95 protein-coding genes and 2 pseudogenes (1 of these 97 running past the window's edge) are annotated in these 115,343 nt (G+C 70.5%); 41 read left to right on the plus strand and 56 right to left on the minus strand.

From position 1 onward, the window contains the following. Together BUB75_RS46600 and rarD are read left to right on the plus strand one after the other, a co-directional pair. Window positions 1-203: pseudogene (locus tag BUB75_RS46600) on the plus strand (2-oxoacid:ferredoxin oxidoreductase subunit beta); the annotation flags it as partial. A 102-nt stretch (window positions 204-305) separates the two neighbouring features. Then, window positions 306-1,358: an EamA family transporter RarD gene (rarD, locus tag BUB75_RS31485; protein WP_073262084.1), complete on the plus strand. Its 1,053-nt coding sequence runs from the start codon at window positions 306-308 to the stop codon at window positions 1,356-1,358. On the opposite strand, the gene BUB75_RS31490 is transcribed toward rarD, so the two are convergent. The 9 genes from BUB75_RS31490 to BUB75_RS31530 are packed head-to-tail and all read right to left on the minus strand — an operon-like array spanning window position 1,276 to window position 9,932. After that, the gene (locus tag BUB75_RS31490; RefSeq protein WP_073262086.1) at window positions 1,276-3,471 is read right to left on the minus strand and encodes a chemotaxis protein CheA; all 2,196 of its coding nucleotides are present in this window, start codon (window positions 3,469-3,471) and stop codon (window positions 1,276-1,278) included. The two genes, rarD and BUB75_RS31490, sit on opposite strands and share 83 nt — an antisense overlap. Then, window positions 3,471-3,737 (minus strand): STAS domain-containing protein, encoded by a 267-nt coding sequence (locus BUB75_RS31495; protein ID WP_073262088.1) that lies wholly within the window; start codon window positions 3,735-3,737, stop codon window positions 3,471-3,473. The genes BUB75_RS31490 and BUB75_RS31495 overlap by 1 nt, the downstream gene beginning before the upstream one ends. Beyond that, complete coding sequence (locus tag BUB75_RS31500; RefSeq protein ID WP_073262090.1) at window positions 3,734-4,102, minus strand: response regulator; 369 nt, start codon at window positions 4,100-4,102, stop codon at window positions 3,734-3,736. Before BUB75_RS31500 ends, BUB75_RS31495 begins: the two co-directional genes overlap by 4 nt. A 31-nt stretch (window positions 4,103-4,133) precedes the next feature. Next, window positions 4,134-5,174: a methyl-accepting chemotaxis protein gene (locus BUB75_RS31505; protein ID WP_073262092.1), complete on the minus strand. Its 1,041-nt coding sequence runs from the start codon at window positions 5,172-5,174 to the stop codon at window positions 4,134-4,136. Beyond that, window positions 5,167-6,237: a protein-glutamate methylesterase/protein-glutamine glutaminase gene (locus tag BUB75_RS31510; protein WP_073262094.1), complete on the minus strand. Its 1,071-nt coding sequence runs from the start codon at window positions 6,235-6,237 to the stop codon at window positions 5,167-5,169. The genes BUB75_RS31505 and BUB75_RS31510 overlap by 8 nt, the downstream gene beginning before the upstream one ends. Continuing rightward, window positions 6,234-6,761, minus strand: a complete 528-nt coding sequence (locus BUB75_RS31515) for a hypothetical protein (RefSeq protein ID WP_073262482.1) — start codon at window positions 6,759-6,761, stop codon at window positions 6,234-6,236. Before BUB75_RS31515 ends, BUB75_RS31510 begins: the two co-directional genes overlap by 4 nt. Further along, entirely contained in the window at window positions 6,754-7,587 is an 834-nt protein-coding gene (locus BUB75_RS31520; protein ID WP_073262096.1) for a CheR family methyltransferase, read from the minus strand. Before BUB75_RS31520 ends, BUB75_RS31515 begins: the two co-directional genes overlap by 8 nt. Then, window positions 7,584-8,192: a chemotaxis protein CheW gene (locus tag BUB75_RS31525; RefSeq protein ID WP_073262098.1), complete on the minus strand. Its 609-nt coding sequence runs from the start codon at window positions 8,190-8,192 to the stop codon at window positions 7,584-7,586. The genes BUB75_RS31520 and BUB75_RS31525 overlap by 4 nt, the downstream gene beginning before the upstream one ends. 27 nt (window positions 8,193-8,219) lie before the next feature. Beyond that, the gene (locus BUB75_RS31530; RefSeq protein ID WP_073262100.1) at window positions 8,220-9,932 is read right to left on the minus strand and encodes a methyl-accepting chemotaxis protein; all 1,713 of its coding nucleotides are present in this window, start codon (window positions 9,930-9,932) and stop codon (window positions 8,220-8,222) included. A 170-nt stretch (window positions 9,933-10,102) separates the two neighbouring features. On the opposite strand from BUB75_RS31530, the gene BUB75_RS31535 reads away from it, so the two are divergent. The 4 genes from BUB75_RS31535 (at window position 10,103) to BUB75_RS31550 (ending at window position 13,986) form a co-directional block, all read left to right on the plus strand. Further along, a complete protein-coding gene (locus BUB75_RS31535; RefSeq protein ID WP_084741941.1) occupies window positions 10,103-11,134 on the plus strand; it encodes a TlpA disulfide reductase family protein in 1,032 nt (343 codons plus the stop codon). A 10-nt stretch (window positions 11,135-11,144) separates the two neighbouring features. Continuing rightward, window positions 11,145-11,537, plus strand: a complete 393-nt coding sequence (locus BUB75_RS31540) for a hypothetical protein (protein ID WP_073262102.1) — start codon at window positions 11,145-11,147, stop codon at window positions 11,535-11,537. After that, window positions 11,534-12,190, plus strand: a complete 657-nt coding sequence (locus BUB75_RS31545) for a TetR/AcrR family transcriptional regulator (RefSeq protein ID WP_073262105.1) — start codon at window positions 11,534-11,536, stop codon at window positions 12,188-12,190. The genes BUB75_RS31540 and BUB75_RS31545 overlap by 4 nt, the downstream gene beginning before the upstream one ends. Before the next feature lie 77 nt (window positions 12,191-12,267). Further along, complete coding sequence (locus tag BUB75_RS31550) at window positions 12,268-13,986, plus strand: GDSL-type esterase/lipase family protein (protein WP_084741942.1); 1,719 nt, start codon at window positions 12,268-12,270, stop codon at window positions 13,984-13,986. Here the strand turns inward: BUB75_RS31550 and BUB75_RS31555 are convergent. Beyond that, window positions 13,983-14,843, minus strand: a complete 861-nt coding sequence (locus BUB75_RS31555) for a biotin--[acetyl-CoA-carboxylase] ligase (protein ID WP_073262109.1) — start codon at window positions 14,841-14,843, stop codon at window positions 13,983-13,985. The genes BUB75_RS31550 and BUB75_RS31555 overlap by 4 nt on opposite strands. Before the next feature lie 58 nt (window positions 14,844-14,901). Here BUB75_RS31555 and BUB75_RS31560 point away from each other — a divergent pair, with 58 nt between their 5' ends. From BUB75_RS31560 to BUB75_RS31575, 4 genes are read left to right on the plus strand one after another with little or no spacing between them, the layout of a single operon-like run. Next, window positions 14,902-16,518, plus strand: coding sequence for an acyl-CoA carboxylase subunit beta (locus BUB75_RS31560; RefSeq protein ID WP_073262111.1), 1,617 nt, complete (start codon window positions 14,902-14,904; stop codon window positions 16,516-16,518). Window positions 16,519-16,575: 57 nt separating this feature from the next. Then, complete coding sequence (locus tag BUB75_RS48605; RefSeq protein ID WP_073262113.1) at window positions 16,576-16,830, plus strand: acyl-CoA carboxylase epsilon subunit; 255 nt, start codon at window positions 16,576-16,578, stop codon at window positions 16,828-16,830. Then, complete coding sequence (locus BUB75_RS31570; protein ID WP_178380024.1) at window positions 16,827-17,528, plus strand: GNAT family N-acetyltransferase; 702 nt, start codon at window positions 16,827-16,829, stop codon at window positions 17,526-17,528. The genes BUB75_RS48605 and BUB75_RS31570 overlap by 4 nt, the downstream gene beginning before the upstream one ends. Further along, window positions 17,480-18,136 carry a Maf family protein gene (locus BUB75_RS31575; protein ID WP_073262117.1) on the plus strand — a complete coding sequence of 219 codons (657 nt, stop codon included), beginning with the start codon at window positions 17,480-17,482 and terminating at the stop codon, window positions 18,134-18,136. The genes BUB75_RS31570 and BUB75_RS31575 overlap by 49 nt, the downstream gene beginning before the upstream one ends. Here BUB75_RS31575 and BUB75_RS31580 read toward each other — a convergent pair. Continuing rightward, window positions 18,111-19,349, minus strand: a complete 1,239-nt coding sequence (locus BUB75_RS31580; protein ID WP_073262119.1) for an MFS transporter — start codon at window positions 19,347-19,349, stop codon at window positions 18,111-18,113. The two genes, BUB75_RS31575 and BUB75_RS31580, sit on opposite strands and share 26 nt — an antisense overlap. An 85-nt stretch (window positions 19,350-19,434) precedes the next feature. Here BUB75_RS31580 and BUB75_RS31585 point away from each other — a divergent pair, with 85 nt between their 5' ends. Further along, entirely contained in the window at window positions 19,435-20,487 is a 1,053-nt protein-coding gene (locus BUB75_RS31585; RefSeq protein ID WP_073262121.1) for a phytase, read from the plus strand. Between the two features lie 224 nt (window positions 20,488-20,711). Further along, window positions 20,712-22,481, plus strand: coding sequence for an acetyl/propionyl/methylcrotonyl-CoA carboxylase subunit alpha (locus BUB75_RS31590; protein ID WP_073262123.1), 1,770 nt, complete (start codon window positions 20,712-20,714; stop codon window positions 22,479-22,481). A gap of 39 nt (window positions 22,482-22,520) precedes the next feature. On the opposite strand, the gene BUB75_RS31595 is transcribed toward BUB75_RS31590, so the two are convergent. The 8 genes from BUB75_RS31595 to BUB75_RS31635 all read right to left on the minus strand — a co-directional run bounded on the left by BUB75_RS31595 (window position 22,521) and on the right by BUB75_RS31635 (window position 33,482). Further along, on the minus strand, window positions 22,521-23,588 hold the full coding sequence (locus BUB75_RS31595) for an alpha/beta hydrolase (RefSeq protein WP_073262125.1): 1,068 nt from the start codon (window positions 23,586-23,588) through the stop codon (window positions 22,521-22,523). A gap of 133 nt (window positions 23,589-23,721) precedes the next feature. Beyond that, entirely contained in the window at window positions 23,722-25,884 is a 2,163-nt protein-coding gene (locus tag BUB75_RS31600) for a M36 family metallopeptidase (protein WP_073262127.1), read from the minus strand. Further along, entirely contained in the window at window positions 25,881-28,091 is a 2,211-nt protein-coding gene (locus tag BUB75_RS31605) for a tetratricopeptide repeat protein (protein ID WP_073262129.1), read from the minus strand. Before BUB75_RS31605 ends, BUB75_RS31600 begins: the two co-directional genes overlap by 4 nt. Before the next feature lie 4 nt (window positions 28,092-28,095). Next, the gene (locus BUB75_RS31610; protein ID WP_084741944.1) at window positions 28,096-28,926 is read right to left on the minus strand and encodes a SagB/ThcOx family dehydrogenase; all 831 of its coding nucleotides are present in this window, start codon (window positions 28,924-28,926) and stop codon (window positions 28,096-28,098) included. A 17-nt stretch (window positions 28,927-28,943) separates the two neighbouring features. Beyond that, the gene (locus tag BUB75_RS31615; protein ID WP_073262131.1) at window positions 28,944-30,269 is read right to left on the minus strand and encodes a YcaO-like family protein; all 1,326 of its coding nucleotides are present in this window, start codon (window positions 30,267-30,269) and stop codon (window positions 28,944-28,946) included. Beyond that, the gene (locus tag BUB75_RS44510) at window positions 30,266-31,351 is read right to left on the minus strand and encodes a TOMM precursor leader peptide-binding protein (RefSeq protein ID WP_143175524.1); all 1,086 of its coding nucleotides are present in this window, start codon (window positions 31,349-31,351) and stop codon (window positions 30,266-30,268) included. Before BUB75_RS44510 ends, BUB75_RS31615 begins: the two co-directional genes overlap by 4 nt. Window positions 31,352-31,355: 4 nt before the next feature. Continuing rightward, window positions 31,356-31,889: a hypothetical protein gene (locus tag BUB75_RS31630; RefSeq protein WP_073262137.1), complete on the minus strand. Its 534-nt coding sequence runs from the start codon at window positions 31,887-31,889 to the stop codon at window positions 31,356-31,358. A gap of 195 nt (window positions 31,890-32,084) precedes the next feature. Next, a complete protein-coding gene (locus tag BUB75_RS31635; protein WP_073262139.1) occupies window positions 32,085-33,482 on the minus strand; it encodes an NAD(P)H-quinone dehydrogenase in 1,398 nt (465 codons plus the stop codon). A gap of 91 nt (window positions 33,483-33,573) precedes the next feature. On the opposite strand from BUB75_RS31635, the gene BUB75_RS31640 reads away from it, so the two are divergent. Beyond that, the gene (locus tag BUB75_RS31640) at window positions 33,574-34,026 is read left to right on the plus strand and encodes a gamma-glutamylcyclotransferase family protein (protein WP_073262141.1); all 453 of its coding nucleotides are present in this window, start codon (window positions 33,574-33,576) and stop codon (window positions 34,024-34,026) included. On the opposite strand, the gene BUB75_RS31645 is transcribed toward BUB75_RS31640, so the two are convergent. Beyond that, window positions 34,012-34,926 carry a bifunctional helix-turn-helix transcriptional regulator/GNAT family N-acetyltransferase gene (locus tag BUB75_RS31645; protein ID WP_073262143.1) on the minus strand — a complete coding sequence of 305 codons (915 nt, stop codon included), beginning with the start codon at window positions 34,924-34,926 and terminating at the stop codon, window positions 34,012-34,014. The two genes, BUB75_RS31640 and BUB75_RS31645, sit on opposite strands and share 15 nt — an antisense overlap. A gap of 84 nt (window positions 34,927-35,010) precedes the next feature. On the opposite strand from BUB75_RS31645, the gene ligD reads away from it, so the two are divergent. Then, window positions 35,011-36,468, plus strand: a complete 1,458-nt coding sequence (ligD, locus tag BUB75_RS31650) for a non-homologous end-joining DNA ligase (protein WP_073262145.1) — start codon at window positions 35,011-35,013, stop codon at window positions 36,466-36,468. On the opposite strand, the gene BUB75_RS31655 is transcribed toward ligD, so the two are convergent. Continuing rightward, entirely contained in the window at window positions 36,452-37,633 is a 1,182-nt protein-coding gene (locus tag BUB75_RS31655; protein WP_073262147.1) for an amidohydrolase, read from the minus strand. The two genes, ligD and BUB75_RS31655, sit on opposite strands and share 17 nt — an antisense overlap. Further along, a complete protein-coding gene (locus BUB75_RS45660; RefSeq protein ID WP_143175525.1) occupies window positions 37,630-38,097 on the minus strand; it encodes a glutamate-cysteine ligase family protein in 468 nt (155 codons plus the stop codon). Before BUB75_RS45660 ends, BUB75_RS31655 begins: the two co-directional genes overlap by 4 nt. 496 nt (window positions 38,098-38,593) lie before the next feature. Between BUB75_RS45660 and BUB75_RS48920 the strand changes: the two genes are divergently transcribed. Continuing rightward, window positions 38,594-41,188, plus strand: coding sequence for a protein kinase domain-containing protein (locus tag BUB75_RS48920; protein WP_218617887.1), 2,595 nt, complete (start codon window positions 38,594-38,596; stop codon window positions 41,186-41,188). A gap of 89 nt (window positions 41,189-41,277) precedes the next feature. Then, window positions 41,278-42,084 (plus strand): purine-nucleoside phosphorylase, encoded by an 807-nt coding sequence (locus tag BUB75_RS31665; protein ID WP_073262151.1) that lies wholly within the window; start codon window positions 41,278-41,280, stop codon window positions 42,082-42,084. A 78-nt stretch (window positions 42,085-42,162) separates the two neighbouring features. Here the strand turns inward: BUB75_RS31665 and BUB75_RS31670 are convergent, their stop codons facing one another. Beyond that, window positions 42,163-43,863: an AMP-binding protein gene (locus BUB75_RS31670; RefSeq protein WP_073262153.1), complete on the minus strand. Its 1,701-nt coding sequence runs from the start codon at window positions 43,861-43,863 to the stop codon at window positions 42,163-42,165. Window positions 43,864-44,131: 268 nt separating this feature from the next. Here BUB75_RS31670 and BUB75_RS31675 point away from each other — a divergent pair, with 268 nt between their 5' ends. Continuing rightward, complete coding sequence (locus BUB75_RS31675) at window positions 44,132-45,790, plus strand: phospho-sugar mutase (protein WP_073262155.1); 1,659 nt, start codon at window positions 44,132-44,134, stop codon at window positions 45,788-45,790. 4 nt (window positions 45,791-45,794) lie between these two features. Here the strand turns inward: BUB75_RS31675 and upp are convergent, their stop codons facing one another. Continuing rightward, window positions 45,795-46,367, minus strand: a complete 573-nt coding sequence (upp, locus tag BUB75_RS31680) for a uracil phosphoribosyltransferase (protein ID WP_425430908.1) — start codon at window positions 46,365-46,367, stop codon at window positions 45,795-45,797. Between the two features lie 89 nt (window positions 46,368-46,456). Further along, entirely contained in the window at window positions 46,457-47,761 is a 1,305-nt protein-coding gene (locus BUB75_RS31685) for a glycosyltransferase (protein WP_073262157.1), read from the minus strand. 224 nt (window positions 47,762-47,985) lie between these two features. Here BUB75_RS31685 and deoC point away from each other — a divergent pair, with 224 nt between their 5' ends. The 3 genes from deoC to BUB75_RS31700 all read left to right on the plus strand — a co-directional run bounded on the left by deoC (window position 47,986) and on the right by BUB75_RS31700 (window position 51,478). Continuing rightward, window positions 47,986-48,960 carry a deoxyribose-phosphate aldolase gene (gene deoC / locus BUB75_RS31690; protein ID WP_073262159.1) on the plus strand — a complete coding sequence of 325 codons (975 nt, stop codon included), beginning with the start codon at window positions 47,986-47,988 and terminating at the stop codon, window positions 48,958-48,960. A 2-nt stretch (window positions 48,961-48,962) separates the two neighbouring features. Then, window positions 48,963-50,384 (plus strand): aldehyde dehydrogenase family protein, encoded by a 1,422-nt coding sequence (locus tag BUB75_RS31695; RefSeq protein WP_073262161.1) that lies wholly within the window; start codon window positions 48,963-48,965, stop codon window positions 50,382-50,384. A 215-nt stretch (window positions 50,385-50,599) separates the two neighbouring features. Next, a complete protein-coding gene (locus tag BUB75_RS31700) occupies window positions 50,600-51,478 on the plus strand; it encodes an aldehyde dehydrogenase family protein (RefSeq protein ID WP_073262490.1) in 879 nt (292 codons plus the stop codon). A 335-nt stretch (window positions 51,479-51,813) separates the two neighbouring features. On the opposite strand, the gene BUB75_RS31705 is transcribed toward BUB75_RS31700, so the two are convergent. Then, window positions 51,814-53,280, minus strand: coding sequence for an ATP-binding protein (locus BUB75_RS31705; RefSeq protein ID WP_073262164.1), 1,467 nt, complete (start codon window positions 53,278-53,280; stop codon window positions 51,814-51,816). 13 nt (window positions 53,281-53,293) lie between these two features. After that, complete coding sequence (locus tag BUB75_RS31710) at window positions 53,294-53,980, minus strand: response regulator transcription factor (protein ID WP_073262492.1); 687 nt, start codon at window positions 53,978-53,980, stop codon at window positions 53,294-53,296. A 35-nt stretch (window positions 53,981-54,015) separates the two neighbouring features. On the opposite strand from BUB75_RS31710, the gene BUB75_RS45665 reads away from it, so the two are divergent. The 6 genes from BUB75_RS45665 (at window position 54,016) to BUB75_RS31735 (ending at window position 57,983) form a co-directional block, all read left to right on the plus strand. Next, entirely contained in the window at window positions 54,016-54,522 is a 507-nt protein-coding gene (locus BUB75_RS45665; protein ID WP_143175526.1) for a hypothetical protein, read from the plus strand. 81 nt (window positions 54,523-54,603) lie between these two features. Continuing rightward, a complete protein-coding gene (locus BUB75_RS31715) occupies window positions 54,604-55,617 on the plus strand; it encodes a hypothetical protein (RefSeq protein ID WP_073262166.1) in 1,014 nt (337 codons plus the stop codon). A 14-nt stretch (window positions 55,618-55,631) separates the two neighbouring features. Beyond that, window positions 55,632-56,207: a 5-oxoprolinase subunit PxpB gene (pxpB, locus tag BUB75_RS31720; RefSeq protein WP_073262168.1), complete on the plus strand. Its 576-nt coding sequence runs from the start codon at window positions 55,632-55,634 to the stop codon at window positions 56,205-56,207. Beyond that, window positions 56,201-57,136, plus strand: coding sequence for a 5-oxoprolinase subunit C family protein (locus BUB75_RS31725; protein WP_073262170.1), 936 nt, complete (start codon window positions 56,201-56,203; stop codon window positions 57,134-57,136). The genes pxpB and BUB75_RS31725 overlap by 7 nt, the downstream gene beginning before the upstream one ends. A gap of 139 nt (window positions 57,137-57,275) precedes the next feature. Beyond that, window positions 57,276-57,632 (plus strand): VOC family protein, encoded by a 357-nt coding sequence (locus tag BUB75_RS31730; protein WP_073262493.1) that lies wholly within the window; start codon window positions 57,276-57,278, stop codon window positions 57,630-57,632. 153 nt (window positions 57,633-57,785) lie between these two features. Then, the gene (locus tag BUB75_RS31735; RefSeq protein ID WP_073262497.1) at window positions 57,786-57,983 is read left to right on the plus strand and encodes a PspC domain-containing protein; all 198 of its coding nucleotides are present in this window, start codon (window positions 57,786-57,788) and stop codon (window positions 57,981-57,983) included. Window positions 57,984-57,987: 4 nt separating this feature from the next. On the opposite strand, the gene BUB75_RS31740 is transcribed toward BUB75_RS31735, so the two are convergent. Together BUB75_RS31740 and BUB75_RS31745 are read right to left on the minus strand one after the other, a co-directional pair. Beyond that, on the minus strand, window positions 57,988-58,965 hold the full coding sequence (locus BUB75_RS31740; RefSeq protein ID WP_084741947.1) for an endonuclease/exonuclease/phosphatase family protein: 978 nt from the start codon (window positions 58,963-58,965) through the stop codon (window positions 57,988-57,990). Next, window positions 58,962-60,080 carry an adenosine deaminase gene (locus BUB75_RS31745; RefSeq protein WP_073262172.1) on the minus strand — a complete coding sequence of 373 codons (1,119 nt, stop codon included), beginning with the start codon at window positions 60,078-60,080 and terminating at the stop codon, window positions 58,962-58,964. The genes BUB75_RS31740 and BUB75_RS31745 overlap by 4 nt, the downstream gene beginning before the upstream one ends. 331 nt (window positions 60,081-60,411) lie before the next feature. Between BUB75_RS31745 and BUB75_RS31750 the strand changes: the two genes are divergently transcribed. Continuing rightward, the gene (locus BUB75_RS31750; RefSeq protein ID WP_178380025.1) at window positions 60,412-62,625 is read left to right on the plus strand and encodes an MMPL family transporter; all 2,214 of its coding nucleotides are present in this window, start codon (window positions 60,412-60,414) and stop codon (window positions 62,623-62,625) included. A gap of 117 nt (window positions 62,626-62,742) precedes the next feature. Continuing rightward, entirely contained in the window at window positions 62,743-63,459 is a 717-nt protein-coding gene (locus BUB75_RS31755) for a maleylpyruvate isomerase family mycothiol-dependent enzyme (RefSeq protein WP_073262176.1), read from the plus strand. Between the two features lie 5 nt (window positions 63,460-63,464). On the opposite strand, the gene BUB75_RS31760 is transcribed toward BUB75_RS31755, so the two are convergent. The 8 genes from BUB75_RS31760 to BUB75_RS31795 form a co-directional block, all read right to left on the minus strand. Next, window positions 63,465-64,571: a hypothetical protein gene (locus tag BUB75_RS31760; RefSeq protein ID WP_073262178.1), complete on the minus strand. Its 1,107-nt coding sequence runs from the start codon at window positions 64,569-64,571 to the stop codon at window positions 63,465-63,467. Between the two features lie 151 nt (window positions 64,572-64,722). Beyond that, on the minus strand, window positions 64,723-65,610 hold the full coding sequence (locus BUB75_RS31765; RefSeq protein WP_218617889.1) for a DUF4272 domain-containing protein: 888 nt from the start codon (window positions 65,608-65,610) through the stop codon (window positions 64,723-64,725). Between the two features lie 40 nt (window positions 65,611-65,650). Next, a complete protein-coding gene (locus BUB75_RS31770) occupies window positions 65,651-66,937 on the minus strand; it encodes a thymidine phosphorylase (protein ID WP_073262180.1) in 1,287 nt (428 codons plus the stop codon). A 94-nt stretch (window positions 66,938-67,031) separates the two neighbouring features. Next, the gene (locus BUB75_RS31775) at window positions 67,032-67,424 is read right to left on the minus strand and encodes a cytidine deaminase (protein WP_073262182.1); all 393 of its coding nucleotides are present in this window, start codon (window positions 67,422-67,424) and stop codon (window positions 67,032-67,034) included. After that, the gene (locus BUB75_RS31780) at window positions 67,421-68,884 is read right to left on the minus strand and encodes an ABC transporter permease (protein WP_073262184.1); all 1,464 of its coding nucleotides are present in this window, start codon (window positions 68,882-68,884) and stop codon (window positions 67,421-67,423) included. The genes BUB75_RS31775 and BUB75_RS31780 overlap by 4 nt, the downstream gene beginning before the upstream one ends. Beyond that, window positions 68,881-70,314, minus strand: coding sequence for an ABC transporter permease (locus tag BUB75_RS31785; protein WP_073262187.1), 1,434 nt, complete (start codon window positions 70,312-70,314; stop codon window positions 68,881-68,883). The genes BUB75_RS31780 and BUB75_RS31785 overlap by 4 nt, the downstream gene beginning before the upstream one ends. Further along, window positions 70,311-71,804, minus strand: coding sequence for an ATP-binding cassette domain-containing protein (locus BUB75_RS31790; RefSeq protein WP_073262500.1), 1,494 nt, complete (start codon window positions 71,802-71,804; stop codon window positions 70,311-70,313). Before BUB75_RS31790 ends, BUB75_RS31785 begins: the two co-directional genes overlap by 4 nt. A 317-nt stretch (window positions 71,805-72,121) precedes the next feature. Further along, a complete protein-coding gene (locus BUB75_RS31795) occupies window positions 72,122-73,174 on the minus strand; it encodes a BMP family lipoprotein (protein ID WP_218617891.1) in 1,053 nt (350 codons plus the stop codon). A gap of 707 nt (window positions 73,175-73,881) precedes the next feature. Here BUB75_RS31795 and sdhC point away from each other — a divergent pair. From sdhC to BUB75_RS48615, 6 genes are all read left to right on the plus strand, one after another. Beyond that, window positions 73,882-74,292: a succinate dehydrogenase, cytochrome b556 subunit gene (gene sdhC, locus BUB75_RS31800; RefSeq protein ID WP_073262191.1), complete on the plus strand. Its 411-nt coding sequence runs from the start codon at window positions 73,882-73,884 to the stop codon at window positions 74,290-74,292. Window position 74,293: 1 nt separating this feature from the next. Next, entirely contained in the window at window positions 74,294-74,701 is a 408-nt protein-coding gene (locus BUB75_RS31805; protein WP_073262193.1) for a succinate dehydrogenase hydrophobic membrane anchor subunit, read from the plus strand. 13 nt (window positions 74,702-74,714) lie between these two features. Then, window positions 74,715-76,457 carry a succinate dehydrogenase flavoprotein subunit gene (gene sdhA / locus BUB75_RS31810; RefSeq protein ID WP_073262195.1) on the plus strand — a complete coding sequence of 581 codons (1,743 nt, stop codon included), beginning with the start codon at window positions 74,715-74,717 and terminating at the stop codon, window positions 76,455-76,457. Further along, the gene (locus tag BUB75_RS31815) at window positions 76,457-77,245 is read left to right on the plus strand and encodes a succinate dehydrogenase iron-sulfur subunit (protein WP_084741949.1); all 789 of its coding nucleotides are present in this window, start codon (window positions 76,457-76,459) and stop codon (window positions 77,243-77,245) included. The genes sdhA and BUB75_RS31815 overlap by 1 nt, the downstream gene beginning before the upstream one ends. Before the next feature lie 198 nt (window positions 77,246-77,443). Continuing rightward, window positions 77,444-78,403 (plus strand): hypothetical protein, encoded by a 960-nt coding sequence (locus BUB75_RS31820; RefSeq protein WP_073262197.1) that lies wholly within the window; start codon window positions 77,444-77,446, stop codon window positions 78,401-78,403. Window positions 78,404-78,458: 55 nt separating this feature from the next. Further along, window positions 78,459-79,883 (plus strand): serine hydrolase, encoded by a 1,425-nt coding sequence (locus BUB75_RS48615; protein ID WP_084741950.1) that lies wholly within the window; start codon window positions 78,459-78,461, stop codon window positions 79,881-79,883. Window positions 79,884-79,950: 67 nt separating this feature from the next. Here the strand turns inward: BUB75_RS48615 and BUB75_RS47870 are convergent. From BUB75_RS47870 to trpS, 3 genes and pseudogenes are all read right to left on the minus strand, one after another. Beyond that, window positions 79,951-80,808, minus strand: a pseudogene (locus BUB75_RS47870) (YihY/virulence factor BrkB family protein); the annotation flags it as partial. 37 nt (window positions 80,809-80,845) lie between these two features. Next, a complete protein-coding gene (locus tag BUB75_RS31835) occupies window positions 80,846-81,361 on the minus strand; it encodes a 2'-5' RNA ligase family protein (protein WP_073262203.1) in 516 nt (171 codons plus the stop codon). Continuing rightward, entirely contained in the window at window positions 81,358-82,371 is a 1,014-nt protein-coding gene (gene trpS / locus BUB75_RS31840; RefSeq protein ID WP_073262504.1) for a tryptophan--tRNA ligase, read from the minus strand. The genes BUB75_RS31835 and trpS overlap by 4 nt, the downstream gene beginning before the upstream one ends. Before the next feature lie 122 nt (window positions 82,372-82,493). Between trpS and galE the strand changes: the two genes are divergently transcribed. Together galE and BUB75_RS31850 are read left to right on the plus strand one after the other, a co-directional pair. Beyond that, the gene (gene galE, locus BUB75_RS31845) at window positions 82,494-83,468 is read left to right on the plus strand and encodes a UDP-glucose 4-epimerase GalE (protein WP_073262205.1); all 975 of its coding nucleotides are present in this window, start codon (window positions 82,494-82,496) and stop codon (window positions 83,466-83,468) included. Window positions 83,469-83,803: 335 nt separating this feature from the next. Continuing rightward, window positions 83,804-84,778 (plus strand): glycoside hydrolase family 6 protein, encoded by a 975-nt coding sequence (locus tag BUB75_RS31850; RefSeq protein ID WP_218617892.1) that lies wholly within the window; start codon window positions 83,804-83,806, stop codon window positions 84,776-84,778. Window positions 84,779-84,973: 195 nt separating this feature from the next. Here the strand turns inward: BUB75_RS31850 and glxA are convergent, their stop codons facing one another. From glxA to sucC, 10 genes are all read right to left on the minus strand, one after another. Further along, window positions 84,974-86,911 (minus strand): radical copper oxidase GlxA, encoded by a 1,938-nt coding sequence (gene glxA, locus BUB75_RS31855; protein ID WP_073262207.1) that lies wholly within the window; start codon window positions 86,909-86,911, stop codon window positions 84,974-84,976. Then, entirely contained in the window at window positions 86,908-89,292 is a 2,385-nt protein-coding gene (locus BUB75_RS31860) for a glycosyltransferase family 2 protein (protein ID WP_073262209.1), read from the minus strand. Before BUB75_RS31860 ends, glxA begins: the two co-directional genes overlap by 4 nt. 1,132 nt (window positions 89,293-90,424) lie before the next feature. Next, entirely contained in the window at window positions 90,425-91,276 is an 852-nt protein-coding gene (locus tag BUB75_RS31865) for a bifunctional methylenetetrahydrofolate dehydrogenase/methenyltetrahydrofolate cyclohydrolase (RefSeq protein WP_073262211.1), read from the minus strand. Window positions 91,277-91,421: 145 nt separating this feature from the next. Next, window positions 91,422-92,780: a vWA domain-containing protein gene (locus BUB75_RS31870; RefSeq protein ID WP_073262213.1), complete on the minus strand. Its 1,359-nt coding sequence runs from the start codon at window positions 92,778-92,780 to the stop codon at window positions 91,422-91,424. Between the two features lie 10 nt (window positions 92,781-92,790). Beyond that, window positions 92,791-93,660 carry an AAA family ATPase gene (locus BUB75_RS31875; protein ID WP_073262215.1) on the minus strand — a complete coding sequence of 290 codons (870 nt, stop codon included), beginning with the start codon at window positions 93,658-93,660 and terminating at the stop codon, window positions 92,791-92,793. 193 nt (window positions 93,661-93,853) lie between these two features. Further along, window positions 93,854-95,425 (minus strand): bifunctional phosphoribosylaminoimidazolecarboxamide formyltransferase/IMP cyclohydrolase, encoded by a 1,572-nt coding sequence (gene purH / locus BUB75_RS31880; RefSeq protein WP_073262217.1) that lies wholly within the window; start codon window positions 95,423-95,425, stop codon window positions 93,854-93,856. Continuing rightward, a complete protein-coding gene (gene purN / locus BUB75_RS31885) occupies window positions 95,422-96,027 on the minus strand; it encodes a phosphoribosylglycinamide formyltransferase (RefSeq protein WP_073262219.1) in 606 nt (201 codons plus the stop codon). The genes purH and purN overlap by 4 nt, the downstream gene beginning before the upstream one ends. 203 nt (window positions 96,028-96,230) lie before the next feature. Further along, window positions 96,231-97,628 carry a cell division protein PerM gene (locus BUB75_RS31890; RefSeq protein WP_073262221.1) on the minus strand — a complete coding sequence of 466 codons (1,398 nt, stop codon included), beginning with the start codon at window positions 97,626-97,628 and terminating at the stop codon, window positions 96,231-96,233. A 238-nt stretch (window positions 97,629-97,866) separates the two neighbouring features. Further along, a complete protein-coding gene (gene sucD / locus BUB75_RS31895) occupies window positions 97,867-98,763 on the minus strand; it encodes a succinate--CoA ligase subunit alpha (RefSeq protein ID WP_073262223.1) in 897 nt (298 codons plus the stop codon). Window positions 98,764-98,774: 11 nt separating this feature from the next. Continuing rightward, on the minus strand, window positions 98,775-99,947 hold the full coding sequence (sucC, locus tag BUB75_RS31900; RefSeq protein WP_073262225.1) for an ADP-forming succinate--CoA ligase subunit beta: 1,173 nt from the start codon (window positions 99,945-99,947) through the stop codon (window positions 98,775-98,777). Between the two features lie 1,201 nt (window positions 99,948-101,148). On the opposite strand from sucC, the gene BUB75_RS31905 reads away from it, so the two are divergent. Next, window positions 101,149-101,790, plus strand: a complete 642-nt coding sequence (locus tag BUB75_RS31905; RefSeq protein WP_073262227.1) for a M23 family metallopeptidase — start codon at window positions 101,149-101,151, stop codon at window positions 101,788-101,790. Window positions 101,791-102,205: 415 nt separating this feature from the next. Here the strand turns inward: BUB75_RS31905 and pcrA are convergent, their stop codons facing one another. Further along, a complete protein-coding gene (gene pcrA, locus BUB75_RS31910) occupies window positions 102,206-104,593 on the minus strand; it encodes a DNA helicase PcrA (protein ID WP_073262229.1) in 2,388 nt (795 codons plus the stop codon). 265 nt (window positions 104,594-104,858) lie between these two features. Here pcrA and BUB75_RS31915 point away from each other — a divergent pair, with 265 nt between their 5' ends. The 3 genes from BUB75_RS31915 (at window position 104,859) to BUB75_RS31925 (ending at window position 108,092) form a co-directional block, all read left to right on the plus strand. Further along, the gene (locus BUB75_RS31915; RefSeq protein WP_073262231.1) at window positions 104,859-105,125 is read left to right on the plus strand and encodes a chorismate mutase; all 267 of its coding nucleotides are present in this window, start codon (window positions 104,859-104,861) and stop codon (window positions 105,123-105,125) included. 36 nt (window positions 105,126-105,161) lie between these two features. Next, window positions 105,162-105,899 carry a PIG-L deacetylase family protein gene (locus tag BUB75_RS31920; protein ID WP_143175527.1) on the plus strand — a complete coding sequence of 246 codons (738 nt, stop codon included), beginning with the start codon at window positions 105,162-105,164 and terminating at the stop codon, window positions 105,897-105,899. A gap of 171 nt (window positions 105,900-106,070) precedes the next feature. Next, the gene (locus tag BUB75_RS31925) at window positions 106,071-108,092 is read left to right on the plus strand and encodes an alkaline phosphatase PhoX (RefSeq protein WP_073262508.1); all 2,022 of its coding nucleotides are present in this window, start codon (window positions 106,071-106,073) and stop codon (window positions 108,090-108,092) included. A gap of 87 nt (window positions 108,093-108,179) precedes the next feature. On the opposite strand, the gene BUB75_RS31930 is transcribed toward BUB75_RS31925, so the two are convergent. Continuing rightward, window positions 108,180-108,878 (minus strand): sensor domain-containing protein, encoded by a 699-nt coding sequence (locus tag BUB75_RS31930; RefSeq protein ID WP_073262234.1) that lies wholly within the window; start codon window positions 108,876-108,878, stop codon window positions 108,180-108,182. 123 nt (window positions 108,879-109,001) lie between these two features. Here BUB75_RS31930 and BUB75_RS31935 point away from each other — a divergent pair, with 123 nt between their 5' ends. Next, entirely contained in the window at window positions 109,002-110,918 is a 1,917-nt protein-coding gene (locus BUB75_RS31935) for a neutral/alkaline non-lysosomal ceramidase N-terminal domain-containing protein (protein WP_073262236.1), read from the plus strand. 44 nt (window positions 110,919-110,962) lie between these two features. Here the strand turns inward: BUB75_RS31935 and BUB75_RS31940 are convergent, their stop codons facing one another. The 4 genes in view from BUB75_RS31940 to nuoL are tightly spaced (each overlapping or abutting the next) and all read right to left on the minus strand, a layout consistent with a single transcriptional unit that may run on beyond the window. Beyond that, window positions 110,963-111,994, minus strand: a complete 1,032-nt coding sequence (locus BUB75_RS31940; RefSeq protein ID WP_073262238.1) for a polyprenyl synthetase family protein — start codon at window positions 111,992-111,994, stop codon at window positions 110,963-110,965. Then, complete coding sequence (nuoN, locus tag BUB75_RS31945) at window positions 111,991-113,538, minus strand: NADH-quinone oxidoreductase subunit NuoN (protein WP_073262240.1); 1,548 nt, start codon at window positions 113,536-113,538, stop codon at window positions 111,991-111,993. Before nuoN ends, BUB75_RS31940 begins: the two co-directional genes overlap by 4 nt. After that, window positions 113,535-115,091, minus strand: coding sequence for an NADH-quinone oxidoreductase subunit M (locus BUB75_RS31950; RefSeq protein ID WP_073262242.1), 1,557 nt, complete (start codon window positions 115,089-115,091; stop codon window positions 113,535-113,537). The genes nuoN and BUB75_RS31950 overlap by 4 nt, the downstream gene beginning before the upstream one ends. Then, window positions 115,088-115,343, minus strand: the 3' portion of a protein-coding gene (gene nuoL / locus BUB75_RS31955; protein WP_073262244.1) for an NADH-quinone oxidoreductase subunit L. Its footprint extends 1,676 nt past the window's final position; only the last 256 of its 1,932 coding nucleotides appear in the window; its start codon lies off the right edge, out of view; it ends in the stop codon at window positions 115,088-115,090. The genes BUB75_RS31950 and nuoL overlap by 4 nt, the downstream gene beginning before the upstream one ends.

A 115,343-nucleotide genomic window follows, 5' to 3' on the forward strand; every position in this document is an offset into this window, starting at 1 on the left:
ACGTCGAAGACCCCTCCTACGCCTTCGCGCTGTCCCGGCTCTCCACCCAGGACCTCCGCTACACCCCCGTCGGAGTGTTCCGCTCCGTCCAGCGACCCACCTACGACACCGAAATGGCCGCCCAACTCACCACCGCCCAGGCCCGCGGCGAGGCCAACCTCCAGAAGCTGATCCTCGGCAACGACACCTGGACCGTCGCCTGACGGTTCCACCTCGCTGGGCCGCCACGATGTGGCGGCCCAGCGACGTTAAGTGGCACGAATTCTGTTGGTTGCTGCAACCCTGACCGATTACCGTCGGACCACGTGACTGATCAGCGACGAGGCCTGCTCTTCGGCATTACCGCCTACGGCGCGTGGGGGTTGTTCCCGCTGTACTTCGGGCTGCTCAAGCCCGCGGGACCGCTGGAGATCCTCGCGCACCGGATCATCTGGTCGCTGGTCACGGTGGGTGTGCTGATCCTGGTGCTCCGCCGGTGGCGGTGGTTTCGTACGGCGGGTCGCCGGACGCTGAGCCTGCTGGCCGCCGGGGCCGTCCTGATCGCGGTCAACTGGTTCGTCTACATCTACGGTGTCAACTCTTCGCACGTCGTCGAGACCGCGCTGGGCTATTTCATCAACCCGCTGATCTCGGTGCTGCTCGGCGTCGTCGTGCTGCACGAACGACTGCGGCGGACGCAGTGGATCGCGCTGGCGATCGGTGCCGCCGCGGTCGTCGTGCTGACGGTCGACTACGGGCGGCCGCCGTGGATCGCGATCACGCTCGCGGTCAGTTTCGGGCTCTACGGGCTGGTCAAGAAGGTCGCGGGTGCGCCGGCGGTGGAGGGCCTGACCACCGAGTCGCTGGTGCTGATCCTGCCCGCGCTGGGGTACGTGCTGTGGCTGACGTCGACCGGTGACGCCCAGTTCGGGCACGTGTCGGCGGGGCACACCGCGCTGATGGTCGTGTCCGGAGCGCTCACGGCCGGGCCACTGCTCGCGTTCGCCGCGGCCGCGAACCGGGTTCCGCTGGCGACAATCGGCCTGCTGCAGTACCTGACGCCGACGCTGCAGTTCCTGCTCGGTGTCACGGTGCTCGGTGAGCACATGCCGACCGCCCGCTGGGCCGGCTTCGCCCTGGTCTGGGTCGCGCTCATCGTGTTCTCCCTGGACAGCCTGCTGGCCGTGCGGAGAGCGTCCGCGGCGAAGGCGAACGGCCCCGACAGGGTGTCGCCCCCGCTCGACACAACCGAGACAGACGAGGCAGCGGTCGGCGCGGCAGCGGCTGAGGCCGGGGTTACGCCACCGCGGTTGCGTCGGCGTGGAGGACGCGTTCGCGCTCGGTCTGGCCCGCAACCAGCGGGCCGACGTCGAGGATGAGCGCGACCTCCCCGTTGCCGAGGATCGTCGCGCCGCTGATGCACTTCGCCCGCGCGAACAGCGGCCCGAGCGGCTTGATCACGGTCTGGAACTCGCCCATCAGCGCGTCCACCACCAGCCCGGTTCGCTGACCGGACTGCTCGACCACGACCACGCTCTGCCGCCGCGCCGGCTGCCCGTCGATTCCGAACATCGTCCGCAGCCGGATGAACGGCAACACTTCACCGCGCAGATCCATCACGTCCCGCCGTGCGCCCTCGGGCGCCACCGCACCGACCGGGAGCTCCACGCACTCGGTCACCCGGTCCAGCGGGACGATGAAGTACCGCGACCCGACCCCGACCAAGAACCCCTCGATGATCGCCAGCGTCAGCGGCAACCGAATCCGCATCGTGGTGCCGACGCCCAGCGCGGTCACCACCTCGATCGTGCCCCGCAGCGCCGTGACGTTCCGCCGCACCACGTCCATGCCGACGCCGCGGCCGGACAGGTTCGACACGGTCGCCGCCGTCGAGAACCCCGGCTCGAAGATCAGCTCGTAGGCCTCGGCGTCGGTCAGCACCGCACCGGGCTCGATCAGCCCGCGCTCGACCGCTCGCTGCACGATCTTGTCCCGGTCGAGCCCGCGGCCGTCGTCGGCGACCTCGATGACGATGCTGCCCGCGTCGTGGAAGGCGTTGAGCCGCAGCGTCCCGCGGGCGGGCTTCCCCCGCCGCAGCCGGTCGGCGGGCGGTTCGATGCCGTGGTCGAGCGAGTTCCGCACCAGGTGGACCAGCGGGTCGCCGATCCGCTCGACGAGCGCCTTGTCGACCTCGGCGTCGCCGCCGGTGACGACCAGCCCGACCTCCTTGTTCAGCTCGACGCTGACGTCCCGGACGACCCGCTCGAACCGGCGGAACGTCGTCCCGATCGGCACCATCCGAAGCGAGAGCGCGCTGTCCCGTACCTCCTCGACCAGGCGCATGACCTCGCTCTGCGCCTCGGCGACACCGGAACCCTCCGAGCTGTCGGTCATGCACACGACACCGGCGCTGGCCTGGGCGATCACCAGCTCGCCGACCAGGTCGATGAGCCGGTCCAGGCGAGCGGCGTCCACGCGGAGCGTCTGCGTGTCCTGCTGGGCGCGGGTCTCGCCTGCTTTGCGCTGCTTGCGGAGTGCGGCGTCGATGACCGCGCGCGGCACGATGTTCTGCTCGATCAGGATCTCGCCGAGCGGCACGACCGCGTTGGTGCTGCGGGAGCGCTCCTGCTGGACACGCATCGCGTCGGTGATCTCGCGCTCGGTCGCGGCGCCGCTGCGGATCAGTATGTCGCCGATCCGGTCGCTCTCCGGCAGCGTCCCGATCAGCTTCACGTACGCGTCGACCTGGTCGGACGCCGGGGTGATCCGGATGTCGCTGTCGTCGCGGACGAACTCGAAGATGCTCTCGATGTCGGCCTTGGGCACGGTCGTGACGTAGTCGACGTCGAACCCCAGGTAGCAGGTCTCCGGGTCCAGCTCGCCGAGTGGCGGCAGCGTTTCGGCACGGACGACGAGCTCGGTGACCGTGCCGACGGTCGCCAGGTACCGCAGGAATGCCAGCGGGTCCATGCCGTTGCGCAGGCTGTCGGCGCCGAACCGCAGGCTCAGGTGCCACGACCGTTCGTCGTCCATCTCCTCCTCGGCCAGGTCGGCGACGCCCGGAGACGCCACGGCAGCGGGCGCCCCCGCGCCTCCCGGCAGGAACGGCTCCAACCGGCTGAGCAGCATCGCGCCGGTGCTCTGCTCCTCCGACGTGGCGTGTACCCGGCCCTGCGCGACGCCCTCCACCAGGTTGAGGATGTGGTCGCCGCAGGGCAGCAGCGCGCTCACCAGCTCGGGTGTCACGGCCAGCTCGCCCCGCCGCACCAGGTCGAGCAGCGTCTCGAGGACGTGGGTGAACTCCACGATGTGGCCGAGGCCGAACATGCCGGACGAACCCTTGAGCGTGTGCACGGCACGGAACAGCGCGTTCACCGTCTCCGACCCGGCCGAGCTGCCCTCCAGCCGCAGGAAGCCCTCTTCGACGTCCTGCACCAGGTCGCGTGCCTCGGTGACAAAAACGTCGAGGACGCCGAACTCGTCGGTGCTCATCAGTTCTCCAGCTCGCCGGTGAGTCGGGTGAACTCCAGCAGGTTGCGGACGACGTCGCTCGGGTCGGCGAGCGTGACGCTCGTCCCGAGCCGCTCGGCCTCGCGCCGGGCCACCAGCAGCAGTTGCAGGCCCGCGGTGTCGATGTCGGTGACGCCGGAGAGGTCGAGTTCGAGTTCGGCGCCGCCGGCGAGGTACGGCCTGAGCCGCTGGACGGTGTCCGCCGCGGTGACGATCGTCAGCTCGTCGTTCAGCTCCAGACGGGTCACGGCGCGATCAGTTTCGAGACCGCGGCGAGCATCTGCGGCGGCTGGAACGGCTTCGTCACCCACGCCTTCGCGCCGGCCGCCTGAGCCGCCTTCTTCTTGTCCTCCTGGGACTCCGTGGTCAGCATGATCACCGGCGTGAACTTGTAGGCCGGGAGCTTCTTGACCTCGGTGACGAACGTGATGCCGTCCATGTTCGGCATGTTGACGTCCGAGATGATCAGGTGGACGCGCTGACCGGTGAGCTTGGAGAGCGCGTCCTTGCCGTCGACACCCGCGATCACGTCGTAACCGGCGCCCTTCAGCGCGATCGTGACCACCTGCCGCACCGACGCCGAGTCGTCGACGATCAATATTGTTTTGGCCATCGGAAAGCCCTGTCTCCTAGAGATTGGCCCGTCAGAAGAACGTGATCTCGGATTCGCGCTGCTGCACCCTCCCACCGGTGGCGTGCACCTGGTGCTCTTCCTCCATCGTGTAGTCGGCGGCGAGCGCGTCGAGCAGCTGCTTGGCGTTCAGCGTCGGAGAGTCGCTGGGTGCGGCATGCGCGATTGCCGGGAGCTGGGAGATGTTGTCCCGCAGATGTTCGAGCATCTGGCACACCCGGTCCTGGAACTGCAGCTCGACGAGCGACGCCCCGATCTGCTCCCGGATGCCGACCGCCGCGGACTCCAGCTCGCCGGACGATTCGCGGAACCCGGTGACCACCGACTGCAGGTCTTCGAGCACCTCGTTCACGTCGCCGTTGGCCCGGGACACCGCCAGGTCCTCCCGCTCGGCGCCCTCCTCGGCGCTGGTCATCACGGTCTCGATCGCGTTGCCGATGCCGGACACCTTGTCGGTGATCCGTTTGCTGGTGCTGAGCGAACGCTCCGCGAGGTGCCGCACTTCCAGCGCGACGACGCCGAACGCCGCGCCGGCCTCACCGACCCTGGCGGCCTCGATCGCGGCGTTCAGCGCGAGCAGATGGGTCTGGGACGCGATCGCGGTGACCTCGGCCGCCATCCGCTTGAGCTCGTCGTTGAGCTCGACCAGCGTGCGGAGTTCGTCGAGCGCCTGGCGTTTCATCGCGACCGCGTTGTCGAGCGTGCTGACGACGTCACCAAGACGCTCGCGGCTCCGGTCGAAGACCGCCCCGGAGTCACCGTGCAGCACGCCCGCGGACGAGTCGAGCACCGTGTCGAGGTTGTCGACGATGCCCGCGAACTGCGCGGTGACGCCGCTGATCGCGGTCTCCATCTGCGCTCGGGACGTGTCGACGTGGGCAGACCAGACCGGCGCGACCGCCTCGGTGAATTCGACGACGTTGCGGTGGTAGTTCGCAACGGCCTGCTCGGCCGCCGCGTCGTCGTCAGCCGGTCGAGCGCGTCGTCCCGCTATGCCGTAACCGACGCCGAGGCCGATCACCAGGGCTACCAGTGCCACGAGCAGCTCAGCCATATTTGCGGATCACCTCGGGAATCGCGGACAGCGGCGCTTCGCGTTCGGCGGCTCCGAGCTGGACCGCCTCGTGGGGCATGCCGTAGACCAGGCTGGTGGCTTCGTCCTGGGCCACCGTGAACGCGCCCGCCCGCCGCATCTCCAGCAGGCCGCGGGCGCCGTCGTCGCCCATGCCGGTCATGATGACGCCGAGCGCGTTGCGCCCGGCCATCTTGGCCACCGACCGGAACAGCACGTCGACCGACGGCCGGTGCCGGTTGACCAGCGGGCCGTCGAAGACCCGGACGCGATACTGGGCGCCGTCGCGGCGCAGCTCCATGTGTTTGCCGCCGGGGGCGACCAGCGCCCGCCCGGTCAGCACCCGGTCGCCGTCGACCGCCTCGGACACCTCCAACTCGCACAACCCGTCCAGCCGGGCCGCGAACGCCGCGGTGAACTTCTCCGGCATGTGCTGGACGATGACGATGCCCGCGCAGGTCGGCGGCAGCGCGGTGAGCACCACCTCGAGCGCCTGGGTGCCGCCGGTCGACGTCCCGATCGCCACCACCCGGTCGGTCGTCGTACCGAGGATCGAACCCCGCTCGGCGACCGACACGAACGAGGGTGCCGGGCCGACCGACACCGGCGCGCGGACCGCGTCCTGCGCCCGCCGGACGTTGCTGCGCGCGGCCGCCCGGACCGCCGAGACGATGTCCCCGCCCTCGTCCTGGATGAACTGCTTCAGGCCGGTGGTGGGCTTCGGGATGACGCTGACCGCTCCGGCGGCCAGCGCGTCCATCGTGGTCTCCGCGCCCCGGGTGGTCATCGTCGAACAGATCACGACCGGCGTCGGACGCGTGGACATGATCTTTTTCAGGAACGTGATGCCGTCCATCCGGGGCATCTCGATGTCCAGCACGACGACGTCCGGCCAGACTCGGTTCATCCGTTCCATCGCGAAGATCGGGTCGGCAGCCACCCCGATCACCTCGATGTCGCCGCTGTTGCTCAGCCGCGCCGACAGCGCTTGTCGCACCACCGCGGAGTCGTCGACGATCAGCACGCCAATCCGGTTGCCGCTCATGCCGACCTCTCGGCCCGCTGCATCGCGGTCGCGGTGGCCTCGTCGGCCGCGTAGCGGCCGGTGTGCTTCATCCAGACGCCGCCGTCGGTCAGGTCGAACACGACGTGCCGCGCCCCGGTGCCACCCAGATGCGTGGCCGTCAGCTCGAACCCGTGGTGTTCCAGCAGCTCCAAGCCGATCTCGATGTTCTGCCGCGGGATGTCCAGCTCCCGCCGGAAGGCGGGGAACTGGTTGCCGCCGCCGAACATCTTCACCTGGTACTCGTGCGGCAACGTGTTGTTCCGATGCAGCTCGCGCAGGAACAGCTCGATCGCCTCGTCGGCGTAGCGGCCGCTGAGCTCGTGGTGAACGCCGGGTGTGCGTCGCCGGCGCGGGATCATGTAGTGGCACATTCCACCGACCCGTCTCCGCGGGTGCCACATCGAGATCGAGATGCAGGAGCCGAGCAGCGTCCGGATCCGTGTCCCCGCGGACGCGAAGCAGAAGTCACCCGGTTGGAGAAGCACGTCATCGGTCTTAAACACCGCCCACTCCGCCACGGCAGTAGACGGACGGTTCGACCATCGTCAGCCGGGACGTGATGCCCTTGAGCGTCTCCGACAGGCTGACGATCAGGTGGCCTCCCGGCTGGAGCATCTCCTCCAGCCGCTCCAGAAGGGCGACCTTGGTGTCGGCGCCGAAATAGATCATCACGTTGCGCAGGAAGATGACGTCGAACCGGCCGAGCCCGTGCAGGTTGTCCATCAGGTTCGCGCGCACGAACGTCACCCGTGCCCGGATGTCCGGCGCGATCGCCATCAGGCCTTCGTACTCCTCCCGGCCCTTCCGGCAGTACTTGCGCAGCAGCGGCAGCGGGATGCGCTCCGCAGCCGCGATCGGGTAGAGCCCACGCTGAGCGCTGGCCACCACCCGCGCGGACACGTCCGTGCCCACGACCTCCCACGGTGTGTTCGGCAGGGCTTCGGCCAGCACCATCGCGGCCGTGTAGGCCTCCTCACCGCTGGAGCTGGCCGCGCTCCAGAGCCGGAACGGACGGTTGACCGGGTGCGCGGGCAGGACCACCTCGCGGAGGTAGTCGAAGTGCCGCGGCTCGCGGAAGAAGAACGTCTCGTTGGTCGTGAGCAGGTCGATCGCCTGGTTGAGCTCCGGCTCCTCGGGGCGGTTCAGCAGCTCGAGGTACTCGCGGTAGGACGGGATGCCCAGCTGCCGCAGCCGCTTGTCGAGGCGCCCCATGACGAGCGACTCCTTGCCGGGCGTCAGGCGGATGCCGGTGCGTCGCCGCAGCAGTTCGCTGATCTGCTCGAATTCCTGGCGGGTGATCGGCTTCGGCTGGTGTGCGGTCAGCGTCATGACGTCCGGGAGCTCCGGGCCGCGGCCTCGGCGGCGACCGGATCAGCGGTCGCGTTCTGCAGGCTCACCATGTCGCTGATCGAGAGCACCCGGCTGACGTCGAGCACGATGACGAAGTCGTCGTCACGCTTGGCCATGCCGCTGATGTAGTCGGCGCGGATGCCCGCCCCGAACGCCGGCGGTGGTTCGATCTCGTCGTCGGCGAGGCGCACGACCTTGTTCACGACGTCGACCAGAATCCCGATGTCCTGGGTCCCCGCCTCCGCGGGTGCGTCGTCGTCGGGCGAGGCGCTCTCGGCCGCCGGATTCGTGATCCGGACGATGATGATGCAGGTCCGGCGCGCGATCGTGGTAACGCCGCGGCCGAACCGGATCGCCAGGTCGATGACCGGCACCACCCGTCCGCGGAGGTTGATCACACCCCGGATGAAGTCCGGCATCATCGGCACCGGCGTCAGCTGCCGGTGCTCGAGGATCTCGGTGACGTTGAAGATGTTCAGCGCGTACATGTCGCCGTTCAACGTGAAGCGCAGATAGCGGTCGGACTCCGCGGCGCTCGGGTCGCGACGAGTGTCGGCCTGCGGCGTCGTCGACGGGCTGCCCATCGCTGTCCCTCCCGGTTGCATCCCTGCTCAGAAGCGGTCGAACTTGCTGTCGTCGACCTCCCCGTGCCCGGGGTCGCCGCCCCCGCTCCGCGTTCCGACCGGCAGCGCTCCGGCCGGGACCCTGGCCGTTCCGGTGGCGCGTTTGGCGCCGCCCGCATTCCCCCCGTAGGTGATCGCCGGGGGGCGCCTACGGGCGTTGTTCGTGGTGAAGAACCCCATGACCTCCTGCAACTGCGCGGTCTGCGCCGACATCTCCTCGGCGGTCGCGGCGAGTTCCTCGCTGGAGGACGCGTTCTGCTGGGTGATCTTGCTGATCTGGTTCATCGCGGTGTCGATCTGGCGGACGCCGGACGACTGCTCGCTGCTCGCCGCGGCGATCTCCTGGACCAGGTCGGACGTCCGGGTGATGTTCGGGAGGATGTCCTGCAGCAGCTGACCGGCGCGCTCGGCGGTCTGCACGCTGCCGGCGGCCAGTTCGCTGATCTCCGCAGCCGCGACCTGGCTGCGCTCGGCGAGTTTGCCGACCTCGGTCGCGACGACCGCGAAGCCCTTGCCGTGCTCGCCAGCCCGCGCCGCCTCGATCGTCGCGTTCAGCGCCAGCATGTTCGTCTGGAACGCGATGTCGTCGATGATCGAGATCTTGCTGGCGATCTGCTTCATCGCGTCGACGGTCTGCAGGACGGCACTCCCGCCCTCGGTGGCGTCGGCAGCGGCCTTCGTCGCGATGCCCTCGGTGACGCCCGCGTTCTCGCTGTTCTGGGTGATACCCGCGCCCATCTGCTCGATGCTCGCGGTCGTCTCCTGGACGCTGGCCGCCTGCTCGGTTGCGGCCTGCGAGAGCGACTGCGAGGCACCGCTGATCTGGCTGGACGCGCTGTTGAGCTGATCGGTGGACTCGATCACCGTGGTCACGGTCTCGGACAGCTTCTCCATCGCGCTGTTCAGCGCGGTGCCCATCTGCCCGACCTCGTCCCGGCTGCTCACATTGAGCCGCTGGTCGAGCCGTCCCTCGGACAGGCCGTCCAGGACGTGGACGGTGTCCCGCAGCGGCTTGGCGATCGACCGGGTGATCAGTTGCACGACCACGAACAGCAGGATCAGCGCGACCACGATCAGCCCGATCGTCAGCACCCGGGCCGCGGCATAGGCGTCGGCGGACTCCCGGATCGTGCGCTGGGCGTCGGTGTCCTGCAGCTCAGCGAGTTTCTCCAGCGTCGCGATCAGCGAGTTCGCCAGCGGCGTCGTGGTCGACTTGCGGTACGCGAGGAATTCCGTCATCCGGTTCGCCGCGGCGAGCGGGATCGACCGCTCGATCAGCGACTTCTCGTAGCTGCGCCAGGCTTCGACGAACTGCGTCCGTACCTGCGCCCCGTTTCCGACCGCCGACGTGGCCGCGAACGTCGCCCATGCCGTGTTGACCTCATCGATCGCGTCCTCGACGGCGGCCTTCCCGGCCTGATTCTCCGCGTCGGTCTGGGCGATCGCGAGGTTGAGGATCTCCCGGCGCACGTCGGAGACCCGCAGCCCCACCTCGCTGACCAGCTGCACCTTGTGCAGGTTCTGGTGGTAGAGCCCGTCCAGACGGTCCTGGGTCTGGTCGAGCTGGTACAGGCCGACCGAGCCGACCGCCAGCAGGAGCACGCACATCAACGCGGCCAGCGTCCGCAACTTCCACGCGACAGGAAGGTGCTTGAAGGAGAAGCCGCTCGAGCGGCGCGCTCCGACGGTCGTCTCGGCCATTCCTGAGCTCCTCGAGTTGCGCTGCGGTAGCAGAGGGCCGTGATCGCGATCACGCGTCGCATCTCCTCATCGGCTCGGCCCCCGATCGCCTGAGTCGTTCGGTGCGGCCGGGTGGCGGCTAGGGAGCAATAACGTTGTTGTCTTTCAATAACACCGTTACTCTCGACGCCATGGAGACCTGGACTCTTCTCGACGGCAGCACCCCCACCGCCCTCCGCGCCGAGGTCGACAGCTCCGGCACGCTCCGCGCGGCGCCCGGGCAGGACGTCTTCGGCTGGCACCGCTCGGCGCCCGGCTGGTGCCGTGGCGACGCCTGCATCCCCTCGTTCCGCGTCGCCGATCTGGAGACCGACGACGGGCTCGACGTCGTCGGGTTCGCCGCGCTCGCCGGCCTGGTCACCGCGGTCGACCCGGAGACCCGCACGCTCGCCACCGTCCCGGATGCGGCCTCGCGTGGCCGCGACCTCACCGGCACGGTCGCGCCGGAGCTGACGCTGCCGACGCTCACCGGCGAGCCGTTCGCGCTCAGCAGCCTCCTCGGCACGAAGGTCGCGCTGGTGTTCTGGGCGTCCTGGTGCGGGTGCCGCTACGACCTCGGCGCCTGGCAGGAGCGGCACGCGGCCTGGGCGTCGGCGGGCTTCACCGTCGTGACGATCGCGCTCGACGCCGACCGCGCGAGCGCCGCCCCCTGGCACGCCGAGGCCGGAACCACCCACCCCGCGCTGGTCGACGTCGACGGCGTCGCCGCGGACGCGTTCGACATCGTCAACGTCCCGACCGTGGTCTGGCTCGACGAGGACGGCCGGATCGTGCGGCCGCAGGACTCGCAGACCGCGACCGACCGCTTCCGCGACTGGAACCACCTGAGCGCGGACGCCTCCGCCGAGGCCCTGCGCCGCTGGGTCGTGAACGGCGACCCCGGGCTCACCCTGGATCAGGTGCGCGAACACCTGCGCCTACCCTCGGATGACGACCAGCGGGCCCGGGCGGAGACCCGGTTGGCGTCCTGGCTCGCGACCAACGGCCATGCGGACGCCGCCGAGCGCCACTTCGCCGCCGCGGCGGACGCCGCTCCGCACAACGTCGCGCTCCGGCGGAGCGCGATGCCGCAGCGCGGTATCGACCCGTTCGGCGACGAGTACTTCCGGCTCGCCGGCGAGCTCGCCGAGGCCGGCGTCCCCCTCCACCGCCCCCTCACCTGAGGAGTACGCCATGCCCACGATTCCCTGGACCCCCGCGAAGAGCGCCAAGGACGCCACCGGGCCGGCGCTCGCGATGGCGTCGGAGTTCGAGCTGACCTCGCTCCGGCACGTCCCCCGCTTCTTCCTCGACTCGATGCGCATCTACCGGCAGACGCTGGCCGCGGACGGCGCGCTCGGCGTCTCGTTGGAGGCCCGCCCCCTGCGCGGCCGGTTCCGGACGCTGAGCAGCTGGCGCGACCGGGCCGCGGTCGACGCGTTCATCCGGGTCGAGCCGCACCGATCGGCGATGCGGCGGCATCATTCGTCCATGAAGCGTGCGAAGTTCGTCTTCTGGGACGCCCCCGAGCCGCAGTTGACGTGGGACGAAGCGACCCGGCACCTGGCCACGGCCGGACCCCGGTGACCGAGACCCCGTACCGGCGAGCGCAGACCGCCGGGCAGGACGCCGTGCGCCGCACGGTGCTGGACGCCGCGAGCGCGCTGCTGGTCGCCGAGGGCCCGCAGTCGCTCACGATGCGCCGGATCGCCGGCGAGGTCGGCTGCTCGACGACCGTGCTCTACACGATGTTCGGCGGCAAGGACGGGCTCGCCGAGGCGCTGTACCGGGAGGGTTTCGCCCGGCTCCGGCAGCGGCTCGTCGAGGCCGTCGAGAGGGCCGGGGACGACCCCGGCGAGCGGCTGGCCGCGACCGGGCGGGCGTACCGGGAGAACGCGCTGGCCGAACGCTCCTACTACGGGGTGATGTTCGGCCAGGCGATCCCCGGTTTCGTCCCGTCGCCGGAGGCGGTCGCCGACTCCAAGCGCGCGTTCGAAGTCCTCGACGAGGCGGTGGACGCGCTCCGGACCGCGCGCCCCGTCCCGGGCGCGCACACGCTCCCGGTCGCGCGCCCGGCCCCGGAGGACGCCGGGCTGGTGGACCCGACGAACCTGCTGTGGGCGACCGCGCACGGCGTGGTGAGCTTCGAGCTCGCCGGCCACTACCCCGACGAGGCCACCGCCGCCGCGACCTACCGCACCGCGCTCACCGCGGTCAGCGTCTATCTCGGCCTGCGCTGACCGAATCTAGCCGGATTAACCTCTCTCGCCCCTTCGTCGGCCTACCGTGGTCGCGAACGGTGCATCTGGGGAGGCGCATGCGCGCGGGCTTGTCGAGACGGCGTTTCCGGTTACCGGACGTGCGGCGGTGGCGACGTCGGCGGGTGATCGCGCTGATCGTGGTCGTGGCCCTGGTCGGCGGCGTCACGACGACGCTGCTCGTCCGGGCGCTGCGCGAAGAACCACCGCAACCGAGCGAACCAGCGGCGCGGCGGTACGGGTTCACCACCGACGGCGGTGCGCCGTGGGCTCCGGAGTCCGGCCGGCTCTCGATGGCGCGGAGCGGCGGGTCACAGCGGATCGAGATCGGCTTCCGGTTCCGCACCGAGGACGAGATCCGGCGCCTGGACGGGCACGGGCTGGAACTCCGGCTGACCGTGCGCACGGTCGGCCCGTGCGGATCGGCCACCGGCTGGAGCGCGACCCCGGCCAACGGTGGCGCCGCGCCGAGCGTCCGGGGCCTGCCGAAGGACGCCGAGCCGTACGTGGCCGTCACCGAGGGACAGACCTGCACCGAGACGCTCGTGCGGATCGGAAGCTTGAAGCCCGAGCACCTGACGGCCGGCCACGAGTACACGGTGACCGCGCGCGTGCCCGCCGGGCGGGCGACGCCGATCGGCGCGACGCTGACCGTCGCGCGGCGCGCGCTGGCCGACTGCGCGGGCGACTCCGACGCCGACCGGGCCGACTGCCTCCGCGGAACCGTCGCCTCGTCCGGCCCCGACGTGGAGGAACTGGTCAGCGCCGACCGCGGGTGGGCATTCGACGGCTCGGGATGCCGACGCTGGTTCAGCGAGGCGACGACGAGCTTCCCGTGCCTGCCCGACGACGGCGCCCGGATCATGACGCTCGGCGACAGCATCACCTCGGGCGCGATCGGTGACCACACCTGGCGGTACTGGGCGTGGCAGAAGCTGGAACCGGCGTCGCACCCGGAGTGGGTGGGCACGAAGACCGAGACCTGGACCGGGGACTACGCGGTGCCGCACGAGGACTGGGGCAGCAGGCACGACTCGCAGGCGGGCGTCACCGCGGACACCGTCGAGGGGCGGGTGCCGTCGCTGATGCGGCTGGAGCGTCCCGACCTCGTGCTGATCAACCTCGGGACGAACGACACGCATCCGCTGCACGGGAGCTCGGCCGCGGACGCCGCCGCCAGCCTCGACCGGATCGTGGCCTCCGCCCAGGCCGCCGACCCGAACGTGCAGATCCTGCTGGGGCAGCCGGACGGTCACCAGGACGTGCCGGTGAGCGTGATGGCGGAGCTGGCGATCCGGTTGGCCGGTGTCGCTTCCGCCCGCACGACCAGCGACTCGCTGGTGAGCATCGTCGACTTGCGTACCGGGTGGGACCGGGACGTCCACACGTTCGACGGGACCCACCCCACGCAGGCCGGTGAGTACCTGATCGCCAGCCGGTTCGTGAACCGGCTGGCGAACACGTTCGGGTTCGGCCGGGTCTACGGCGCGATCCCGCGGCCGCCGGCGCCTCCGACCCCGAAGAACGTCAAGTCGCTCGCCCAGGACGGCGGTCTGCTGCTGGCCTGGGATCGGGTTCCACAGGTCAGCGAGTACCGCGTCTACCTACGGGACGACACGCGAGGCGGGAAGTTCGAGCGGGTCGGGTCCGGCTCGCGCGAGGTCCAGTGGGGGCGCAGTGGCATGGCGGTCGGCCACCAGTACTCGTACTACGTGACCGCGGTGTCGTCGGGGCGGGAGAGCAAGCCCTCGCCGATCGGACGGGTCAGGGCGACCTAGCTGTCATCCCTCGGGCGGACGTGGATCACGTCACCGGCGGCCACCGCGACACGACCGGACGCGGTGTCCACCACGAGGCGGCCGTCGGCGTCGATGTCGACGGCACGTCCGTGCAGTGGGTCACCGGCCGGGACGTCGACTCGCACGTCCCGTCCGAGCGTGTCGCACCGCCGCCGGTAGGCGTCCAGCAACCCGGACGACGCCGCGTCCCCGCCGTGCCACCGCCAGGACTCGTACTCCTCGGCCAGCGTGTTCAGCACGGCGGGCAGCAGCTCGGCCCGGTCCGTGACCGTCGCGCCCGCCAGCGCCAGCGACGTGGTGTCCGGACGGTCCGGCGGCAGCTCGGCCTCGGTGAGCGTGACGTTCAGCCCGATGCCCAGCACGACAGCGTCACCGGCCACCTCGGCGAGCAGCCCGGCCGTCTTCTTCCGGTCGGCACCGGCCAGCAGGTCGTTCGGCCACTTCAGCCACGTCTCGACGCCCGCCACCGCGGCCACCGAACTCGCCAGCGCTGCCCCGGCCAGCAGCGGCACCCAGCCCCAGCGTTCCCGCGGCACCTCGGCCGGCCGCAGCAGCACGGAGAACGTCAGCCCGGCGCCGGGCGGCGACACCCAGCTCCGTCCCGCGCGTCCGCGCCCCGCGTCCTGCGCCTCGGCGACGAGGACGCTTCCCTCCGGCGCCCCCGCCTCGGCCGCGGCGGCCAGATCGACGTTGGTCGACCCGGTCCGCTGCCGGACGTCCAGCCCTACCCAGAACCCGCCCAGAATTCGGGCGCCCAGGGTGTCTCGATTCAGTTCCTGTCGACTCAGCTCCACACAAGGCACCGTAAAGAGTGATCCACGCCTTACTTCGTTCATCGGCCCGGAAAACTGCCTTAGGCTGCGGTCGCGCCGCTGCGGAGGAGGGCAATCAACGATGACTCTCGAAGCCACCCAGTCGTCCGAGCCGATCGACGGGCCGGACATCCACACCACGGCCGGCAAGCTCGCCGACCTGGAACGACGGGTGGACGAGGCGGTCCATGCGGGTTCCGCCCGCGCGGTCGAGAAGCAGCACGCGAAGGGCAAGAAGACCGCCAGGGAGCGGATCGACGCGCTTCTCGACGAAGGTTCGTTCGTCGAGCTGGACGAATTCGCCCGGCACCGTTCCACGAACTTCGGGCTGGAGAAGAACCGCCCGTACGGCGACGGTGTGATCACCGGTTACGGCACGATCGACGGCCGCCAGGTCTGCGTGTTCAGCCAGGACGCCACGGTGTTCGGCGGCAGCCTCGGTGAGGTCTACGGCGAGAAGATCCTCAAGATCCAGGACCTCGCGATGAAGATTGGCTGTCCGATCATCGGCATCAACGAGGGCGGGGGCGCGCGCATCCAGGAGGGCGTCGTCTCGCTCGGCCTGTACGGCGAGATCTTCCAGCGGCACGTGCTGGCCTCCGGCGTCATCCCGCAGATCTCGCTGATCATGGGCGCCGCCGCCGGCGGGCACGTCTACGGGCCGGCGCTGACCGACTTCGTGATCATGGTCGACCAGACCTCGCACATGTTCATCACCGGTCCCGACGTGATCAAGACCGTCACCGGTGAGGAGGTCTCGTTCGAGGACCTCGGTGGGGCCCGCACCCACAACACGAAGTCCGGCAACGCCCACCACATGGCCGCCGACGAGGACGACGCGCTGGAGTACGTCAAGGCGCTGCTCTCGTATCTGCCGAGCAACAACCTCGACGAACTGCCCGCGTTCGAGAGCGACACCACCGAGGACCTCACCGACTCCGACCTCGCGCTCGACACGTTCGTCCCGGACTCGGCGAACCAGCCGTACGACATGCACCGGGTGATCGAGGCGATCGTCGACGACGCCGAGTTCCTCGAGGTGCAGGCGCTGTTCGCCCCGAACCTGCTGATCGGCTTCGGCCGGGTCGAGGGCCGTCCGGTCGGCATCGTCGCGAACCAGCCGATGCAGTTCGCCGGCACGCTGGACATCGACGCCTCCGAGAAGGCCGCGCGGTTCGTCCGGTTCTGCGACGCGTTCAACGTCCCGGTGATCACGCTGGTCGACGTCCCCGGCTTCCTGCCCGGCACCGGCCAGGAGTGGGACGGCATCATCCGGCGCGGCGCCAAGCTGATCTACGCCTACACCGAGGCCACCGTCCCGAAGGTCACGCTGATCACCCGCAAGGCGTTCGGCGGCGCCTACGACGTGATGGGCTCCAAGCACCTGCGCGCCGACCTCAACCTCGCCTGGCCGACGGCCCAGATCGCGGTCATGGGCGCCCAGGGTGCGGCGAACATCGTCTACCGCCGGGAGCTGTCCGGGATCACCGACCCGGACGAGCAGGCGACCCGCAGGCAGGAACTGATCGCGGAGTACGAGGACACGCTCCTCAACCCCTACATCGCGGCCGAACGCGGTTACGTCGACCAGATCATCCGGCCGTCCCAGACCCGCGTTCAGATCGCGCGGGCACTGCGTATGCTGCGCGGGAAGCGGGACTCGCTTCCTCCCAAGAAGCACGGGAACATCCCGCTGTAACGCCCTGCGCTGAGAAACTTGCAGGGCGGTAGCTCCGCAACGGACGATGGGGACGTGATGACCACCAAGGACGCCGCGCCGCACCCGGGATCCGGGGACGACGCAGGCACCGAACCTGTCCTTCGGGTCCTTCGGGGCACACCCACTGCCGAAGAGCTCGCCGCGCTCGTCGGCCTGCTCACGGCGCGAGCCGCGGCGGTCGCTCCGGCACCGCCGCGACCGCGTGATCTCTGGCGCAGACACGAAGCACGGATCGGTGCTCCGCTGAGCGCGGGCCCGGGGGCATGGCGTGCCTCCGGGCTCCCGCGATGAGCCTGTCGATCCGACCACTCCGGCGCGACGACGTCGAGGGCTGCCTCCGCGTCATCGCGTCACTGCCGCGCTTCTTCGCGGTCAGCGACAGCGCACAGGCCGAGGACGAGGCCGAGCGCAGCGGCGATGATCTGCTCAGCGGCACCGGCCGCTCGAACAAGGGCGACGCCGAGCCGGAGAAAGTGGGCGCACACCGCCCGAAGGCCTACGTGTCCCAGGCGTCCGCGTCGCCGCGCAGCGCGCACCGCGTCACCGGGTCACACCCGGTGCAGCAGCGTCGCGGTCGGCACGGGATGCCCGACGACGAGGACGAACCGGCGCCCGGCGGCCGTAGCATCGCTCAGGCCGCGCGTGACCTCGGCACCCAGGGCGGCCTGGTGGCGATCGGGCCCGGCGGCGACGTCCTGGCGTTCCTCACCTGGAAGCGCCACGGCGACAAGGCTGCCGAGATCACCTGGATGGCCGTGCACGCCGCGCTGCGCCACCGCGGTGTGGGCACCACGCTGCTGACCCGGCTGGAGCGGCTGCTGGCCACCCAGGGCTTCCAGAACATCTCGGCGATCACGTCGGCGTTCTCCCACACCTACGAGCCCACTCGGCAGTTCTGGCGTGGCCGCGGCTACGCACCCGTGCTGGAGCTGGAGGACTTATGGGAGACCGACGTGGCCCTGGTGCTGACGAAAACCCTCACCCCGTGACCCGCCGTCTGGTGCTGGCGTCCCAGTCGCCGGCCCGGCTCGCGCTGCTGCGCGGTGCCGGTTTCGCGCCGGACGTCATCGTCTCCGGCGTCGACGAATCCGGCATGACCGGTACCCCGGCCGAGATCTGCCTCGAGTTGGCACGACGCAAGTGCCGCGCCGTCGTGTCGTCCCTCACTGCCAACGGCGATGTGGACGTCGATCCGCCGGTCGTCATCGGCTGCGATTCCGTCCTGGAGCTGGACGGTGTCGCTTACGGCAAGCCGAAGGACGCCGCCGACGCGATCACGCGCTGGCAGCTGATGGCGGGCCGCACCGGCATCCTGCAGACCGGCCACTGCGTCGTGGACCTGGCCACCGGCCGGGAGAGCTCAGCGGTCGCCGCTACGGCGGTGCGGTTCGGCACGCCCAGCGAGGAGGAGGTCGCCGCATACGTGGCGACCGGCGAGCCGCTGGTCGTGGCCGGCGCGTTCACGATCGACGGGCGCGGCTCGCTGTTCATCGACGGCATCGACGGGGACCACAGCAACGTGATCGGCCTGTCGCTGCCGCTGTTCCGGCGCCTCCTCGCCCGCCTCGACGTCAGCGCGGTCGACCTCTGGCGCTGAGCGCCGCCGGAGCCGCGGTGCGCCGGATCGCGAGGACTCCCGCGACCGCGAGCACGAACAGCGCGGGGACCACCAGGAACGCGCCGTGCGGGCCGATGTGGTCGGCCAGCGCACCGAGGACGAACGGCCCGCTGCCGATCGCCAGCCCGGCCGCGTAGGACGAGTAGCCGGCCGCCCGGTCGGTCTGCCCTTCGGAGGCCTGCAATCCGAGGTCGAGCGCGAGCGGGAACAGCGGCCCCAGACCCAGCCCGCAGAACGCCAGCCCGACCATCGCCGGCACCGGCGCGGTGGCCAGCCAGAACAGCCCGGTGCCGAGCAGCGCGACCGCCAGCGCCGGCAGGAGCAGCAGCGCCCCCGGGAACCGGACGGCCAGCGCGGCGCCGACGATCCGGCCCGCGCACATGCCGCCGATCACGGCGGTGACCGCAGCCGTGGCCAGTGCCGCCGAGGCTCCGGTGCGGTTGCGCAGGACGTCGGACGCCCAGAGCGTGGTGGCGAACTCCGCGGCGATGCAGCAGAGCATGATTCCCCAGGCGATCCAGTACCGCCGGGGCATCGGCCGCCGCGCCGCCCCGGCCGGCCCTGCGGTGGCCGGTTCCGGGACGGACGGCTGCCGGATGGCGTCCGCATGGGTGGGTGAACCGGAACGCAGGCGGGCAGCCGTGCGCCGGCCGAGCACGAGGATCACGACCGCGAGGACGCTCGCCACGACGAGCGCGGGCCGCCAGCCGTAACCCAGGTCGAGCGAGAGCCCGACCGCCAGCGGAGCCACCAGCCCCACGCCGCACGCGATCGCGTTGGCCTCCGCGAGCGCGGCGCCGGAGAACTCCGGGCCGTGGACGTCGAGCAGCACCGGCGCGACGACGTTGACCAGGATCGATCCGACGATTCCGCAGGCCAGCGTCGTACCGATGGTGAGCACGGGCACCGAGGGCACCGACACCAGCACCACGACGCCGATCGCCAGCGCGACGACCATCACCCAGAGCGTGGTACCGCGGCCCAGACGGCGAGCCAGCGGCGGATACAGCGCACCGGCGATCAGCGCGCCCACCGCGAGCGCGGTGCCGTGCAGGCTCGCGACCGCGCGACTCGTTTCCTGCTCGTCCCGCAGCAACGGGACGATCGGCCCGACGCCGTAGATGTACCAGCCGTAGAAGCCGAGGATCGCGTACACCAGAAACGTGGCCCGGGTACGGACGAGGCGGTTCACTGGCCCCAGCCTACGGTGGTGCGTTGACCGTGCTGACGCGTGTCGCTCTCGGCACACACACGCGGTGTCTCGTTACCGTTACTGCATGCGTATAGCGGCGGGGTTGATAGCGGTTGTCGCCGTGGCGGTCGTATCGAGCAGCGTGCCGCCCGAGCCGAGACGCGCCGCCGCACAGGAGACCGCCGTCACCGCGGGCGCCACCGTCGAGACCGAGCCGGTCGCGCACTCCGGTGACGCCGCCGACGACCCCGCGATCTGGTTCGACCCGACCGACGCCGCCCGCTCGCTCGTCATCGGCGCCGACAAGAAGGGCGCGCTGGAGACCTACGACCTCACCGGCAAGCGGATCCAGCGCATCCCCGACGTCTATCCGAACAACGTGGACGTCCGGGGCAACGTCGTGGTCGCCGCCGACGACGACACCGACGAGGGCGTCCTGCGCATCTACCTCGTCGACCCGACGACCCGGCAACTGACCTCGGCCGCCACGGTCCCGACCAGGGTGACCGCTCACGGCCTGTGCCTGTACCGCTCGCCGAAGACCGACAAGCTGTACGCGTTCCCGAACTCGGTCTCCGGCCGGGTCGAGCAGTGGGAACTGACCGTGCGCGGCACGGTGGTCACCGCGAAGTCCGTGCGGCTGTTCACGCTCGGCCGGGCGGTCGAGGGATGTGTCGCCGACGACGCGTCCGGCGCGCTCTACATCGGCGAGGAGAAAGTCGGCATCTGGCGGTACGGTGCCGAGCCGGACGCCGGCCGCAGCCGGACGATGGTCGACGGTGCACGCCCGGAGCGGGAAGGCCACCTCCAGGCCGACGTCGAGGGCCTGGCGATCGCGGGTGACCGGCTCTACGCGTCGTCGCAGGGCAGCAGCGACTACACCGTCTACGGCCGGATGGACAACAAGTACCTCGGCCGGTTCCGGGTCGTGAACAGCGGCGGCGTCGACGGCTGCCAGGACACCGACGGCATCGAGGCGAGCAGCCGGCCGCTGGGGACGGCGTTCCCGGCCGGGGTGTTCATCTGCCAGGACGGCTACAACCTGCGCGGGACGACCGTCGAACGGCAGAACTTCAAGCTGATCCCGCTCGATCGGGTCGTGCTGCCGATCGGCACGCTGCCGATCCCCTACCCCTGATCAGAACTGTACTGAACCGAGTCAGACAAACGCGACGAACGTCACCCTGTTTCTCGCCCGCGCGTACGCAATGATTACCAGCGGGTAGATACCGGCGTGACAAGTCGGGATGTGGCTCGGTGATCCTCCACACGCTCGGCCCGAACCCGCCAGGAGAGCCCTAAACTGCCCAACACCCGGCTACCACCCAGCCGCCATCGTGGGCGACGACGAGGGAGACGAGCGTGCAGAAAGTCCTCATCGCCAACCGTGGTGAGATCGCGGTTCGCGTGGTCCGTGCCTGCCGTGACGCAGGGCTGGCCAGCGTCGCCGTCTACGCCGACTCCGACCGGGACGCGCTGCACGCGCGACTGGCCGACGAGGCGTACGCGCTGGGCGGCGACACCCCCGGCGACTCGTACCTGCGCATCGACAAGCTGATCGACGTCGCGAAGCAGTCCGGTGCGGACGCCGTCCACCCCGGCTACGGCTTCCTGTCGGAGAACGCTTCGTTCGCTCAGGCCGTGATCGACGCCGGTCTCACCTGGATCGGCCCCACGCCGGAGGCGATCCAGGCGCTCGGCGACAAGGTCGAGGCCCGCCACATCGCCACCGCGGCCGGTGCGCCGCTGGTGCCCGGCACCAAGGACCCGGTCTCGGGCGCCGACGAGGTCGTCGCGTTCGCGAAGGAGCACGGGCTGCCGGTCGCGATCAAGGCGGCGTTCGGCGGTGGCGGCCGCGGCCTGAAGGTCGCCCGCACGCTGGAGGAGATCCCCGAGCTGTTCGCCTCGGCGGTCCGCGAGGCGGAGTCCGCGTTCGGCCGCGGCGAGTGCTTCGTCGAGCGTTATCTCGACCAGCCGCGCCACGTCGAGGCGCAGGTGCTGGCCGACCAGCACGGCAACGTCGTGGTCGTCGGCACGCGCGACTGCTCGCTGCAGCGGCGTCACCAGAAGCTGGTCGAGGAGGCTCCGGCGCCGTTCCTCTCCGAGGATCAGCGCGCGAGCATCCACTCGGCCGCCAAGGCCATCTGTAAGGCCGCCGGGTACCACGGTGCCGGCACCGTCGAGTTCCTGGTCGGCAAGGACGGCACGATCAGCTTCCTCGAGGTCAACACGCGGCTGCAGGTGGAGCACCCGGTCAGCGAGGAGACCGCGGGCGTCGACCTGGTCCGTGAGCAGTTCCGGATCGCCGACGGTGAGCCGCTGCGGTTCACCGAGGACCCCGCGCCGCGCGGCCACTCGTTCGAGTTCCGGATCAACGGCGAGGACCCGGGCCGCAACTTCCTCCCGGCGCCCGGCGCGGTGAACGTGTTCACGCTGCCGACCGGGCCCGGCGTCCGCGTCGACACCGGCGTCGAGCCCGGCTCGGTGATCGGCGGGAACTTCGACTCGCTGCTCGCCAAGCTGATCGTCACCGGCGCCGACCGGCAGGAGGCGCTGGAGCGCTCCCGCCGCGCGCTGGACGAGATGGTCGTCGACGGCATCGCGACCGTGCTGCCGTTCCACCGCGTCGTGGTGCGGGACCCCGCGTTCGCTCCGGCCGACCCGGCCGAGGCGTTCAGCGTCCACACGCGATGGATCGAGACCGAGTTCGACAACCAGATCCCGGTGTACTCGGGGTCCGCGCCGGAACTCGCCGAAGCCGCCGAGCGGGAGACCGTCGTGGTCGAGGTCGGCGGGAAGCGGCTCGAGGTGTCGCTGCCCGCGGGGCTCGGCGTGTCGTCCGGCGGAGGCGCCACCGCCGGTGCGGCGAAGAAGCCGAAGAAGCGGGCCGGTGCGGCCAAGGCCGGTGCGGCGGCGAGCGGCGATGCGGTGGTGTCGCCGATGCAGGGCACGATCGTCAAGATCGCGGTCGCCGACGGTGACGAGGTCGCGGAGGGTGACCTGGTCGTCGTCCTGGAAGCGATGAAGATGGAGCAGCCGCTCACCGCGCACAAGGCCGGAACGGTCAGCGGCCTGGCGGCGTCCGTCGGCGACGTGATCGCGTCCGGTGCGGCGGTCTGCGAGATCAAGTAGCACTTCATGGGGCCCGCTCCCGCGGGCCCCATGAGCTGGTCAGTCGGTGTATTCGGTGATCGACTCGACGAGGGTCGCGAGGAACTCCTTCGGCTTCTCGATGTGCGGGCTGTGACCCGTGTCGGCGATGACGAGTTCCTCGTAGCGTCCGCCGGCCAGCGCGTACCGGTCGAGCACGTGCCGGGTCTGCGCGACCATCGGCTGCGGTGGTGCCAGTTCGTCGCCGGGCCAGCCGGGCACCGCACCGATCTTGCCCAGGTACGCCAGGTCGAACAGCGACGTGTCGGACACGATCACGTCCGAGTCGCCGCGGATCCAGTAGATCGGCGGCTTCGGCTCGATCGTGTCCAGATCGTCCACCCGGAAGAACGTGGGCGCCATCGTGTTCAGGACGCCTCGCGTCCCGGGCACCGCCCCCGGCCACTCCGCGGTGACGTCGGACGTCCCGGGGTAGTTGTCGTCCCCGGTCCGGGTGCTGAGCATCGAGCTGACCCAGCGGTCGGCGTCGTCGGGGTCGGGCGTGAACGGCGCCTTGACGTAACTGCTGTGCAGCACCGCCCGCGGCGAGACCGGGGCGTCCGCCGTCCGGTCGCCCACCGCGAGCCGCTGGACGAACTCCGGGTTGGCGCTCCCGGCGCCGGAACCGAGGCCGGGCGGGTCGAGGTGCTGACCGTCGATGCCCTTGGTGCCCCCGAACCCGTAGGGCGACACGGGGTTGATCAGCGTCGCCGTCCGGACCAGCTCCGGGCGGTCGCGGAGGAGCTGCAGCACGACACCGCCGCCCATGCTCCAGCCCACCAGGTGCACCCGGTCGAGCTCCAGCACCTCGAGCAGGCCCAGCACGTCGTCGCTGAAGTCACGCAGGCCGCGCGTGGCGTCCACCGGCGCCGGGTCGGTGTCGCCGAACCCGCGCAGGTCGACGGCGATCGGCCGGAACGTGTCCGGTAGGTCGCGCATCGCGTACTGCCAGAAGAGCGAGGACGAGACGTTGCCGTGCACGAAGACGATCGGTTCCCCGACCGTGCGGCGCTCGACCTCCAGGACGTTGATCGTCAACCGCTCGGTCGGCACCCTGCGGGTCGAGATGCCAGGCAGCAGCAGGTCCATCACCAAGCTCCGATCTGGAAGGCGGGCGACCGCGGCGGCGTACTGCGGGACGAACAGGACCCTCACATCACCGGCCCCGCCCCGTCAACGCTTGACGTCGCCCGAAGGTCGGGATGGACCAGCAGCACCCTGGTCACTGGGTTTTCACGGTCAGAGTCCATGCGCGAAACACCCCGAGGCTGAGTCGTTGCAGGTCGGCGACGTTCAGCGTCCAGACGCCGCGGACCGGTTGCCCACGCAGACCGGCCAGCGCCGGTGTCGTCGCCAGGTCGAACGTGGTGACCAGATCGCGTCGGGCGTCGTCGTCGGGGGTTCGGAGCACCACCGACACGCCCAGCGGGCTGGTCAGCGTGACTCGAAGGTCACCGCGGAACTCGTGGCTGATGTCGACCGAGATGCTGACCCGTTCGACCCGGCCGTCGACGGCCATCGTGATCCGGCTGGTGACCCCGCGGGCGTCCTTGTCCGGGATCGCCGACCCGGGCCGGGCGGTCGCGGTGGGATCGACGACCGGGGCGGTCGGCGACGCGAAGTCCGCGACCACGCCGGCCAGTTGTGGACCCTGGGTCGTCGCGGCCGGCCCCATACCGAACCGTGCGAACGTCGTCCAGAACGAGTCGACCGCGGCACGGTGCGCCGCGGGTGCCAGTTGTCCGGCGGCCAGCATGCCGTCGAGCGCGCGGAGCATCGCGTCCCGCCCGTCCAGGAAGCTCGGGTTCGCGGGGGCCAGCTTGAGCGAGTCGACGACGACCTGCAACGCCAGCGGGGCGGTCACGCGCCGCTCGAACTCCAGCAGCGTCGCGCACCAGATCTCGCCGAGCTGGTGGGCCTTCCGGTACGTCGGCGTGCCGACGTCCGCGAACGTGCCCGGGAACGAGCTGTCGTACGGATGCCTGCGAATTCCGGAAGGCTTGTCCGTCACCCAGGCGGCGATCACCTGCGTGCCGGCGATCGAGCAGGCGAAGTAGTCGCTCCATCCCTCACCCATCCCCGCGCTCTGCGGTGCGAGCAGCGACACCGAGTTCGCGGGGCCCCCGATCAGGCGATTGGTCAGCCCGTGGGTGAACTCGTGGTAGACCACCGTGGCATCCAACGCGGTGTGCCGCCCGGACGCCGTGACCAGCCCGACGTTCAGCCGGGGGCGGGAGCCGTCCTTCGGCGTCGTCATGTTCGCGGTCGCCGAGACGATGTCCGGATACACGGTGACGAGCGCCGAGTCCGCGGCCGCACCACCCCGGCCCAGGGCGTCGGCCTGGAAGTTGCCGTCGATCTCACGGAAGCCCAGCAGGTAGTACAGGTCGTGCAGGTAACAGCAGTAGTAGAAGGCGTTGATCACGCGCCTGCGGGCCTCGTCCGGGGCGTCGAACGTCACGGATCCACCGGCCCGCACGCCGGTGACGCAGGTACCGGTCTCGGCGTCCACCGCGGTGACGGCGTTCCCGGACGTCTGCTCGCCCGCCACCCACGGGTCGGGAAAAGCGGCAGGCAGCGCGGTGGCGCTCCGCACCGGATAGTCGGTCAACGGTCGTGGCCAGGGAAACTCGGTGCGGGGGCCGTCGCCCCGGAGCGGGAACACCGTGCCGCTGGCCAGCAACCCGTGCGTGGTCGCGGACGCGAAGAGCACGCTGGCGTCCTGCGCGTCGACGATGAGCAGGACCGAGCCGCGTGGTTCGGGAAGCTGCAGTTCCATCAGCCATCCGAGGCGGAGAACCGCCCCCAGCGGCAGCCAGACCAGGTGTAGCCCGATGCCGCGCCCCGCGAACGGGCCCGGAACGAGGGTCGTCGGGCGGGACGGAAGGTCTGGGAACGCGACGATGACCTCGTCCGGAGCCGGGCCGAGCACGGGGAACGGTTCGGGTGTCTGGCCGAAGGGATCCGGTTCCTCGGTCCGGTTCTCCGGGAGGTTGAGGAAGTCGAGTCCGGCCGCCACCGCTGCGATCGCCTCGATCGTCGACAGTTCGGCCGAGGCGTCGCCGACCTCGACCGTCGATCCCACGCTCTGTTCGAGTGCGCCGCCGGGAGCGAACAGCACGGTGCTGTCCGCCTGGAACATTGGTATCCCCTGGTGGTACTGCTGGGCGTGGACGGACGCGGCACCCGAACTGGCGGTCTGCACCCGCGGGTCGGGGACGAATTCGATCGGCCTTCCCTCGTTGAGACCGGCGGCGGCGCCGGTCTGCTGCAGGTGGCTCAGCGCCCGGCTGAGAAAGTCGCCCTCCACCTCGATCAGGCCACCGGCGCCCGGCGCGGTGGTGGTGACGTAGCGCTCGAGGTTCCGCCGGTCAAGGTCTCTCATCGGACGCCTCCTCCGCTGGCGGCGCGGCTTCCCTCGCTGGTGACCAGCCGTCCGCACTCCGCCTCGTCCACCACGAGGTCGACGATCCGGTCGACCTCCAAGGACCGGAGGAGGCCGACGACGTCCTGGCTCGGTAGGTGGTCGGCGAGGTCACGGACCGTCGGGTGCCGGCCGGACCGGACCGCGTCGATCAGCAGGCTCGCGGGGCCGGTGACCCGCTGCGGGCGGTGATAACGCCGGTATCGGACGACACGCTCGGCGCCGTCCGCCTCGATCGCGGCAACCCCGGCAGCGAGTTCGACCCGGCAGCCCAGCACCGCGTCCCGGGCGAGCGTGTCGTCGAGGACGAGCGGGGTGCCGTCGAGGACGAGCCGTCGAACGCCGAGCCGGAGGGCGGATTCGAGGGCTTCGCTCGCGGTGGCGGCCAATCCGCGCCGCAGCCGATCGTCCAGGACCAGTCGGGTGCCGCCGGGCCGGTGCGGTAGGTCGAGAGCCAGCCGCTGGGCGACCAACCGCGCGAGGCGGCGGCGGGTCGGAGCGTCGGGCTCCGTCGCGGGGGCGTCGGCGCTCGCGATGAGAACGGTGCAGCCGGCGGTCAGCACCAGCGTGGCCTGCCGCAGATCGACGCCAGAGCCGCCGGGGCCGCCGGCCGCGGCGGCGTCGGCGTCGGCCGCGGCGGCAGCAGCAGCAGCGGCGGCGGCGGCGGGCCAGGTCACCGTCGCCGGGCCGAACGGGAGCGCCTCGCGAGGGCCGCGTGCCTCGGAGGGGCCGGTTGCTAGGCGGGCCTCGAAGGCCGCGTCGACGGCAGCCGGATCCACCCGCTCGCCGAGCCGGTGGTCGCCGGTGATGGCCGAAGCGACCCGCTCGCCCAGCGCCTCCGGCAATTCCAGCCCCAGCCACAGCAACGCGGCGCGCAACCAGGCCGTCGCCGCCTCGCCCGCCTGCCCCTGCTGGGTCCGGACGTGCGCGCGGCACACCTCGGCGTGCAGCACGTCGTGCGGTGTCCCGATCCCGTGCGTGGTCGCGAACGCTGCCGCGTAACACTCCTCGGCGGAATCCGGCCGCCCGGCCCGCCGGTGGAGGCGCGCGAGGTTGAGGCTGTTCACGTAACTCAGCTGGGGATCCGGATCCGGCGACGCCCGCAGCGTGCGCTCGATCCGCTGCTCCAGGCGCAGCGCTTCGTCGGCGTCGCCGCTCCGCAGCCGCGCGAGCGCGGTGATGTTGAGCAGGTAGAGAAACTCGGGCCGATCGCCCCAGCCCGCGAGGTCCGCCGCCGCCGCGTCGAAGTCGGCGAGCGCCCGCCGGACGTCTCCGGACATCACCGCGCCCCAGCCTCGGCACTGATGCAGGAATCCCCGCAGCTCGCGGGGCGCCTCGCGCGGGGGGCGCGGTAGCCCGGCCGCCAGGTCGAACCGGTGCAGTCCGATGGCCAGCCCGCCCAGTTGGGCAGCGCAGATCGCCTTCTGGAACGGGGTGCGAGCACAGTGGACCGCGTGCGCAAGGAGGTCGACCGCGGCTTCCTCGTGGTGCGCCGCACGCTCCGCCCAGGCCTGCTGGCAGAGCAGCTCCGGCCGCGTGAAGTAGGCGCTCCCCCGACGCTGCGCGTAGGCGGCCAGGCCTGGTACGTCGGCGAACCGATCGGCGAGGTGGTCGTAGTCCAGCGGGCTCGCGTCGTCACCCGCTCGACGCAGTTGCGGGGGGACGAGGAACTGTCCGCCGGGCAGCGGGACCAGCCGAGTCTCGAGGCGAGCCGCTGTCCGGGCGTCCAGCAACCCGGGAACGAGCGCGACGAGCGGAACGTCCGGTTCGGAGTGCTCGCACGGTGCGATCTGCAGGGTTCGGCGGGTCAGGCGCGGATCGAGCCGGGCGAGGAACGTCCGGTCGTACCGCGAGACCGTCTCGCCGGCCGCCGGTGGTACCACCGCAACACCGGGGATGTCCGCGCTCCGGAGGAGCCCGCTGATCCGGCGCGCGGCCCGGTCAGCGTCGATCAGCAGCGTGTCGCCGGCCGCCTCGGCGTCGATCGAACGGGCGATGACGTCCGCGTAGTCCCAGCTCTCCGCGTACGTCGTCCAGTCGATGTCCGCGGCGGGCTGTTCCAGAGGGACCTCGACGCCCAGCTGCCGATCGAGCTGGGCGGCAGCACTCTGCCCGGCCCAGCTGCCCCGGCTCAGGTCGACGACGACCAGCGGGTCAACGTCGTCCATGAGCTCACGACCCTCCCCGGCCCCCCACGGCCACCAGGTAGACCGTCGAGTGCCGAAGGCCGTCCAGCCCGAGGTAGGCGTCGACAGCGTCGTCGAAGTACCCGCCGATGTTCAGGGCGGCGTAGCCGAGTGCAGCGGCGGTCAGGTCGACGTTCTGCCCGACGTGTCCGGCCTCCAGCAGCACGAACCGGTAGCCCCGCTCGCCGTACTTGAACGTCGAGCGGTAGAAGATCGCGGTGAGGAAGATCGTCACGGCGGCGTGGTCGACCACTTCGGGAGCGACCAGCGTCGAACGGAACGCGCTCCGCGGCTCGTCACGGAGCAAACGGACGCTGTGCGTCAGCGGCTCGTAGTGGAAGAGGCCGACCGGCAGTCCGAGCACGTCGCTCGCGTGGACGTACAGCTCCAGCGGATACAGGGCCCCACCGGAAGGCACCGACCGGAAACGCCGCGGGAAGTCCCCTTCGGGCTGGTGCTCCCGCAGCCCGTAGGCGGCGTGCAGCAGCGTCGAGAGGTCGTCGATCGTGAGGACGGTGTCGGTCATCGTGCGGGCCGACTCCCGCCGGTCGATCGCCGTCTGCACGCTGACGTCGTCCAGGGGGGTGCGCCGCGGGAGTTCGAAGCGCGGATAACCGCGATACGTCAGCTGCTCCTCCAGGGCCTCCATCTGGGCGACGACGACGTGGTCCGGCAGCATGCCGCGCAGCTCGCCGGTCTTGGAGTTCTCGTGGAAGATCTCCCAGGCGACGTCGGGGACCAGCGGCCGCGAGGTTCCGGCGCCGATGCCCGGCACGACACGGCGGCCGGGCGGTGGTGCGTGCAGCTTCTCGGTCATGAAGCTCCTCCGGCCGGCTACGGGAACGGATGCGGTGACGGGTTGTCGTGGTCGGTGATGCCTCGGTGCCCCAGCTTCTGCGGCACGGTCCACAACCGCGTGCCGCCGAGGGCCCGGTAGCGGTGGCCCATGCAGAGCGGGTGCAAACCGGGCACGACCGCGCGGACGACGTACAGTCCGGCCACCGCGACGTCGTCGGTGGTGAGGTCGACGAGGAGGGTGTGGTACCCGGTGTCCGCGATTCGGTCCACCACCCACCGCAGCTGGTCAGCGGGATCGTGCGGAGGCGGAGCGCTGATCTCGTCGAGGTCGATCTCGCGGACGTCCTCGAACAGGAAGCTCGCGAGCGGCGCGTTCGCGTGGTCGCACCAGAAGTTCAAGTGCTCCACCTGGCTGACCACGTTCTCGTGCCCCTCGACCACTTCCAGCCGTGGCGCGTAGTCGAAGATCTGCTGGCAGTACCGCCGGGTGTGCTCGAGTTCCTCGAGGCCCTTCCGGACGGCTTCGGCGGCGGTCATCGCGGTCGCGGCGGCGAACGCCAGCGCCGGGCGCTCGGGGGACGATGACCGTAGGACGGTCATGACGGTGGGGATACCGAGGTCGGTGGTGACGTCGAAGACGATGGCCTCCAGGCCGACCCGGTCGAAGCGGTCGACGAGGTCCGCCGACACCGGATCGAGGCTCGCGGGCCGGATCCGCGCCGGCCGCATCATCGCCTGCCAGGTCAGGACGAACGCATCGCGCTCCACCACCTCGCACACCGCGGACACCGACGCCTCGAGTACCGAACGCCCACAGGAGAGGCCCGTCGAGATCGGCTCGATCACCGGGGCCTCGCCCGGCGCGTAGTAGTACGGCACGTAGACCGAGGCCGTCGGGACATGCTGCGTCTGACGGGTCACCGCGTTGTACGCCGCCGTCCACCGCACCGGCGACTCGTCGGTGAACGGAACCATCTGGAACCCCGGTTCGCCGTACTGCGCCGGGGTGTAGAGCGCGAAGTCCGCGGGTGGCACGCAGTCGAAGTCCGCGGCGCTGCGGGCGACGACCGGGAAGTCGTCGAGGTCGTAGATCGCCGCGCAGTATCGCTCGACGGCCTCGCCCATCGCCTTGCCGGCGGCCCGGAGCGGCTCAGTGGACGCCCCTCCGGTGTTCGCGAAGTTCCGCTGCCCGGTGAACGCAGCGGTGTCGGAGGCGCGTCCGCTGTACTGGAAAAACTCGGGGGCACCGGGTGATCTCGGTACTTCCGAGATCGCCCGGATCACTCCGACCTTCGGATCGAGGAGGTAGGCGAGACGGCGCGCGAGGTCCGCGGGGTCGTCCGCCGTGCGGGACGCGGTCATCCGTGGGGCTCGTGCGTGCCGGGAAGGAACGTCCGGCCGAAGATCTCGGTGGTCGACCGCGCCGACGCTTCACCGCAGACCGGGCAGCGCGGCAGCTTGAGCACCGGACGGCAGACCAACCCCGGCGCGAGCAGGTCCACCTCGATCAACGCGCCGATGACGCGTGGACTACCCCAGGCGCCCAGCAGCCGGGAGATCTCCAGCGCCGCGAACTGACCGAGCGCAGCCGGTAGCGCGGGATGGTAGGCCGCCGTGACGCCCTGGCCGAAGAACGCGAGCGGCTCGGTGCTGCGCATCTCCTCCCGCTGGTCGAGGTTCGCGTTCTGGCGGAGGTAGGCGCACTCGAAACACGCCGCCCGCCCCGGCACCGACAGCGGCCCGACGTATCCGACCAGGTCCTGGAGGACCACTGGGAGGAACGGGATGTCTCGCTCCAGGCTGTACCTGTTCCAGACCCGCATCAAATCCAGTCCGCCGAAATCCGACGTCGCTACCAAGCAATGAAGGCCGGATCGGTCTTTTTCCGACCATTCGTCGTAGGCAACCGGGACGCCGAGATCCGCCGGCCACGAATCGACGGACACCTCACCGGACTCGTCGAGCATCCGGAGATTACAGAGGAACGGATAATTGACTACTTCGACTGTGCCGATCCCGGCCGCCCGCAGAGTCGACACCAGCGCAGCAGAAACCTCGTTGACACCGATTACCGCGATATGCGCTTTTGCCAGTTGTTGCGCGACTTCTCCGGGCGACGCCCCCGCCGACCAATGGAACAGCTCCAGCGGAGTTTCCCAGGGTGGATCCGGATCCGGCTCGTCGTCCGCGAGCAGCAGACGATGTTGCTCCAATTGTTCGAGCAAAGCGTCCGCATTCGAGCGGGTTGCTCCGTCGAACAACTCCCGAATGTCCTCGACGCTCGAACCGCGAGCGGCGGCGTCCAGCACCGTGAGGACAAATTCATAGGCGCCGGATCCACCGACCCGCAACTCCATGCGACCGCGCTTGATGATCACGCCGCCCGCGATCGGGACGAGTTGCAGGGGGCGTAACCGGAGCGCTCGAGCAGACGACCCGCTCACCGGCTCACGCGACCTGGACTACCGCGTCCTGGTCCGCTGCCGGGGCGACCGCCGCCGCGCAGCACGAACAACACGGTGTACAGCAACAGCAGCTGACGCCACCGTCGCCGGTATCCGTCTGCATCGCGGCCTCCATCTCTTCCAGGCCGTTGACCGCGAACCGCTGGTGGAATGCTTCCTCGACGGACTTCAGGTCGTCGAACGTGAGACCCAGTTCTCGCATCTTGTCGCCGGCTCCGGAGCCCTGCAACGCGAGCAGATCGCCCTTCGTCAGCGTTTTGGCCTTCGGCGAGAGCAGCGCGGCTTGGTCAGGCGTCAGCATTTTGAAGATCGGGATATCGAGCGGCATCGTCCCACTGAAAGCCCCGGCCTCACCGCCGGGAATTTCGGCATCCGACCCGAGTGCGAATTTGAGCGCCTGAAGCGCGAGCGTCGGATGCGCGAGCACGGCTTCGCGGAGAGTCTGCAGACTCAGCGTCGTCGTATCGGGCGTGCCTTCCGTTGTGTCAACCGCGATGACCCGAAACTCCGTCGCCATTTCAGCCCCTCCCCTTGCGCGCCACCGTGAAACATTCCGGGCCCGCAGCGCTCGGCCCGCGTCGAAAGTTCGTGAGGTAGCTGCACTCTAAAAGCGACGATCAATGCGGTCAACAGCCATCCGGGCGGAACGGCATGCCAATTCACGGACCCGACCGAATTCAATTACTCCGCAGAAACAGCAGTCACATTGGTCTCATTCGAACTCATGCTGCATCAACTGACGCGCTGCTTCGGTGAGAGAGCCGGACAGAGACGGGTAAATCGAGATCGTCTGGGCGATCTGATCGACCGTGAGGTGGTTCTGCACGGCCATCGCGATCGGCAGGATCAGCTCGCTCGCCCGCGGTGCGACGACCACCCCGCCGATCACCAATCCGGACGCCGGGCGGCAGAACAGCTTCACAAAACCGTCCGTCAGCCCCTGCATCTTCGCGCGCGGGTTCGTCCCGAGCGGCAGCGTGATCGTGCGGGCGGGCACCTCCCCCGCCTCCATCGTGGTCTGCCCGAACCCGACCGTGGCGATCTCCGGATCGGTGAACACGTTCGCGGCGACCGTCCGCAACCGCAGCGGCTGCACGGCCTCGCCGAGCGCGTGCCACACCGCGATCCGGCCCTGCATCGCCGCGACCGAGGCGAGCATCAGCACGCCGGTGACGTCACCCGCCGCGTAGATACCGGGCAGGTTGGTGCGCGAGACCCGGTCGACGGTGATGAACCCGCCGCCCCCGACCTCGACACCGCACTCCTTCAACCCCAGGTCGGCGGTGTTCGGCACGGAGCCGATCGTCATCAGCGCGTGGCTGCCCTCGACCGTGCGGCCGTCGGTCAGCCGCACCACGACACCGTCGGCGGTGCGCTCGACGCCCTCGGCGCGCGCGTTGTAGAGGATCGTCATGCCGCGCCGCGCGAACACCTGCTCGATCTGGGTCGCGGCGTCGGAATCCTCGTGCGGCATGACCCGGTCACGGCTGGAGACGAGCGTGACCTGGACGCCCATCGCGAGGTACGCGCTGGCGAACTCCGCACCGGTGACACCGGAGCCGACCACCACCAGGTGCGTCGGCAGCTCGGGCAGGTCGTAGACGTCCCGCCAGGTCAGGATCCGCTCGCCGTCCGGCTCGGCGCCGGGGATGACGCGCGGCGAGGCTCCGGTGGCGAGCAGGACGGTGTCGGTCTCCACCTGGTACGGCGCGGAGCCAGTGGGCTCGATCGTGACGATGTGCCGCAGCCCGACGCGACCGTCCAGCCGGGCGAACCCGCTGATCACCTCGACGCCGGCGGACGCCACCGTGCTGCGGATGTCGGCGGACTGCGCCAGCGCCAGCCCCTTCACCCGGCCGTGCACCGCCGACGCGTTGACCTTGACGTCCTCGGGCTCGCAGGCCATCACGCCGAGCGAATCGCCATGCCGGAACGCGGTTGCCGCGTCGGACGTCGCGATGAACGTCTTGCTGGGGACGCAGTCGTAGAGGACACACGCTCCGCCGAGCCCGTCCCGCTCGACGAGCGTCACCTCGGCACCCAGACGAGCCGCGACGAGCGCAGCCTCGTATCCCGCGGGACCGCCACCAATGATTACGATGCGCGACACGTCCCGACCCTAGCTGACTCCTGGATCGGTTCTCCGAAGCCGTGGCGGCCGGGCGACGGCGATGTGACCCACGGGGTTAGAGTGCGGGTCCATGGGCCTCTACGCCGCCTACGGGACGAACATGCACCCGAGCCAGATGCAAGAACGGTGCCCGCGCTCCCCGAGCGCCGGATCCGGCTGGCTGGAGGGGTGGCGGCTGACGTTCGGCGGCGAGGAACTCGGCTGGGACGGTGCGCTCGCCACGATCGTCGAGGACCCGAACGAGCGGGTGTTCGTCGCGTTGTACGACGTCAGCGAGTTCGACGAGCCCACGCTGGACGCTTGGGAGGGCGCCGACCGGGGCCTGTACCGGAAGCTCAAGATCCGGGTGCACACGCTCGAGGGCGAGGTGCTGGCCTGGTTGCACGTGCTCGACTCGTTCGAGGGCGGGATGCCGTCGGCGCGCTACCTCGGCCTGATCGCCGACGCAGCCGAGGCCGCAGGCGCACCCGACGACTACGTCCGCTCCCTCCGCGACCGGCCCTGCACGTCAACCGAGCTGTAGCTCCCAGTGCTCGGCCAGGCCGGCCGGGTCGAGGGAGTCCTCGGCGCTGGTGTGCTCGAGGGTGAACCCGGCCTTCGCGTAGATCGCGCGGGCGGCGGTGAGCGCGTCCTGCGTGTGCAGGACCATCCGCCGGTACCCCACGGCGCGCGCGAACGCGACGCACTCGTCCACCAGTCGGACGCCGAGCCGGTGGCCACGTGCGGCCGGCTCGACCAGCAGGAGCCGTAGCCGCGCGGTCTCGTCGTCCTCGAACTCGCAGCCGACGGAGCCGAGCAGGCGTCCGTTGCGCTCGGCCACCCAGAACCGCTGGCGACTCTGGTCCGCGCGTCCCAGGAACCGAGCGATGATCGCGGCGACCGCGGCCTCGAAGCCCGGCCAGCCGTACTCCTCCTGGTAGACCTGCGCATGCCGGGTGAGCACCCATCCCAGCTCGCCGGGCCCGGCCGGGCGGATCCGGACCTCGGCCTCCGGCGGCGCGCCGAACATCTCGGCGATCGTGTCGAGTGCCGCGACCAGCGCCTCCCGATCCGCCGTCGACAGCGGCTCGAGCAACTCGGCGACCAGCGCGTCGGACCGCACCGCGAGGTGCCTGGCCACGTACCGGCCGGATTCGGTGACCGCGACGAGCTGCCTGCGTCGATCGTCCGGATCGGCGTTTCGGGTGATCAGGCCCCGCTTCGCGAGCCGGTCCAGCAGGCGGGTCGTGTACCCCGGGTCGAGCTGCAGCCGACCGCGAAGCTCCACCACCGGCTGCGGGGATCGCTGCGTGACTTCGTAGACCAGGCGCGCCTCGGGGAGGCTCAGCCCGGATTGCAGGTAGCTGTCGTCGAGGAGGGCGGTCACCTCGGTCCAGGTCCGGTTGAAGCGTCGGACGGTGGCGACCTGTTCGGTGGCGGGCATGAGGCCATCGTGCCGCATTCTTTGACGGAGTCAAAGGATTTCGTTTGGGCTGTTTCTCGTCGCGGCATGGGGTAGAGAGGAGACGTGGCCGAGAAGGACCGGCTGGCGCGTTACCGGGCGATGCGCTCCGCCGACCGCACGCCCGAGCCGGTGCCGGACGACGCGCCGGTCACCGCTGGTGACGAGGTAGCTCCGCGGTTCGTGATCCAGGAGCACCACGCACGCGCACTGCACTGGGACTTCCGGCTGGAGCGGGACGGCGTCCTGGTCTCCTGGGCGATCCCGAAGGGGCTGCCGCCCGATCCGAAGCAGAACCACCTCGCGGTGCACACCGAGGACCACCCGCTCGACTACGCGACGTTCGAGGGGGAGATCCCGGCGGGCGAGTACGGCGGCGGCTCCGTCTCGATCTGGGACCACGGCACATACGAGCTGGAGAAATGGACCGACCGCGAGGTCAAGGTCGTGCTGCACGGAACTCGATCCCAGGGTCGGTTCGTGCTGTTCCGCACCGGTGGCGACGGGGGAAAACGCGGCCGGGACTGGATGATCCACCGGATGGACCCGCCCGATCCCGGCTGGCGACCACTGCCCGAGCTGGTGCCCCCGATGCTCGCGACGCTCGGCACGCTGCCGAGCGACGACGACGAGTGGGCGTACGAGATGAAGTGGGACGGCGTCCGGCTGGTGCTGTACGTCGCCGGCGGTCGCGTCCGCGCGCTGACCCGCAACAACCGGGACGTCACCAGCAACTATCCGGAGCTGAGCGCGCTCGCCGCCTCGGTCGGCGTCCGGCAGCTGGTGATCGACGGCGAGGTCGTCGCCGTCGACGCCTCCGGCCGGATCAGCTTCGGAGCACTGCAGAACCGGATGCACGTCGCTCGGCCGGGAAAGTCGCTGCTGGCGAGCTCGCCGGTGACCTACCTGGCATTCGACCTGCTGCACCTGGACGGGACGCCGCTGCTCGACCAGCCGTACGTCGAACGGCGCCGCCTGCTCACCGAGCTGAACCTGCGCGGTCCGCACTGGTCGTCACCACCGCACTTCGACGGCGGCGGCCGGGACGCGGTCGCCACCAGCCGCGCCCAGGGCCTCGAAGGCGTCGTCGCCAAGCGGCTGACCTCGAAGTACGTCCCCGGCAAGCGCAGCAGGGACTGGGTGAAGGTGAAGAACGTCCGCACCCAGGAGGTCGTCGTCGGCGGCTGGCGTCCGGGGGCTGGCCGCCGCGAGGGGCGGGTCGGCTCGCTGCTGCTCGGCATCCCCGGGCCGGACGGCCTGGAGTACGTCGGCCACGTCGGGACCGGGTTCACCGAGGCGGTGCTCGACGAGCTCACCGCCCGGCTGCGCCGAGCGCAGCGGAAGACCAGCCCGTTCGTGACGACGCTCCCCCGGCCGCACGCGAAGGACGCGCACTGGGTGACGCCGCAGCTGGTCGGCGAGGTGGCGTTCGGCGAGTGGACCGACGAGGGGTTCCTCCGCCACCCGTCCTGGCGGGGTCTGCGCACGGACAAGACGCCGGACGACGTCACCCGGGAGTCGTGAGGGCCTCTCGCTCGCGGAGCGCGATCAGGGCCGTGTTGGCGAGCAGCTTCACGCCGATGCCGATCGCGGCCTCGTCCACGTCGAACGAACCCTGGTGCAGGTCGAGGGTCTCCCCCGGACGCCCGACGCCGAGCCGCGCCATCGCACCCCAGCAGTGCTCGAGGTACCAGGAGAAGTCCTCGCCGCCCATGCTCTGCTGGGTGTCGACGATCGCGTCGTGGCCGAGCGTCGTCGTGATCGCCTCGCTCAGCACCCCCACCGAGTGCGCGTGGTTGACGACCGGCGGCATGCCGCGGTTGTACTCGACGTCGGCCACCGCACCGGTCGGCGCGACCACCTGGTGGACGAGTTGCTCGATCAGCTTCGGCGCGAGCTCCCAGGCCGAGTGGTCCAGGCACCGCACCGACCCGCTCACGGTGCCGGTCTGCGGGATCGCGTTCGGCGCGACGCCGCTGTGCACGGAACCGAACACCAGCGACAGCGCGGCGCGGACGTCCACCCGGCGGGCCAGCAGCGCCGGGACGTCGGTCACGACCCGGGCAAGTGCGGTCACCAGGTCGACGGTGAGATGCGGCCGGGCGGTGTGACCACCGGGCCCGGACAGCTCGACCTTCACGAAGTCGGCCGCCGCGGTGAGCGGACCCACCCGCAGCCCGACCTTGCCGGTCAGCGTCCGCGGGTCGCAGTGCACCGCGAAGATCTCCTCGACGCCCGCCAGCCGGCCGGCGTTGATCACGTCGAGTGACCCCGAGGGCAGCGCTTCCTCGGCCGGCTGGAACAGCAGCCGCACGCGGCCCGGCAGCGCGTCCCCCATGGCCGCCAGCGCGAGCCCGGCCCCCAGCACGATCGTCGTGTGCACGTCGTGGCCGCACGCGTGGCACACACCGTCCACGGTCGAGCGGTACGGCACGTCCTTGACGTCGGGCAGCGGCAGCGCGTCCAGGTCGGCACGGAGCGCGACGAGGTGATCGCCGGAGCCGATGTCACACGAGAGGCCGTTGCCCTTGGGAAGCATCACCGGGTGCAGCCCGGCGTCGCTCAGCCGTTCAGCGACGAGTGCGGCGGTCGGCTGCTCGGTGTTCGAGAGGTCGGGGTGGGCGTGCACGTGTCGCCGGAACTCGACGAGCGACTCCTCGTGCGTGGCGACCCAAGCGTCCAGGTTCACCGGGGAAGGCCGCCTCGCGCCTCCGACGGGCCCGCCGCAAGAACGTGCTCTCTTCCCGACGGTTGCTCAGAGCAACCCAGTCGCCGTGCAGTCGGCATGAGGTCCTCGACCAGATCAGTTATGACGTCCGCTTCTGGAACTACCGTGCCACGGTCGTCAACAATGACTTCGGTATCGATGTCGCGCCGGGCAGCGCGCAATTGTGTTTCTCGAACGACCCAGCCGCGCGGCACCGGGAGAGTGTATCCCCGGTCAAACTCGCGGTCGAGCCGTTCCACCAGGTATTCGGCCGGTGCGACGACGCCCGTGACCTCGTCCGACGCCGGCGAGGCGGCACGGATTCGCACCTGGACGGCGTCGAAATCGGGATGGGTTCGGATCTCCCACCAGACCTCCCGGATCGAGTCGATCGCCCTTGCGAGCCCGAAGAGACGAGGAAATGCGGCACCTACTGTGTCGGCCAATTGACGATCGGAATGACTTTTTCCGCGAACATTTATTACCGGCGTCCGGGAGACTCCCGGGACAGCACCGCCCCATTCAGCGTGAGCATTGGTTAGCACAACGTGACATGTTCACATGAATGACCGGTACGTAACGGGACGTGACCGGCCGATTCCGACTTCGTTACCCGACCGATACCAGCGCTAACGCGGCTTTTATTCGGATAATCGCCCGGGTCTGTGTGACAGCACACTTGCCCGACGCCGCCGGGTCCGACACCCTTTCTCGAAGCAGGTCGGCAGACTCAGTCGAGACTCCGACAAGTGGACCGGTCCCGTCCGGCACGGTGATCGAGCCCGGGCTGGCACGATTGGGCCAGAGTGCTAGGACGGGCGAGTAGAAAAGGTGAGCGTGGACGCACCCACCCCGGTAGACGGCACGTCGGCTGCGCAGGCGCCCGATGGCCGGACCGTCGGCAGACGGTACACCCTGCGGTCGTCCGTGGGGTCCGGTGGCATGGGAACGGTGTGGCGCGCATTCGATGAGTTGCTACGCCGCGAGGTCGCGGTCAAAGAAGTGCTGCTCCCGGCCGGTATTCCGGCCCCCGAGCGTGCGGTTCTCTGCGAGCGGACGCTGCGCGAGGCGCGCGCCGCCGCGGCGCTCAACCACCCGGCGGTGATCCGGGTCTACGACGTCGTGAACGACGGCGACCGTCCGTGGATCGTGATGGAGCTGCTGGACGCCGCGAGCCTCGCGGACACGCTCCGGGACGAGGGCCCGCTGCCCTACGACCGGGTCGCCGAGATCGGCATCGCCGTGCTCGGTGCGCTCGAAGCGGCCCACCGGGTCGGGGTTCTGCACCGCGACGTCAAGCCGGGCAACGTGCTGCTCGGAACCGACGGCCGGGTCACGCTGACCGACTTCGGCGTCGCGCGCTCCCCGAACGAGTCGCCGCTGACCAGCACCGGCCTGCTGCTCGGCTCGCCGCAGTACATCGCTCCGGAGCGGGCCCGCGGGCGTCCGTTCGGCCCGCCGAGCGACCTGTTCTCGCTCGGCGCCACGCTCTACACCGCGGTCGAGGGGCGTCCGCCGTTCGACCGGGGCGACCCGCTGCCGACGATGACCGCGGTCGTCGTCGAGCCGCCCGACCAGATGGCGTTCGCCGGGCCGTTGGCGCCGGTGCTACTCGGCCTGCTGGAGAAAGACCCCGAGCAGCGCTGGGACGCGCTCAAGACCCGCAACGCGCTCCGAACCGTGCTCAGCGGCGGCCGGATCACGTCGCTCGACGGTGGTGGTAGCCGCGCGCCCCGGCAGTCCGGCCCCACCGACCGGCTGACCGGCGGCCTGCGTCGCCGGCGCGAGGACCCGAGCCCGAGCCCGGCCGTGCCGCCGGGTACGCCCGGTGGGCCGCTGTCTGCCGGTCCCGGCGCGCCCTCCGGAACGCTGCCCGGAACCCCGTCGGGAATGCCGCCAGGGATGCCCGGAACGGTCCCAGGGAACCCGTCGGCGGCGCAGTCGGCGAAGCCCGGGGCGCAGTCGGCGATGCCGGGGACGGCGGGGTCGCCGCGGACGCCCTCCGGGAAGCCCGGGAGCCCGCCGCCGCCTCCGCCCTCGGGTGCTGCGCCGACGAAGCGTGCGGTGCCGCCCGCGCCGCCCGGTGCGCCTCCGGCGCCGCCCGGTGGCGCGAAGGCTCCGGGCTCGTCCGAGGGCACGCCCGGCCAGCGCGGTGCGCTCGAGGGCACGGCGGCGATGGCCGTCAACCCGTTCACCACGGACGGTGTGCCGTCCCTGCCCGCGCCCGCCGATCAGTCGGACGCCAAGCCGACGTCCGGTGGTCCGGCTAACAAACCGGAGCCCGGCCTCGCGCCGCACAGCGGTGGTCCGACGCGCGCCGGCGGACGCGCGACCGTGCGTGGCAGCGTCTCCGTGCCCGGCCAGCAACCCCCGGGCCAGCATCAGGGGCCGGGGCAGCACCAGAGCCAGCACCAGGGGCTGGGTCAGCACCAGGCCGGACAGCCCGGGCAGCACCAGGCGGGGACGCACCAGGCCGGACAGCCTGGCCAGCACCAGGCGGGCCAGCACCAGGCGGGCCAGCACCAGCCTGGGCAACACCAGGCGGGGCAGCACCAGGCGGGGCAGCACCAGGCCGGGCAGCACCAGGCGGGGCAGCACCAGGCCGGGCAGCACCAGCAGCCGGGCCAGCCGCCGCAGGGCCAGCACCCGACGACCGGGTACGCCCGGGTGCCGGGCTTGACGCCGACGCCGCCCCCGGGCGGTCCGCAGGGCCCCCAGGGACCGCAGGGACCGCCGCCGGGGTACGGCGCGACGACGTACGGCTCCCCGTACGGTGGTGCGCCCAACTACGGTGAGCCGCAGAACTCCACCGCGCCGCTGCCCTCGTCCCCGCCGTCCTCGGCGCCGCGCCGCTCGGCCTACTTCGGCTCCTCCGGCGTCGGCGGCCACACGATGGTCTCGCCGCAGCCGCCCGACCTCTCCGGCGGGCACGGTCCGCAGGGCAGGCGCCGCACCGTGCTGATCGTCGTCGCGATCGTCGTGGTCGTGCTGCTGATCGGCCTGATCAGCTACCTGGTGAGCGTGGCGGCGTCCGGCGACGACAGCGCCACGTCCGCGCGCTCGACGTCGTCCGCGGCCGCGCAGAGCGGCGTCGAGCTGAAGTCGTACTCGTACCCGGAGCGCGGGTTCACGGTGAAGGCGCCGGCCGACTGGACGGCCAAGGAAGCCAGCACGTACATCGACTACGACAGCGACGACAACGACAAGCTGCGGGTCCTGGTCGAGAACGGCACCTCGCCGGAACAACACCTGAAGAGCGCCGAGTCCTACCAGAAGCAACGGCTGGAAAAGGGCCAGATCACAGCGTTCCAGACCATTCGCCAGGAGTCGTCCACCAAAAAGATCGGTGGCGAGGAGACCTGGGAGTGGGAGTTCGCCTACACCGAGAACGGCGTCCAGAAGCACCGCATCTGGCGGGTCGCGGTCGTCGACGGCAAGGCGTACAGCGTTTACCTGACCAGCCCGGCAAAGCTTTTCAAAGACCGCCTGACGCTGTACGACGAAATCACCGCTTCGTTCAACTTCGACCGGGCCTGATCCCGACGCTCACCGGCGCTCCGTAACCGTGGGGTGCCGGTCGCGTGACAGGCACGCACGGTGAGCGAGTAGCCTGCTCGGACGTGACGATGACGACCGACCCCTCCAGCCCCGAGTTTCTCGCTGCCTCGGCGGCGACCGCACTCGGCGAGGCGACCGGAGTACGCCAGTACGACGTTGCGCTCGTCCTCGGCTCGGGTTGGGCCCCGGCCGCCGACCAGATCGGCGAAGCGAACGCCGAGATCCCACTCGACCACCTCACCGGGTTCACCCCGCCGTCGGCCGTGGGCCACGTCGGCACGGTGCGCTCGCTGACCGTCGGCTCCAAGCAGGTCCTGGTGTTTCTCGGCCGCACCCACCTCTACGAGGGGCGCGGCGTCGAGCCGGTCGTCCACGGGGTGCGGGTGGCCGCCGCCGCCGGCTGCCGCACGGTCATCCTGACCAACGCCGCCGGTGGCCTCCGGCCGGGCATGACGGTCGGGCAGCCGGTGCTGATCAGCGACCACCTCAACCTGACCGGACGCTCACCGCTCGTCGGCGCGACGTTCGTCGACCTGACCGACCTGTACTCGCCGCGGCTGCGCAAGCTCGCCAAGGAGATCGACCCGACGCTCGAGGAGGGTGTGTACGCCGCGCTGCCCGGACCGCACTACGAGACGCCCGCCGAGATCCGCATGCTCCGGACGCTCGGCGCTGACCTGGTCGGGATGTCGACCGCGCTGGAGGCCATCGCCGCCCGTGCTCGCGGCACCGAGGTGTTCGGGCTGTCGCTCGTCACCAACCTGGCGGCGGGGCTGGCGGGCAAGCCGCTCTCCCACGACGAGGTCATCGAAGCCGGCCAGGCATCGGCAACCCGAATGGGCAGCCTCCTCGGCGAACTGATCACCCGAGCCTGACCGCGCGGGCGGATTGCATTTGGAAGACCTCTGGCCCTTCCAAATGCAATCCGCTCAACGGCGCCTGGGAGGCAGGGATCAGTCGCGGAGCTCCGGGAAGTCCTCGTCTCGGTACTCGTTCGGGCGGCGGTGGCCGGCTCGTTCCCGGTTGCGCAGCTCGATGCGGCGCACCTTGCCGGAGACCGTGCGCGGCAGCGGCCCGAACTCCAGCCGCCGCACCCGCTGGTATGGCGGCAGGTGCGAGCGCGCGTACCGCAGGATCGCCCGTGCGGTCTCCGGCCCGGCCCGGTACCCCTCGGCCAGGTCGATGTACGCCTTCGGCAGCGCGTCGGCGGCGGTGGGCGTCGGGACCACCGCCGCCTCCCCGACCGCTTCGTGCTCGACCAGCACCCCCTCCAGCTCGACCGGCGAGATCCGATGGTCGGCGCTGGAGAACACATCTTCGACCCGGCCCAGGTACCGCAGGAAGCCCAGTTCGTCGGCGACCGCCACGTCCCCGGTGCGGTAGTACCGCCCGTCCGGCACGGTGGTTCGCCCCGCGACCACCGGCTCCACGGCGTCCAGATAATGCGCCATCAGCCCCAACGGACGCCGCGCCAGGTCGAGGCAGATCTCGCCCTCCTCGCCCGGCGCAGCTGGGTAACCGCTGACCGGGTCGACCAGCACCACCGGGCAGCCCGGCAGCGGACGCCCCATCGCACCCAGCGTCACCGGCTGCTCCGGCGTGTGCGCGACCAGCGCGGTGGCCTCCGACTGCCCGTAACCCTCGCGGACGGTCAGGCCCCAGGCGCGCCGGATCTGGTGCACGACGGCCGGGCTCACCGGCTCGCTGATCGTCACGAGTTCCCGCAGCCGCGGCAGCCGTCCGCGCCAGCGCTCCGGCTCGCTCGCGGCGATCGTCCGCCATGCCTTCGGCGGAGCGCACATCGTCGACACCCCGCAGCGCTCCATCAGCCCGAGCAGTGTTCCTGGCGAGGGCTGGGGCGCGGCGTACACCAGGATGCAGGCGGCCGCGTTCCACGGCGTGAAGACGTTGCCGCACAGGTGCTTGGTCCAGCCCGGCGACGACACGCTCAGGTGGACGTCACCGGGGCGGAGGCCCGCCCAGTACATCGTCGTCAGGTGCCCGACCGGGTACGAGACGTGGGTGTGCACGATCGCCTTCGCCCACCCGGTGGTGCCGGGCGTGAACAGGATCAGCAGCGGGTCGTCAGGGCGCGTCACGGCGTCCGGAGTGAACGGGCCGGTCTCGTGCCGGCAGTCGCCGTAGTCGAGCCACCCGTCGGCCGGTCGCCCGACCGCGATCCGGGTGAGTGCGGGCGGCAGCGAGCTCAGGCCGGCGGTCCGGTCGGCGCGCACGACCACGTGACCGACGTCGGCGCGGCTCACCCGCCCGGCGACGTCGGCAGGCGGTAGCAGCGGCGACGTCGGGACCGCGACCGCGCCCAGCTTCATCAGCGCGAGCAGCGTTTCCCAGAGTTCGACCTGGTTGCCGAGCTGCACCAGGACCCGGTCGCCGCGTCGCACGCCGTGGCCGCGCAACCAGCAGGCCGCCTGGTCCGACCGCGCCGACAGTTCGGCGAACGTCCAGCTCTGTTCGGCGCCTGCGGCATCGACGATCCACAGCGCACGGTCGTCGGCGTGTTCGGTAGCGAGGACGCCGTCGAACCAGTCCAGAGCCCAGTTGAATGCGCTGAAACGGGGCCAAGCGAACTGATTGATCGCCCTTGTGTAATCCGTCGCCGTCTCGATCAAGAAGTCCCGTGCAGCACGAAACATCGAACCTGCGTCAGTCGTCGGATTAGTCGGGATCACTGGCCTGCCACCTGCCGCAACAGCACGAACTCCTCCCGCGTGTCCCGTCCGACCGAATAGATTCCCTCCACCCACCGTCCCGCGAGACGCGGGACCCTGCCTGCCCCCTCAGTAGGGGTCAATCCGGGCCAGCGTAATCAGCGCACGGGTCTTTCGCGGCCCCTCGTCATCACGAGTTCCGGAATGCCGACCCGGTCGCGTGGCCGGTCAGCAGGGTGGGCACGATGGACACATGACCGAAACGTCCGGCTGGACCGGCCACGAGGTGGCCGCTCTGCGGCACCGCACCGAAACCTGGATCGCCGACGATCCCGATCCGGTCACGCGCGCCGAGCTCCAAGCGGTGCTGGCCGGACTTCCCGGGTCTCTGAACGACCTCGCCGACCGGTTCGCCGGCCCGCTGACGTTCGGGACCGCGGGCCTCCGTGGCCCGGTGCGGGCCGGGCCGAACGGCATGAACCGTGCGGTGGTGCGGGCGGCTGCGGCGGGTCTCTGCGCCTATCTGGACGACCGGCAGGCCGACGGTCCGGTGGTCATCGGGTACGACGCTCGCCGCGGCAGCGCCGACTTCGCGGCCGAGACGGCTGCGGTGGTCACCGGCGCGGGCCGGGCCGCCCTGGTGCTGCCGAGGCCGCTGCCGACGCCGGTGCTGGCGTACGCGGTCCGCCGGTTGGACGCCGCAGCGGGCGTCATGGTCACGGCGAGCCACAACCCGCCGGGCGACAACGGCTACAAGGTCTACCTGTCCGACGGCGCGCAGATCGTGCCGCCCGCCGACAAGGAGATCGAAGAGCGGATCCGCGCGGTCGAGCAGCTGGCGGCGGTGCCGCTCGGAACGGCCGCGCAGCAGGTCGAAGAGCTGCTGGTCGACGAGTACGTGGCGGCGACGGTGCAGGCCGTGCTGGGTGCCGATCCGGCGGCGGACGCCCGGCGCGCGGCGCTCGCGGTGGCCTACACGCCGCTGCACGGGGTGGGCCGGGAGGTGCTGGAGCGGGCGTTCGCCGCAGCCGGGTTCGCACCACCGTCCGTGGTCGCATCCCAGTCCGAGCCGGACCCGGCGTTCCCGACCGTCGCGTTCCCCAACCCGGAGGAGCCGGGGGCCGTGGACGAACTGGTGGCGCTGGCGACGTCGATCGGGGCCGACATCGCGATCGCGAACGACCCCGACGCCGACCGGTGCGCGGTCGCGGTGCCGTCACCGAGCGGCTGGCGGCTGCTGCACGGCGACGAGGTGGGGGCGCTGCTGGCGGATTCGCTGCTGCGGCACGGCGTCCGGGGCACGTTCGCGACGACGATCGTGTCGTCGTCGCTGCTGAGCACGCTGGCGCCGGCCCGGGGCGCGCGCGCCGCCGAGACGCTGACCGGCTTCAAGTGGATCGTCCGCGCGGCCGACGACCTGGCGTTCGGCTACGAGGAGGCGCTCGGGTACGCCGTGGCGCCGGGCGTCGTCCGGGACAAGGACGGGATCGGCGCCGCGCTCGCGATCGCCGACCTGGCCGCGGAGCTGAAGGCACGCGGGCGGACGCTCACCGACCGGCTGGACGAACTGGCCGTGGAGTTCGGGCTGCACGCGACGTCGCAGCTGTCGGTGCGGGTGGACGACCTGCGGGAGATCGCGGACATGATGGCGCGGATCCGTTCCGCAACGCCGACCACCCTGCTCGGGCGCGCGATCACCGAGGTGCACGACCGGCTGCCCGACGCCGACGTGCTGACGCTCCGGGCGCCCGGCGTGCGGGTGGTCGTCCGTCCGTCGGGCACCGAACCCAAGCTCAAGGCGTACCTGGAAGTCGTGGAACCGGTATCCCGCGGAGTGAACACCGCACGGGGGGCCGCCGCCGAGCACCTCGCGGCGCTACGGGCCGAGGTGGCGGCGGCCCTCGGCGTCTGACCCCTCAGACGGAGCCGAACTGCCGGTCGCCCGCGTCACCGAGCCCGGGGACGATGTACGCCGAGTCGTTGAGCCGCTCGTCGATGCTCGCGGTGACCACCCGGATCGGCAGGTCGGCCTCCTCCAGGCGCCGCAGCCCCTCCGGCGCGGCCAGCGCGCAGATCACGGTCACGTCGCTGGCGCCGCGCTGGGTGAGCAGCCCGACGCAGTGCTGCAGCGACCCGCCGGTGGCCAGCATCGGGTCCAGCACGAACACCGGGCGCCCGGTCAGGTTCTCCGGCAGCGACTCCATGTACGCCCGCGGCTGGAACGTCTCCTCGTCCCGCGCGAGGCCCACGAACCCCATCGACGCCTCGGGCAGCAGCCCGAACGCCGCCTCGGCCATCCCGAGACCGGCCCGCAGCACCGGCACGAGCAGCGGCGGGTTGGCCAGCCGGGTGCCGTTGGTGCGCGCGACCGGGGTGTGGATCGGGTACTGCTCGATCTCGATGGATCGGGTGGCCTCGTAGACCAGCATCAGGGTCAGCTCACGCAGCGCGGCACGGAAAACCGCCGGCTCGGTGCGCGCGTCGCGCATCGTGGTGAGGCGGGCAGCGGCGAGCGGGTGATCGACGACAAGGGTCTGCACGACGCGAAGGTACCCGTTCACCAGCCACAACCCAAAGGTCAGGCGGTCGCTCGCAGGGGGAGGGGAGCGCGCCGCTCGGCCAGCGCACGGCGGTACACCGCCTCGATCGCGGAGCCGTACGCCTCCGGCGTGTGCCGCAGTGCGGCGGTTCGACAGGCCACGGCGGTCCGGGTCGCCAGTTCGCCGTCGGACAGCACCGCGGTGATCGCGGCGGCGAACCCATCACCGGACGCGCACACCGCCGCGCCCGCGAGCGGCCCGTGCGCGTGCAGGACCGAGTCGGCCATCACGACCGGCACCCCGGCCAGCGCGGCCTCCTGGAGCACCAGGCCCTGGGTGTCGGTGAGCGACGGGAACGCGAACACGTCGGCGGCCGCGTACGCCTCCGCGACCGCGGCGGCCGGGAGCTGCCCGGTGATCACCACCCGGTCACCGACGCCGTGCGTCCGCAGAAGCCCGGCGAGCCACCGCTGCTCGTACACCGCCCCGACCAGCGCCACCCGCACGGTCGGCAGCGCGACGGCCACCTCGGCGACCGCGGCGAGCAGCGCTTCGACGTTCTTCTCCCGGTTCACCCGGCCGACGAACAGCACCAGCGGAGCGTCCGCCGGAATGCCGTACCGGTCCCGGAAGCCGCGGCCGGCATCGGCGGCCACCGCCCGCGGCGCGACCCCGGTCGGCACCGAGACGATCCGCGCCGGGTCCACCGGCAGCGCCGACCGGCGCAGCACCGCCCCGGTCGGCACCACGACCACGTCGGTGCCGGCGAAGAACGCGGCGTTCGCCGCGTCGAGCAAGCCGCCGCGGGCAGCCGACCGACGCTCCGGACGCCACGCGCCTGCCGCGCCGCGCACCACCCGTAAGCCACGGCGCGGCGCCGGTGAGGCGTCGACTCCCAGGCGCCGCCGGTACGCGGTCAGCAGAACCCGGAGCGCGGTCGTCGGGATCCGATACGCCTCCAGGTAGGCGTGCAGGTCGGTGTGGTAGGTCTGCACCAGCGGCAGCCCGAGTCGCTGCGCGGCCAGTACGCCGAGCAGCCCCGCCGGGCCGGGGGTGTGGACGTGCACCAGGTCCGGTGCGGCATCGGCGACTCGCTCGACGCTCCGCGACCGCGGCCAGGTCGCCAGCCGCAGGTCGGCCACACCGCACGGCACCGATGACAGCCCGACGACCGGGAACCCGACCGGCGTCGCGTCCGGATAGCCCGGCGCGAACAACACGCTCTCGTGCCCCCGGCTACCGAGCGCGCCGGCCAGCGTCCGGATCGACGTGATCACGCCGTCCCGACGCGGCAGGAACGTGTCGGAGAAGTGCGCGATGCGGAGGGCCGCCGGGTCGGGCATGCCCGCCTCCTTCGCTCGTCGGGCCGCGGGTTGCGGTCGACGGTAGGGATCAGGGGCACCCCGTAGGGGCCTCCGGCGCACGCTTCACCGGCCCTTCACGTAACGGCGCGCGCCGTTGGCTGATCCGTCACCCGGCGTCCGGCAACTCGCGCCGGGCGTCCGCACCGTCGACAGGTGTAAGTTGCCCTGACCGGGCCGGTCACGCGCTGCGTAGGATCGTCGGCATGTCTGTTACCGCGTCCGCCGGGCCGGGCGTCGACAGTGCCGACAGCACCGATTCGCTCCGCGACGTCACCCGCTCCGAAGTCGCGCTCCGGCGGTTCCTGCACGGCCTCCCCGGTGTGGACGAGGTCGGCGCCAAGTCGCGCGCGGCTCGCCTCGGCACCCGCTCGATCAAGACGTCGTCCAAGGTCTACGCGCTCGACCTGGCGATCCGGATGATCGACCTGACGACGCTGGAAGGCGCCGACACGCCCGGGAAGGTCCGGGCGCTGTGCGCCAAGGCGCTGCACCCGGGCGACGACGCCCCGCCGGTGGCTGCGGTCTGCGTCTACGGTGACCGGGTTCCGGACGCGGTGGACGCTCTGCGCGGCTCCGGTGTTCACATTGCCGCCGTGGCCACCGCGTTCCCGTCCGGCCGGGCACCGCGCGAGGTGAAGCTCGCCGACACCAGGGCCGCCGTCGCCGCGGGCGCTGACGAGATCGACATGGTGATCGACCGTGGCGCGTTCCTCTCCGGCCGCTACGGCCAGGTGTTCGAGGAAATCGTCGCGGTGAAGCGGGCCTGCGGCGACGCGCACCTCAAGGTGATCCTGGAGACCGGCGAACTCGTCACCTACGACAACGTGCGCCGGGCCTCCTGGCTGGCGATGCTGGCCGGGGCCGACTTCATCAAGACGTCGACCGGCAAGGTGTCGCCCGCGGCGACGCTGCCGGTGACGCTGGTGATGCTCGAGGCGTGCCGCGACTTCCGGGTCGCGACCGGGCGCCAGGTCGGGATGAAGCCCGCCGGCGGCATCCGCACCGCGAAAGACGCGATCAAGTACCTGGTGATGGTCAACGAGATCACCGGGCCCGACTGGCTCGACCCCGACTGGTTCCGCTTCGGCGCGTCCAGCCTGCTCAACGACGTCCTGCTGCAGCGCCGCAAGATCGCCACCGGCCACTACGCCGGCTCCGACCACGTGACCCTGGACTGAGCATGTTCGAATACGCGCCCGCACCCGAATCTCGTGACGTCGTCTCGATCCGCCCGAACTACGGGCTGTTCATCAACGGCGAGTTCACCGACGGCAGCGGTGTCTTCAAGACCGTCAACCCGGCGGACGAGGAGGTGCTGGCCGAGGTCGCGTCGGCGGACTCTTCGGACGTGGACCGGGCGGTCGCCGCGGCCCGGAACGCCTTCGAGACGGTCTGGGGGTCGATGCCGGGTCGCGAACGGGGGAAGTACCTGTTCCGGATCGCGCGGATCCTGCAGGAACGGGCCCGTGAGTTCGCGGTGCTGGAGTCGCTCGACAACGGCAAGCCGATCCGCGAGTCCCGTGACGTCGATCTGCCGCTGATCGCCGCGCACTTCTTCTACTACGCGGGCTGGGCCGACAAGCTGTCCTACGCGGGCCTCGGTCCCGCACCCCGGCCGCTCGGTGTCGCCGGGCAGGTCATCCCGTGGAACTTCCCGCTGCTGATGCTGGCCTGGAAGATCGCGCCGGCGCTGGCCACCGGCAACACCGTCGTGCTCAAGCCGGCCGAGACCACGCCGCTGACCGCGCTGCTGTTCGCGGAGGTCTGTCAGCAGGCCGACCTGCCGCCGGGCGTCGTCAACATCGTCACCGGGGCCGGCGAGACTGGCCGCGCGCTGGTCACGCACCCCGGCATCAACAAGGTCGCGTTCACCGGCTCGACCGACGTCGGGCGGGAGATCGCGCGCGCGGTCGCCGGATCCGGCAAGCGGCTGACGCTGGAGCTGGGCGGCAAGGCCGCGAACATCGTCTTCGACGACGCGCCGATCGACCAGGCGGTCGAGGGGATCGTCGACGGGATCTTCTTCAACCAGGGGCACGTCTGCTGCGCCGGTTCCCGGCTGCTGGTCCAGGAGTCGGTGGCCGACGAGGTGCTGGCCGCGCTGCGTCGGCGGATGGCGACGCTGCGGGTCGGCGACCCGCTGGACAAGAACACGGACGTCGGGGCGGTCAACTCCGCGGCGCAGCTCTCGCGGATCGAGGAACTGACGGCTGCGGGCGAGGCCGAGGGCGCCGAGCGCTGGTCGCCGCCGTGTGAGCTACCCGACCGTGGGTTCTGGTTCGCGCCGACCGTGTTCACCGGCGTGTCACAGGCGCACCGGATCGCCCGGGAGGAGATTTTCGGCCCGGTGCTGTCCGTGCTGACGTTCCGGACGCCCGCGGAAGCCGTTGAGAAGGCCAACAACACGCCGTACGGGCTGTCGGCAGGGATCTGGACCGAAAAGGGCTCCCGGATCCTCTGGATGGCAGACAAGCTGCGCGCGGGCGTGGTGTGGGCCAACACGTTCAACCAGTTCGATCCGGCGTCGCCGTTCGGCGGCTACAAAGAGTCCGGTTATGGCCGCGAGGGCGGTCGCCACGGCCTGGAGGCCTACGTCCGATGACCCAGCCGAACAACGATGGCGACGCCCGGCCGCAGGCGAAATCCGGTGCCGCCCGCCCCACGAAGCGCACCACCGCACGCAAGGCCGCGCCCGCCGCGCCCGCCAGGCGTGGCGGCGGTCGCCAGGCATCGGCCTCGCGGACGGAGACCGTCGTGACGAAGGGCGTGTCGGCGGACGCGCTGCCGACCTCGCCCGCCGCGCCGCCGCGCGTGGGGATGGCGAGCCGGCTCGCCGCGTTGGCGCCGTCGGCCCGGCTGAGCGTCCGGAAGACGTACAAGCTGTACATCGGTGGTGCGTTCCCCCGCAGTGAGTCGGGACGCACGTACCCGGTCGTCGACGCGGAGGGGGCGTTCGTGGCGAACGTGGCGCGGGCTTCCCGGAAGGACGTCCGGGACGCGGTCGTCGCAGCGGCCAAGGCGTTCGGCGGCTGGGCCGCGCGGACGCCGTACAACCGGGGCCAGATCCTGTACCGGGTCGCCGAGATGCTCGAGGGCCGGCGGGCGCAGTTCGCCGACGAGCTGGGCGGCCCGCGCGCCGACGCGGAGGCCGCCGTGGACGCCGCCGTCGACCGCTGGGTCTTCTACGCCGGGTGGGCCGACAAGTACGCGCAGGTCGTGGGCGCCACGAACCCGGTCGCCGGGCCGTACCTGAACCTCTCGACGCCGGAGCCGACCGGGGTGGTCGCGGTGCTGGCGCCGCCGGCCGCGCCGCTGCTCGGGCTGGTGAGCGTCGTCGCACCGGTGATCGCGACCGGCAATACGTGCGTGGTGCTGGCGAGCTCTGAGCATCCGCTGGCGGCGGTGACGCTGGCCGAGGTGCTGGCGACGTCCGACCTGCCCGGCGGCGTCGTGAACGTGCTGACCGGTCAGGCGGCCGAGCTCGGCTCGTGGCTGGCGTCGCACGAGGAGGTGCGGGGCATCGACCTCACCGGCGCCGACGCCGAGCAGGCCGCGGAGTGGGAGGCCCTGGCCGCGGCGAACCTCAAGCGCGTCCGCCGCCCCGACCCGGCCGAAGATTTCACCGCCGACCCACCCCTGAGCCGCCTAACCACGTTCACCGAGACAAAGACCGTCTGGCACCCCGTAGGAATTTGACCACCCATCGACAGGTGGCCAACTTTCACCTGAGCGGGAGAGGCCGCAGGCGCCTTGTTCTGACCTGGAGCCCGCTGAGAGCGTCGAGGGCAGTCGAGCGAGCCGACGCCGTGACATTAGGGGGCCCGTCATAAGGAGGCTCGCTCGCCTGTCCTCGTCGTTCTCAGCGGGCCGCCCACAAAAGACCACGCGGTGGGACGGGGGGCCCTTGCCTGCCTCGTCCCACCGCGCTTTGGCTGCGTCCGGCGCCCGGGGGGTCGGCGTCGGTTCGCGGGTGTCTGACAACAGAACGTTACGATGGGCCGCTGACCAGCGGGAAGCCCCTTGAGGTTTCGTTAAGGTCTCTCTGACCGCGAGTTAACCCGTGTCTTCCGCATCGCTCGGAGCGCCCCGACCGCCCGGTGCAGCGGCCGATAATCACCCGCCCCACGAGGCACATCAGGCCACGACCGGTCGGCGTCCTCCCGGTTCGGCATCACTCCGCCGCGACCCAGGTGACCGAACACCGCCGGGTCGAGCATGGCCAGGTCAACGCGGATTCGCGCCCCGCCCATCGGGCTGGTGTCGATCCGGATCGAGCCCCCGGCCGCCTCCGCCACCCGGCGCACGATGTCCAGGCCGAGGCCGGTTGAGCCGCCGCCGCTGTTCCCCCGCCGCACCGCCATCCGCGGATGCCGGATGCCGGTACCGGCGTCCTCGATCACCAGCGCGGCCACCGGCCCGCGCAGCATCAGCACGCTGACCGCGAACGCCACGCCCGGCGCGGTGTGCCGGAACACGTTACCCAGCAGCACGTCGACGATCGAGACCAGCTCGGTGCGGGACACTCCGACCGGAACCCGCCGCCCGACGCCTGACAGCCGGCAGTCGCGGTGCTCGTCCTCCGCGAGCGCGCCCCAGAAGTCGACGCGGTCGGCGACGACCTCGGCGAGGTCGCACCACTCCGGGCCGCGCTCGGAGAGCGGACGGCGCGCGGTCTGGATGATGACGTCGACCTCGCGCTCCAGCGTTGCGACGGCCTCGCGGATCCGGGCGGCGTCAACACCGTCGTCCAGCGCCTCGGCGTCCAGGCGGAGCGCGGTCAGCGGCGTTCGGAGCCGGTGCGAGAGGTCGGCGGCGAGCTCGCGTTCGGCGTCGAGCGTGGCGACGACGCGGTCGGCCATCTGGTTGAACGACACACCGGCGTCGGACAACTCCCGCGGCCCGGACGGTTCGACCCGGGCCTCCAGGTTGCCGTCACCGAACGCACGGGCGACCGCCGCCAAGTTCCTGGTCGCACCGACGACCTTTGCGGCCAGCCGGTCGGCGACCACCACCGATCCGACGACCAGCCCCAGCGCGACCAGGATGAGCGCCACCGACGCACCGGTGACCCCCCGGCTCAGCGCTTCGGACGGCACGAACACCTCGATGACCGCGACGTCGTCGCCGGACGAGAGCGTGGTCGGACGCAGGTAGACGACACCACCGTCGACGTCGGCGGTGATCGATTCGTCGACGCGGCTCCGGACGAGCCGGATATCAGCGGGTTTCGCGCGGGTGGTCCCGATCGCCGCCTGGCCCGGTAAGTGCACGGCCAGGCTGTCCTGCTTCCACGCCGGAACCGTCGCCAGTGCGTCCTCGATGCTCTGGGCGACGTTCGTCCCGGCGAGCAACGTCACCACCGAGTCCGCCTGGCGCTGGGCATCCGTGATCGCCCGGTCGCGGGCGATCTGATGCACGACCAGGAGCAGGGGCACGACGAAGGCCAACGAGACCATCGACGTGGTCGCGAGCGCGACCAGCGCGAGGGCCCGCCTCATCGGTTGCCCGGTCTCATGTGGGATCCACGAGCTTCACACCTACCCCACGAACGGTCCGCAGGTACCGCGGGGCAGCCGCGGTCTCTCCTAGCTTGCGGCGTAACCAGGACAGGTGCACATCGATCGTCTGGTCACCACCGACCGCGGGCTGGCGCCAAACGGCCTCGACCAGCTCCCGGCGACTCACCACCGTGCCCGGCCGGGCGGCCAGGTAGGCGAGCAAGTCGAACTCTCGCCGCGCCAGGTCGAGCGGAGTGCCGTCGAGCACCGCCTCCCGGCGGTTCAGGTCGATCCGGAGACCACCGACGGTGAGCGTCGGGTCCCGCCGGACCTCACCCGGGCTGCTCCGCCGGAGCACGGCGGTCATCCGCGCGGTGAGGTGCTCGAACGAGAACGGCTTGACGAGGTAGTCGTCGGCACCGGAGTTCAACAGACGGACGATTTCCCGCTCGTTGTCACGGGCAGTCGCCACCACCACCGGAACATCACAAACGCCTCGCAACATACGCAATGCGTCCGCACCGTCCAAGTCGGGTAGTCCTAGGTCGAGGATCACTACGTCGGGACGCGCTGACGTGACTTCCCGTAGTGCGTCCAGAGCGGTTCCCACAGCGCGGACCACGTGGCCCGCCTTTGACAGAGACCGTACAAGGGCACTACGGATCGTGGGGTCGTCCTCGACGAGCAACACGGTCGGCATGTCCGGCACGGTAGCCCGATGAAAGGATGGACGGTATGCCTCGTGCGGTACGGCTCACCTTGCTTTGGCTTGGTACCACCGCCTTAGCAGTGACCGTTTCGTGGTTTGGCGTTCGCCTCGTCCTTTATGCCGCCGTCCCAGATCGGGCAAAACCACTTTCCGTAGCTGAACTGAAAAGTGCGTCACCCCGAGCGACCGGTCCGCCTCCCGCAGCCGGTACGACGCGCAGCCCGTCGCCGCAACCGACGGTACAGACCAGCAACGAAGCGTCCCCCAAGCCGCAGACGTGGGAGGATCAGGACGGGCTGCTGAACTACCTCAGCACGGTCTCGACCGATGGCGGCTGGGCGAAAATCCAGTGGAACAGCAACAAAGTCATCGTTATTGATGCGTATCCGGAAACGGGTTACACACCGGAAGTGAAACAGCTGAGCCCGACGCGAGTGCAGATCTCGTTCAACGGCCCCGGAAAGTCGACCGCGATCGCCGCCTGGTGGGACGACGGCGAACCGCAACTGGTGGTCGACAACGACGACAGCTGAAACGTCGGGTGGCGCTCGCCACTGTGCGGCGCGTCGGCCCTAAGGTAGACGCGGACGAATCGGCCGCACCCAGGAGGAGCCGTGGCGGGCAGGCACCCGGAGGACGTCGAACCGCGTGAGGACGCGGTGACTGACGACGACGCGCCCGAGGCCCCCGAGGACGATGCGTCCGACGAGGCCGGCGACGGCGAACGCACGGAGCGCGTGGCGGAGTACTGGGCCGCGCTCGGAATCGACCCGGTCGAGATCGCGCTGCCACGCGGCGGCGTGGGCCTGACGCTGCGGCAGTACCGCGTCGTCGAGGAAGAGCCCGAGGACGAACTCGACGAGGAACTCGAAGCCGAGGCGCTCGCGGCCGCGGAAGAGGACGACCCGGACGACGCAGACGAGGACGAGGACGCTCCCCGCGGGAAGCGCGCCGACGCGGACGACGACGAGGACGAAGACGACGAGACCGACCGTCGCAGCCGTCGCGGCGCGGCGGACCTCGACGACGAAGACGACGAAGACGACGAGGACGTCCGCGACCGGCGGGCCCGCGACTTCGACGACGAAGACTTCGAGGACGACGAAGACGAGGTCACCGGGGACGACGAGCAGCCCGGCCGGGCCCGCGTCGCCGCCGGCGAGGAGGAAGCCGTCTTCCTCGCCACCAACGGCACGCTCCACCTCTTCCGCGACGCCGAGTCGCTGGTCGCGTTCGTGAAGTCCCCCGCCGTCCACGACCTGGCCGGCAGCGAGAGCTGGGCCGAGCTGGTCGAGACGATCACGCCCGACCTGGTCGTGCCCGACGACGAGGACCGCTACGAGCTCGACCTCGTCGTCGACAACCTGCGCGGTGGCCGGGACGTCTGGGAGCGCGACCTGATCATCGGCGCCGGCGAGCTGGCCCGCGACCTGGCGTACGCGCTGCACCTCACCGAGGTCGAGGCCGTCCTGGCGTCCGGCAGCCCGCTGGACGACCTGGACGAGGCACTGCGCGCGAAGGGCTTCTTCGGCCGCCGCAAGCTCAAGAAGATCGGCGCCGAGCAGGCCGCACTGGCCTGGCGGAGCGTCATCGGCCGCATCTCCTCGTCCGTCGAGTGGCACGACTGAGCCGACCAGCCCGGATGGGTCGGGACGCCGAGCTGATCGACACCCCCGATCCGGCGGCGCTGCGTGCGGAGATCGTCCGGCGCGCGCTGCCCGGCGTCGAGGACGTCGTGCCGGGCGCGCGGACGGTTCTCGTGCGGATGAGCCCGGGGTACGCCCCTGACCTGCGGTGGGCGGCCGACTGGCGTCCGGATGAGGCGTCGTTGCAGGCGGGCCGGGAGCTGACGATCCCGGTCCACTACGACGGACCCGACCTGGACGACGTGGCGGCACGCGCGGGCGTCGGAACCGACGACGTCGTCGCGCTGCACACCGGCGCGGTCTACACGGTTGCGTTCACCGGGTTCGCGCCCGGCTTCGGTTACCTCACCGGCCTCCCCGACCCGCTGCGGGTGCCACGCCGCAGCGAGCCGCGCACCCGGGTCCCGGCCGGTGCGGTCGGGCTGGCCGGGGAGTTCACCGGCGTCTACCCACGGCCGTCGCCGGGTGGCTGGCAGCTGATCGGGCACACCGAGCAGACCCTCTGGGACGCCACCGCCGATCCGCCCGCGTTCCTCTCCCCCGGCGACCGAGTTCGGTTCGTCCCGTGCTGACGATCCGGACCGCGGGTCCGCTCACCACCGTCCAGGACCGTGGCCGGACCGGCTGGGCCCACGTCGGCGTCCCGCGGTCCGGTGCGCTGGACCTGCCCGCGCTGTCGCGCGCGAACACGCTCGTCGGCAACGCCGCGTTCGCGGCGGCGCTGGAGGTGACCGTGGGCGGTCTGGTGGCCGTTCCCTCTGCGGACGTCGTGATCGCGCTCACCGGCGCACGCTGCCCGCTGTCGGTGGACGGTTTGGTGATGCCGCACGGTGCTGCGGTGGGCGTCCCCGCCGGTGCTGAACTCCGGGTGGACGCCGCCCGGGCAGGCGTCCGCGCGTACCTGGCCGTCGCCGGTGGCATCGCGGTCGAGCCGGTGCTCGGCAGCCGCAGCACCGACACGCTGTCCGGGCTCGGACCGGCGCCGCTGCGCAACGGTGACCAGCTGCCGCTCGGCACCGAAATCTTCACCGCCCCGCGCGTGCCCGGAGCCGGCCCGACGCGCGACGAGGCCTGGGCGTCGGACGCGGAGCTGGACCTCGCTGGCGTGTGGGCGGCCGACGCCGCTCGCCGGGTGGTCGAGCCGCCGATCCCGGCGGAGCCGGTGCTCCGGGTGTACCCGGGGCCGCGCGAGGACTGGTTCACCCCGGAGGCCGTCGACGCCCTCTACACCGCGGCCTGGACGGTGACGCCGCGCAGCGACCGAGTCGGCGCCCGGCTCGACGGACCGCCGCTCCCCCGCGCGATCGACGACGAGCTGCCGAGCGAGGGCATGGTGGCCGGCGCGCTACAGATCCCACCGTCCGGGCCGGTGCTGTTCCTCGCCGATCATCCGGTTACCGGGGGCTACCCGGTGATCGGTGTGGTCGATCCGGACGATCTGTGGCTGGCCGCGCAGGCGTCCCCCGGTACCGTTCTGCGGCTTCGTCCCGTCCGGACCTGAGCCGAACGGAGCCTGCATACGTGAGTGAGCCGAGAACGTCGCTATTTCACGGGACTTCATGGGCGACGTCGCCCGATACACCGCATACAACGGCACACTTACGGGTGTCCGGTCCGAAAACGACGGTTACGGAGCAGCGATGCCCACATTGGCCAACGGCAAGCTCAGTTATCTCGAGATCCCGGCCCTCGACGTGCGGCAGTCGGCGGACTTCTACAGCCGGGTCTTCGGGTGGGCTCTACGTCGGCGAGGTGATGGAGCGCTGGCATTCGACGACACGGTCGGCGAGGTCAGCGGTGTCTGGGTCACCGGGCGGCCGCCGGCGTCCGAGCCGGGGCTGCTGATCTACATCATGGTGGACGACGTCGAGAAGACGATCGCGGCGCTGGTGCAGCACGGCGGCGAGGTGATCCAGCCGATCGGAGCGGACGCTCCCGAGGTGACCGCCCGCTTCCGCGACCCGGCCGGGAACGTCTTCGGAATCTTCGAGCAGTAGGGGCAGTAGCAGCCCTGAGCAACGGGGCGTCGAGCCCCCGGGTTGCCCCGGATGCCGGAATCATGCTCACGACGGACGTTTCGAACCGAACCCGGTAGCACATTTGATATCGGCGCGGCAATCCGCCGCCCGATCTCAAGAAAGGTGCTCACCATGTCGTCGGTGTCCTACGGCCGTCGCCTCGCCCGTCCGCGGAACGACCGGTGGATCGCCGGGGTGTGCGCGGCGTTCGGCCGTCGATTCGGCCTCTCCTCCAACACCGTCCGCCTGATCTTCCTGATCTCCTGCCTGCTCCCCGGCCCCCAGTTCCTGATCTACCTCATCGCCTGGGTGATGATCCCCGCCGAGTGAGCCGCTAGGACGGCAACACCAGGTCGGTGACGATGGCTCGGTGGTCGCTGCCGGCGATCGTGTAGGCGTCGAACGACGAGGCGTCGCCGCGCGAATCAACCAGCACGTGGTCGATCGTCACCGGCGGCGCGTGGTTACCGTTCATCGGCCAGGTCGGCACCAGACCCTTGCCGACCTCGACCGCGGCGTCCACGTAGCCGGTATCGACCAGGTCCCGGAACGGCGAGTGGTCGAACGACGCGTTGAAGTCGCCTGCCATCACCCGCACCGGCCCGGAGTCCGACGCCGCGGGCAGCCGTTCCAGGTCACCGACCCATCGACGCGGCGACCCCAGGTCGTCGGTCCGGATCACCGGCGGACGCGGGTGCGCGCTCACCACCTCCACCGCCGGTTTCCCCGGCCGGCGGAGCACCGCGAACGTCTGATCGAACCCCGACTTCGGGTCGACCGTCCGCGCATCGGTCAACGGGTACTTCGCCCAGATCCCGGTCCCTGCGGCGCCCGGCAACGCACGCTGCGCCGAGTACGGGAACAGCTCCAGCGCCGCGAACTTCGCCGCCCACTCCGGCGTCAGCTCCTGAACGGTCAGCACGTCCGGCTTCTCCCGCCGGATCAGCGCCGCCAGTTCCTCGACCGAACCCACGCCGATCTTCGTGTTGAACGCCATCACGGTCAGCCGGTCGCCGTCCGGCGACCCGCTGGGCACCATCCTGGGCACCACGAACGCCCCGAGCACCGCGACCAGAATCCCGGCCACCACCGCGACCCGCCACGCACGGGTGACCAGCGCTGCCACCAACGGGACCAGCGACGCCACCGCGAGGTACGGCGTGAACGAAACCAGCTGCGCGAACGGCGTCCGATGGTCGTACCCGAAACCGCGGACCAGCACCCAGGCAGCCACGCTCGCCACCGACAACCAGAGGATCCCGCTCCAGACCCGGAGAACCGCCCGCTGCGCGAGCCCGGCCGGAGCACTCACGGAGCGAGCAACTGTTCGTAGCCGGGCTTGATGACGTCCTCGATCAGCCGCAGCCGCTCGTCGAACGGCAGGAACGCGCTCTTCATCGCGTTGACCGTGAACCAGCGCAGGTCGGCCCAGCCGTACCCGAACGCCTCGGACAGCAGCGTGAACTCCTTCGACATCGACGTGTTGCTCATCAGCCGGTTGTCGGTGTTCACCGTGACCCGGAACCGCAGGTCCCGCAGCAGCCCGATCGGGTGCTCGGCGATCGACGCTGCCGCGCCGGTCTGGATGTTCGACGACGGGCACATCTCCAGCGGGATCCGCTTGTCCCGGACGTACGCCGCGAGCCGGCCGAGCCGCGCCACGCCGTCCCGGGGGTCGACCTCAGCCAGATCGGACTCGCCGGTCTCGATGTCGTCCACGATCCGGACGCCGTGCCCCAGCCGGTCCGCGCCGCACCACTGCAGCGCCTCCCAGATGCTCGGCAGCCCGAACGCCTCACCCGCGTGGATCGTGAAGTGACCGTTCTCGCGCTTGATGTACTGGAACGCGTCGAGGTGGCGGGTGGGCGGGAACCCGGCCTCCGCCCCGGCGATGTCGAACCCGGCGACCCCGGCGTCCCGGTAGGCGACCGCCAGCTCGGCGATCTCGCGCGACCGGGCCGCGTGCCGCATCGCGGTCAGCAGCGTCCCCATCCGGATCGTGTGGCCCTCGGCCGCGGCCTGCGCCGCACCGGCCTCGAACCCGTGCAGGACGCTGTCCACGACCTCGGTCAGCGCCAGCCCCTGCTCGATGTGCAGCTCCGGCGCGAACCGGACCTCGGCGTACACGACGCCGTCCAGCGCCAGGTCGTACGCGCACTCGGCGGCGACGCGGCTCAACGCGTCCTTGGTCTGCATAACGCCGACCGTGTGGCTGAACGTCTCCAGGTATCGGACCAGCGAACCGGAGTCGGCCTGCACCCGGAACCACTCGCCGAGCTCGTCTACGTCGGTGGTGGGGAGGTCGCGGTACCCGGTCTCGGCCGCCAGCTCGACGACCGTCCGGGGGCGGAGCCCACCGTCGAGGTGGTCGTGCAGAAGTACCTTCGGGGCCCGAACGATGTCGGAGTAGGCCAACGGATCACTCATGCCCGCAGAGGCTATCCCAGCGAGGCACCCTGATTTCACGCGCGGTGAGCAGGGACGATGTCGTTGCGAGTTCGTTGTGGAACCGGCCGACTCCAGTTAATCGGCCCGTTACGTTGCTCGCTCTCATACTTCGGTATCGATACCTCGGTACTAGGGGTCGCCCCTAGGCTCCACCGCCCCGGAGCCCGGGGTCGAATCAGGGGGGCTACCGGATGCCCGCAACGGGGCCACTCCGCGAGGGTTTACCCCGTCGACGCGCCCGGCGGGGGTGCGGGCACGGAGGGGTACACGGATGTTCGGTCGATTGAGCCGATTCTGTTTCCGACACCGGTTGTTGGTCGTCGCTGTCTGGGTCCTCGCAATCGTCGGCGGTGTGTTCGCCAGCGGGCCAGTGTTCGACTCTCTCGACCAGGACCGCAACGACGTGAAGTTCGAGTCGGTCACCGGCTCGGACGTGCTGGAAGAAGCCGAGACCGAGGGCGGCTCGGTGATCGCGGTCATCGACCGGGTCGACCCGAACGCTGCGGCGACGAAGTCCGCGGTCGAGCAGGCCGCCGCGGACGTCCGCGACGAGCCCGGGGTGATCGGGGTCGACACCCCGTACTCGGCCGGTCCGGCGCTGATCTCCCAGGACAAGCGGGCGGTGCTGGTCATCGTCCACTTCGAGAAGGACCTGGAGAGCGACGTCGAGGACGAGTCCGTCGAGGCGGTGAGCAAGCGGCTCGACCGGATGGACGACGGCCTGTCGGGCGCGAAGCTCGAACTCGGCGGCGACCAGCTCCTCGGCCGCGAGATCAACGAGGCGGTGGAGAGCGACCTGGCCACTGCGGAGCTGATCTCGCTGCCGCTGACGCTGGTCTTCATGGTGATCGTGTTCGGCGGGTTCATCGCCGCGGGGCTGCCGGTCATCGGTGCGATCGCGTCGGTGGCCACCGCGATGGTGACGCTCTGGGGCTTCTCGAAGTTCGTCGGGTTGGGCAGTGACACGGTCACCGTCGTCACGCTGCTCGGACTGGGTCTCTCGATCGACTACGGCCTGCTGGTGGTCTCCCGGTACCGCGAGGAGCTGGCCACGCTGGTCGCCGCCGCCGGTCCGGGCCTGGCGTCCAAGAAGGTGCGCGTCGGCAAGCCGATCCTGCCGCTGGCGCTGCGGGAAGAGGCGATCGGTCGCACCGGTGCGACCGCCGGCCGGACGGTTGCGTTCTCGGCGCTCACGGTGATGGCGGCGTTCGCCGGCCTGGTCGTCGTCCAGATGCCGTTCATGCAGGCGATCGGCGCGGCAGGCATCTCGATCGCGCTGGTCACGATGCTCACCGCGGTGACGCTGATCCCCGCGATGCTGCGGCTGATCGGCCGTCGCATCACCCCGGCCGGTTCGCGCCGGTTCCGCAAGGCCCGGCACGTCGACCCGGAGCGCGGTGTGTTCGCCGCGGTCGCCAGGGCCGTCCAGCGTCGTCCGGTGGTCGTGCTGATCGGTTCGCTGCTGGTGCTGCTCGTCGCCGCGATCCCGGTGTTCTCGGCCAAGATCAGCTCGCCGGGCATCGGCGAGATCCCGACCTCGATCGAGTCCCGCCGGGTGCTCGACACGCTCGACTCCCGCTTCGGTCGCCAGGAGGCGCCCGCGCTCACGGTGGTGGCCCGGATGGACGCCGCCGCGCTCGACCAGTGGGCCGCCGGCTTCGCCGACGATCCGGAGGTGCGTCGGATCGGCGAGGCCGAGCAGGTGCGTCCGGGCACGTCGCTGGTGCGGATCGACACCAAGGGGGACGCCAGTGGGCCGGCCGCCCGGGAGCTGGTGGAGCGGCTGCGAGCCGACCGTCCGGACGGTGGCGAGTCGTGGGTGACCGGCCAGTCCGCGTACTTCTACGACGAGTTGCAGCTCTACAAGCGGGATCTGCCGCTGGCCGCCGGGGTCATCGCGCTGGCGATGTTCGTGCTGCTGTTCCTGATGACCGGGTCGGTGATCGTGCCGATCAAGGCCCTGCTGATGAACCTGGTCTCGATGGGTGCCACGTTCGGCGCGATGATCGCGGCGTTCCAGTGGGGCTGGGGCGCCAACCCGCTGGACCTGCTGGTCAACCCCGGCCTCGATCCGGGCGTCCTGATCGTGATCTTCGTGTTCGCGTTCGGGCTGTCGATGGACTACGAGACGTTCCTGCTGGCCCGGGTCAAGGAGGAGTACGACTCCGGGAAGTCCAACGACGCGGCGGTCCGGGCCGGTCTGCAGCGGACCGGCGGGATCATCACCTCGGCGGCGATCGCGATGGTCATCGTGTTCTCCTGCTTCGTGCTCGGTGACATCGGCACCGTCGAGCAGATCGGCGTCGGCCTGGTGGTCGCGGTGCTGGTCGACGCGACGATCGTCCGCTGCCTCCTGGTGCCGGCCACGATGACGCTGCTCGGCCGCGCGAACTGGTGGGCACCGCGTCCGCTGAAGAAGGTGTACGACCGGTTCGGCCTGAAGGAGACCGTGTCCGCGCCGCCGGTGGGACCCGAGTCCACTCGGGAGCCGGCCGTCCTCAGTGGGGCATCCGCCCGCGACTGACCGAACCCCGTTCGCGAAGACCTACCTCGGTGCGAACCGAGGTAGGTCTTCACATTTACCCGTCAGTCGACGCGGAAGTACTGCAACGGGAGTCCCACCCAGGGCAGGATGTGCCGGGTGACAACGTCGACGTACGACCTTCCCGCCGCCGTCGCGAACGTCCCGCTGGCGCAGGAGCGGTTCGCCGGTACGCTCGCCACGCTCACCGACTCCGACCTCCGTGAGCCCTCGGTTCTCCCCGGCTGGACACGCGGGCACGTGATCGCGCACGTGGCGCGGGGCGCCGAGGCGATGGTGCGGCTGATCGACGGAGTGCTCACCCAGCGCCCGGCCGAGGCTTATCCCGGTGGTCCGGCGGTGCGCGACGCGGAGATCGAGCTCGGCGCGCAGAGCGGCGCGAACGAGCTGATGGACGAGGTCTACGAGACGAACCTCAAGATCGTGTACGCGTTCGCGCGGATGACCGCGCCGACCTGGGGACGGCAGGTGCAGTTCCCGACCGGCGCGTACCCGGCGAACCGGTGCGCGTGGTCGCGGTGGCGCGAGGTCGAGATCCACCACGTCGACCTGGGGCTCGACGTCTACACGATCGAGTCGTGGCCGGACGAGTTCGTCGCGTGCCACCTGCCGCACGAGCTGGCGAAGCTACCCGGCCGGCTGCCGCCGGGCACGGCCGTGCAGGTGGGGCCGAGCCGATTCGGCACCGGGGAGGTCGTCGCGACGATCGACGGACCGGACTCCGCGGTCCTGGCCTGGGTGCTCGGCCGGGTCGGCCTCGCTGCCCCGGCCCTCGCCACCACCGGAAACCTTCCCGAGCTCCCCCCGTGGAGCTAGTGGAGTCAGCCCTTCGGGAGTGGTGACCAGGTCTTCGCGTCGGCGGAGACCCAGCTGCCACCGGGGCCGTGGACGAGGATCTGGGGGCCGAGGTCGTAGACCGCGCCCTTGACGTCGTTCACCGGCGTGACCTGGCCGCTCGGCGAGATCACCGCGACCCGCCCGTCAGAGGAGATCACCGCGTCACCCGCGTCGGTGACGCCGATGCCGCTCCCGGTGTTGAGCCGGTACTCCTCGGGGAGCTTCACGCTGTCGAACGAGGCGCCGGCCGTCTGGCTGTAGAGCAGCGACTGCCGCAGCTTCCGGGCGGGCGCACCGGGCGCCGTCCCGCCGGTGCCGCCCCCGCTGTCCTCGGACAGCGAGAGCACCCAGGCCAGCTCACCGGTCCCGACGATGTCGACGTTCGACGAGGCCGGCGCGGGCACCCGGTTGGTCGTCCACTCGGTGCCGTTCGAACGGCTCACCGCGAGCAGGACTCGCCCGACGCCGTCCCGGCCCTGGACCCAGATCGAACCGTCGGCCACCCGGGTCGCTCGAACCGTCTCGGTGAGCTCCGCCGGTGGGGGTCCGAACGACGCCGACGCCCCGCTGGGCAGGATCACCCGGAGGAACGGCTCGGCGCAGTCGACGCTCTGGGAGCACCAGCCGACCAGCGCACCGTTGCTCGGCACCTTGTCGGTCACGCCGAGCGGCGCGGCGTTGTGGGCCGGCCACGTCTTACCACCGTCGGCGGTGTGCCGGGCCGGACGATCGGCGCCGACCTGGATCTCGGTGACGACCTGGCCGCCCGGCAGCACCGCCGCGTGCGCGTCGTCGAGCGGCGCGCTGGTCACCGGGGCGCCGGGGATCGCGGACACCGACCAGGTCGCGCCACCGTCTTCGGTGCGCACCAGCTGGTAGGTACAGCTGTCGGCGGCGCAGCGAGCGCGCACCAGAGCGCCACGCTCGGCGTCGGAGAAGCGGCCGCCGATCGGGGCGTCGTTATACGCGTCGAGGCTGGAGGTCAGCGTGTCGTCGCTCGTCGGCCCGGCAGTGCTCTGGTTCTGATCGCCCGCGGTTCCGTCACCGCAGGCGGCCAGTACGAGCGCGGCAGCGGCGAGGAGGGGAACCAACGCGCGGCGCGCTCGTCCCGTGGGTGGATCGGCTGGACGGCTGGTCCCCGTCACTGTTCGTATCCCTCCGGTCAACTACTGGCACGGAGGCCTCGGGAGCACCGCGCCGCGTTGCCACTCTAGAGAGGCAAGGTCGACCTGCGGAGGCTTTTCAACTCGCGAGATCAACCTCATCCCAGCGCGGCGGCGCTGGGTGATAGGGACCGCGGAACGTAACGGCCCATTCAAGTGCCCACCGTCTCTGGCCGATCACGTACGGTAGCGTCACGCCAGGCGGAGGCTCGTCGTTCATCAGCGCCTGCACGTGCCCCCAGTCGAGGCAGTAGTGCAGGTCGAGCAGCGCGGCGACCTCGGCGGCCGGGCGCGGACGCACACCGGCTCGCTGCTGCCAGGCCACGAACGACTCACCGACGCCGATATCGGGCAGCCACGCCGCCAGCCCCTCACCGCAGTAGCGTCCCGGGTCGAGGTCCTCGCCGACGCCGAGCACCCAGGCGAACGCCCAGAGCGCCTCGACGTGCAGCCCGTAGAGGTCACCCGAACCTTTCCGCTCGGACAGGAACTCCCACTCCGGCTCGGTGACCGCGTCCACCAGACCGTTGCGTTCGAGCCAGCCGCAGGTCAGCTCCGGCGGTGCACCGAACACGCCGGCCAGCACCGCGTTGAGCACGGCGCAGCGCGCGAGGATCTCCGGCGTCGGGCGCAGCGCCACGGTGTCACCCGGCTCCCAGACCAGCGGGTAGCCGTCCGGCGGCGGTGGGAACCCCAGCTCGACGAGGTCGGCCAGCGTCGCGTTCCGGATCATCACCGGGTCCGGCGCGGGAGTCTGGCCCTCCGGAGCCGGTTCCGGGTCAGCTCCGGCACGCCGCTTCGGGGCGGCCCGGCCGGAGCCCTCCCCCTGCTTCAGCGGCGCTGCGACGCTCGGCCGCGGTGCGCTCGGCGACGCGCTGCCCCGAGCCGGTGCGGCGCCGGGGGCCGTCGGGAGCACCGCGTCCGGTACGGCGACCCGACCGACGTCGAGGTCGGGTTCGTTCGCCATCGTCAGCCCCGTCCGGGACAGCGCGGACTACATAGCACGGTCAACCGCCGATCCGGCCGAGCACCAGCGGCTCGGCGGCCACGGCCGTCCCGGGTTCGCCGACGACGACCCCGCCGGACAGCGCCTCCAGCGCGGACGGGATGCGGTCGGCGTCCTCGGTGTGCAGTTCGAGGATCGGGTCGCCCGCGGCGACCCGATCGCCCTCGCGGCGGTGCAGCCGGATACCGGCGGACGCCGAGACGGCGTCCTCCTTGCGCGCACGACCCGCACCCAGACGCCAGGCGGCCACCCCGACCGCGTAGGCGTCCAGCCGGGTGAGGACGCCGTCCTGCTCGGCCCGGACCACCTCGGTGACCGGCGCGACCGGCAACGGCGCCGACGGGTCTCCTCCCTGGGCGCTGATCATCGCCCGCCAGGTGTCCATCGCCTTGCCGGACGCCAGCACGTCGGCCGGGTCGACGTTCAGCCCCGCTGCGGCGACCATCTCGCGGGCCAGCGCGACCGTGAGCTCGACGACGTCGGCAGGGCCCCCGCCGGCCAGCACCTCGACGCTCTCCTCGACCTCCAGCGCGTTCCCGACCGTGTACCCGAGCGGCGTGCTCATCGCGGTCAGCAGCGCCACCGTGCGCACGCCCCGGTCGGTGCCGATCGCGACCATCGTCTCGGCCAGCTCACGCGCCTGCGCCTCGGTCTTCATGAACGCGCCCGAGCCGACCTTGACGTCCAGGACCAGCGCCGACGCGCCCTCGGCGAGCTTCTTGCTCATGATCGACGACGCGATCAGCGGGATCGACTCGACCGTGCCGGTGACATCCCGCAGCGCGTAGAGCTTCCGGTCGGCCGGCGCCAGGGTGTCGTTCGCGGCACAGACCACGGCGCCGACGCCGTGCAGCTGCGCCAGGTACTCCTCGGTGGTCAGGCGAGCCCGCCAGCCGGGGATCGACTCCAGCTTGTCCAGCGTGCCGCCGGTGTGGCCGAGCCCCCGGCCGGACAGCTGCGGCACCGCGGCACCGCACGCGGCGACCAGCGGCGCGAGCGGCAGCGTGATCTTGTCGCCGACGCCACCGGTGGAGTGCTTGTCGACGGTCGGGCGCGGCACCGCGCTCAGGTCCATGCTGTCGCCGCTGGCGATCATCGCCGTGGTCCAGCGGGTGATCTCGCGGCGGTCCATCCCGCGCAGCAGGATCGCCATGGCCAGCGCGGCCATCTGTTCCTCGGCGACGCGGCCGTGGGTGTAGGCGTCGACCACCCAATCGATCTGGGCATCGGTGAGGGCGGCGCCGTCGCGCTTCGCCCGGATCACATCGACTGCCGTGAAGTGCACCACATGCCTCCGCTCAGACCCACCCGGCCCACGATCGTACGCGGGCGCGGCTGCCGGGGCTCCGTCCCAGCAGGCGCGCGCCACGCGTGCACGTCGTTTACCTGGTCAGGAGGTCGTCCGGACCGAAAGCGTCGGGCAGCACCTCGCGCATCGGCCGGACGCCGGAGACCGTGTCGAGCAAGCACTCGGGGCCGCCGTGCTCCCAGAGCAGCTGCCGGCAGCGTCCGCACGGCATCAGCCGGTTCCCGGACCGGTCGACGCACGCGACGGCCACCAGGCGGCCCCCGCCGGAGGCCGCCAGCGCCGACACCATCCCGCACTCCGCGCACAGCCCGAGCCCGTAGGACGCGTTCTCCACGTTGCAGCCGACGACGATGCGTCCGTCGTCCACCAGACCGGCGACGCCGACCGGGAACTTCGAGTACGGCGCGTAGGCCTTCTCCATCGCCGCGGTCGCCGCACTGCGCAGCGCGTCCCAGTCCGGGTTCACGAACCCTCACCTCTTCGGTACGGGAGACCGTCGGCGGCGGGCATGCGCAGGCGTTGGGTCGCGAACGCGAGCACCAGCAGCGTGGCGATGTTGGGTGTGACGCCGACGAATTGGTTCGGCACTTCGAAGCCGGTCAACGTCAGTACGCCCAGTACCACCGCCGCCGGTAGATAGAGCGTCAGCGCACCGGCCTCGGTCCGTTGCCCCAGCCTGACACCCACGTATCCGATCCCGGCTGCGATCAGCAGCCCCAGCGTGACGATGCCGGTGGTGCCCCACCCGTCGGCCGCCGAGACGCCCAGCGCGACGAACCCGGCGAACGCACCGACCGCGACCAGCCAGACCAGGCTCGGGCCGAGGCGCCGGGCGAGCCCGCTCGGCCCGTCGGTCTGGTAGATCCGCCACATCTGCCGGATCGCCAGGTAGATCAGCGCGACCGCGGCGAACGCCAGCAGCGCGGGCACCGACGAGGAGTCCGACCGCAGACGCAGCGCGTCGGTGTAACCGAACAGCAGCGCGCCCGCGGCGGTGCCGAGCGGCGTCCAGTTACCGAAGATCATCGCGGCGAGGCCGATGAAGCCTCGGCCGCCGGTCTGGCCCTCCAGGTAGGTGCCGCTGGAGACCGTCACCAGGTAGACGCCGCCGAGCCCGGCGAGCGCGCCGGAGATGACGACCGCGAGGAACTTCGTCCGGTAGACGTTGACGCCCAGCGTCTCCGCCGCTGTCGGGTTCTCACCGCAGGAACGCAGCCGCAGACCGAACCCGGTCCGCCACAGGATCAGCCAGCTCAGCGGCACCAGCGCGATCGCCAACACGGTCAGCGGCGAGAGCCCGACGAAGATGCCGCGCAGGATGCCCGCGACGTCGGAGAGCACCACCCAGTGCTTCGCTTCCAGATCCCCGAGCGGACCGTCGATCCCCGGGATCGACCAGGTGCCCATGTCCGGGATCGGCGGCGACTGCCGCTCGCTGGCGGATTCCTTGCCCTCGAAGAACACCTTGCCGAGCACGCCGCCGACGCCCAGCGCGAGGATGTTGATCGCCACGCCGGAGACGATCTGGTCGACCGCGAACACGACCGTGGCGATCGCGTGCAGCGCTCCGACGCAGGCCCCGGCGAACAGGCCGACGACGACGCCGCTCCACGGACCCCACTGGTAGCCTGCCCAGGCGCCGAACAGCGTGCCGACGATGAGCATGCCTTCCAGGCCGATGTTCGTGACACCGGCCCGCTCGGTCCAGACACCGCCCAGACCGGCGAGTCCGATCGGCACCGCGAGCTGCAGGGCTGCGCGGATGGCGCCGGCCGAGGTCAGGTCGTCGGCGCCGAGCAGCGCCCGCACGGCGAAGAACGCGAGCAGGACCGCGATCAGGATCCAGTAGAGGCGGGTCCGGCTCACCCTGGGCGCACTCGCCGGGCTGGCGGGCGCCGGAGCGGTTCCCGCGTCGATGAGGCTCATCGCCCCTCCTCCCGCTCGCTGCCCTCGTCACCCTCACGCTTCGCGCCCGGCGGTTTCCCGGTGCTCGCACCGTCGTCACCTGCGGCGGGCCGGTCGGGTTTCCCGCCGTCGCCGCCTGCCGGCGACACGCTGTCGCCGTCGGGCGTTCCCGGCGGGCCGCCGGTGCCTGCGGCGGCACGCGGGCTCGCGTCCGCCGCGGTGTTCGTCGTGGCCGCACCGACGCCGGCGGGAACCGGCTCCTCGGCGGAGAGGTCGTGGCCGGATGCGAGCTCGCTCGCCACCTGCCGCGCCTCCGCGGCCTTCGTCCACCGGTTCACGACGACGTATGCGATGACGACGCAGAACACGATCAGCGCCTGAATGATGTACGCGACCTTGTCGGACGTGTCGTTCGGCGGGTCGAGGATCGCGAGCGACCGCGTGGTCACGTCGACCCAGCCCCAGAGCAGCGCGGCCAGCCCCATCCCGATCGGATTGTTCCGGCCGAGCAACGCCACCGCGATCCCGGTGAAGCCGATGCCGCTGGGGAAGTTCAGCGAGTAGTTGTGCCCGCGTCCCTCGAGTAGCTCCGGCATACCGATCAGGCCGGCGACCGCACCGGACAGCAGCATGCTGATCAGAATCATCCGCTTCACGCTCACGCCGCTGGCCACGGCTGCGGTCGGCGACGACCCGGTCGCGCGCAGGTCGAACCCGAAGCGAGTGCGGTCGACCAGGATCGCGTACAGGATCCCCAGGATGATCGCGACGATCAGGAACCCGTAGACCTCCTTGGAGGCGGCCAGCTTCGGGTTCTTCACCGTGTCGGTGTCGAGCAGCCCGGAGCTGCTCAGCGCCTCGATGATCGGGCGGGCGATCGGGTCGAGCGACGGGAACCAGCCCGACTCCGGGATCGGCTTGGTGCTGACCTCGTTGCCGCTTTCGGACAGCACGCCGAGGATGCCGTCCCGCAACAGGAACGCGATCACCGCGGTGGCGATCGCGTTCAACATGATCGTCGAGAGCACTTCGCTGACGCCACGCGTCACCTTGAGGATCGCGGCGATCCCGGCCCAGGCCGCGCCGACCGCCATCGCGACGACCAGGACCACCAGGATGTGCAGCGGACCGGGCAGCACGACCGCCCCACCGACCGCGGCGGCGAGGAACGCCGCGAGGCGGTACTGGCCGTCGACGCCGATGTTGAACAGGTTCATCCGGAACCCGATCGCGACCGCGAGCGCCGCGATGTAGAGGAACGTGGCCCGGTTGACGATGTCGACGATGTTCGCGGGCCGCTTGCCCGACTGGACCATCGCGTCCAGAACAACGCCGGGGTCCTTGCCGAGCGCGAGCAGCAACACGGTGACCAGCAGCGAGGCCATCACCAGCGCGAGAACCGGCGCGGCCAGCATCAGCCCGACGCGGCGGAGGCGGAGTTGCAGGGTCATGCCGCTTCCCCCGCTCCGGTCATCGCGGCGCCGAGTTCCTCGGGGGTGACGCTGTGGGGGTCGACCTGGGCCACGATGCGGCCGCGCAGGATCACGTAGAGGGTGTCGGACATACCGATCAGTTCGTCGAGGTCAGCGGAGATCAGCAGGGTCGCGAGGCCGTCCGCGCGGGCCCGGCGGAGCTCGTCCCAGATCGCCGCCTGCGCGCCGACGTCGACCCCGCGGGTCGGGTGGGCGGCGATCAACGCCACCGGCTGGTGGCTCATCTCCCGGCCGATGATCAGCTTCTGCTGATTACCACCGGAGAGCGAGGAGGCGGAGACGTCGACGCTCGGCGTCCGGACGTCGTACTCGCGGACGATGCGCTCGGTGTCCTCCCGCGCGCCCTTCCGGTTGACGAACGCTCCGCGCACGTTGGGCTTCTGCGTCTGGTGGCCGAGGATGCGGTTCTCCCAGAGCGGCGCATCCAGCAGCAGGCCGTGGCGGTGCCGGTCCTCCGGGATGTAACCGATGCCCGCCTCGCGGCGCTCGCGGGTGCCCCAGGCGCTGAGGTCCTGGTCGCCGAGGCGCACCAGGCCGGCGGAGGGCCGCATGCCCATGATCGCCTCGACCAGCTCGGCCTGGCCGTTGCCCTCGACGCCTGCCAGCCCGACGACCTCGCCCGCGTGCAGCGTGAGGTCGACGCCGTCGACGACCGGGCGGCCGTTCGCGGCCAGCACGGTCAGCTTCTCGACGCTCAGCACGGCCCGGTCGGTGACCGTGGAGCCGCGCAGCTCCGGCTCGGGCAGCTCGCTGCCGACCATCAGCTGGGCCAGGTCGCGTGCGGTGACCTCGTTCGGATCGACCGTGCGGACGGTGGTGCCGCGGCGGATCACCGTGATCCGGTCGGCGACCGCGCGCACTTCGTCCAGCTTGTGCGAGATGAACAGGACCGTCAGGCCCTCGGCCTTGAGCTCGCGGAGGTTGCCGAACAGCTCGTCGACCTCCTGCGGCACCAGGACCGCGGTCGGCTCGTCCAGGATCAGGATCCGGGCGCCCCGGTAGAGCACCTTGAGGATCTCGACGCGCTGCCGGTCGCCGACGCCGAGCTCCTCCACCAGCGCGTCCGGGTCGACGTCCAGGTGGTAGGCGGTGGCCAGTTCTTTGACCTTCGTGCGGGCGCGCCGACGGTCGAGGAATCCGAACCGGGTCGGCTCGCTGCCGAGCACGATGTTCTCGAGCACGGTGAGGTTGTCGGCCAGCATGAAGTGCTGGTGCACCATGCCGACGCCTGCCTTGATCGCGTCGGACGGCGAGGAGAACGTGATCGGCTTGCCGTCGATCAGGATCTCGCCCTCGTCCGGCTTGTGCAGGCCGTAGAGCGTCTTCATCAGCGTCGACTTGCCCGCGCCGTTCTCGCCGACGATCGCGTGCACCTCACCGCGGTCGGCCGAGAGGTTGACGTCCGAGTTGGCGACGACGCCGGGGAAACGCTTGGTGATCCCACGCAGTTCGACGGCGGGAGGCCCGGCAGCGGCTGGGCGGTCGTCGGGGCCGTCGCCGGCGTTCGGGCCGGCGGGGCCGGTCGTCTCGGAGATGGCCGTCTCCTCTCCTCGGGCGGTGGGGTCACCGGGGGTTTCGTAGGCGCGTGCGCCGCGTGCGAAAGCTACAACGTGTCGCCGACAGTCCCGAGTGCGCAGTGCACCAGCGGGATGTGGCCGACGCACGGTCGGCCGCCGGGCGGCTCTCGCTGCCCGACGGCCGACCGCCGCCTAAACGCACCGGCCGGCCCCGTTCCCGAGTGGGGAGCGGGACCGGCCGGTAGGACTCACAGCTTGTCCGGCACCGTGATCTTGCCGGAGATGATGTCCGCCTTGAACTTGTCGATCTGCGTCGCGTACGTCTTGAACTGCTCGTTGTTGATGACGTAACCGACGCCGTCCTCCTTGAGGCCCAGGACCGTGTTACCGGCCTTGAACTTGTCCTCCTCGACGGACTTGATGAAGTCGTACACAGCGGTGTCGACGCCCTTGAGCGCGGAACCGATGATGTACGGCTTCACCGCGGCAGCGGCGGTGAGGTACTGGTCGGAGTCGGTACCGATGGCCCACTTCTTCTGGGCCGCGGCAGCCTCGAAGACACCGTTGTTCGACAGACCAGCGGCGGCGTAGATGACGTCCGCGCCCCGCTCGTACAGACCGGTGGCGGCCACCTTGCCCTTGTCGGGCGCGGCGAAGCCACTGAAGTCCGGCGGCTGCGAGATGTAGGTCGAGACGACCTTGATGCTCGGCTTGGCGGCCGTGGCGCCGGCCTTGAAGCCCGCCTCGAACTTCTGGATCAGCGGGTTGTTCACACCACCGACGAAGCCGACGGTGCCGGTCTTGCTGCTCAGCGCCGCGAGCGCGCCGACGAGGTAGGCGCTCTCGTTCTCCTTGAACGTGTACGAGGAGACGTTCTCGGCGGTGACGCTGCTGTCGTCGATGATCTGGAACTTCACGTCCGGGTAGTCCGGCGCGACGGTCTTCAGGGCGTTCGCGTACGCGAAGCCGACCGCGACGATCGTGTTGTAGCCGGCGTCGGCGAGCTCCTTGAGCCGCGCCTCCTTGTCGGCGTCGACCTCGTCGGCCTTGGCCGCGAGCTCCTTGTTCTCGAGCTTGAACTCCTTGGCGGCCTTGTCGAAGCCGGCCGCGGCGGCGTCGTTGAAGGACTTGTCGCCCCGCCCGCCGATGTCGTACGCGAGGCCGATCTTCAGCGTCTCGCCGGAGGCAGCCGTCGTCGAGTCCGAACTGGTCGAGTCGTCGTCACTCCCCCCACAGGCCGTGAGGGCCATCGCCAAGACCGCGGCCACCGCCGCGAATTTCATCCCACGCGGGTAGCGCAAGACTGTCTCCTTCCCCTGTGCACAGCCCCGGTCTGCGTCCGTCCGCCGCGCCGCCGGGCGGACGCGGTCGGTGCAGAACAGAGGGAGCGTAGGCGCAGGTAGACGTGGATTGAAGCGGAGCAGGCAGTCGTCACCGGACCGTGACTAAAACGGGATCGGAGTGCCCGGCCGACCAGGATCGGCCCGGTCGGCGTCGTGGGGACACTAACGGGCGTGTCGTGACCGACAGATGAAACCGATGTTGCCTACACATCTCCCCGGCGCCGGCCTCCCGAAGGCCCGCGCGATCTAGACATCTAGCCGTATTTCGTCCCTTTGGCGCTCACCCAGGGAATGGCAATTGTTGCTGAAGAATTACTCGGTTTATTGGCACTGGCCCCTGCAGGCACCTTTATCGTTTCTTCGGTGCTTTATCGTGAAAGGCCCAGCACGTCGACGCCGGAGCCGCCACGCCGAGCCACCATCCGATCCTGTCTCCGAATCGCTGCGGTTCGCGCCCCGTTCCCACGGCGCGGACACCCCCGTCGTGCGTGTGAGAGTGGCCACTCACCAGGTCTGACACCTCACACCCGCATAGGGGTGTCCGGATCCTGGGAATAGCATGCGAAGACGCGGGTGTGTCTGATTGCTGTCACAGCCGTGCCTGCCCGGGGGCAGTCAGCACGCTGCTTCCGGTCTCCACCTGTCACCACGGAGGCGTGTGTCGGATGCCCAGCGCCGCACCCACCGCCCGCCGCCTTCCGGCGGGCACGCTCTACCGGGGTCGTGAGGGGATGTGGTCGTGGGTGGCCCACCGGGTCACCGGCGTCCTGATCTTCTTCTTCCTCTTCGTCCACGTTCTCGACACCGCGTTGATCCGGGTGTCGCCAGACGCTTACAACGACGTGATCGCGTCGTACAAGCACCCGATCATGAGCGTGATGGAACTCGGCCTCACGGCCGCGATCGCGTTCCACGCCCTGAACGGGATCCGGATCGTCCTCGTCGACTTCTGGTCGAAGGGCACCAAGTACCAGGCCGTGATGCTGCGAGTGATCGTCGTGCTCTGGGTCGCCTTGATGGTGCCGAGCTCGTACTACCTGCTCAAGCACGCGTTCCTCGAAGTGTTCGGGAGCTGAAATGAGTCTCAGCATCGAAGCCCCACGGTCTCCGCGGCGTGAGCGCGCGACCAACCGGACGAACTTCGAGATGTACGCCTGGGTGTTCATGCGCCTCTCGGGCCTGCTGCTCGTCGTCCTGGTCTTCACCCACCTGTTCGTCAACGCGTTCATCGACGGTGGGGTCCAGCGGATCAGCTTCGCGTTCGTCGCAGGCAAGTACGCCAGCCCGTTCTGGCAGGTGTTCGACCTCGCGCTGCTCTGGCTGGCCCAGCTGCACGGCACCAACGGCCTGCGCGTGATCATCAACGACTACGCGGAGCGGGACGGCACTCGGTTCTGGCTGAAGATGCTGCTCTACACCACGACGACGCTGATCATCGCGCTCGGCACGCTGGTCATCTTCACCTTCGACCCGAACATCAGCTGACCAGGAGACCGAGATGCAGTTTCACCGGTACGACACGGTCATCGTCGGGGCGGGCGGTGCCGGCATGCGGGCCGCTCTGGAGTCCGGGCAGCGCTGCCGTACGGCTGTTCTGACGAAGCTCTACCCGACCCGCTCCCACACCGGCGCGGCGCAGGGCGGCATGTGTGCCGCGCTGGCGAACGTCGAAGAGGACAACTGGGAGTGGCACACCTTCGACACGATCAAGGGCGGCGACTACCTGGTCGACCAGGACGCCGCCGAGATCATGGCGAAGGAAGCGATCGACGCGGTCCTCGACCTCGAGAAGATGGGGCTGCCGTTCAACCGCACCCCCGAGGGCCGGATCGACCAGCGCCGCTTCGGTGGTCACACCCGCAACCACGGTGAGGCCGCGGTCCGCCGGGCGTGCTACGCGGCCGACCGCACCGGCCACATGATCCTGCAGACGCTCTACCAGCAGTGCGTCAAGCACGGGATCGAGTTCTACAACGAGTTCTACGTCCTCGACGTGATCCTCTCCGAGGGTCCGGACGGCCCGATCTGTACCGGAGCCGTGGCGTACGAGCTGGCGACCGGCGAGATCCACGTCTTCCACGCCAAGGCGGTCGTCTTCGCGACCGGCGGCTTCGGCAAGGTCTTCAAGACGACGTCGAACGCGCACACGCTCACCGGCGACGGCATGGGCATCGTGTGGCGCAAGGGCCTCCCGCTGGAGGACATGGAGTTCTACCAGTTCCACCCGACCGGCCTGGCCGGCCTGGGAATCCTGCTCACCGAGGGCGCGCGTGCCGAGGGCGGCATCCTGCGCAACGACTCCGGCGAGCGGTTCATGGAGCGGTACGCGCCGACGATCAAGGACCTCGCGCCGCGCGACATCGTCGCCCGCGCGATGGCCACCGAGGTGCGCGAGGGACGCGGCGCCGGTCCGCACAAGGACTACGTCTACCTCGACCTCACGCACCTGCCGCCGGAGCAGCTGGACGCCAAGCTGCCGGACATCACCGAGTTCGCGCGCACCTACCTGGGTGTGGAGCCGTACACCGACCCGGTGCCGGTGTACCCGACCGCGCACTACGCGATGGGCGGCATCCCGACCAACATCCACGGCGAGGCGCTGCGGGACTCCGAGAACGTCATCCCCGGCCTCTACGCCGCGGGTGAGGTCGCCTGCGTGTCCGTGCACGGCGCGAACCGCCTGGGCACGAACTCGCTGCTCGACATCAACGTGTTCGGCCGCCGGGCAGGCATCGCGGCCGCCGAGTACGCGCTGGCACACGACCACGTCGAGCTGCCGGCCTCGCCGGAGACCGTCGTCGTGGAGCTCGTCGAGGGCCTGCGGAACTCCACCGGCGAGGAGCGGGTGGCCGACATCCGCCGGGAACTGCAGAACACGATGGACCTCAACGCGGCCGTGTACCGCACCGAGGGATCGCTCAAGCAGGCCCTGGACGACATCGCCGGGCTCAAGGAGCGCTACGGCCGCATCTCGATCATGGACAAGGGCCAGCGCTACAACTCCGACCTGCTCGAGGCAGTCGAGTTGGGCTTCCTGCTCGACCTGGCCGAGGTGCTCGTCTACTGCGCGGAGGCTCGCAAGGAGTCGCGCGGGGGTCACTCCCGTGAGGACTACACGACGCGGGACGACGAGAACTACATGAAGCACACGATGGCGTACCGGCAGCCGAACGGCGAGATCAAGCTCGGCACCAAGCCCGTCGTCGTCACCCGCTACCAGCCGATGGAGCGCAAGTACTGATGGCTTCCACGATGGAGATCACGCGCGAAGCGACCGAGGAAGAGCTCGTCGAGAAGACGGTCTCCGGCACGGTCATCCGTACCGTCAACCTGAAGATCCGGCGGTACAACCCGGAGACCGACGCCGAGCCGCACTGGGAGACCTACGAGGTTCCGGTGACGCCCGGCGACCGGCTGCTCAACTCGCTGGGGCACGTCAAGGGGTACATGGACGGCACCCTGACCTACCGCCGCTCGTGTGCGCACGGCATCTGCGGCTCGGACGCGATGCGGATCAACGGCGTCAACCGGTTGGCGTGCAAGGTCCTGCTCAAGGACCTGCTGACCAAGGACGGCGAAGAGGTCACGATCGAGCCGATCAAGGGCCTGCCGGTCCTGAAAGACCTGATCGTCGACATGGAACCGTTCTTCGCCGCCTACCGCGCGGTGAAGCCGTTCCTCATCGCCTACGGCAACGAGCCCACCAAGGAGCGGCTGCAGTCGGCCGAGGACCGGGCGCGGTTCGACGACACGACCAAGTGCATCCTGTGCGCGGCGTGCACCAGCTCATGCCCGGTGTTCTGGAACGACGGCCAGTACTTCGGGCCGGCCGCGATCGTGAACGCGCACCGGTTCATCTTCGACTCGCGTGACCAGGGGTCGGAGGAGCGGCTGGAGATCCTGAACGACGCCGAGGGTGTCTGGCGCTGCCGGACGACGTTCAACTGCTCCGACGCCTGCCCCCGAGGCATCGAGGTCACCAAGGCGATCCAGGAAGTGAAGCGAGCGTTGCTGTTCCGCCGCGTCTGACGGCGTGTGACGCGAAACCGGGCTCTAAGCGCTGCTTGGAGTCCGGTTTTGCGTTACCGAGCGCTTCGCAGCCCGCGCCACCCGTCCATACCCCCAGGACTCGTGAGGACCGCCCTCCGATCGCTACTCTGGGTTTGTCCCGCGGCCGCACGAGGTATTGGCGCGGGGGTACCCGAAGTCGACCCGGAGGCGCACACCGTGTCCGAGCCACTGCCGGGTGATGCCGTGCCGCCCGAAGAGCTGCTCGCACCCGAAGAACAGCACACCGAGGCCGAGCTGGCCGCGTTAGCCGAAGTCATGCCGACGGTTCCGGTGACGATGGAGACGGCGGACACCGCACCTACCTGGCCCCGGGAAGCCGTCGATCCCGACGCGAACACCGCCGGTGGAGGCGGCGCGGCCGCCGCGGTCGTGAACGCCGCCGTCACGATGGCGATCCGCGACGGCGGCACCGTGATCCGGCCGTCGAGCGGCGCACGCGTCCGCTGGTCGCCGATCGAGGGCGTCGCCGACGAGTACGAGGCTGCGATGGCGATGCGCGGCGCGGGCTACCGCTGCCTCGGCGTCATCGGCAACGCCGCCCACTTACGCGGCTCCGGTGGCCACACCCCGTGGTGCTCGGAGGGGTACGGCGGCCGAGCCTGCCGCTTCGGCAAGGTCTACGCGATCGACCTCGTGGCCCCGAACATGACCGGCCTCGAGCGCTGGCTGATCCCGCGGCTCCGGGCCGGGAACTACCGGTGGGTCTACTACCTGAACATCAACGGCCACCAGTACACCCGCAAGGACTCGTTCCGCGGACGCTACTCGTCGGCCGATCACCACCTGCACCTGTCCGGGCTGGCCGGTCATGAGTCCACCAGCTCCTCGATCTTGCGCGACTGGCAGAACTACCGCACCAACGGAGGAGACGACATGGCGCAGGTGCCGCAGGCGGAGTGGGCGCGGATGAAGGCGAACAGCGAGCGTGCCCGCGCCCAACTCGACGCGATCGACGACACGGTTCGTGGCGGCGACGGGAACGCCTACCTCGGATCGGTCATGCGGCAGGACCACTCCAACCAGGTCACCGAACTCAAGGAATACGTCGACCAGCGGCTCGACGCGATCGAGAAGAAGCTCGACGCGCTCCTGGACGCCATCCCGCCGAAGGTCTGAATCGACGCGCTCCAACTACCGGGCGCCGCGCCCGGATCCGGGTAGCGTTCGCTCGGTGAGACCGGTTCGACTCGCAGCAGCAGTGCTCGCGCTGGTGTGCGCCGTCAGTGGGCTGACGGTGACCGGCCCCGCTGCCGCTCCCGCCGCAGCCGCCGACGACCCGCCGTGCCCGATCGCCAAGGCGTCACCGCCGATCAGCGCACCACCGCGGCCGACGCCGCCGACCACCGAGGACACCGAGGACCCGGTGGGTGGCGAGCGGATGGGCAGTACCGGTCTGGTGATGCCCGAGACGGCGTCCGGCGGCCTACCGAAGAGCCTCAGCGCCCGCTCCTGGGTGGTCGCCGATCTGGACAGCGGCGAGGTGCTGGCGGCCTGCGCACCGCACGCCCTGCACCCACCGGCCAGCACACTGAAGCTGCTCACCGCCCTCACCGCGCTGCCGCTGGTGAAGCCGAGCCAGGTCGTCACGGTCACCGCGGGCGACCTCGCGTTCGAGTCGGGCAGCTCGGCGGTCGGGCTGGTCGAGGGCGGCCGGTACAAGATCGAGACGATCCTGCTCGGCCTGATGCTGGTCTCCGGCAACGACGCGGCGAACGTGCTCGCCCGGCTGGCCGGCGGCGACTCCGGCATGAAGGGTGGGCTCGCCGCGATGAACGCCACCGCGGCCAAACTCGGCGCGAACGACACCCACGCGGTGACGCCGTCCGGCCTGGACGGCCCCGGCCAGTGGACCAGCGCGTACGACCTGGCGCTGATCGCCCGTGCCGACTTCGCCCGCGCCGACTTCCGCAAGTACACCGCGACGAAGTCCGCGCAGATCCCGCCGCAGAAGCCGAACGTGCAGCCCCCGCGAACCTACGCCGGGTTCCAGATCCAGAACGACAACAAGCTGCTCTACAACTACCCGGGAGCGATCGGCGGCAAGACCGGCTTCACCGACCTGGCACGGCACACCTACGTCGGCGCGGCCACCCGCAACGGCCGGCGGCTCGTCGTCACGATGCTCGAGGGTGAGCACCGGCCGGAGCCACTCTGGAAGCAGGCCGCGGGCCTGCTCGACTGGGGGTTCGCGCTCCCGGCTTCGGCCGAGCCGGTGGGTCGCCTGGTCAACGGCGCGAACGACGCACCGGCCGCCGAGCCGACCCACCCGGCGGACGCCGCCCGACGTGTCGCCGCAGCCGGCGCCGGTGACGGCCCCTCGGCCTGGTTCGTCGGTGCCGGCGTCGTCGGGGTGAGCCTGCTGGTCGTCGGTATCGGGCTGCTCAGGGCCCGGCAGGTGCGCTCCCTGGCCGCGCGACGACGTCGGTCGGCGCGGTTGCCGCATCCGGTCGGGCCGGGGGCACCTCCGCGGACACAACGACGGGAGCCCGATCGGGGCCCGTCCGGTCCTCGTCCGCGGCCGGGCGGACGCCCACCGCATCGGTACGGGGGTTCGTCCCGGCCGGACCGTCCGCGTCAGCCTGACGGTCCGCACTGACCGTTCCCGCATCGAGCTGGTCCCCCGGCGCACCGCGGTCGATCACCGCACCGCCCCGCTGCGCGGTGGCGGTCAGCGCCGCGCAATACAGCAGCAGCTGGTCGAAGAGGTGCAGGAAGACCAGCAGACCGACGGTGCCGGCGACGACGGCGTAGGCCGGGTTGGCCTCGGTCCGGTTGATGAACACCCGTCCGACGGTCTTGAGCAGCTCCAGGCCGATCGCGCCGAGGAGCGCCGGACCGATCACCCGGCGGAACGACATCCGAAGCCGCGGCAACCCGGCCAGGAACCCGACGAACGCCACTATGTTGACGAGCATCCCGGCGAGAAACGCCAGGATCGTCGTCGTGGTGTCGCCGACGGTTTCACCCTCCTGCCCGGTGGCGCCGAGGAGCCAGTCCAAGCCGCCGGAGAGCGCGACCGTCCCTCCCACCGAGAACAGCAGCGCGGCCCCGAGCAGCATGAGCGCCAGTAGGTCGTTGATCGTCCGCATGAAGATGTTGTTCGGCATCTCGTTACGTCGCCAGATCGCCCGTACCGAGCTCCGGACGACGTCCACCCAGCGCAGACCCGCGTAGAGGAAACCCAGGACGCCGATCACGCCTGCGGTGTTGCGCGCGTCGGCGATCGCGGTCACCGGCAAGCCCGGGATGTTCTCTCGTAGGAACAGCTCGACGCGCGCCGTCAGAGCGGCGTCGTCGGACAGCAGGTAACCCAGGATCGAGAACGACAGCAAGCCGAGCGGGAACACCGCGAGAAACGCGTAGAAGCTGATCGCCGCCGCCAGCCGGCCGCCGTTCACCTCGTCGAACCGGACGGCGGCCCGGATCATCGTGTCGAACCACCGCCAGCGTTGCCGGGCGCGGCGTACCGGCCGGACGACCCACGTCGGGACCCAGGGAAACGCGACGAACCGATCGGCCATGCCGCGCCCCCACTCCGGCGCCGACGGACCTCCCCGTTCAGACCGGGAACGGGAACTCCTGCCGCGGGCGCCACCGTCCGTCCACGCCGTGCTCGAACAACGTAAATCCCGGTACCCGGAATCGTGCCTCGAAATGCGCGAGGTGTGCGTAAACGCGGTCCAACGCTTCGTCGTCGAGATCGTGCGCCACCGTCACGTGCGGGTGGTACGGGTAGAGCCGTTCCCGGTCGAGCGGGCCGGTGCGGATGTCCTTCTCCAGCATCTCGCACTCGCTGATGCCGCTCGCGACGGTCACGAACACCACCGCGGTGACCGGCCGGAACGTGCCGGTACCCCGTAGGTGCAGCTCGAACGGCGTATGCCTGGTCGCGGCGACCCGCAGGTGCTCAACGACGTCCGCCAGCTCCTCGTCGGCCAGCGCGGTCGGGCCGAGCAGGGTGACGTGCGCGGGAATGAACTCCGCCATCGGGTCGCCGGCAGCCCGACGATGTTCGTCGAGTTGCGGGCCGTACGGAGCGGGAATCGACAGCGCGACCCCGATCGTGCGTGTCACGGGGCGGCCGGCAGGAATCCGATGCGGTCGTAGGCCGCGGCGAGCGTCGCGCTCGCGACCGAACGCGCCTTGGCGGCGCCGATCGCCAGCACCCGGTCGAGCTCGGCCGGGTCGTCGAGGTACCCCTGGGTCGCCTTCTGGATCGGCGCGACGAAGTCGGCGACCACGGCGCCGAGGTCCTTCTTCAGGTCGCCGTAGCCCTTGCCCTCGTAGGCGGTGGTCAGCTCGTCGATCGTGCGGCCGGTGAGCGCCGAGTAGATCGTCAGCAGGTTGCTCACGCCCGGCTTGTTCTCCTGGTCGAACACGACCTCGCGCCCGGTGTCGGTGACCGCCGAGCGGATCTTCTTCGCGCTGCGGTTCGGCTCGTCCAGCAGGTCGATGACGCCGTTCGGCGAGGACGCCGACTTGCTCATCTTCGCGGTCGGGTTCTGCAGGTCGTAGATCTTCGCCGACTCGCGGACGATGTACGGCTTCGGCACCGTGAAGACCTGGCCGAACGTGCTGTTGAACCGCTGCGCGAGGTCACGGGACAGCTCGACGTGCTGCCGCTGGTCCTCGCCCACCGGGACGGCGTCCGCCTGGTAGAGCAGGATGTCGGCGGCCTGCAGGATCGGATAGGTGAACAGGCCGACGCTCGACCGGTCGACGCCGCCCTTGGCGGACTTGTCCTTGAACTGGGTCATCCGGCTGGCCTCACCGAACCCGGTGATACAGCTGAACACCCAGGCCAGCTGGGCGTGCTCGGGCACGTGGCTCTGCACGAACAGGGTGGACGCCTCGGGATCGATGCCCACCGCCAGCAGCTGCGCGGCCGACACCCGGGTGCGGCGGCGCAGCGTCTCGGGGTCATGTCCGGCCGTGATCGCGTGCAGATCGACGACGCAGTAGTAGCAATCGTGGGTCTGCTGCATCAGCACCCAGTTGCGCACCGCCCCGAGATAGTTGCCCAGATGGAACGAGTCGCTGGTGGGCTGGATACCGGACAGCACTCGGGGACGTGTCTCACCCATGCGGAGCATTCTGTCAGGAGTGGCGCCCGGGCATCGGCCGGGCCGTCCGGGGGTACCCGGTAGCTGGATCGATACGATCTTCGGGTAGACCAGCCCGCCCGGGGCTGCGACGAGGAGCTGAGATGAAACTGCTGGTGACGGGCGGCGCCGGATACATCGGTAGCGTCGTGACGCGGCTGCTGGTGGACGCGGGTCACGACGTGACGGTGCTCGACGACCTCTCCACCGGCCACGCGGACGCCGTCCCGGACGGGGTGCCGCTGCACCAGATCTCGGTGCACGACGTCGCCAGCGTTCTGACCCCGGACAGCGGCTTCGACGGCGTCCTGCACTTCGCCGCCAAGATCGCGGCCGGTGAGTCCGTGCAGTTCCCGGAGCGGCACTTCCACACGAACGTGATCGGCTCGCTCGCGCTGCTGGACGCGGTCCGTGCCGCGAACGTGCCCCGGCTGGTGTTCAGCTCCACCGCCGCGGTGTACGGCAACCCGCAGGAGGTGCCGATCACCGAGGACGCCGTGAAGGCGCCCACGAACCCCTACGGCTGGACGAAGCTGACCGTTGACGCCGCGATCGGCGCGGAGTGCACCGCACACGGCCTCGGAGCGATCAGCCTGCGGTACTTCAACGTCGCGGGCGCGTACATCCCTGCCGACGGCCCGGCGCTGGGTGAGCGGCACGACCCGGAGACCCACCTGATCCCGATCGCGCTCGACGTGGCCGCGGGCAAGCGGGAGAAGCTGCAGCTGTTCGGCGACGACTACCCCACCCCCGACGGCACCTGCATCCGCGACTACATCCACGTCGCCGACCTCGCGGCCGCGCACTTGCTCGCGCTGGACTCCATCGAGCCCGGCAGGCACCGGGTCTACAACCTGGGCAACGGCAACGGCTTCAGCAACCAGCAGGTGGTCGAGGTCGTCCGCGCGGTGACCGGTCATCCGGTGCCGGTCGAGATGGCCGCCCGCCGTCCGGGTGACCCGGCTGAGCTGGTGGCTTCGAGCGCGCGGGCCGCGAGCGAGCTCGGCTGGGTGCCCGCGCGTCCCGACCTGCACTCGATCGTGGGCGACGCCTGGACGTTCTACCGCTCCCGGACGTGATCGGGAACACATCTGAACTATTTGGTGCTTCCGGGACGTGCGAGAACGGGTAGCCGTTGTCGATGTGGTGGACGTCGCCGGTCGACCGACCGGAACCCGACTGACCGGTGACCGGGCGTAGCGAACGATGGCGGTTACCGGCAGCGACGTTGGTACAGCTGACGATCAGGGTCGCTGGCGTCGGCCGTGTAGGTTCAAGCGGAGTAGACAGGACAGGGCGGAACTTCGGAGTGGCTAAAAGGGTGGCACCACGACACCGCCGGGCCCAGAAGCTCAGTACCCCGGTGATTGCCGGCCTCGCCGTCGTCGCGGCTTTGATGGCCTGCGGCCTCACGGTGGTATTCACATCGGGCGACGATTCGGACAAGCCCGACAAGCCGACGCCCAGCGCGAGCATCGATCCGGACAACCCGCTCTCCGGTAAGACGTTCTACGTCAACCCGCAGAACCCGGCCGCGCAGCAGTATCGGCAGCTGAAGAACGCCGGCAACACCGCGGACGCCGAGCAGCTGAACAAGATCGCCTCCCGGCCGATCGCCGAGTGGCTCGCGTCCGACAACGGTGGAACGACCCAGGAGGTCGCCACCCTCGTCGCGGACGCGAAGAAGGCCGGCCAGACCGCGGTGATGACGATCTACAACGTGCCGCACCGCGACTGCGGGCAGTACTCCTCCGGTGGTGCGGCCGACGCGGCGTCGTACAAGGCGTACATCGACGAGATCGCCACCGGGCTCAACGGGCACGACGGCGTCATCATCCTGGAGCCGGACGCGATCGCGCACACGCTCGACGGCTGCATCTCCGAAGAGGCGCAGATCAACGAGCGGTACAACCTGCTTCAGTACGCGATCACGACGCTGAAGAAGAACCCCGAGGTCACGGTGTACGTGGACGCCGGGAACGCGTCGTGGATCAAGGACCTGACGCGGATGGTCGCCGCGCTCAAGCGGATCGGCGTCAACCAGGCCGACGGTTTCGCGCTCAACGTCTCGAACTTCGAGACCACGGAGGCGAGCGTCGACTACGGCAACAAGCTGTCGGACTCGCTCGAGGGTGAGCACTTCATCATCGACACCAGCCGGAACGGCAACGGGCCGTACACCGAGACGACCGACGACCAGAAGTGGTGCAACCCGCCCGGTCGGGCGCTCGGAACTCCGCCCACCAGCGACACCGGCACGGCAAAGGTCGACGCGTACCTCTGGGTGAAGCAGCCGGGCGACTCGGACGGCGCCTGCCGCGACGGAGAGCCCGAAGCCGGCCAGTGGTGGCCCGAGTACGCACTCTCCCTCGCCAAGGAATCTCAGTAGGTTGCACGGCCGGGCTCCACGCTAGTACGCAAGCTCACGAGCCGGCCGCACCCCTCCGGGTGCGGCCGGCTCGTTCGGCATGCGGCCCGAGGCACGGGGCACCGTGCAGCAGCGGTGGCGCGGCGCATGGCGTCCGCATAGACAAAACGGCGGGCCACCCCATCGGGTGGCCCGCCGTGACGGGTGAGCTGAGCCCTACTGCACCTGGACCCACTTCGCGACCGACGGGGTGCCGTCGGTGTTCGTGACGAAGAGCATGTACCAGCCGGACGGCACCAGGCCACGCTCCTTGGGGATCGTCAGCCCGATCGCGTCGGCCTCCTTGGTCACGTCCAGGGCGATCGAGCGCTGCTCGACGTCCGTGGTGTGGGTGACTGTGCTCGGCCGCATCAGCCGCGCGGTCTTGATGTCGGCCGCGTCCGGGGTCGCGAACTTGTAGCTCGCGCCCCGCTGGACCGACTTCGGACCGTCGGAGATCGTCGGCCGCTCACCGTGGTAGAGGTATGACGGCGAGAAGATCTCGATCCGCTGCTCGAACGTGCCCGGGTTCTTGTCGGACTTGTCGTACAGCGGGTCGCTGCCGAGCGTGATGACCCGGCCATCCGGGAGCAGCAGCGCCTCGGAGTGGTAGTTCCGGCCCACGGTCGGGTCGGCCGCCCGCACGAACTTGTTCGTGTCCGGGTGGTAGATCTGCGCGGTCAGCAGGTCGCTGTTGCCCTTGCCCCGGTAGCCGCTGGACCCGTGCGACGTGTAGAGCGTGTCGTCCGGCAGCAGCACCGTGCTCAGGTACCGGGTCGGGTTCGGCAGGTCCGGGCCGGGCTTCCAGGTCGGGGTCGCCGACTCGTCCAGGTCGATGATGTCGGTCCGCGCGGTCGAGATCTCGCTCTCGCCGACGCCACCGCCGCCGAGGAACATGACCTTCTGGTCCTGCGCCGGCGCCAGCAGCACCGACGCGCTGGTCTCGTTCAGCTCCGGCTGACGCAGCCCGGAGACCTCCTGGAACGTGTTGGTCTTGAGGTCCCAGATGCCGGGCGTGCGGCCCTCGGTCGCCGAGCCGTAGCCCGCGTTCGAACCCGAGTAGAACAGCTTCTCGTTCTGCATCAGGAAGAGCGCCGGGTACGTCGGGAAGTACCGGTTGAGCTTGGGCTTGTACTCCCACTTCTTGGTGTTCTCGTTGTAGACCTCGGTCTTGCCGGTGTCGACCCGGCCGAACTGGTCGAGGCCCGAGAGCGCCAGCACCGTGTCGTCGGCGGTCGGCATCAGCGTCGGGTACCACCGCGGCACGTTCAGGTTGCCGACCCGCTCGTACTTCTCGGTGAACGGGTTGAACTCGTAGGTGTACTCCGCGCCGGTGTACTCCTGCTTCTCCATCGTGAGCTTCTCGGTGACGCCGTACACGTTCTTGACGTCGTCGCCGGTCAGCCCCGGAAGCGTGAAGTTCATCGGCTTCGGGATGACCGAGTCCTTGCCGGCCTCGACCGCCTCGATCCACACCTCGGCCTCACCGGGCGTGATGTCGAACTTGCCGTTGACGGTCTTCTTCGTCGCCGAGGGAACCCTGACGTCGGCCGTGAGCTTGAACTTCACGCCGGTCGCGGAGGTCACGACCGTGCCCTTGTCGAACTCGGTGACGCCACCCTCCGGGTTCTCCTGCTTGATCTTCAGGACACCCGCGGCCTTCTTGATCTTGTCCTCGAGCACCTCGTACTTCTTGGTGCCGCCGGCGACCAGCAGGTTGCCGTTGGACAGGAAGCTGTGGCCGGCGCAGAAGATGTCGGTCGGCGTCGTGATCAGCTTGAAGTGGTTCGTGGCCGGGTCCCAGATCAGCGTCTTGAACTTGCCGGCCTTGAACTCCTTCTCCTTGTTTCCGGAGCCCGCGATGATGAGCACCTTGCCGGTCGGGAGCAGGGCCGCGTGAATCGCGTTGACCTTGAACTCCGCCGGCACCGGGAGCATGTCCCAGTGGCCGTACTCGGACTTGTACGACGCTCTGTTGATCTGGAACTGGTGGTATTGCTCCTGACCGAAGGCGACCATCGGCCGGTTCACGACCGCGAGGATCGCGAGGACGCCGAGCGTCGTCACCAGCGTGACGAACCGACGGCCGATCGATGGTTTTTTCCGGGGACTCATGCTGCGGTCTCCAGGTGGTTGCGGCGTGCGGACTGCGGATAGGCGGCTGCGGCCTTACGCGCCTGACGGCGGCGTAGCGGGACCTCGTAGCGCCAGATGATCACGGGCAGCAGGCAGACGAAGCAGTTGAGCAACGGCCAGATCCAGAGCGGACCCCAGGCATGCCCGAGCGGTACGGACACGATGACCAGCGACGCGAAGAACGCGGCCCAGGCCAGGTGCAAGCTGAACGTCCGGAAGCGGTCCGGACTCGCCGAGTCGCCCTTGGGCGTGACGACGAAGCCGCTCTTCCGGCCCAGCAGGGCACCGACGAACGAGGAGACGTAGATCGGTGCCGACATCGTGGACATCAACATGCCCACCGCGCCGGATGAACCGGCGCTCTCGTGCGGACTTACGTTGTGCCGCCGGTTCCAGAGATACAACCCGACCTGGAGCACCGCGGCGTCCACGTAGAGCATCAGCCAGACCTGCAGCGGAACCTGAACGCCCTTTGTCCCCAGGACGACCGAGAGTGCACACGTGGCCGCACCGAGCAGCCAGGCGACCGCGGTCAGCGGGTAGAACGACATCAGGAGCATGTAGTGCAGCATCCGGCGCGGGCCGAGCTTCCAGCCGCGCTTCCAGAACGACCGGATCAGCACCTCGTCGGTGCCGCGCGACCAGCGGTGCTGCTGGGTGAAGAAGTCCGTCCAGGACGCGGGGCCCTCGCCGACCGCCAGAACGTCCGGCGTGTAGACCGACCGCCACTTCTTGCCGGTCGCCGGGTTCTTCGTGGTGTGGGCGACGATGCTCGTCGCCATGTCCTCGGTGATCGAGTCCTGCAGGCCGCGGATCGACAGCAGCGCGTCGATGCGGACCGCGTTGTTGGTCCCGACCAGCATGGGGACGCCGAGCCGGTTACCGGCCCGCTGCAGCACCGAGTGGAACAGGTACTGCTGCGACTCGGCCCACCGGGTCACGAAGTTGTCGTAGTTGCCGTAGACCTGGGGCCCGATCACGAAGCCGACGTTGGGGTCACGGAAGTACCCGAGCATCCGCTCGCAGTAGTTCGGGAGCGGCGCGTGGTCGGGGTCGACCGAGACGAACACGTCGTACTCGCGCGCGTGGCTGATGATCCAGGCGTTGTAGTTGCCGTGCTTGGTACGCGCCTTGTGCGGCCCGTGCTTGGTGTTCCACTGCGGCACGTGGCGCCGGGTGAAGTGGCGGACGCCGAGCTCGGCGCACATCGCCTTCACCTCGTCGTCGTCGCCCTCGTCGAGCAGCCAGACGTCGAACGGACCGTCGTGCCGGATGTGCTTCGCGGCGTACAGCGTGCGGCGAACCACGTCCACCGGCTCGCGGCCGGGAACGATCGTGGTGAGGAACGCGACCCGTAGGCCACGCTGCGGTACGACCGGGATCGGATCGCGGACGCTCAGCGTCATGATGCAGAGCGTCAGGACGTTGATCAGCCGGAAGAACTCGACCAGCGCGGTCGTCACGACGACGAAGATCGTGGCCGCGTAGAGGGCCTGGTGACCCTTGACCGTCGGGATGTCGCCCGCGATCAGCAGCCACGCGAAGAACGTGACCTCGACGGTGAGCGCGAGCAGCGTGACGATCGCGGTCCGGAACGGCCTGCGGCGGAACAGCCGGCGGAGCTGGACCTTGTACTGGCCCTGCGGCGCGGCCTGCAGCGGGCCGGCCAGCGTGCTGTAGCCCTCGTAGTCGTAGGTCTCCCGCGGGCCGTGGATGCGCTCGATGCCGAACTGGCCCGTCTTGTCCAGTTCGAAAGCGGCGTCCAGGCCGGTCTCGGGGATCTCCTCGCGCGCGTCGGGGCGGGAGAAGACCGGCACCGTCGCGCGTCCGATCGCCACCATGCGCGGCGCGGGGCCGAACGGCTCCTGGACGATGTCGAGCAGCGTCGTCTCTTCGTGGCTCGGCGCCGGCATCGGCGGAGCGTCGATGAAGATCGGGCGGATGTACTCGCCGCTGTCCTCGTACCCGTGACCACCGCGGGCGGCGGGCTGCCGGTAGGGCGGCTGGGCGTCGTGCGCCTCGTACTGGGGCTGCGGCGGAGGCGGTGGGGCCTGCGGTTGCGGCGGAGGCGGCGGCTGCGGAGGCCGCGCGGAGCCGTAGGCAGCCGGCTGGTCGTAGCCGGGCGCGCGGTCGTAACCCGGCGCCTCGTAGCCGCCGGCTAAGTAGCCCTGGTCGGCGTCCTGCTCGGGGCGGGACACCGGGATGCGCGCGCGGCCGGCAGGCTCCGCCGGAGGCGGAACCGTGGCACGACCCTGTGATCCCCGGTCGTCGACCGGCGGCGGCACCGGAACCGAGGCGCGGCCCCGGCCGTCGTGCGCCTCCGGTGCCGGGACGCTCGCCCGGCCGGACGGACCGCTCACCGAGGCAGAGCCACTGACCGAAGCCGAGCCACTGACGGACGCGGAACCCACAGAGGCGGAACCCACGGAGGCAGAACCCACGGACGCGGAGCCGCTGACCGATGCGCGGCCTGCCGCCTCGGGCGGTCGGGCACCGCCGTCGTCGGCACGATCCTCAGGACGCTCTACCGATCCGTCAGAATCGGCAGCCGGGCGCGCCGAGGGGACGCGCACCCGGCCTACAGCCGAGTTGGAGGACTGTGACGAGTCGTCATCGCTCGTCGCAGCCCGATTCGGCGCGGTCATTGCAGCCCTCCTCCGACAGGAGCGGCATGGCACCCCTGACTGACACGGACAACGAAAATTCCGGTTTGATGGGTCGACGCGTGGGTTACTTGCGGTGAAGCAACCGACTTCTGGCCGATCGCCGACGACTCCGTCAGCTCGGCATGCCCGATCGCCGACCGTTGGCTAGCGGCCGGACAGCCCGGGCGGGCAGTGGACTTCGGATGTTCGACCACGGCGTTATTCACGCACCGTGACTCGGCAGGTCCCCTCCATGCCGTCCATCCGAAAATCTCCCTGCATTGCACGCATCTACCTTTATGTCCAACTTGCTGATCTTGACTCGGCGGCCGCTTCACAGCGCGCAAAGAGGCCTCCCGAAGGACCGATCATAGGCAACATGCGCACTCTCATGTGAAGGTGCTGTCAAAACTTCATGTCGCTTTGTCAACCGGCGGGCAACAGGTACTTCAATTTCGGGAAGATGGGCGAAAGTCCGTTTAGTCACTTGGCTGGATTCCGTTGAACCTGCAACGACCCGCCCGAAAGCGGCTTAGGTCCGGTTTGTCGGGAGACGCTTATGTCCGCCTATGAGCATTCTGTAAAACTTCTCAGGAAGAGTCTCCCTCATAGGCTGCGCGAGTGTTGTCAACCTTGCGACGGAACGGCCACTGCCAAGAGTGTCAGAAAGCTGACACGCAGAAAAATCCGGGACTCCGTAACGCTCGCCACGATTTTCCCGGGAAATTCACAGATAACTGCGGCTTGTGCTCGCAATATCACGCAGGGTAATGCAACTACACGTGAGCAATTTTGTCGGAGAAAGAAAAAGCCCGCCCGGTTGACCGGGCGGGCCTTTTGACCGAGTTCAGTCTTCGAATCGCTCTGCGGTTTCGACGACGTTCGCGAGCAACATCGCCCGCGTCATCGGGCCGACGCCACCCGGCATCGGGGCGATGAAACCGGCGACCTCCCGGACGGCCGGATCGACGTCGCCGGCCAGCCCGGCCTCGGTCCGCGTGATGCCGACATCGAGCACCGCGGCGCCCGGCTTCACCATGTCCGGCGTCAGCATGTGGGCGTGGCCGGTGGCGACCACGACGATGTCCGCCGCCCGGGTGTGCTCGGCCAGGTCACGCGTTCCGGTGTGGCACAACGTCACGGTGGAGTTCTCGGTCCGTCGCGTCAGCAGCAGCCCCAGCGGACGCCCGACGGTCAGACCACGTCCGACAACGACGACCTCGGCGCCGTCGAGCTTGACGCCGTAGCGGCGAAGCAGCTCCACGATCCCGCGCGGGGTGCACGGCAGCGGCGCGGGCACGCCCAGCACCAGCCGGCCCAGGTTCGTCGGGTGCAGGCCGTCCGCGTCCTTGTCCGGGTCCATCAGCTCGAGCACGCGGTTGGCGTCCAGGCCCTTGGGCAGCGGCAGCTGGACGATGTACCCGGTGCAGGCCGGGTCGGCGTTGAGCCGCGCCACCGCGCCTTCGACGTCCTGCTGGGTGGCGTCGGCGGGCAGATCGACGCGGATGCTCTCGATCCCGACCTCGGCGCAGTCCCGGTGCTTCCCGGCGACGTACGCCCGGGAACCCGGGTCGTCGCCCACCAGCACCGTGCCCAGGCCCGGCGCCACGCCTCGCTTGCGCAGCGCGGCCACCCGGTCGCGGAGTTCGGCCCGTACCAGGGCCGCGGTCGCCTTACCGTCGAGGAGGTTTGCCGTCACGGCTCCATCTAACCCGATCAACAGCTTTTGCTCCGACCTGGAGCCCGTCCAGGGCGTCGCTGGCAGTCGAGCGCGAGGCCGCCTCGACCTTGCTGCGGTCTCAAGGCCTCGCGCTCGTCTGTCAGCGGCGTTCTGGGCGGACCGCTCACACCGGGAGGAGGCGCCCGATGACGTGCGTGAGCTGGTCGGCGTTACGGCACTCGTACATATCGACCAGCGACCGGTAGGCCTCGGTCGCCGAGTCGCCGCTCCCCCACGACCCGCGCGGCTCGGGATTCAGCCAGTACGTCCGCCGGGCGCGCTCGACGATCTGCCGCAGCGCGGGCAGGTTCGGATCGCCGCCGTTCGTCCGGGCGTCGCCGAGTACCAGGACCGACGTCCGCGGGCCGACGGCGTCCAGCGAGTCGGTGACGAAGTCCTTCAGCGCCCGGCCGTAGTTGCTGTGCCCGTCCCAGCGCACGACGCCGGCCTCGGACAGGATGCGCTCGACCAACCGCGCCGGGTCGGCGTCGTTGTCGGCGACCAGTTCGGTCACTTCGGCCGTGGCGTCGACGAACGCGAACGCGCGGACGCGGCTGAACTGGTCGTGCAGCGCTTCCACCAGCATCAGCGTGAACTGCGCGAAGCTCGCGACCGACCCGGACACGTCGCAGAGCAGCACGATCTCCGGTCGGCCCGGTCGCGGCTTGCGGAACGCCGGGCGCATCGCGACGCCGCCGGTGGAGAGCGAGCGGCGGAACGTGCGGCGGAGGTCGAGGGCGCCCCGGCGGGCGTGCCGACGCCGAGCGGCGAGCCGGGTCGCCAACCGGCGTGACAGCGGCTTGACCGTGCGGCGCAGCGCGGCCAGCTGCTCACGATTCGCGGTGATGAAGTCGCGCTGGTCGGCGGCCTTCGGGATCGAGTACCGGGCGATCCGGTCGCGGCCGCGCATCTCCGCGACCCGGCGGCGGGCCTCGGCGGCGACCCTGTTCTCGAACTCCGCGACCCGGCGGCGGGCCTCATCGCGCGCGAGCCGGTCGGTGAACTCCCCGGACGCCATCCGCTCGGCCACCGCGGCGATCAGCGTCTGCGGGCGGAGCCGCTCCAGCGCCTGGTGCGCCGACCAGCCGCCGGAGCCAGGCGCGCTGCCCTCGCCCACCTGCCCGTACGCGCCCAGCAGCGCGACCGTGGCCGCCGCCAGCTGGGCGACGAGCGCGTCGTCGCCGCCGGCCAGCGCGTCCGCGAGCTGCGCCCGGAGCTCTACCAGGTCCGGCGCCTCGTCCCTGGTCACCTGCGGCGCGCCGGTGGCGAGTGGGAAGTACAGGTCGAAGATCGCGTCGAACACCGATTCGTGTCCGGACCGGCGCAGCAGCGTCGCCGCGAGGCCGTGGCGCAGCTGCTCGCGGTCCTCGAACCCCAGTACGGAGACCGCACCGGCGGCGTCGATCGTCTCGCCGGGACCGATCTGCAGTCCGTGCTCCCGGAGGGCTTGCACGAACTCCACCAGCCGACCGGGGACGGTCACCGGAGCCCCTTCACCGCAGCACCGTGTCCAGGCGCAGGCGCTTGGTGGCGTGCGCGACGTCCGCCTGGTGCTTCAGCAGGACGCCGAGGCTCTGCTGGACGACCTGCTCGTCGAGCGTGTCCGCGCCGAGCGCGAGCAGCGTCCGGGCCCAGTCGATGGTCTCGGCGACCGAGGGCGCCTTGCGGAGTTCCATCGAGCGCAGCGCCGTGACCACCCGGACGACGCTGGTCGCGAGGCCCTCGTCCAGGTCGGGGACGCGGAGCCGGACGATCCGCTCCTCCAGCTCGGCGTCCGGGAAGTCGATGTGCAGGAACAGGCAGCGACGCCGCAGCGCCTCGGACAGCTCCCTGGTCGCGTTCGAGGTCAGGACGACGAACGGCGAGCGGGACGCGGTGATCGTGCCGAGCTCGGGCACCGTGATCTGGAAGTCGCCGAGGACCTCCAGCAGCAGGCCCTCGATCTCGACGTCGGCCTTGTCGGTCTCGTCGATCAGCAGGACGGTCGGCTCGTCACCCTGGATCGCGGTCAGCAGGGGACGCGGGAGCAGGAACTCCTCGCTGAAGACGTCCGCCTTGGTCTCTTCCCAGCTCTCGTCCTGGCCCGCGGTGATGCGGAGCAGCTGCTTGGCGTGGTTCCACTCGTAGAGCGCGCGCGACTCGTCCACGCCCTCGTAGCACTGCAGCCGGACCAGCCGCGCGCCGGTGGCCGCCGCGACGGCCTTGGACAGCTCGGTCTTACCCACGCCCGCCGGTCCTTCGACGAGGAGCGGCTTCTCCAGCCGGTCGGCGAGGAAAACGGTCGTCGCGACGGCTTTGGACGCGAGGTAGCCCACTGCCGCGAGCCGATCGGTGACATCGGCGACCGATGTGAAGAACCCCATCCGTCCACTATTGCTGACGGCGCACGTCCGATGTGTCAGCTGCACGAAGTGCAGCTATGACGCCCGCCATAGTTTGTCTGAACGTGGAGCCCGCCCAGGGCGGCGCTGGCAGTCGAGCGCGAGGCCGCCGCGTCCTAGCTGTGACTCAAGGCCTCGCGCTCGCCTGCCAGCGTCGTTCTGGGCGGGCCGCCCACTAGTGGTAGAAGTGGCGGGTGCCGGTGAAGTAGAGGGCGACGCCTGCTGCCTGGGCGGCGGCGATCACCTGATCGTCCCGGACGCTGCCGCCGGGCTCGACGATCGCCTTGACCCCGGCCTCGGTGAGCACCTCGAGCCCGTCCGGGAACGGGAAGAACGCGTCCGACGCCGCGACCGACCCGGCGGCACGGTCCCCGGCCCGCGACACCGCGAGCCGCGCCGAGTCGACCCGGTTCACCTGGCCCATCCCGACGCCGACCGTGGCCCGATCGGACGCCAGCAGGATCGCGTTGCTCTTCACCGCGCGGACGGCCCGCCAAGCGAACTGCAGGTCGGCCAGGGTCGCCGCGTCCGCCGGCTCGCCGGTGACGAGCTTCCAGCCCGACACGTCGTCACCCGGGGCGTCGACCGCGTCGACGGTCTGCACCAGCCCGCCGCCGGACACCTGCCGGAACTCGATCCCACCGCGGGCCCGCTCGGGAGAGGTCAGTAGCCGGATCGACGGCTTCTTCGACAGGATCTCGACCGCACCGTCCTCGTACGAGGGCGCGACCACGACCTCGGTGAAGATCTCCGCGACCTGTTCGGCCATCGTCACGGTGACCGGCCGGTTGACCGCGATGACGCCGCCGAACGCGCTCACCGGGTCGCACGCGTGGGCCTTGCGGTGCGCCTCGGCGATGTCGTCAGCCGACGCGATCCCGCACGGGTTGGCGTGCTTGATGATCGCGACGGTCGGCTCGGCGAAGTCGTACGCGGCTCGGTACGCCGCATCCGCGTCCACGTAGTTGTTGTAGGACATGGGCTTGCCGTGCAGCTGCTCGGCCTGCGCGATGCCGGGCACCGCGTCGTGGTCGACGTAGAGCGCGGCGGCCTGGTGCGGGTTCTCGCCGTACCGCAGCACCTCGGCCCGCTCCAGCGCGATACCCGCGAACGCGGGCCAGCGGTAGTCACCGGTCTCCTCGACCAGCTCGCGCGCGGTCCAGCCGGCGACCGCGACGTCGTACGCGGCGGTGTGGGCGAACGCGCGCGCGGCGAGCTGACGGCGGGTCGTCAGGTCGAAGCCACCTGCCTTCGCCGCCTCCAGCACCAGCGGGTACGCGGCCGGCTCGACGACGATCGCGACGTTGGCGTGGTTCTTCGCGGCGGCGCGCACCATCGACGGGCCGCCGATGTCGATCTGCTCGACGACCTCGTCGTGGCCGGCCCCGGACGCGACGGTCTCCCGGAACGGGTAGAGGTTCGAGATCACCAGCTCGAACGGGGCGATGTCGAGTTCGGCGAGCTGCTGAACGTGTGCCGGGTTGCGCAGGTCGGCCAGCAGGCCGGCGTGGACGTGCGGGTGCAGGGTCTTGACCCGGCCGTCCAGCGTCTCCGGGAAACCGGTGACCTCGGAGACCTGGGTGACCTTCACACCGGCGGCAGCGATACGCGCGGCGGTGGAGCCGGTGGACACGATCTCGACGCCGAGCTCGGCCAGCCCGACGGCCAGCTCCTCGATCCCCGTCTTGTCATACACGCTGATCAACGCGCGCCGGATGGGCTTCCGGTCGGGCTGCGCCTGCGTCATGGGATCGAGACCTTCCTTCCAGTGACGGTCCAGCCCTCACGAGCCAGCCGGCCGATCGAGTCGACGAGCATCTCGCGCTCGGCGACCTTGATGCGCTCGTGCAGTTGGTTCACGTCGTCGGTGGCCAGTACCGGGACCACGCGCTGGTCGATGATCGGGCCGGTGTCCACACCGCCGTCGACGAAGAACAACGTGCAGCCGGTGACCTTGACGCCGTACTCGAGCGCGTCGCGCGGACCGTGCATGCCCGGGAACGACGGCAGCAGCGCCGGGTGGCTGTTGACCATGCGGCCGCCGAAGCGATCGAGGAACTCCGGGCCGACGAGCTTCATGAACCCGGCGGAGACCACCAGGTGCGGTTCGTGGGCGGCGACGGCCTCGGTGAGCGCGGCGTCCCACTCGGTGCGGGCCGGGTAGTCGGTGACCTGGCAGACGAACGTCGGCACGTCGACCTTCTCCGCGCGGGTCAGCCCCTCGATGCCGTGCCGATCGGCGCCGACCGCGACGATCGAGGCTCCGTATGCCGGGTCGGAAGCGGCGTCCAACAACGCCTGCAGCGTGGTTCCGGACCCCGATACGAGGACCACGACTCGGGCGGTCACGACGCTCCTAACCTCTGGCCTCCTGGCCTGTCTCCGGCGACGTCACGAGCCTAACCCGTCCGGCCCTCGGGCCCGGCACCCGGCAGCGCCGCAGCCCCGCGCGGGCCCGGGCCGCGCGCGCGGCCTGGCCCGCGGGCGCGGGCCTGCCCCGACGTGAGCCTGGCCGCCGGACGCGGGCGTGGGCGGCCGCGCGCGGGGACCGGCTAGCGCTCGTTGGCTCGGCGGGGTGGCTCGGTGGCCGCTGCGCCGGGTTCGGCGTCGGGTGGCGTCCGCGGCGCAGCCACCCGCTCCGGACGCGGTGCCGGAGCCGGACCGGCCAGCAGGGCGTTGCCGAGACGGCGGAGTCCCGGCGGCAGACGGTCGGTCCAGGACCGCGTGGGCTCACCCTCCGGCGTCCAGCGACGGCCGGCCGACCAGGCGGCCCAGGACGCCATCGTCCGTGCCACGGTGGCGCCGACCAGTGCGGCGACCGCGACCTCGACCGCCAGCACGATCCCGACGTGCCACGGCGACGGGCCGAGCAGGGCCAGGCGTCCGCTGCCCAGCGGCCCACGCGCCGCGGCCGCCGCGAACCCGACCAGCACGCCTGCCACCGGCCCGGCGATCAGCGCGCCGCCGAGCGCGATCCGCCAGCGCGGCAGCTCGGGTTGGGCGTCCGGCTCACCACCGCCCGGACGCGCGGTCACCGCACCCGCGAGCAGCCCCGCGATCAGCGGAGCAGCCAGCGCCAGACTCATCATCGCCGACGCCGGACCAGTCGGCACCGCGGCGAGCAGCGGAAACGAGGGCAGCGGCGCGAGCTGCACGGTGCTGGCGTCCACCGCCGTCCCGGTCCCCACCGCGAACCCCGGGCCGATTAGGTACGCGGTGGCCCACACGGCGGCGGTCGGCGCGTACAGGACGCACAGCGCGACGATCGCGGTCCCACCGACGACGCCCGCACCCAGCGAGGCGAAGAGCTCCCGGAACTCCTTCTGGGTCACGACGATCTGCGCGCCGGCGGCGATCACCCCGGCGGTGAGCACGGCCGCGGCGGCCACCGCCCCTGCGGTGAGGCCTCGGCGGACGACGTCCGGGAGCCGGAACGCCACCACCGCGCCGAGTCCGGCAGTACGGGCGGCACCCCAGCCCGCCCCGAGCGCGGCGACGAGGCCGGTCACGATCCCGGCCGACGCGGGGTCGGCCCGCACCGCGGACGTGGCCCCGAAGAGCGCCGCGACCGTGCCGAGGAAGCCGTACGCGATGCCCACCGCGATCGCGACCCGCACCACCGCGAGCCAGGACGCCGCTCCGGTCGCGAGCGCGCTGTTCCGGCCGGCACGGTAGAGCTGACGCACCACCAGCGCACTGAGCACCAGCGGAACCAGCCCGATCGGCCCGGTCGTCGTCTGCAGCCGGACGCCGTGCGCGAGCAGCCACCCGTCGGCGGCGAGCCGCAGCGCGTCACCGCCCGGCGCGCCCGAGCGGTTCTCGGCGACCCAGACCGTGAGCGCGATCCCCGCCATCGGACCAAGGACGACCAGCGCAGCCCACCCGGCGGTGGTGATCGCGGCCGCGGGCAGCGCTACCCGGCCGGAGGAGGAGGGAGCGCCGGGGGACACGGTCTTACTGTGACAGGCGAATACCACGCGGGACGATTCGCGCCCCCGGCGTGTCGTTACGCGCCGCGCGGTGCCCGCCCGCGCGAAACCGGCCTCTCAGCCTGCGCCAGAGCCCCCGAATCGGGACGGCTCGCTGCTGCCGGGCGTCCGCATGGGACAGGAAGGGCCGGCAGGGCACATGTGGGCGGAAACGACACCGGGCCCCGCGCGAAGCGGGGCCCGGCGGTAACGCAAGTGCTCAGGCGGTGACGATCTCGCGCATCAGACGGGCGGTCTCGGACGGCGTCTTGCCGACCTTGACGCCGACGGCCTCCAGGGCCTCCTTCTTCGCCTGCGCGGTACCGGCCGAGCCGGAGATGATCGCGCCGGCGTGGCCCATCGTCTTGCCCTCGGGGGCGGTGAAGCCCGCGACGTACGCGACGACCGGCTTCGTGACGTGCTCGGAGATGTAGGCCGCTGCCCGCTCCTCCGCGTCGCCACCGATCTCGCCGATCATGACGATCGCCGTGGTCTCGGGGTCCTGCTCGAACGCCTCGAGGCAGTCGATGTGCGTGGTGCCGATGACCGGGTCACCACCGATGCCGACCGCGGTCGAGAAACCGATGTCCCGCAGCTCGTACATCATCTGGTAGGTCAGCGTGCCGGACTTGCTGACCAGCCCGATCTTGCCGGACTTCGTGATGTCGGCCGGGATGATGCCCGCGTTGGACGCCCCGGGAGAGATCAGACCCGGGCAGTTCGGGCCGATGATCCGCGTCTGGCCGCCCTCGGCGCGCTTCTTCTGCGCGTAGTCCCAGGCCCAGGTCGTGTCGTGCACCGGGATGCCCTCGGTGATGACGACGGCCAGGCCGATGTTCGCGTCGACGGCCTCGATGATCGCGGCCTTCGCACCCGCCGGCGGCACGAAGATGACGCTGACGTCGGCGCCGGTCTCCTTGATCGCCTCCGCGACGCTGCCGAACACCGGCACCGACACACCGTCTTCGAAGTCGACCGACGTGCCGGCCTTCTTCGGGTTGACGCCGCCCACGATCTGGGTGCCCGAGCGGAGCATGCGCTGGGTGTGCTTGCGCCCCTCCGACCCGGTCATGCCCTGGACGATGACCTTGCTCTTCTCGGTCAGGAAGATCGACATCTCGCGGTCCCTTACTTCGCAGCCAGCTCAGCGGCGCGACGGGCGGCGCCATCCATCGTGTCCACCTGCTCGACCAGCGGGTGGTTCGCCTCGGTGAGGATCTGCCGACCCAGCTCGGCGTTGTTGCCGTCCAACCGCACGACCAGCGGCTTGTTGACCTCGTCGCCGCGCTCGGCGAGCAGCTTGAGCGCCTGCACGATGCCGTTGGCGACCGCGTCGCACGCGGTGATGCCGCCGAAGACGTTGACGAACACGCTCTTGACCGACGGGTCGGAGAGGATGATCTCCAGGCCGTTCGCCATCACCTCGGCGGATGCGCCGCCGCCGATGTCGAGGAAGTTGGCCGGCTTCTTGCCACCGAACTCCTCACCCGCGTACGCGACGACGTCGAGCGTCGACATGACCAGCCCGGCACCGTTACCGATGATGCCGACCTCGCCGTCGAGCTTGACGTAGTTGAGGCCCTTGGCCTTCGCGGCCTGCTCCAGCGGGTCGACCGCGGAGACGTCCTCGAGCTCGTCGTGGCTCGGCTGCCGGAAGTCGGCGTTGCTGTCGAACGTGACCTTGCCGTCGAGCGCGATGATCCGACCACCAGGGGCCTTGACCAGCGGGTTCACCTCGACGAGCGTGGCGTCCTCCTTGATGAAGACGTCCCACAGCGCTACGACAGCCGCGCTGGCCTCGTCGAGCACTTCCTCGGGGAACTTGCCGGCGACCAGGATCTCGCGAGCCTTCGCGGCGTCGACGCCGTCCACGGCGCTGACCGAGATCTTCGCGAGCGCGTCCGGGTTCTCGACCGCGACCTGCTCGATCTCGACGCCACCCTCACGGCTGGCCATCGCGAGGAACGTGCGGTTGGCGCGGTCGAGCAGGAAGGAGAAGTAGTACTCCTCCTCGATGTCGCTCGCCTCGGCGACCAGCACGCGGTGGGCGATGTGGCCCTTGATGTCCATCCCGAGGATGTCGGTGGCTCGCGCCTCCGCCTCGTCCGGGTTCTCGGCGAGCTTGACGCCACCGGCCTTACCGCGGCCGCCGACCTTGACCTGCGCCTTGACGACCACCTGGCGGCCGACCTTCTCCGCGATGGCACGAGCCTCCGCGGGAGTGTCGGCTACCGAGCCCGCCAGGACCGGAACCCCGTGCTTGGCGAAGATGTCCCTCGCCTGATATTCGAACAGATCCACTGCCGCGTCCGTCCTCGCTCGTTTCGACGCGGGTCGGAGCCGCCGCTCGACCCGTCGTCGCTGCCTCGTCGCACGGATGTCGGAGGCAGACCCGTCGTCGCGGTGCCGGCGGCAGGAGATGCCGCTGCGGCCGATGCAGCCGGGCCGGGGCCCGGTGCGTCGGGCCGTCCGCAGCGCGAGCCGCGGTTGACCCTGCACGCCGAGCCGGATGGACCGGCAAGTGACACGACGTCCGGAGATGACGGGTATCCGACACCCTCTTGCGGCAGGCTATCGGTGGCGACACGCCCTGTGCGTCTCCGCGTCGGTGTGTTACCTCACAAGCACGACGATAAGAACATCTCGTGTCCGGCCGGTACCGGGAAGCCACCAGGTCACACGCGTTGCAGCGGGGGTTCCGTAGGCCGGTGTGACGTCGACCGCCGCGCGGCCGGCCGCGGGCAGGGGCCCGGGCGTGGCGGGCGACACCGGGGCCTCGACGCGGCCCGCCGTAACCGGACGCGCATCTTTTTGCGCGTGAGCCTCGTTCGACACACCAGCCCCCGTTACCCCACGGCGGGCCACGCGTTGTTCCCCACGACCGCCCACTGACATCGGTCGGACGGGCGGTCGGGGTCGGGCGTTCGAGGGGTGCGCCCGACCCCTCCGTACGAACGGTTCGAGACCCGGCGGTGGTAACCCACCGTAACGATAATCCGGACGTCGTCCGCAGATCCACCGTACGGAGGAACACCCACCCTCCTCCCGTAAGCGTGACCCACACCTTCTTTAGGCGGGTTTAAGGCTCGCGGGTACGTCCCTTATCGCGGACTATTCACCACTCTGTGGCGGTTAACAAAAGCGCTTCAGGGAAACGCTTGATAACGAATGGTGCTACCCCGGCTACTGATAGCAGCGATTTCGGAGCGAATAAAAGGGATTCCAGGGGCGGAAAGCCACGGGTTCGTATGCCATTCTTGTGTCTGCCGCCGGGGGCTGGCTACCGTAACGCCCTGTGTCGGGTCGGCATGCCGACAACGACCAACCTCCGGGCCTCGATCCGTCGGCGCCACCCGGCGCCGAAGTGAACACTTCTCGGGTGTCACACGTGATTGAGGAAGGGAGCAGGTAGGCCGTCGAAAGGCAGTTAGTGCAAGAGAGCGGGAATGTCCGACACGTCGGACGCCATCGCGCGCCGACAGCACCACGCGCCGGATACGCGATGGCGGTCACCACTGCCGTTGTCGGCGTCAGTGTCGCCGCGTTGGCGGTCGGTTCGGCATTGCCGTCGACGGACACGGTCTCCGCATCCGCGGCTCTCGGCCAGCACGTCGACGCCGACAAGCTCTCCGGCCAATCCGCTGATGCGGGCAACACCACGCAGGCAGAGACCCGCAGCGGTGACCCTCGTGCCTCCCGATCGCAGAAGCGCAGCGGCGTCTCCGACCCCGAACAGCTCCCGGTCTGGGTTCGACCCGCGGGCGGGCCGCTGAGTTCGCTCTTCGCCGCACGCTGGGGCACGTTCCACTACGGCATCGACATCGCCTCCGGCTACGGCTCGCCGGTGAAGGCCGCCAGCGCGGGCACCGTGATCCGCTCCGGGTGGTACGGCGGCTACGGCCAGATCGTGATCATCGACCACGGCGACGGCATCACGACCCGCTACGGGCACAACTCAGAGCTGACCGTCTCGGTCGGCGACCACGTCGAAGCCGGCGACCTGATCGCGAAGGTCGGCAGCACCGGCGCCTCGACCGGGCCCCACTGCCACTTCGAGGTCCGCATCGACGACGTCCCCAGCGACCCGCTGGCTTGGCTCGAGGACCACGACGTCTCGATGACGGGCGTCAACACCAGCCTCTGACGCGCCGGGGCGGTACGGGCCGATGACGTAGGCCCCGGGCCCCACCACTCGCTCCACCGAAGCCTTTGCTCGGGGCGTGGCCACCGTCGGCCGGAAGCGGGCACGCAGCACCGCACCGGGCCCCGGCCGCCGATGCCGACCCGGCTTCCGAGGGACGACCACCATGTCGTTCTGGGAGCAAATACCGCTCATCCCGCACCGCCCTCGCCGCTGCCGACCGCGAACCCATCGTTCGAACATGTGTTCGATCCTATCGGGACAGCGGGCGCCACACCACCCTTTCGGGGGACCACTTCGTGGTGAAAAAGGATCCCTGTGACGCGTGTTGTCCCAAGCCGCTCTACTCAGCAAACGAGCAGGCCGCCTGAAAGATGCGCCTGCCGCGCATCTTTCAGGTACGGACCTGGAGCCGCCCTCACAGTTTTTCGAGGGGGGCGTAGCGGAGGAGAAACCAGCGGCCCTTGCCGTCGCCGAAGTCGACGCACGCCTGCGCCCGGTCGCCCTCACCGCGCATCTCCACGACCCGCCCCAGCCCGTGCGCATCGTGGGTGACCCGGTCGCCGAGCTCCAGCGAGATCGCCGGACGGTTGCCTGCTCCACCGCGCGCGCCCGGCCTCGCCGACGAGGCGTACTGCTGTGCGAGCCGCTCCTGCGCCGACCCGGTGCCGCTCCACTTCGAGAGCGTCTCCTTCGGCGCCGGCGCCTGCCGCTCCCAGCTCAGCAGCCCGGTCGGCACCTCGTCGAGGAACCGGGACGGCGGGTTGTACTGCGGCTGCCCCCACGCGCTCCGGGTGATCGCCCGCGACAGGTACAGGCGCTGCCGCGCCCGGGTGATGCCGACGTAGGCCAGCCGACGCTCCTCCTCCAGCTCCTTCGGGTCGCCCAACGACCGCAGGTGAGGGAACACCCCGTCCTCCAGCCCGGTCAGGAACACCACCGGGAACTCCAGGCCCTTGGCGGTGTGCAGCGTCATCAGCGTGACCTGCCCCTGCTGCGCTGCCTGGTCGGCGCCCTCGGCGTCGTCCGGGGCGGGCGGGATGCTGTCGGCGTCGGCCACCAGCGCGACCTGCTCGAGGAACTCGATCAGGCCCGCCTCGGTCTCGGTGGCCGCCGCCCGCTCCTCGAACTCCCGGGCGACGCTCACCAGCTCCTGCAGGTTCTCGACCCGGCCCTCGTCCTGCGGGTCGTTGCTCTCCTCCAGCTCGGCCAGGTAGCCGGTGCGGGTCAGCACGGCCTCCAGGACGATGCTCGGCGGCTCGGTCTCGGCCAACGTGCGCAGCGCCGACATCAGCGCGGTGAACTCACCGATCGCCTTCACCGCCCGGCTGCCGATGCCCGGCGCCTCTCCGGCTCGCTCCAGCGCCGCACCGAACCCGATGCGCTCACGGGAGGACAGCGCCTCGACGCAGGCCTCCGCCCGGTCGCCGATGCCTCGCCGGGGCGTGTTCAGGATGCGCCGGACGCTCACCGTGTCGTCCGGGTTGGCGATCGCCCGGAGGTACGCGAGCGCGTCGCGGACCTCTTTGCGCTCGTAGAAGCGGACGCCACCGACGACCTTGTACGGCAGCCCGACCCGGATGAACACTTCTTCGAACACCCGGGACTGGGCGTTCGTCCGGTAGAACACCGCGACGTCGCCGGGCCGCTGCGCCCCGGAGTCGGTGAGCCGGTCGACCTCACCGGCCACCCAGGCCGCCTCGTCGTGCTCGTTGTCGGCCACGTACGCGGTGAGCGGGTGCCCGTCGCCCGCCTGTGACCAGAGGTTCTTCGGCCGCCGATCGGGGTTCCGCGCGATCACGGCGTTCGCCGCGGACAGGATCGTCTGCGTCGACCGGTAGTTCTGCTCCAGCAGGATCGTGGTGGCCTGCGGATAGTCACGCTCGAACTCGAGGATGTTCCGGATGCTCGCGCCGCGGAACGCGTAGATCGACTGGTCGGCGTCACCGACGACGCACAGCTCCCCGGGTGGCGGGTCGCCTTCCGCGTCGGTGCCCACCAGCTCGCGGATCAGCTCGTACTGCGCGTGGTTCGTGTCCTGGTACTCGTCGACCAGCACGTGCCGAAAGCGCCGCCGGTAGTGCTCGGCCACCGCCGGGAACGCCTTGAGCAGGTTGACCGTGGTCATGATGATGTCGTCGAAGTCGAGCGCTTGGGCCTCACGCAGGCGCCGCTGGTAGAGCGTGTAGGCCTCCGACAGCATCCGCTCGGCGGTGCCCGACGCCCTGGACGCGAACGTCTCCTCGTCCACCAGTTCGTTCTTGAGGTTGCTGACCTGAGCCAGCAGCGAACGGGCCGGGTACCGCTTCGGGTCGAGGTCGAGCTCGCGGCACACGAGCGTCATCAGCCGCCGGGAGTCGTCGGCGTCGTAGATCGAGAACTGCGACTTCAGCCCGGCGGTCTTCGCCTCGGCGCGCAGGATGCGGATACAGGCCGAGTGGAACGTCGAGACCCACATCGACCGGGCGCGCGGACCCACCAGTTCGGTGACCCGCTCCTTCATCTCACCCGCGGCCTTGTTCGTGAACGTGATCGCGAGGATCTCGCCGGGCTGGGCGCCGCGGTGGGCGAGGATCCACGCCACCCGGTGGGTGAGCACGCGGGTCTTGCCCGACCCGGCACCGGCCACGATCAGCAGCGGCGTGCCCTCGTGGACGACCGCGGCGCGCTGCTGGTCGTTGAGCCCCTCGAGCAGCGTGGCAGGGTCGACGGCGAGGCGGACGGGCCGCCGGGAAGCGGGTACTCCGGAGGCCGGCTCTTGGCCCGGTTCGCGGCCTGCGCTGGGGAGGTCGAAGAGGGTGCTCATCGCCCAGCGACACTACTCCCGCCCGCCGACAGTTCGGTGCGCTCATCGGCGTCCACATAGTGAGCGCCGTTGGCCGAACGGCGGCACACGTGTCACACTTCTCCCGTGGTTCGACTGACGGCACGATTTTTTTACGGCTCCGGGCATCCGGCAGCCGTCATCGTCGTCTGAACCCCAGACCACTTCGACGCCCCGGGGCCCGGCCCCGGGGCGTTTTTGTGTGCCCCCGGAGCCGGGCGCCCACCCGAGATACGGAGAGCACGCCATGACTGCACCGACCACCGAACAGTCGAACGCCGAGATCGACGCGTTGCGGGAACGCATCGACGCCGCGGACGCCGAGCTGATCCGGATCTGGCGCGAACGCGCCGAGCTCAGCCGCCAGGTGGGGGTCGCCCGGATGGCCGCGGGGGGCACCCGGCTCGTCCTCGCCCGCGAGCAGAAGATCGTCGACAAGTTCCGCGCCGCGCTCGGCACCGACGGGGCCCAGCTCGCGATGCTGCTCCTCCGCGCGGGTAGGGGCCCCCTCTAAAAAGCGGTTCGGCGGACGACCTGCCTACGATTGAGCGTGAGTTTCCCGCCCTCCCCTCGCCCCCTCGACGACGTCCAGCGTGTTCTCGTCGTCACCGCTCATCCCGACGACGTCGACTTCAGTTCCGGCGGCACCGTCGCCGCCTGGACGAAGGCCGGCATCGAGGTCGCCTATACCATCGCCACCAGCGGCGACGCGGGCGGCTTCGACGACACGCCCCGTGATCAGATGACGGGCATCCGGGAGGCCGAGCAACGGGCCGCCGCCGCGGTCCTCGGCGTCACCGACGTCACGTTCCTCGGCTACCCGGACGGCGCCCTCTACGTCACGAACGACCTGCGCCGGGACATCGCACGGCAGATCCGCCGCATCCGCCCCGACCGGGTCGTCACGACCTCACCGGTCCGCGACTGGGCACGCGTGGCCGCAGCGCACGGCGACCACGCCCGGATCGGCGAGGCGACGTACGACGCGGTCTACCCGGACGCCCGCAACCCGTTCGCCCACCCGACGCTGCTCCGGGACGAGGGCCTGGAGCCGTGGACCGTCCGCGAGATGTGGTTCACCGGCACCCCCACCGCCGACTACGCGGTCGACATCACCGACGTGTTCGAGCAGAAGCTCAACGCTTTACGCGAGCACGTCAGTCAGCTCCCCGGCGACCTGGACGACATGCGGGCCAGGGTCGAGGAGTGGAATCGGGCAAACGCCACCCGCGCCGGCCTGCCCGCGGACCGATTCGCCGAGCTGTTTTCGGTGGTCCACACGGCCTGAACAGGGCGTGTCCACCTGCTGTTCACCTAAGGAGCAGGGACTGCTCACGGAGCTTCCCTAGGTTCGCGGTGCTTCCCTCGTATCGCCGATACCTCAGGAGTTCCTGTGACGCTCGCCCCTGAACATCGTCGGGTCCTCCCGCTGGCCGACCACAAACCCGGCCGGTCGGCGATGACCTGCCTCTACCGCTGCGGCAACGCGTGCGCGCACCCGGCACCCAACGAGAGCGAGAACGAGTACTTCGGCGACATCGTCGCCGGAGCGGTCGCGGCTCGGCTCTCCCGCCGCGGGCTGCTGCGTCTGTCCGCGCTCGGTGCGGGTGCGGTCGCCGCGGGTGGCGTCCTGAGCGGCGTGGGCACCGAGCTGGCCGCGGCCGCCACCCCGGCGGCCCCGCGGACGCCCAAGGGCGCCCTCACGTTCACCCCGGTCGCCCCGAACACCGCCGACGCGGTGACGATCCCGTCCGGGTACAAGAGCAGCGTCGTCATCCGCTGGGGTGAGCCGGTCCTGCCCGGCGCGCCGGCGTTCGACGTCAAGAAGCAGACCGCGGCCGCTCAGGCGCAGCAGTTCGGTTACAACAACGACTACGTCGCGGTGATCCCGCTCGACCGGCACGGCGAGCGCGCCCTGCTGGTGGTCAACCACGAGTACACGAACGAGGAGCTGATGTTCCCGGGCGTGAAGTCGGTCGCCGACACCACGGCCGAGCACAAGAAGATCGCGATGGCCGCGCACGGGCTCTCGGTGGTCGAGCTGGAGCGGGTCGGCGACACCGGCCAGTACCGCCCGGTCAAGAAGGGCAAGCGCTACAACCGCCGGCTCACCGCGTCGTCCAAGTTCCTGCTCACCGGGCCGGCGGCAGGCTCCGACCTGCTCAAGACCAAGGCCGACCCGACCGGAACCGTCGTCCTCGGCACGCTGAACAACTGCGCGGGCGGTCTCACGCCGTGGGGCACCGTGCTGAGCGGCGAGGAGAACTTCAACCAGTACTTCGTCGGCGGCAACGGCGCCCCCGCCGCGGAGCAGCCGGCGCTCAAGCGCTACGGCATCGACATCACCGCGGCCGTGCCGTCCGGCAACCGCCGCTGGGACCTCGTCGACGAGCGCTTCGACCTCTCCAAGCACCCGCACGAGGCGAACCGCTTCGGCTGGATCGTCGAGCTCGACCCGTTCGACAAGAACTCGATTCCGCGCAAGCGCACCGCGCTCGGCCGCTTCAAGCACGAGGGTGGCGGCCCGACGATCTCCAACGACGGTCACGCGGTCGTCTACCTGGGCGACGACGAGCGGTTCGACTACATCTACAAGTTCGTCTCGGACAAGAAGGTCCGGCGCGGCGACACCAAGCACAACATGACGCTGCTCGACTCCGGGACGCTCTACGTCGGGAAGTTCTCCGGCGACAGCCCGGCCGCCGAGATCGACGGCACCGGCAAGCTGCCCGCCGACGGCGCGTTCGACGGCACCGGCACCTGGATTCCGCTGGTGCGCGGCAACGAGTCGCTGGTAGAGGGCTTCACCGTCGAGCAGGTGCTGATCAACACCCGGCTGGCCGCCGACAAGGTCGGCGCGACCAAGATGGACCGCCCCGAGGACATCGAGCGCAACCCGGTCGACGGCAAGGTCTACGTCGCGCTGACGAACAACTCGAACCGCGGCGCGACCGGTGCGGCCCCCGCCGACGAGGCCAACCCGCGCAACAGCAACAGGCACGGGCACATCCTCACGATCTCCGAGAAGCACAACGACGCGGCCGCCGAGTCGTTCACCTGGGCGCTGCCGATCGTCTGCGGCGACCCGAAGGACGCCTCGACGTACTTCGCGGGCTACGACAAGACCAAGGTCAGCCCGATCTCCTGCCCGGACAACGTCGCGTTCGACAAGGCGGGCAACCTCTGGATCTCCACCGACGGCAACGCGCTCGGGTCGAACGACGGCCTGTTCGCGACGCCGGTCAGCGGTTCGGAGGCCGGTCACGTCAAGCAGTTCCTGACCGTGCCGAAGGGCGCCGAGACCTGCGGCCCGTTCATCACGCCGGACCAGAAGAGCGTGTTCATCGCGGTGCAGCACCCGGGTGAGCTCGAGGGTGCGACGCTCGACACGCCGAAGAGCGTCTGGCCCGACGGCCAGTACGCCCGCCCGGCCGTCGTCGTCACCTGGCGCCCGAAGGGCGACCAGCGCATCGGCAGCTGACCCCCGCACGACGAAGGACCCCGGCGTGGTGCCGGGGTCCTTCGGCTTTCCCTACCAGCTTTGTGCGGACGCTCTGCCGCGCGCCGATCAGCGGCCGCTCTGGCTCGGGCCGAGCAGGAACTCGGTGTACGCGGCGCTCATCCGGGCGAGGCCCTTGGTCACCCAGCCGGAGACCCACAGCAGCACGAGCCCGACGCCGACCCACGGCATGGCCGACGCGAAGCTGTCCACGGCGAACGGGTTGTCGTTCCAGTCGCCGAACACGTAGATCGTGTCGTTCGGCATCGACCAGTACCAGGCCCAGAAGCTCATCGAGCCCAGCGCGGCGCCCCAGAACGTGAGGGCCACGATCGCGCTGAACAGCGTCACCGGGAACACGAACAGGTGGTGGGCCAGGTCGCGCCAGGTCGACGGCGCCGCCAGCCACTGCCCGATCCGCCGCAGGTACCCGCCGCTGACCAGCGGATACGGAACCGGCACCGCGGTGCCCAGGATGATCCCGGCGCGACGCCGCTCGATCTCGGCGAATCCGCGGCTGACCGCGAGGCAGGCCAGCAGCACCGGGACGCCGATGATCAGCGCGGAGAACGTCGCGCCGACCACGACCACGACGATGAACGTAGCCAGCCCGAGGACACCGGTGAACAGTCCGAGCATCAGGTAGCCGGCCGAGCGCCAGGTCAGCTCGTCCCAGGCGCCGAGGATCGGGTTGGTCGCGGGCGGCTGCCGGGGCTCGTACGGGGCGGGCGGGGTCTCCACGTGCTGCGTGATCGTCGGCGCGCTCATCGGCCTGTCCTCTCTCGGTTTTGACACTTCCGAACCTAGGGATCCGGGCCCTGGATCGAATCGGCGTCGAGAGCCAACCCGAACTAGCTCTCAGGTATCGGGTCGGTAGGGCAGGCTGGCCCCGTGACACAGGCGCTGGAGCCGTTTCTGACCGCCGCTACGTCCCGTGCCGCGTTCACGGTGGCGTCCCCACCACCAGAGCCGTTGGAGCCGGTCTCCGGGCTTCTGGCCGGTGCTGCCGAGGTCGACCTGACACCGCCACCGGGCCTTCCCAAGGCCGGCTACTCCCGCAACGCCCGCACCGGCATCGGGTTCCGCGGGCGGTTGCGCGCCCGCATCCTGCACCTGCGGGCGGGCACCGCGTCGGTGGCGATCGTCCAGTGCGATCTGCTCGGCGGATCCGCGGTGGTCCAGCGGCTGGTCGCGTCCGCGATCCGCGCCGAGACCGACGTCCCGCTGGCCGGGCTGTTCATCGGCGCCACCCACACGCACGGCGCGCCGGGACAGTTCCTCGGCACCGACCTCTACAACGGCTTCGCGTCGAACCGGCCGGGCTTCGACCCGGCCTGGACGAATTTCCTGGTCGAGGAGGTCAGCGCCGGGGTGAAACGCGCCGTGGCGTCGCGGCAGCCCGCGCGGTTGGCGCTGGGCTCGACCGAGGTCTGGGGGCTGACCCGGAACCGGTCGCTGGCCGCACACGTCCGGAACGAGGATCGGGTCGACCGGCGGATCGCCGCGCAGCGGACCTACGCGTCGGTGGACCCGCGGCTGAGCCTGCTCCGCGTGGACGCGCTGGGCGGTGGTTCGCTGGCGGCGCTGGTGGTGTTCGGAGTGCACGGGACCGGGATCCCGATGCGCAACAGCGTCTACAACGCCGACCTCTGGGCGTACGTCTACGAGGAGCTGCAGGAGCGGCTCGGCCCGGAACCGATCGTCGGAGCGCTCCAGGGGACGCACGCGGACGTCGCACCGGCCCTGCGTCCGGGGCGCGCGGGTGACGTCGAGGCGGCGCGGGTCGGGCGTGGGATCGGGGCCGCCGCCGCTGCTCTGCACGAGTCTCTGGGCGCGTCGCTGCGCGAAGACGTCGAACTGGGTGCCGGGCTACGGGAGGTCGACCTGTCGGCGTCGAGCTCGATCGAAGGGGTGACGCTCCCGGCGCGTCCGGCGCTCGGGGCCGCGCTGATCGCCGGCGCGTACGAGAACGAGACGCCGGTCGTCCACCGCATCCCGCCGTTCCGCGCCGGGGTACCGAAGCCGCACAAGCCTGCCGACCCGCACGGGGCGAAGTGGGTGATCGGCTCCCGCTGGTTGCAGCCGGTGGTGATGCCGCTGCGGCGATTCCCGCGGGTCCTCCCGGTGCAGGTCCTGCGGATCGGTTCCGCCCTGCTGGTCGGCGCGCCGTTCGAAATCACGGTGGACGCCGGGCGCCGGGTCGCGTCTGCGGTGGCCGCGTCTTCGGGCGCCGACGACGTAATCGTGTCCTCGGTGGCCAACGAGTACGCCGGATACTGCACGACGTCCGAGGAGTATGCCCGGCAGCACTACGAGGGTGGCCACACGCTCTACGGGCCGCAGACGAACGCGTTCCTGGCGGCGCACGCGGCGTCGCTGGCTTCTTCGGTGCGGCCCGGGGCGGTGGTGAGCGAGATCATCGAGGAGCGGACGTTCGACCTGCGGGCCCACCAGTACTGGCCGTCCCCCAGCGGCACCACCGCACCGGGGGCAGCCCGCCCCGCCGGACCCGCCCGCTTCATCGACGTCACCGCCGAGCAGGACGCCTACTGGGAGCAGGGCTGGTACGACGCCGCGCCGGGCGATCTCACCTGGAACCAGCCGATCGTCCACGTCGAGTGGACACCGTCCGGCGAAAATGCCTGGCAGACGCTCGTCGACGACTCGTCCTGCGCCCTGGAGGTGCGCTACGCCGGCGAAGCGTCCGCCGACCACCGCTACGTAGTGCGGTGGCACGCCCCCGAGCTCCGTGACGGGCGCGAGTACCGCTTCGTCGTCCGCGGCCTCCCGCTGCGCCCCTTCAACTGACGCGATATCGGCCTCTGAGCCGCGCTCAGGGGCCCGGGATCGCGTCAGCCCGTGCGGTCCACCACGTAGTACGTGAGGGACTCCAGCGCGCGCCTGGCGGGCACGTCGGGCAGCGTGGCCAGCGAGTCACGGGCCCGCTGCGCGTACGCGGCCAGCGTCTCGCGCGCGGTGGCCATCGCGGGGCTCTCCCGCAGCAGCCCCAGCGCCTCGGCCACCTCGTCGTCGTCGGAGATCGGCCGCGAGATCAGCTCCCGCATCCGCGCCTCGGCCGGGTCGTCGCCGGCCAGCGCGTGCAGCACGGCCAGCGTCGGCACACCCTCCCGCAGGTCGGTGCCGGGCGTCTTGCCCGACTCCGCCGACGTGGACGCGATGTCGAGCAGGTCGTCGGAGAGCTGGAACGCCACCCCGATCTCCTCGCCGTACGCGGTCAGCGTCTCGGTGATCGCCGGGCCGCAGCCGGCGAACATCGCACCGAACCGGGCCGACGTGGCGATCAGCGACCCGGTCTTCTCCGCGAGCACGTGCAGGTGGAACTCCACCGCGTCGGTGTCGCCGAGCGGACCGGCCGTCTCCCGGATCTGCCCGGTCACCAACCGGGCGAACGTCCGGGCCTGCAGCCGCACCGCCTCCGGCCCCAGATCGGCGACCAGGTCGGACGCCCGCGCGAACAGGTAGTCGCCGGTGAGGATCGCGATGGTGTTGGTCCACCGCGCGTTCGCACTCGGCGCGCCCCGCCGCACGGGGGCCTCGTCCATGACGTCGTCGTGGTAGAGCGTCGCCAAATGGGTCAGCTCGGCAACGACCGCCGCCTGCACGACGGCGGGCGCCTCGGGGTTACCGAAGTGCGCCGCCGACAGCGCCAGCAGCGGCCTGAACCGCTTGCCGCCCGCCTCGACCAAGTGGCGGGCGGCGCTGCCGACCAACGGGTCGGCGTCCGACACCGCGGTGCGGAGCGCGTCCTCCACCTGCCCCAGGCCGGCACGGACGGAAGCGGCAAACTCAGGCTCGATGGCCTCGATGCCGAGCAGACCTGTCCCGGTGGGTGCCACGTCCATCCCTGCTGTGCGCGTGTTCATCGAACAAATTGTGCCGCCTGCCCTGCGAGGTCGAGCAGTTGAGTCGGCACCACGCCCAAAGCCAGTGTGGCCAGGACCCCGATAGTCAGGGCAGCTGCGGTGAAACCACCCGGAACCGAAACCGTCGGACCGTCCTCAGCAGGGTCAGAAAGGTACATGAGCACAATGACTCGAAGATACGGAAATGCGAGGACCATGCTCGCGATGACGCCGACGATCACCAGCGAAGTCGCGTTGCCGTCGATCGCCGCCGCGAACACCGCGAACTTCGAGATGAATCCGCTGGTCAGCGGCAGACCGGCGAACGCCAGCAGGAACAGCGTCATCACACCGGCGTAGAGCGGTGACCGTCGCCCCAGCCCGGCCCACCGGGAGAGGTGAGTTGCCTCGCCGTCGGCGTCGCGCACCAGCATGACGACCGCGAACGCGCCGATCGTCGTGAAGCCGTACGCGGCCAGGTAGAACAGCGTCGAGGACACGCCCTTCTCGGTCAGCGCGACGACGCCGGTGAGGATGAAACCGGCGTTGGCGACCGACGAGTACGCCAGCAGACGCTTGATGTCGGTCTGGGTGACCGCGAGGACCGCACCGACGACCATCGTCAGCATCGCGATCCCGATCAGCACCGGCCGCCAGTCCCACTTGGTGGACTGGAACGCCACGTAGAACACCCGCAGGATCGCGCCGAACGCGGCGACCTTCGTGCAGGCGGCCATCAGCGCGGTCACCGGCGTCGGTGCGCCCTGGTAGACGTCGGGCGTCCAGGAGTGGAACGGGACGACGCCCGCCTTGAACAGCAGACCGATCAGCAGCATCGCGAAGCCGAGGAACAGCAGCACGTCGTCGGCGGGCGAGCTGTTCACCGAGTCGCGGATGGCCCGCAGGTCGACCGCGCCCGCGTAGCCGTAGATCAGCGCGACGCCGTACAGGAAGAACGCCGAGGCGAACGCGCCGAGCAGGAAGTACTTGACCGCGGCTTCCTGGCTGATCAGCCGCCGGCGCCGGGCCAGCGCGCACAGCAGGTACAGCGGCAGCGAGAGCACCTCGAGCCCGACGAACATGATCAGCAGGTCGTTCGCCGAGACGAACAGCAGCATGCCGCCGAGCGCGAACAGCGCGAGCGGGAACGCCTCGGTGTGCGACGTGGGCTCGCTGGCGAGCCGACGGTCGGACGGCGAACCCGCGACGATCGCCGCCTGCGCGACGAACGAGCCGCCGACGTCCAGCGACCGCTCGGCCATCAGCAGGACGCTCACCGCGCCGAGCACGATGATGCTGCCGGACAGGAACAGCGCGGGGCCGTCGATCGCCACCGCACCGGCGGCGGTGATCACCTCGGTCTTCGCCTGGACGACCACCGCGACGAACGCGGCTGCCAGCGCGCCGAGCGACAGCACCACCTGGACGAGATGCCGCGCCCGGCGGGGGACGAACGCCTCCACCAGAATGCCGACACACGCCGCGCCGAGCAGGATCAGCATCGGCGAGAGCGCCCCGTAATCGAGCTTCGGGGCCTCGATGTCGGCCGCCAGAAGGTCGTTCATCGGTCTCCTCCGGCCACATCAGTGGGTTGCGGATCGCTCTTGCCCACGTCGGTGAGCGTGTGCTTCACCGCGGGGTTGATCACGTCGAGCAGCGGCTTCGGGTAGACGCCCAGGCCGATGATCAGCACCAGCAGCGGCGCGATCACCCAGGCTTCGCGGCGGGTCAGGTCACGCCACTTGGGCCGGTCCCCGGACTCGGGCGACTCAGACACCATCGTGGGGTTCACCGGCCCGTGCATCGTCCGCTGGATCATCCACAGCACGTACAGCGCGGCGACGACGATGCCGAGCGTCGCGACGACACCCGCCACCGGGTTACGCGAGAACACCCCGAGCAGCACCAGGAACTCACTGACGAACGAGTTCGTCATCGGCAACGCCAGCGACGCCATGCCGGTGATGAAGAACGCCCCGTAGATCCACGGGACGAGCTTCCCGGCGCCGCCGTAGTCGGCGATCAGGGCCGAGCCGCGGCGGGCGATCAGGAAGCCCACGACGAGGAACAGCGCGCCGGTCGCGATGCCGTGGTTGACCATGTAGAGCACGGCGCCCGACCCACCCTGGGTGGTGAACGCGAAGACGCCGACCGCGATGAACCCGAAGTGGGCCACCGAGGTGTACGCGACCAGCCGCTTCATGTCGTGCTGACCGATCGCCGCCAGCGCGGCGTACAGGATGCCGATGATGCCGAGCACGATCACCAGCGGCGCGAAGAACCGGGACGCCTCCGGGAACAGCGGCAGGTTGTACCGCAGGAAGCCGAACGTCCCGACCTTGTCGAGGACGCCGACCAGCAGCACGGCCGCGCCGATCGGCGCCTGGCCGCCCGCGTCCGGTAGCCAGGTGTGGAACGGGAACAGCGGCGCCTTCACCGCGAACGCGATGAAGAACCCGAGCCAGATCCAGCGGCCGGTCGCCGTGGTCATGTCGAGCCCGGCCAGGTCTTCGAACGCGAACGTGCCCTCGCCCAGCTCGCGGGCGCTGACGACGAACAGCGCGATCACGCTGGCGAGCATGAACAGACCGCCGACCAGCGAGTACAGGAAGAACTTCACCGCCGCGTACTGCCGCTGCGGACCGCCGTACGACCCGATCAGGAAGTACATCGGGACGAGCATCGCCTCGAAGAAGACGTAGAAGAAGAACACGTCGGTCGCGACGAACACGCCGATCATGCAGGTCTGCAGCGCCAGCATCAGCGCGTAGTACGTCTTCACCGAGCGGCGTCCGGCGCCGGACTCGTGCCAGGACGCCAGCAGGACGATCGGCGTCAGCACCGCGATCAGCGCGAGCATCACCAGCGCGATGCCGTCCACGCCGAACGCCAGGCGGGTGCCGAACTGCGGGATCCAGGTGTACGAGGTGACGAACTGGAAGCGATCGCCGTCCGGGTCGAAGTTGGCGCAGACGATGATCGTCAGCACCAGGACCACCAGCGACCAGCCCAGCGCGACCAGCTTCGCGAGCCGGTCGGCGCTCTTCGGGAGGAACGCCACGACGATCGCGCCGACCAGCGGCAGCGCGGTCAGTACGGGGAGCCAGGGACCGTTCATCCGAGCCGCACCACCAGCAGCGACGCCAGCACCACGACCGCACCTCCGAGCATCGTCAGGGCATACGACCGGACGAACCCGGTCTGCAGGCGGCGGAGCCGGCCGGAGCCGCCACCGACCGCGGCGGCCAGGCCGTTGACCAGCCCGTCCACCCCACGGCTGTCGACGTACACCAGAGCCCGGGTGAGCCACTGGCCCGGCCGCATGAGCACGGCCTCGTTGAACGCATCCGCGTAGAGGTTCCGCCGGGCG

Origin of the sequence: Cryptosporangium aurantiacum, assembly GCF_900143005.1 — a bacterium.
Lineage (GTDB): Bacteria > Actinomycetota > Actinomycetes > Mycobacteriales > Cryptosporangiaceae > Cryptosporangium > Cryptosporangium aurantiacum.

What these genes read in the sequence shown, in the direction of transcription:
- BUB75_RS31490 (WP_073262086.1), bottom strand. Translation starts at nt 3,471, where the DNA reads ATGAGCACCGACGAGTTCGGCGTCCTCGACGTTTTTGTCACCGAGGCA.
- BUB75_RS31500 (WP_073262090.1), bottom strand. Translation starts at nt 4,102, where the DNA reads ATGGCCAAAACAATATTGATCGTCGACGACTCGGCGTCGGTGCGGCAG.
- BUB75_RS31505 (WP_073262092.1), bottom strand. Translation starts at nt 5,174, where the DNA reads ATGGCTGAGCTGCTCGTGGCACTGGTAGCCCTGGTGATCGGCCTCGGC.
- BUB75_RS31510 (WP_073262094.1), bottom strand. Translation starts at nt 6,237, where the DNA reads ATGAGCGGCAACCGGATTGGCGTGCTGATCGTCGACGACTCCGCGGTG.
- BUB75_RS31520 (WP_073262096.1), bottom strand. Translation starts at nt 7,587, where the DNA reads ATGACGCTGACCGCACACCAGCCGAAGCCGATCACCCGCCAGGAATTC.
- BUB75_RS31525 (WP_073262098.1), bottom strand. Translation starts at nt 8,192, where the DNA reads ATGGGCAGCCCGTCGACGACGCCGCAGGCCGACACTCGTCGCGACCCG.
- BUB75_RS31530 (WP_073262100.1), bottom strand. Translation starts at nt 9,932, where the DNA reads ATGGCCGAGACGACCGTCGGAGCGCGCCGCTCGAGCGGCTTCTCCTTC.
- BUB75_RS31535 (WP_084741941.1), top strand. Translation starts at nt 10,103, where the DNA reads ATGGAGACCTGGACTCTTCTCGACGGCAGCACCCCCACCGCCCTCCGC.
- BUB75_RS31540 (WP_073262102.1), top strand. Translation starts at nt 11,145, where the DNA reads ATGCCCACGATTCCCTGGACCCCCGCGAAGAGCGCCAAGGACGCCACC.
- BUB75_RS31550 (WP_084741942.1), top strand. Translation starts at nt 12,268, where the DNA reads ATGCGCGCGGGCTTGTCGAGACGGCGTTTCCGGTTACCGGACGTGCGG.
- BUB75_RS31555 (WP_073262109.1), bottom strand. Translation starts at nt 14,843, where the DNA reads ATGAACGAAGTAAGGCGTGGATCACTCTTTACGGTGCCTTGTGTGGAG.
- BUB75_RS31560 (WP_073262111.1), top strand. Translation starts at nt 14,902, where the DNA reads ATGACTCTCGAAGCCACCCAGTCGTCCGAGCCGATCGACGGGCCGGAC.
- BUB75_RS48605 (WP_073262113.1), top strand. Translation starts at nt 16,576, where the DNA reads ATGACCACCAAGGACGCCGCGCCGCACCCGGGATCCGGGGACGACGCA.
- BUB75_RS31570 (WP_178380024.1), top strand. Translation starts at nt 16,827, where the DNA reads ATGAGCCTGTCGATCCGACCACTCCGGCGCGACGACGTCGAGGGCTGC.
- BUB75_RS31575 (WP_073262117.1), top strand. Translation starts at nt 17,480, where the DNA reads ATGGGAGACCGACGTGGCCCTGGTGCTGACGAAAACCCTCACCCCGTG.
- BUB75_RS31585 (WP_073262121.1), top strand. Translation starts at nt 19,435, where the DNA reads ATGCGTATAGCGGCGGGGTTGATAGCGGTTGTCGCCGTGGCGGTCGTA.
- BUB75_RS31595 (WP_073262125.1), bottom strand. Translation starts at nt 23,588, where the DNA reads ATGGACCTGCTGCTGCCTGGCATCTCGACCCGCAGGGTGCCGACCGAG.
- BUB75_RS31600 (WP_073262127.1), bottom strand. Translation starts at nt 25,884, where the DNA reads ATGAGAGACCTTGACCGGCGGAACCTCGAGCGCTACGTCACCACCACC.
- BUB75_RS31605 (WP_073262129.1), bottom strand. Translation starts at nt 28,091, where the DNA reads ATGGACGACGTTGACCCGCTGGTCGTCGTCGACCTGAGCCGGGGCAGC.
- BUB75_RS31610 (WP_084741944.1), bottom strand. Translation starts at nt 28,926, where the DNA reads ATGACCGAGAAGCTGCACGCACCACCGCCCGGCCGCCGTGTCGTGCCG.
- BUB75_RS31615 (WP_073262131.1), bottom strand. Translation starts at nt 30,269, where the DNA reads ATGACCGCGTCCCGCACGGCGGACGACCCCGCGGACCTCGCGCGCCGT.
- BUB75_RS31630 (WP_073262137.1), bottom strand. Translation starts at nt 31,889, where the DNA reads ATGGCGACGGAGTTTCGGGTCATCGCGGTTGACACAACGGAAGGCACG.
- BUB75_RS31640 (WP_073262141.1), top strand. Translation starts at nt 33,574, where the DNA reads ATGGGCCTCTACGCCGCCTACGGGACGAACATGCACCCGAGCCAGATG.
- BUB75_RS31645 (WP_073262143.1), bottom strand. Translation starts at nt 34,926, where the DNA reads ATGCCCGCCACCGAACAGGTCGCCACCGTCCGACGCTTCAACCGGACC.
- BUB75_RS48920 (WP_218617887.1), top strand. Translation starts at nt 38,594, where the DNA reads ATGGGAACGGTGTGGCGCGCATTCGATGAGTTGCTACGCCGCGAGGTC.
- BUB75_RS31665 (WP_073262151.1), top strand. Translation starts at nt 41,278, where the DNA reads ATGACGACCGACCCCTCCAGCCCCGAGTTTCTCGCTGCCTCGGCGGCG.
- BUB75_RS31670 (WP_073262153.1), bottom strand. Translation starts at nt 43,863, where the DNA reads ATGTTTCGTGCTGCACGGGACTTCTTGATCGAGACGGCGACGGATTAC.
- BUB75_RS31675 (WP_073262155.1), top strand. Translation starts at nt 44,132, where the DNA reads ATGACCGAAACGTCCGGCTGGACCGGCCACGAGGTGGCCGCTCTGCGG.
- upp (WP_425430908.1), bottom strand. Translation starts at nt 46,367, where the DNA reads ATGCGCGACGCGCGCACCGAGCCGGCGGTTTTCCGTGCCGCGCTGCGT.
- BUB75_RS31685 (WP_073262157.1), bottom strand. Translation starts at nt 47,761, where the DNA reads ATGCCCGACCCGGCGGCCCTCCGCATCGCGCACTTCTCCGACACGTTC.
- deoC (WP_073262159.1), top strand. Translation starts at nt 47,986, where the DNA reads ATGTCTGTTACCGCGTCCGCCGGGCCGGGCGTCGACAGTGCCGACAGC.
- BUB75_RS31695 (WP_073262161.1), top strand. Translation starts at nt 48,963, where the DNA reads ATGTTCGAATACGCGCCCGCACCCGAATCTCGTGACGTCGTCTCGATC.
- BUB75_RS31700 (WP_073262490.1), top strand. Translation starts at nt 50,600, where the DNA reads ATGGCGAGCCGGCTCGCCGCGTTGGCGCCGTCGGCCCGGCTGAGCGTC.
- BUB75_RS31705 (WP_073262164.1), bottom strand. Translation starts at nt 53,280, where the DNA reads ATGAGGCGGGCCCTCGCGCTGGTCGCGCTCGCGACCACGTCGATGGTC.
- BUB75_RS31710 (WP_073262492.1), bottom strand. Translation starts at nt 53,980, where the DNA reads ATGCCGACCGTGTTGCTCGTCGAGGACGACCCCACGATCCGTAGTGCC.
- BUB75_RS45665 (WP_143175526.1), top strand. Translation starts at nt 54,016, where the DNA reads ATGCCTCGTGCGGTACGGCTCACCTTGCTTTGGCTTGGTACCACCGCC.
- pxpB (WP_073262168.1), top strand. Translation starts at nt 55,632, where the DNA reads ATGGGTCGGGACGCCGAGCTGATCGACACCCCCGATCCGGCGGCGCTG.
- BUB75_RS31730 (WP_073262493.1), top strand. Translation starts at nt 57,276, where the DNA reads ATGCCCACATTGGCCAACGGCAAGCTCAGTTATCTCGAGATCCCGGCC.
- BUB75_RS31735 (WP_073262497.1), top strand. Translation starts at nt 57,786, where the DNA reads ATGTCGTCGGTGTCCTACGGCCGTCGCCTCGCCCGTCCGCGGAACGAC.
- BUB75_RS31745 (WP_073262172.1), bottom strand. Translation starts at nt 60,080, where the DNA reads ATGAGTGATCCGTTGGCCTACTCCGACATCGTTCGGGCCCCGAAGGTA.
- BUB75_RS31765 (WP_218617889.1), bottom strand. Translation starts at nt 65,610, where the DNA reads ATGGCGAACGAACCCGACCTCGACGTCGGTCGGGTCGCCGTACCGGAC.
- BUB75_RS31780 (WP_073262184.1), bottom strand. Translation starts at nt 68,884, where the DNA reads ATGAGCCTCATCGACGCGGGAACCGCTCCGGCGCCCGCCAGCCCGGCG.
- BUB75_RS31785 (WP_073262187.1), bottom strand. Translation starts at nt 70,314, where the DNA reads ATGACCCTGCAACTCCGCCTCCGCCGCGTCGGGCTGATGCTGGCCGCG.
- sdhC (WP_073262191.1), top strand. Translation starts at nt 73,882, where the DNA reads ATGCCCAGCGCCGCACCCACCGCCCGCCGCCTTCCGGCGGGCACGCTC.
- BUB75_RS31805 (WP_073262193.1), top strand. Translation starts at nt 74,294, where the DNA reads ATGAGTCTCAGCATCGAAGCCCCACGGTCTCCGCGGCGTGAGCGCGCG.
- sdhA (WP_073262195.1), top strand. Translation starts at nt 74,715, where the DNA reads ATGCAGTTTCACCGGTACGACACGGTCATCGTCGGGGCGGGCGGTGCC.
- BUB75_RS31815 (WP_084741949.1), top strand. Translation starts at nt 76,457, where the DNA reads ATGGCTTCCACGATGGAGATCACGCGCGAAGCGACCGAGGAAGAGCTC.
- trpS (WP_073262504.1), bottom strand. Translation starts at nt 82,371, where the DNA reads ATGGGTGAGACACGTCCCCGAGTGCTGTCCGGTATCCAGCCCACCAGC.
- galE (WP_073262205.1), top strand. Translation starts at nt 82,494, where the DNA reads ATGAAACTGCTGGTGACGGGCGGCGCCGGATACATCGGTAGCGTCGTG.
- glxA (WP_073262207.1), bottom strand. Translation starts at nt 86,911, where the DNA reads ATGAGTCCCCGGAAAAAACCATCGATCGGCCGTCGGTTCGTCACGCTG.
- BUB75_RS31875 (WP_073262215.1), bottom strand. Translation starts at nt 93,660, where the DNA reads ATGGGGTTCTTCACATCGGTCGCCGATGTCACCGATCGGCTCGCGGCA.
- purH (WP_073262217.1), bottom strand. Translation starts at nt 95,425, where the DNA reads ATGACGCAGGCGCAGCCCGACCGGAAGCCCATCCGGCGCGCGTTGATC.
- sucD (WP_073262223.1), bottom strand. Translation starts at nt 98,763, where the DNA reads ATGTCGATCTTCCTGACCGAGAAGAGCAAGGTCATCGTCCAGGGCATG.
- BUB75_RS31905 (WP_073262227.1), top strand. Translation starts at nt 101,149, where the DNA reads ATGGCGGTCACCACTGCCGTTGTCGGCGTCAGTGTCGCCGCGTTGGCG.
- pcrA (WP_073262229.1), bottom strand. Translation starts at nt 104,593, where the DNA reads ATGAGCACCCTCTTCGACCTCCCCAGCGCAGGCCGCGAACCGGGCCAA.
- BUB75_RS31915 (WP_073262231.1), top strand. Translation starts at nt 104,859, where the DNA reads ATGACTGCACCGACCACCGAACAGTCGAACGCCGAGATCGACGCGTTG.
- BUB75_RS31925 (WP_073262508.1), top strand. Translation starts at nt 106,071, where the DNA reads ATGACCTGCCTCTACCGCTGCGGCAACGCGTGCGCGCACCCGGCACCC.
- BUB75_RS31930 (WP_073262234.1), bottom strand. Translation starts at nt 108,878, where the DNA reads ATGAGCGCGCCGACGATCACGCAGCACGTGGAGACCCCGCCCGCCCCG.
- BUB75_RS31940 (WP_073262238.1), bottom strand. Translation starts at nt 111,994, where the DNA reads ATGAACACGCGCACAGCAGGGATGGACGTGGCACCCACCGGGACAGGT.
- nuoN (WP_073262240.1), bottom strand. Translation starts at nt 113,538, where the DNA reads ATGAACGACCTTCTGGCGGCCGACATCGAGGCCCCGAAGCTCGATTAC.
- BUB75_RS31950 (WP_073262242.1), bottom strand. Translation starts at nt 115,091, where the DNA reads ATGAACGGTCCCTGGCTCCCCGTACTGACCGCGCTGCCGCTGGTCGGC.